The 107,846-nt window shown below is 63.2% G+C and carries 117 protein-coding genes, 1 tRNA gene, 2 pseudogenes and 1 riboswitch (1 of these 121 cut by a window edge); of the genes and pseudogenes, 69 read left to right on the top strand and 51 right to left on the bottom strand.

Annotated features, from left to right (window positions below; all coding sequences use genetic code 11):
• The 4 genes in view from NKJ89_RS10390 to NKJ89_RS10375 are tightly spaced (at most 9 nt apart) and all read right to left on the bottom strand, a layout consistent with a single transcriptional unit that may run on beyond the window.
• On the bottom strand, window positions 1-155 hold the 5' end (the start) of the coding sequence (locus NKJ89_RS10390) for an ABC transporter ATP-binding protein (protein WP_352602132.1). It extends 1,630 nt beyond the left edge of the window; only the first 155 of its 1,785 coding nucleotides appear in the window; the start codon lies at window positions 153-155; the stop codon falls past the left edge of the window.
• A gap of 9 nt (window positions 156-164) precedes the next feature.
• Complete coding sequence (locus NKJ89_RS10385; RefSeq protein WP_352602130.1) at window positions 165-1,199, bottom strand: glycosyltransferase family 2 protein; 1,035 nt, start codon at window positions 1,197-1,199, stop codon at window positions 165-167.
• A gap of 4 nt (window positions 1,200-1,203) precedes the next feature.
• The gene (locus NKJ89_RS10380; protein ID WP_352602127.1) at window positions 1,204-2,310 is read right to left on the bottom strand and encodes a glycosyltransferase family 2 protein; all 1,107 of its coding nucleotides are present in this window, start codon (window positions 2,308-2,310) and stop codon (window positions 1,204-1,206) included.
• Entirely contained in the window at window positions 2,307-3,473 is a 1,167-nt protein-coding gene (locus tag NKJ89_RS10375) for an acyltransferase family protein (RefSeq protein ID WP_352602125.1), read from the bottom strand. Before NKJ89_RS10375 ends, NKJ89_RS10380 begins: the two co-directional genes overlap by 4 nt.
• Window positions 3,474-4,088: 615 nt before the next feature.
• On the opposite strand from NKJ89_RS10375, the gene NKJ89_RS10370 reads away from it, so the two are divergent.
• Window positions 4,089-4,970 (top strand): EamA family transporter, encoded by an 882-nt coding sequence (locus NKJ89_RS10370; RefSeq protein WP_352602122.1) that lies wholly within the window; start codon window positions 4,089-4,091, stop codon window positions 4,968-4,970.
• Between the two features lie 87 nt (window positions 4,971-5,057).
• Here the strand turns inward: NKJ89_RS10370 and NKJ89_RS10365 are convergent, their stop codons facing one another.
• Both NKJ89_RS10365 and NKJ89_RS10360 read right to left on the bottom strand, forming a co-directional pair.
• The gene (locus NKJ89_RS10365; protein ID WP_352602119.1) at window positions 5,058-9,605 is read right to left on the bottom strand and encodes an autotransporter outer membrane beta-barrel domain-containing protein; all 4,548 of its coding nucleotides are present in this window, start codon (window positions 9,603-9,605) and stop codon (window positions 5,058-5,060) included.
• Between the two features lie 215 nt (window positions 9,606-9,820).
• Window positions 9,821-10,666, bottom strand: a complete 846-nt coding sequence (locus tag NKJ89_RS10360) for an AraC family transcriptional regulator (protein WP_352602117.1) — start codon at window positions 10,664-10,666, stop codon at window positions 9,821-9,823.
• 315 nt (window positions 10,667-10,981) lie between these two features.
• Here NKJ89_RS10360 and NKJ89_RS10355 point away from each other — a divergent pair, with 315 nt between their 5' ends.
• The gene (locus NKJ89_RS10355) at window positions 10,982-12,121 is read left to right on the top strand and encodes a helix-turn-helix transcriptional regulator (RefSeq protein WP_352602115.1); all 1,140 of its coding nucleotides are present in this window, start codon (window positions 10,982-10,984) and stop codon (window positions 12,119-12,121) included.
• Between the two features lie 184 nt (window positions 12,122-12,305).
• Here the strand turns inward: NKJ89_RS10355 and NKJ89_RS10350 are convergent, their stop codons facing one another.
• Window positions 12,306-13,235, bottom strand: a complete 930-nt coding sequence (locus NKJ89_RS10350) for a LysR family transcriptional regulator (RefSeq protein ID WP_352602113.1) — start codon at window positions 13,233-13,235, stop codon at window positions 12,306-12,308.
• 97 nt (window positions 13,236-13,332) lie between these two features.
• Here NKJ89_RS10350 and NKJ89_RS10345 point away from each other — a divergent pair, with 97 nt between their 5' ends.
• Complete coding sequence (locus NKJ89_RS10345; RefSeq protein WP_352602111.1) at window positions 13,333-14,346, top strand: zinc-dependent alcohol dehydrogenase family protein; 1,014 nt, start codon at window positions 13,333-13,335, stop codon at window positions 14,344-14,346.
• A 170-nt stretch (window positions 14,347-14,516) separates the two neighbouring features.
• On the opposite strand, the gene NKJ89_RS10340 is transcribed toward NKJ89_RS10345, so the two are convergent.
• From NKJ89_RS10340 to NKJ89_RS10330, 3 genes are read right to left on the bottom strand one after another with little or no spacing between them, the layout of a single operon-like run.
• Entirely contained in the window at window positions 14,517-16,814 is a 2,298-nt protein-coding gene (locus NKJ89_RS10340; RefSeq protein WP_352602109.1) for a xanthine dehydrogenase family protein molybdopterin-binding subunit, read from the bottom strand.
• Window positions 16,811-17,794, bottom strand: a complete 984-nt coding sequence (locus NKJ89_RS10335) for an FAD binding domain-containing protein (RefSeq protein WP_352602107.1) — start codon at window positions 17,792-17,794, stop codon at window positions 16,811-16,813. The genes NKJ89_RS10340 and NKJ89_RS10335 overlap by 4 nt, the downstream gene beginning before the upstream one ends.
• Window positions 17,791-18,270, bottom strand: a complete 480-nt coding sequence (locus NKJ89_RS10330; RefSeq protein WP_352602106.1) for a (2Fe-2S)-binding protein — start codon at window positions 18,268-18,270, stop codon at window positions 17,791-17,793. The genes NKJ89_RS10335 and NKJ89_RS10330 overlap by 4 nt, the downstream gene beginning before the upstream one ends.
• A 377-nt stretch (window positions 18,271-18,647) precedes the next feature.
• Between NKJ89_RS10330 and NKJ89_RS10325 the strand changes: the two genes are divergently transcribed.
• Window positions 18,648-19,268, top strand: a complete 621-nt coding sequence (locus NKJ89_RS10325; protein WP_352602104.1) for a TetR/AcrR family transcriptional regulator — start codon at window positions 18,648-18,650, stop codon at window positions 19,266-19,268.
• Window positions 19,269-19,327: 59 nt separating this feature from the next.
• Complete coding sequence (locus NKJ89_RS10320; protein ID WP_352602102.1) at window positions 19,328-20,326, top strand: bestrophin family protein; 999 nt, start codon at window positions 19,328-19,330, stop codon at window positions 20,324-20,326.
• 305 nt (window positions 20,327-20,631) lie between these two features.
• Here NKJ89_RS10320 and NKJ89_RS10315 read toward each other — a convergent pair whose 3' ends face one another.
• The 3 genes from NKJ89_RS10315 to NKJ89_RS10305 form a co-directional block, all read right to left on the bottom strand.
• On the bottom strand, window positions 20,632-20,904 hold the full coding sequence (locus NKJ89_RS10315; protein WP_023763192.1) for a hypothetical protein: 273 nt from the start codon (window positions 20,902-20,904) through the stop codon (window positions 20,632-20,634).
• Between the two features lie 398 nt (window positions 20,905-21,302).
• Window positions 21,303-21,563: a hypothetical protein gene (locus tag NKJ89_RS10310; RefSeq protein ID WP_352602101.1), complete on the bottom strand. Its 261-nt coding sequence runs from the start codon at window positions 21,561-21,563 to the stop codon at window positions 21,303-21,305.
• 212 nt (window positions 21,564-21,775) lie between these two features.
• Complete coding sequence (locus NKJ89_RS10305) at window positions 21,776-22,528, bottom strand: DUF899 domain-containing protein (protein ID WP_352602098.1); 753 nt, start codon at window positions 22,526-22,528, stop codon at window positions 21,776-21,778.
• Between the two features lie 293 nt (window positions 22,529-22,821).
• Here NKJ89_RS10305 and NKJ89_RS10300 point away from each other — a divergent pair, with 293 nt between their 5' ends.
• From NKJ89_RS10300 to NKJ89_RS10290, 3 genes are all read left to right on the top strand, one after another.
• Complete coding sequence (locus NKJ89_RS10300) at window positions 22,822-24,042, top strand: helix-turn-helix domain-containing protein (RefSeq protein ID WP_352602096.1); 1,221 nt, start codon at window positions 22,822-22,824, stop codon at window positions 24,040-24,042.
• A 108-nt stretch (window positions 24,043-24,150) separates the two neighbouring features.
• Window positions 24,151-24,783 (top strand): Vgb family protein, encoded by a 633-nt coding sequence (locus tag NKJ89_RS10295; protein ID WP_352602094.1) that lies wholly within the window; start codon window positions 24,151-24,153, stop codon window positions 24,781-24,783.
• Window positions 24,784-24,929: 146 nt separating this feature from the next.
• The gene (locus NKJ89_RS10290) at window positions 24,930-25,778 is read left to right on the top strand and encodes an aldo/keto reductase (protein ID WP_352602092.1); all 849 of its coding nucleotides are present in this window, start codon (window positions 24,930-24,932) and stop codon (window positions 25,776-25,778) included.
• Between the two features lie 95 nt (window positions 25,779-25,873).
• Here NKJ89_RS10290 and NKJ89_RS10285 read toward each other — a convergent pair whose 3' ends face one another.
• Together NKJ89_RS10285 and NKJ89_RS10280 are read right to left on the bottom strand one after the other, a co-directional pair.
• The gene (locus NKJ89_RS10285) at window positions 25,874-26,191 is read right to left on the bottom strand and encodes an endonuclease domain-containing protein (protein ID WP_352602090.1); all 318 of its coding nucleotides are present in this window, start codon (window positions 26,189-26,191) and stop codon (window positions 25,874-25,876) included.
• A gap of 63 nt (window positions 26,192-26,254) precedes the next feature.
• Window positions 26,255-26,560 carry a hypothetical protein gene (locus tag NKJ89_RS10280; RefSeq protein ID WP_023761099.1) on the bottom strand — a complete coding sequence of 102 codons (306 nt, stop codon included), beginning with the start codon at window positions 26,558-26,560 and terminating at the stop codon, window positions 26,255-26,257.
• Window positions 26,561-26,969: 409 nt separating this feature from the next.
• Here NKJ89_RS10280 and NKJ89_RS10275 point away from each other — a divergent pair, with 409 nt between their 5' ends.
• Window positions 26,970-28,475: a helicase HerA domain-containing protein gene (locus NKJ89_RS10275; protein WP_352602088.1), complete on the top strand. Its 1,506-nt coding sequence runs from the start codon at window positions 26,970-26,972 to the stop codon at window positions 28,473-28,475.
• 116 nt (window positions 28,476-28,591) lie between these two features.
• On the opposite strand, the gene NKJ89_RS10270 is transcribed toward NKJ89_RS10275, so the two are convergent.
• Window positions 28,592-29,026 carry a hypothetical protein gene (locus tag NKJ89_RS10270; RefSeq protein WP_352602086.1) on the bottom strand — a complete coding sequence of 145 codons (435 nt, stop codon included), beginning with the start codon at window positions 29,024-29,026 and terminating at the stop codon, window positions 28,592-28,594.
• Between the two features lie 30 nt (window positions 29,027-29,056).
• Window positions 29,057-29,449: a hypothetical protein gene (locus tag NKJ89_RS10265; RefSeq protein ID WP_502904120.1), complete on the bottom strand. Its 393-nt coding sequence runs from the start codon at window positions 29,447-29,449 to the stop codon at window positions 29,057-29,059.
• 752 nt (window positions 29,450-30,201) lie between these two features.
• Here NKJ89_RS10265 and NKJ89_RS10260 point away from each other — a divergent pair.
• Window positions 30,202-31,290 (top strand): transporter substrate-binding domain-containing protein, encoded by a 1,089-nt coding sequence (locus NKJ89_RS10260; protein ID WP_352602084.1) that lies wholly within the window; start codon window positions 30,202-30,204, stop codon window positions 31,288-31,290.
• Window positions 31,291-31,411: 121 nt separating this feature from the next.
• Here the strand turns inward: NKJ89_RS10260 and NKJ89_RS10255 are convergent, their stop codons facing one another.
• The 3 genes from NKJ89_RS10255 to NKJ89_RS10245 form a co-directional block, all read right to left on the bottom strand.
• The gene (locus NKJ89_RS10255) at window positions 31,412-32,302 is read right to left on the bottom strand and encodes a hypothetical protein (RefSeq protein WP_352602081.1); all 891 of its coding nucleotides are present in this window, start codon (window positions 32,300-32,302) and stop codon (window positions 31,412-31,414) included.
• Between the two features lie 336 nt (window positions 32,303-32,638).
• Window positions 32,639-32,917 carry an usg protein gene (locus NKJ89_RS10250; protein WP_023761093.1) on the bottom strand — a complete coding sequence of 93 codons (279 nt, stop codon included), beginning with the start codon at window positions 32,915-32,917 and terminating at the stop codon, window positions 32,639-32,641.
• Between the two features lie 23 nt (window positions 32,918-32,940).
• A complete protein-coding gene (locus NKJ89_RS10245) occupies window positions 32,941-33,285 on the bottom strand; it encodes a hypothetical protein (protein WP_352602079.1) in 345 nt (114 codons plus the stop codon).
• Between the two features lie 350 nt (window positions 33,286-33,635).
• Between NKJ89_RS10245 and NKJ89_RS10240 the strand changes: the two genes are divergently transcribed.
• From NKJ89_RS10240 to NKJ89_RS10190, 11 genes are all read left to right on the top strand, one after another.
• Complete coding sequence (locus NKJ89_RS10240; RefSeq protein WP_023761091.1) at window positions 33,636-33,950, top strand: co-chaperone GroES; 315 nt, start codon at window positions 33,636-33,638, stop codon at window positions 33,948-33,950.
• 57 nt (window positions 33,951-34,007) lie between these two features.
• Complete coding sequence (gene groL, locus NKJ89_RS10235; protein WP_352602077.1) at window positions 34,008-35,639, top strand: chaperonin GroEL; 1,632 nt, start codon at window positions 34,008-34,010, stop codon at window positions 35,637-35,639.
• Window positions 35,640-35,705: 66 nt separating this feature from the next.
• Window positions 35,706-35,930, top strand: coding sequence for a hypothetical protein (locus NKJ89_RS10230; RefSeq protein WP_023761089.1), 225 nt, complete (start codon window positions 35,706-35,708; stop codon window positions 35,928-35,930).
• Window positions 35,931-36,005: 75 nt separating this feature from the next.
• On the top strand, window positions 36,006-36,725 hold the full coding sequence (locus NKJ89_RS10225) for a DUF982 domain-containing protein (protein ID WP_352602075.1): 720 nt from the start codon (window positions 36,006-36,008) through the stop codon (window positions 36,723-36,725).
• 281 nt (window positions 36,726-37,006) lie between these two features.
• Window positions 37,007-37,891 carry an AraC family transcriptional regulator gene (locus tag NKJ89_RS10220; RefSeq protein WP_352602073.1) on the top strand — a complete coding sequence of 295 codons (885 nt, stop codon included), beginning with the start codon at window positions 37,007-37,009 and terminating at the stop codon, window positions 37,889-37,891.
• Between the two features lie 277 nt (window positions 37,892-38,168).
• The gene (locus NKJ89_RS10215; protein ID WP_023761086.1) at window positions 38,169-39,233 is read left to right on the top strand and encodes an ABC transporter substrate-binding protein; all 1,065 of its coding nucleotides are present in this window, start codon (window positions 38,169-38,171) and stop codon (window positions 39,231-39,233) included.
• Between the two features lie 90 nt (window positions 39,234-39,323).
• A complete protein-coding gene (locus NKJ89_RS10210; protein WP_352602071.1) occupies window positions 39,324-40,157 on the top strand; it encodes an ATP-binding cassette domain-containing protein in 834 nt (277 codons plus the stop codon).
• On the top strand, window positions 40,154-41,413 hold the full coding sequence (locus NKJ89_RS10205; protein ID WP_023761084.1) for a sugar ABC transporter permease: 1,260 nt from the start codon (window positions 40,154-40,156) through the stop codon (window positions 41,411-41,413). The genes NKJ89_RS10210 and NKJ89_RS10205 overlap by 4 nt, the downstream gene beginning before the upstream one ends.
• A 22-nt stretch (window positions 41,414-41,435) precedes the next feature.
• Window positions 41,436-42,164, top strand: coding sequence for an SDR family oxidoreductase (locus NKJ89_RS10200; protein WP_352602069.1), 729 nt, complete (start codon window positions 41,436-41,438; stop codon window positions 42,162-42,164).
• A gap of 97 nt (window positions 42,165-42,261) precedes the next feature.
• Window positions 42,262-43,863 carry an FGGY-family carbohydrate kinase gene (locus NKJ89_RS10195; protein WP_352602067.1) on the top strand — a complete coding sequence of 534 codons (1,602 nt, stop codon included), beginning with the start codon at window positions 42,262-42,264 and terminating at the stop codon, window positions 43,861-43,863.
• Window positions 43,864-43,982: 119 nt separating this feature from the next.
• The gene (locus tag NKJ89_RS10190; protein WP_352602065.1) at window positions 43,983-45,014 is read left to right on the top strand and encodes a cupin domain-containing protein; all 1,032 of its coding nucleotides are present in this window, start codon (window positions 43,983-43,985) and stop codon (window positions 45,012-45,014) included.
• Window positions 45,015-45,032: 18 nt separating this feature from the next.
• On the opposite strand, the gene dinB is transcribed toward NKJ89_RS10190, so the two are convergent.
• Entirely contained in the window at window positions 45,033-46,280 is a 1,248-nt protein-coding gene (gene dinB, locus NKJ89_RS10185; protein ID WP_352602063.1) for a DNA polymerase IV, read from the bottom strand.
• Window positions 46,281-46,415: 135 nt separating this feature from the next.
• On the bottom strand, window positions 46,416-46,832 hold the full coding sequence (locus NKJ89_RS10180; protein WP_352602061.1) for a winged helix-turn-helix transcriptional regulator: 417 nt from the start codon (window positions 46,830-46,832) through the stop codon (window positions 46,416-46,418).
• Window positions 46,833-46,975: 143 nt separating this feature from the next.
• Here NKJ89_RS10180 and NKJ89_RS10175 point away from each other — a divergent pair, with 143 nt between their 5' ends.
• The 3 genes from NKJ89_RS10175 (at window position 46,976) to NKJ89_RS10165 (ending at window position 49,627) form a co-directional block, all read left to right on the top strand.
• The gene (locus NKJ89_RS10175; RefSeq protein WP_352602059.1) at window positions 46,976-47,575 is read left to right on the top strand and encodes a dihydrofolate reductase family protein; all 600 of its coding nucleotides are present in this window, start codon (window positions 46,976-46,978) and stop codon (window positions 47,573-47,575) included.
• 102 nt (window positions 47,576-47,677) lie between these two features.
• Window positions 47,678-48,616 (top strand): alpha/beta hydrolase, encoded by a 939-nt coding sequence (locus NKJ89_RS10170; protein ID WP_352486093.1) that lies wholly within the window; start codon window positions 47,678-47,680, stop codon window positions 48,614-48,616.
• Window positions 48,617-48,691: 75 nt separating this feature from the next.
• Window positions 48,692-49,627: a sigma-70 family RNA polymerase sigma factor gene (locus NKJ89_RS10165; protein WP_352602057.1), complete on the top strand. Its 936-nt coding sequence runs from the start codon at window positions 48,692-48,694 to the stop codon at window positions 49,625-49,627.
• 21 nt (window positions 49,628-49,648) lie between these two features.
• On the opposite strand, the gene NKJ89_RS10160 is transcribed toward NKJ89_RS10165, so the two are convergent.
• From NKJ89_RS10160 to ada, 4 genes are all read right to left on the bottom strand, one after another.
• Complete coding sequence (locus tag NKJ89_RS10160; RefSeq protein ID WP_352602055.1) at window positions 49,649-50,392, bottom strand: 2OG-Fe(II) oxygenase; 744 nt, start codon at window positions 50,390-50,392, stop codon at window positions 49,649-49,651.
• Entirely contained in the window at window positions 50,389-50,943 is a 555-nt protein-coding gene (locus tag NKJ89_RS10155) for a methylated-DNA--[protein]-cysteine S-methyltransferase (RefSeq protein WP_352602053.1), read from the bottom strand. The genes NKJ89_RS10160 and NKJ89_RS10155 overlap by 4 nt, the downstream gene beginning before the upstream one ends.
• 276 nt (window positions 50,944-51,219) lie before the next feature.
• Window positions 51,220-51,441, bottom strand: a complete 222-nt coding sequence (locus NKJ89_RS10150; protein ID WP_352602051.1) for a hypothetical protein — start codon at window positions 51,439-51,441, stop codon at window positions 51,220-51,222.
• Window positions 51,442-51,453: 12 nt separating this feature from the next.
• Window positions 51,454-52,584 (bottom strand): bifunctional DNA-binding transcriptional regulator/O6-methylguanine-DNA methyltransferase Ada, encoded by a 1,131-nt coding sequence (gene ada / locus NKJ89_RS10145; protein WP_352602206.1) that lies wholly within the window; start codon window positions 52,582-52,584, stop codon window positions 51,454-51,456.
• A gap of 122 nt (window positions 52,585-52,706) precedes the next feature.
• On the opposite strand from ada, the gene NKJ89_RS10140 reads away from it, so the two are divergent.
• On the top strand, window positions 52,707-52,922 hold the full coding sequence (locus tag NKJ89_RS10140) for a helix-turn-helix domain-containing protein (protein WP_352602049.1): 216 nt from the start codon (window positions 52,707-52,709) through the stop codon (window positions 52,920-52,922).
• On the opposite strand, the gene NKJ89_RS10135 is transcribed toward NKJ89_RS10140, so the two are convergent.
• Complete coding sequence (locus tag NKJ89_RS10135) at window positions 52,885-53,577, bottom strand: winged helix-turn-helix transcriptional regulator (protein WP_352602047.1); 693 nt, start codon at window positions 53,575-53,577, stop codon at window positions 52,885-52,887. The genes NKJ89_RS10140 and NKJ89_RS10135 overlap by 38 nt on opposite strands.
• Before the next feature lie 178 nt (window positions 53,578-53,755).
• Between NKJ89_RS10135 and NKJ89_RS10130 the strand changes: the two genes are divergently transcribed.
• Window positions 53,756-54,082, top strand: a complete 327-nt coding sequence (locus NKJ89_RS10130) for a DUF1330 domain-containing protein (protein WP_352602045.1) — start codon at window positions 53,756-53,758, stop codon at window positions 54,080-54,082.
• Between the two features lie 115 nt (window positions 54,083-54,197).
• Window positions 54,198-54,734: a hypothetical protein gene (locus NKJ89_RS10125; RefSeq protein WP_352602043.1), complete on the top strand. Its 537-nt coding sequence runs from the start codon at window positions 54,198-54,200 to the stop codon at window positions 54,732-54,734.
• An 80-nt stretch (window positions 54,735-54,814) separates the two neighbouring features.
• On the opposite strand, the gene NKJ89_RS10120 is transcribed toward NKJ89_RS10125, so the two are convergent.
• Together NKJ89_RS10120 and NKJ89_RS10115 are read right to left on the bottom strand one after the other, a co-directional pair.
• On the bottom strand, window positions 54,815-55,885 hold the full coding sequence (locus NKJ89_RS10120) for a phosphatase PAP2 family protein (protein ID WP_352602042.1): 1,071 nt from the start codon (window positions 55,883-55,885) through the stop codon (window positions 54,815-54,817).
• Between the two features lie 318 nt (window positions 55,886-56,203).
• Window positions 56,204-56,653, bottom strand: a complete 450-nt coding sequence (locus NKJ89_RS10115; protein ID WP_352602040.1) for an ester cyclase — start codon at window positions 56,651-56,653, stop codon at window positions 56,204-56,206.
• Between the two features lie 224 nt (window positions 56,654-56,877).
• On the opposite strand from NKJ89_RS10115, the gene NKJ89_RS10110 reads away from it, so the two are divergent.
• Window positions 56,878-58,974, top strand: a complete 2,097-nt coding sequence (locus tag NKJ89_RS10110; protein ID WP_352602204.1) for an EAL domain-containing protein — start codon at window positions 56,878-56,880, stop codon at window positions 58,972-58,974.
• A 54-nt stretch (window positions 58,975-59,028) separates the two neighbouring features.
• Here the strand turns inward: NKJ89_RS10110 and NKJ89_RS10105 are convergent, their stop codons facing one another.
• A complete protein-coding gene (locus tag NKJ89_RS10105; RefSeq protein ID WP_023761065.1) occupies window positions 59,029-59,223 on the bottom strand; it encodes a hypothetical protein in 195 nt (64 codons plus the stop codon).
• A 286-nt stretch (window positions 59,224-59,509) separates the two neighbouring features.
• Between NKJ89_RS10105 and NKJ89_RS10100 the strand changes: the two genes are divergently transcribed.
• From NKJ89_RS10100 to add, 4 genes are all read left to right on the top strand, one after another.
• Window positions 59,510-60,085: a cytochrome b gene (locus tag NKJ89_RS10100; protein ID WP_352602038.1), complete on the top strand. Its 576-nt coding sequence runs from the start codon at window positions 59,510-59,512 to the stop codon at window positions 60,083-60,085.
• Between the two features lie 373 nt (window positions 60,086-60,458).
• A complete protein-coding gene (locus NKJ89_RS10095; RefSeq protein WP_352602036.1) occupies window positions 60,459-61,163 on the top strand; it encodes an SDR family oxidoreductase in 705 nt (234 codons plus the stop codon).
• 44 nt (window positions 61,164-61,207) lie between these two features.
• Complete coding sequence (locus NKJ89_RS10090) at window positions 61,208-62,266, top strand: Gfo/Idh/MocA family protein (RefSeq protein ID WP_352602034.1); 1,059 nt, start codon at window positions 61,208-61,210, stop codon at window positions 62,264-62,266.
• Between the two features lie 117 nt (window positions 62,267-62,383).
• Entirely contained in the window at window positions 62,384-63,376 is a 993-nt protein-coding gene (add, locus tag NKJ89_RS10085; RefSeq protein ID WP_352602032.1) for an adenosine deaminase, read from the top strand.
• Window positions 63,377-63,451: 75 nt separating this feature from the next.
• Here add and NKJ89_RS10080 read toward each other — a convergent pair whose 3' ends face one another.
• Window positions 63,452-64,048, bottom strand: a complete 597-nt coding sequence (locus NKJ89_RS10080; RefSeq protein WP_352602030.1) for a DUF922 domain-containing Zn-dependent protease — start codon at window positions 64,046-64,048, stop codon at window positions 63,452-63,454.
• A gap of 81 nt (window positions 64,049-64,129) precedes the next feature.
• Here NKJ89_RS10080 and NKJ89_RS10075 point away from each other — a divergent pair, with 81 nt between their 5' ends.
• Together NKJ89_RS10075 and NKJ89_RS10070 are read left to right on the top strand one after the other, a co-directional pair.
• Window positions 64,130-64,648 (top strand): hypothetical protein, encoded by a 519-nt coding sequence (locus tag NKJ89_RS10075; protein WP_352602028.1) that lies wholly within the window; start codon window positions 64,130-64,132, stop codon window positions 64,646-64,648.
• Between the two features lie 231 nt (window positions 64,649-64,879).
• Window positions 64,880-66,079: an aminotransferase-like domain-containing protein gene (locus NKJ89_RS10070; protein WP_352602202.1), complete on the top strand. Its 1,200-nt coding sequence runs from the start codon at window positions 64,880-64,882 to the stop codon at window positions 66,077-66,079.
• Between the two features lie 27 nt (window positions 66,080-66,106).
• Here the strand turns inward: NKJ89_RS10070 and NKJ89_RS10065 are convergent, their stop codons facing one another.
• Entirely contained in the window at window positions 66,107-66,361 is a 255-nt protein-coding gene (locus tag NKJ89_RS10065; protein ID WP_352602026.1) for a hypothetical protein, read from the bottom strand.
• Between the two features lie 339 nt (window positions 66,362-66,700).
• Between NKJ89_RS10065 and NKJ89_RS10060 the strand changes: the two genes are divergently transcribed.
• The 6 genes from NKJ89_RS10060 to NKJ89_RS10035 all read left to right on the top strand — a co-directional run bounded on the left by NKJ89_RS10060 (window position 66,701) and on the right by NKJ89_RS10035 (window position 71,935).
• Window positions 66,701-67,129: a VOC family protein gene (locus tag NKJ89_RS10060; RefSeq protein WP_352602024.1), complete on the top strand. Its 429-nt coding sequence runs from the start codon at window positions 66,701-66,703 to the stop codon at window positions 67,127-67,129.
• A 352-nt stretch (window positions 67,130-67,481) separates the two neighbouring features.
• Window positions 67,482-68,045 carry a cysteine peptidase family C39 domain-containing protein gene (locus tag NKJ89_RS10055; RefSeq protein ID WP_352602022.1) on the top strand — a complete coding sequence of 188 codons (564 nt, stop codon included), beginning with the start codon at window positions 67,482-67,484 and terminating at the stop codon, window positions 68,043-68,045.
• A gap of 24 nt (window positions 68,046-68,069) precedes the next feature.
• A complete protein-coding gene (locus tag NKJ89_RS10050) occupies window positions 68,070-69,143 on the top strand; it encodes a D-alanine--D-alanine ligase family protein (protein ID WP_352602020.1) in 1,074 nt (357 codons plus the stop codon).
• Window positions 69,144-69,267: 124 nt separating this feature from the next.
• Complete coding sequence (locus NKJ89_RS10045; RefSeq protein ID WP_023761050.1) at window positions 69,268-69,627, top strand: SPW repeat protein; 360 nt, start codon at window positions 69,268-69,270, stop codon at window positions 69,625-69,627.
• A gap of 173 nt (window positions 69,628-69,800) precedes the next feature.
• Entirely contained in the window at window positions 69,801-71,174 is a 1,374-nt protein-coding gene (locus NKJ89_RS10040; RefSeq protein ID WP_352602018.1) for an NfeD family protein, read from the top strand.
• The gene (locus NKJ89_RS10035) at window positions 71,171-71,935 is read left to right on the top strand and encodes a slipin family protein (protein WP_023761048.1); all 765 of its coding nucleotides are present in this window, start codon (window positions 71,171-71,173) and stop codon (window positions 71,933-71,935) included. Before NKJ89_RS10040 ends, NKJ89_RS10035 begins: the two co-directional genes overlap by 4 nt.
• Before the next feature lie 78 nt (window positions 71,936-72,013).
• Here NKJ89_RS10035 and NKJ89_RS10030 read toward each other — a convergent pair whose 3' ends face one another.
• Window positions 72,014-72,205 (bottom strand): hypothetical protein, encoded by a 192-nt coding sequence (locus tag NKJ89_RS10030; protein ID WP_352602218.1) that lies wholly within the window; start codon window positions 72,203-72,205, stop codon window positions 72,014-72,016.
• A gap of 349 nt (window positions 72,206-72,554) precedes the next feature.
• On the opposite strand from NKJ89_RS10030, the gene NKJ89_RS10025 reads away from it, so the two are divergent.
• A complete protein-coding gene (locus NKJ89_RS10025) occupies window positions 72,555-72,989 on the top strand; it encodes a hypothetical protein (RefSeq protein WP_023761047.1) in 435 nt (144 codons plus the stop codon).
• Window positions 72,990-73,187: 198 nt separating this feature from the next.
• Here the strand turns inward: NKJ89_RS10025 and NKJ89_RS10020 are convergent, their stop codons facing one another.
• From NKJ89_RS10020 to NKJ89_RS10010, 3 genes are all read right to left on the bottom strand, one after another.
• The gene (locus tag NKJ89_RS10020) at window positions 73,188-74,189 is read right to left on the bottom strand and encodes an aldo/keto reductase (protein WP_352602016.1); all 1,002 of its coding nucleotides are present in this window, start codon (window positions 74,187-74,189) and stop codon (window positions 73,188-73,190) included.
• A gap of 73 nt (window positions 74,190-74,262) precedes the next feature.
• Window positions 74,263-74,577 carry a DUF982 domain-containing protein gene (locus NKJ89_RS10015; protein ID WP_352602014.1) on the bottom strand — a complete coding sequence of 105 codons (315 nt, stop codon included), beginning with the start codon at window positions 74,575-74,577 and terminating at the stop codon, window positions 74,263-74,265.
• A 59-nt stretch (window positions 74,578-74,636) separates the two neighbouring features.
• Window positions 74,637-74,936: a hypothetical protein gene (locus NKJ89_RS10010; RefSeq protein WP_352602013.1), complete on the bottom strand. Its 300-nt coding sequence runs from the start codon at window positions 74,934-74,936 to the stop codon at window positions 74,637-74,639.
• Between the two features lie 262 nt (window positions 74,937-75,198).
• Here NKJ89_RS10010 and NKJ89_RS10005 point away from each other — a divergent pair, with 262 nt between their 5' ends.
• The 3 genes from NKJ89_RS10005 to NKJ89_RS09995 all read left to right on the top strand — a co-directional run bounded on the left by NKJ89_RS10005 (window position 75,199) and on the right by NKJ89_RS09995 (window position 76,595).
• Window positions 75,199-75,438, top strand: coding sequence for a hypothetical protein (locus NKJ89_RS10005; RefSeq protein WP_352602011.1), 240 nt, complete (start codon window positions 75,199-75,201; stop codon window positions 75,436-75,438).
• Between the two features lie 546 nt (window positions 75,439-75,984).
• Entirely contained in the window at window positions 75,985-76,281 is a 297-nt protein-coding gene (locus tag NKJ89_RS10000; RefSeq protein ID WP_352602009.1) for a type II toxin-antitoxin system RelE/ParE family toxin, read from the top strand.
• The gene (locus NKJ89_RS09995) at window positions 76,278-76,595 is read left to right on the top strand and encodes a helix-turn-helix domain-containing protein (RefSeq protein ID WP_023761040.1); all 318 of its coding nucleotides are present in this window, start codon (window positions 76,278-76,280) and stop codon (window positions 76,593-76,595) included. Before NKJ89_RS10000 ends, NKJ89_RS09995 begins: the two co-directional genes overlap by 4 nt.
• Window positions 76,596-76,616: 21 nt before the next feature.
• Here the strand turns inward: NKJ89_RS09995 and NKJ89_RS09990 are convergent.
• Both NKJ89_RS09990 and NKJ89_RS09985 read right to left on the bottom strand, forming a co-directional pair.
• Window positions 76,617-76,690, bottom strand: a tRNA-Gln gene (locus tag NKJ89_RS09990).
• Between the two features lie 80 nt (window positions 76,691-76,770).
• Window positions 76,771-77,064 (bottom strand): hypothetical protein, encoded by a 294-nt coding sequence (locus NKJ89_RS09985; RefSeq protein ID WP_352602006.1) that lies wholly within the window; start codon window positions 77,062-77,064, stop codon window positions 76,771-76,773.
• Window positions 77,065-77,099: 35 nt separating this feature from the next.
• On the opposite strand from NKJ89_RS09985, the gene NKJ89_RS09980 reads away from it, so the two are divergent.
• Together NKJ89_RS09980 and NKJ89_RS09975 are read left to right on the top strand one after the other, a co-directional pair.
• On the top strand, window positions 77,100-77,405 hold the full coding sequence (locus tag NKJ89_RS09980) for a hypothetical protein (RefSeq protein WP_352602004.1): 306 nt from the start codon (window positions 77,100-77,102) through the stop codon (window positions 77,403-77,405).
• Window positions 77,386-78,450, top strand: coding sequence for a PAS domain S-box protein (locus NKJ89_RS09975; RefSeq protein WP_352602002.1), 1,065 nt, complete (start codon window positions 77,386-77,388; stop codon window positions 78,448-78,450). The genes NKJ89_RS09980 and NKJ89_RS09975 overlap by 20 nt, the downstream gene beginning before the upstream one ends.
• 17 nt (window positions 78,451-78,467) lie before the next feature.
• Here NKJ89_RS09975 and NKJ89_RS09970 read toward each other — a convergent pair whose 3' ends face one another.
• Window positions 78,468-79,382, bottom strand: coding sequence for an alpha/beta fold hydrolase (locus tag NKJ89_RS09970; protein ID WP_352602000.1), 915 nt, complete (start codon window positions 79,380-79,382; stop codon window positions 78,468-78,470).
• A gap of 147 nt (window positions 79,383-79,529) precedes the next feature.
• On the opposite strand from NKJ89_RS09970, the gene NKJ89_RS09965 reads away from it, so the two are divergent.
• Window positions 79,530-79,832, top strand: a complete 303-nt coding sequence (locus NKJ89_RS09965) for a hypothetical protein (RefSeq protein ID WP_352601998.1) — start codon at window positions 79,530-79,532, stop codon at window positions 79,830-79,832.
• A 106-nt stretch (window positions 79,833-79,938) separates the two neighbouring features.
• On the opposite strand, the gene NKJ89_RS09960 is transcribed toward NKJ89_RS09965, so the two are convergent.
• The 4 genes from NKJ89_RS09960 to NKJ89_RS09945 all read right to left on the bottom strand — a co-directional run bounded on the left by NKJ89_RS09960 (window position 79,939) and on the right by NKJ89_RS09945 (window position 81,304).
• Window positions 79,939-80,184, bottom strand: coding sequence for a DUF982 domain-containing protein (locus NKJ89_RS09960; protein ID WP_352601996.1), 246 nt, complete (start codon window positions 80,182-80,184; stop codon window positions 79,939-79,941).
• Between the two features lie 13 nt (window positions 80,185-80,197).
• Entirely contained in the window at window positions 80,198-80,434 is a 237-nt protein-coding gene (locus NKJ89_RS09955) for a DUF982 domain-containing protein (RefSeq protein ID WP_352601994.1), read from the bottom strand.
• A gap of 147 nt (window positions 80,435-80,581) precedes the next feature.
• Entirely contained in the window at window positions 80,582-81,025 is a 444-nt protein-coding gene (locus tag NKJ89_RS09950; protein WP_352601992.1) for a GFA family protein, read from the bottom strand.
• Between the two features lie 99 nt (window positions 81,026-81,124).
• A complete protein-coding gene (locus NKJ89_RS09945; RefSeq protein WP_023761031.1) occupies window positions 81,125-81,304 on the bottom strand; it encodes a DUF3606 domain-containing protein in 180 nt (59 codons plus the stop codon).
• A gap of 255 nt (window positions 81,305-81,559) precedes the next feature.
• Between NKJ89_RS09945 and NKJ89_RS09940 the strand changes: the two genes are divergently transcribed.
• A complete protein-coding gene (locus tag NKJ89_RS09940; RefSeq protein WP_352601990.1) occupies window positions 81,560-82,003 on the top strand; it encodes a DoxX family protein in 444 nt (147 codons plus the stop codon).
• Window positions 82,004-82,012: 9 nt separating this feature from the next.
• Here NKJ89_RS09940 and NKJ89_RS09935 read toward each other — a convergent pair whose 3' ends face one another.
• Complete coding sequence (locus tag NKJ89_RS09935) at window positions 82,013-82,318, bottom strand: hypothetical protein (protein WP_127255556.1); 306 nt, start codon at window positions 82,316-82,318, stop codon at window positions 82,013-82,015.
• Between the two features lie 74 nt (window positions 82,319-82,392).
• A complete protein-coding gene (locus NKJ89_RS09930; RefSeq protein WP_352601988.1) occupies window positions 82,393-82,662 on the bottom strand; it encodes a hypothetical protein in 270 nt (89 codons plus the stop codon).
• Window positions 82,663-82,832: 170 nt separating this feature from the next.
• On the opposite strand from NKJ89_RS09930, the gene NKJ89_RS09925 reads away from it, so the two are divergent.
• Both NKJ89_RS09925 and NKJ89_RS09920 read left to right on the top strand, forming a co-directional pair.
• Complete coding sequence (locus NKJ89_RS09925) at window positions 82,833-85,370, top strand: hypothetical protein (RefSeq protein WP_352601986.1); 2,538 nt, start codon at window positions 82,833-82,835, stop codon at window positions 85,368-85,370.
• 158 nt (window positions 85,371-85,528) lie between these two features.
• On the top strand, window positions 85,529-86,542 hold the full coding sequence (locus NKJ89_RS09920) for an EpsG family protein (protein ID WP_023761026.1): 1,014 nt from the start codon (window positions 85,529-85,531) through the stop codon (window positions 86,540-86,542).
• Between the two features lie 200 nt (window positions 86,543-86,742).
• Here NKJ89_RS09920 and NKJ89_RS09915 read toward each other — a convergent pair whose 3' ends face one another.
• The gene (locus NKJ89_RS09915; RefSeq protein WP_352601984.1) at window positions 86,743-87,126 is read right to left on the bottom strand and encodes a hypothetical protein; all 384 of its coding nucleotides are present in this window, start codon (window positions 87,124-87,126) and stop codon (window positions 86,743-86,745) included.
• 175 nt (window positions 87,127-87,301) lie between these two features.
• Between NKJ89_RS09915 and NKJ89_RS09910 the strand changes: the two genes are divergently transcribed.
• The 4 genes from NKJ89_RS09910 to NKJ89_RS09895 all read left to right on the top strand — a co-directional run bounded on the left by NKJ89_RS09910 (window position 87,302) and on the right by NKJ89_RS09895 (window position 88,961).
• Window positions 87,302-88,021, top strand: a complete 720-nt coding sequence (locus NKJ89_RS09910) for a glycoside hydrolase family 108 protein (protein ID WP_352601982.1) — start codon at window positions 87,302-87,304, stop codon at window positions 88,019-88,021.
• Entirely contained in the window at window positions 88,021-88,239 is a 219-nt protein-coding gene (locus NKJ89_RS09905; RefSeq protein ID WP_023761024.1) for a hypothetical protein, read from the top strand. Before NKJ89_RS09910 ends, NKJ89_RS09905 begins: the two co-directional genes overlap by 1 nt.
• A gap of 1 nt (window position 88,240) precedes the next feature.
• Complete coding sequence (locus tag NKJ89_RS09900; protein WP_352601980.1) at window positions 88,241-88,468, top strand: hypothetical protein; 228 nt, start codon at window positions 88,241-88,243, stop codon at window positions 88,466-88,468.
• A 169-nt stretch (window positions 88,469-88,637) separates the two neighbouring features.
• Window positions 88,638-88,961 carry a hypothetical protein gene (locus tag NKJ89_RS09895; RefSeq protein WP_023761022.1) on the top strand — a complete coding sequence of 108 codons (324 nt, stop codon included), beginning with the start codon at window positions 88,638-88,640 and terminating at the stop codon, window positions 88,959-88,961.
• Window positions 88,962-89,164: 203 nt separating this feature from the next.
• Here NKJ89_RS09895 and NKJ89_RS09890 read toward each other — a convergent pair whose 3' ends face one another.
• A complete protein-coding gene (locus NKJ89_RS09890; RefSeq protein WP_352601978.1) occupies window positions 89,165-89,872 on the bottom strand; it encodes a hypothetical protein in 708 nt (235 codons plus the stop codon).
• 193 nt (window positions 89,873-90,065) lie between these two features.
• Between NKJ89_RS09890 and NKJ89_RS09885 the strand changes: the two genes are divergently transcribed.
• Together NKJ89_RS09885 and msrA are read left to right on the top strand one after the other, a co-directional pair.
• Window positions 90,066-91,610: a glycosyltransferase family 39 protein gene (locus NKJ89_RS09885; protein ID WP_352601976.1), complete on the top strand. Its 1,545-nt coding sequence runs from the start codon at window positions 90,066-90,068 to the stop codon at window positions 91,608-91,610.
• Window positions 91,611-91,741: 131 nt separating this feature from the next.
• Window positions 91,742-92,260 carry a peptide-methionine (S)-S-oxide reductase MsrA gene (msrA, locus tag NKJ89_RS09880; protein ID WP_352601975.1) on the top strand — a complete coding sequence of 173 codons (519 nt, stop codon included), beginning with the start codon at window positions 91,742-91,744 and terminating at the stop codon, window positions 92,258-92,260.
• A gap of 356 nt (window positions 92,261-92,616) precedes the next feature.
• Here msrA and NKJ89_RS09875 read toward each other — a convergent pair whose 3' ends face one another.
• The gene (locus NKJ89_RS09875) at window positions 92,617-92,952 is read right to left on the bottom strand and encodes a hypothetical protein (protein ID WP_023761017.1); all 336 of its coding nucleotides are present in this window, start codon (window positions 92,950-92,952) and stop codon (window positions 92,617-92,619) included.
• Window positions 92,953-93,170: 218 nt separating this feature from the next.
• A riboswitch (TPP riboswitch) is annotated at window positions 93,171-93,284 on the top strand.
• On the opposite strand from NKJ89_RS09875, the gene NKJ89_RS09870 reads away from it, so the two are divergent.
• The 4 genes and pseudogenes from NKJ89_RS09870 (at window position 93,275) to NKJ89_RS09855 (ending at window position 96,507) form a co-directional block, all read left to right on the top strand.
• The gene (locus tag NKJ89_RS09870; RefSeq protein ID WP_352601973.1) at window positions 93,275-93,883 is read left to right on the top strand and encodes a YkoF family thiamine/hydroxymethylpyrimidine-binding protein; all 609 of its coding nucleotides are present in this window, start codon (window positions 93,275-93,277) and stop codon (window positions 93,881-93,883) included. (Overlaps the previous riboswitch by 10 nt.)
• Before the next feature lie 14 nt (window positions 93,884-93,897).
• A complete protein-coding gene (locus NKJ89_RS09865) occupies window positions 93,898-94,728 on the top strand; it encodes an ABC transporter permease (RefSeq protein WP_352601971.1) in 831 nt (276 codons plus the stop codon).
• Window positions 94,725-95,491 (top strand): annotated as a pseudogene (locus tag NKJ89_RS09860) (ABC transporter ATP-binding protein). The gene NKJ89_RS09865 and the pseudogene NKJ89_RS09860 overlap by 4 nt, the downstream one beginning before the upstream one ends.
• Window positions 95,484-96,507: pseudogene (locus tag NKJ89_RS09855) on the top strand (ABC transporter substrate-binding protein). The pseudogenes NKJ89_RS09860 and NKJ89_RS09855 overlap by 8 nt, the downstream one beginning before the upstream one ends.
• Before the next feature lie 105 nt (window positions 96,508-96,612).
• Here NKJ89_RS09855 and NKJ89_RS09850 read toward each other — a convergent pair.
• Together NKJ89_RS09850 and NKJ89_RS09845 are read right to left on the bottom strand one after the other, a co-directional pair.
• Window positions 96,613-97,368: a hypothetical protein gene (locus NKJ89_RS09850; RefSeq protein WP_352601969.1), complete on the bottom strand. Its 756-nt coding sequence runs from the start codon at window positions 97,366-97,368 to the stop codon at window positions 96,613-96,615.
• A gap of 46 nt (window positions 97,369-97,414) precedes the next feature.
• Window positions 97,415-98,956, bottom strand: a complete 1,542-nt coding sequence (locus NKJ89_RS09845) for a tetratricopeptide repeat protein (protein WP_352601967.1) — start codon at window positions 98,954-98,956, stop codon at window positions 97,415-97,417.
• Between the two features lie 269 nt (window positions 98,957-99,225).
• Here NKJ89_RS09845 and NKJ89_RS09840 point away from each other — a divergent pair, with 269 nt between their 5' ends.
• Entirely contained in the window at window positions 99,226-99,861 is a 636-nt protein-coding gene (locus NKJ89_RS09840) for a methyltransferase family protein (RefSeq protein ID WP_352601965.1), read from the top strand.
• Window positions 99,862-100,300: 439 nt separating this feature from the next.
• On the opposite strand, the gene NKJ89_RS09835 is transcribed toward NKJ89_RS09840, so the two are convergent.
• On the bottom strand, window positions 100,301-100,558 hold the full coding sequence (locus NKJ89_RS09835; protein ID WP_352601963.1) for a hypothetical protein: 258 nt from the start codon (window positions 100,556-100,558) through the stop codon (window positions 100,301-100,303).
• 74 nt (window positions 100,559-100,632) lie between these two features.
• Here NKJ89_RS09835 and NKJ89_RS09830 point away from each other — a divergent pair, with 74 nt between their 5' ends.
• From NKJ89_RS09830 to NKJ89_RS09795, 8 genes are all read left to right on the top strand, one after another.
• Entirely contained in the window at window positions 100,633-100,902 is a 270-nt protein-coding gene (locus NKJ89_RS09830) for a DUF982 domain-containing protein (protein ID WP_023761008.1), read from the top strand.
• A 208-nt stretch (window positions 100,903-101,110) separates the two neighbouring features.
• Entirely contained in the window at window positions 101,111-101,836 is a 726-nt protein-coding gene (locus NKJ89_RS09825; protein WP_023761007.1) for a GntR family transcriptional regulator, read from the top strand.
• 3 nt (window positions 101,837-101,839) lie between these two features.
• Complete coding sequence (locus tag NKJ89_RS09820) at window positions 101,840-102,880, top strand: ADP-ribosylglycohydrolase family protein (protein ID WP_352601961.1); 1,041 nt, start codon at window positions 101,840-101,842, stop codon at window positions 102,878-102,880.
• Window positions 102,877-103,848, top strand: coding sequence for a PfkB family carbohydrate kinase (locus NKJ89_RS09815; RefSeq protein ID WP_352601959.1), 972 nt, complete (start codon window positions 102,877-102,879; stop codon window positions 103,846-103,848). The genes NKJ89_RS09820 and NKJ89_RS09815 overlap by 4 nt, the downstream gene beginning before the upstream one ends.
• 55 nt (window positions 103,849-103,903) lie before the next feature.
• Complete coding sequence (locus NKJ89_RS09810) at window positions 103,904-104,965, top strand: ABC transporter substrate-binding protein (protein ID WP_352601957.1); 1,062 nt, start codon at window positions 103,904-103,906, stop codon at window positions 104,963-104,965.
• Between the two features lie 68 nt (window positions 104,966-105,033).
• Window positions 105,034-105,897 carry an ABC transporter permease gene (locus NKJ89_RS09805; protein WP_352601955.1) on the top strand — a complete coding sequence of 288 codons (864 nt, stop codon included), beginning with the start codon at window positions 105,034-105,036 and terminating at the stop codon, window positions 105,895-105,897.
• Window positions 105,897-106,685, top strand: a complete 789-nt coding sequence (locus NKJ89_RS09800) for an ABC transporter permease (protein WP_352601953.1) — start codon at window positions 105,897-105,899, stop codon at window positions 106,683-106,685. Before NKJ89_RS09805 ends, NKJ89_RS09800 begins: the two co-directional genes overlap by 1 nt.
• On the top strand, window positions 106,685-107,752 hold the full coding sequence (locus NKJ89_RS09795; RefSeq protein WP_352601951.1) for an ABC transporter ATP-binding protein: 1,068 nt from the start codon (window positions 106,685-106,687) through the stop codon (window positions 107,750-107,752). Before NKJ89_RS09800 ends, NKJ89_RS09795 begins: the two co-directional genes overlap by 1 nt.
• Window positions 107,753-107,846 lie beyond the last annotated feature (94 nt).

Below are 107,846 nucleotides of genomic sequence, written 5' to 3'. Positions count from 1 at the left end.
ATGATGATGCCCAGCAACGGGATGATCAGACCGATGCCGAAGCCTTCGAGGACGGCGCTGACCAGGCCGAGAGCCACCACGGCCGGAAGCAGGCGCAGTTGCCGCTTTCCGAACGCCCGGAACAGCATCGGCAGGCTTGGCGGTAGCAACGGCATTATAGCGTTTCACCTCGCCTGGGCATTGGCTTGCTGGTCTTGCCGCAGGGGCTCGGCCTGCGGTCGTCTCGCCAGCAGAAGAACCGCGAATTTGGCCGCTCCGAGCAAATTCATGGCGACGATCGGCCAGTGCGGCAGATTGAGTTCACGATCGAAGACAGGCCCGCCCGCCAGTTCCCGCAATGCGCCTCTCGCCGCCCAGTAGAAATGACGAAGCAGCCAGGGCGCATGGAGAACATGTTTCAGGCAGAGCCCGCCATTGCCGAGACTGTAGTCGCGGTGGAGCTTTTCGATGGATCCGCGATCCCGCCGGCCGTGATGATGGAATATCGTCATGTCAGGGACATACTCGACCGCGAAACCGAGCAACAGCGCTCGCACAAGGTAATCGGTATCCTCCGCCGCCCGCAATGGCGCGCCAGCGCCGAAGCGTTCGTCGAAATCGCCGATACGGGCCGCGACATCGCGGTGCATCGTCATGTTGCAGCCCAGTACAAAACCGCCGGGATGAACATCCGGCGTCAGTCGTTCGCGCACACGCGACCGCTTGATCGTGAACGGCAGATCCCTGGGATCGCCAAGCTCGACTCGGCCTCCCCGGATGAGCCATTTTTCCCCGGACGCATAATGTCGCTCCAGATCGCGCAAATAGTCGCAATCGACCGCGCAATCATCGTCGACGAAGACCAGCACGCGGCCGCGCGCGCGCCTCAGCCCGGCGTTGCGGGCAGCCGCCAATCCGGGGCGCGGCTCGCAAATGGCCGTGAAGGGAACATCCGACAGTTCGGCGATGCTGGCCAGGTGTTCGGCCGTGCGGTCGCTCGAACCGTTGTCGACGACCACGAGTTCAGCCGCGAAGCTGGCATAGGCGCGGCACGCGGCCTGCACCGACTTGATGCAGGCCTCGAGCACTGCGACACGGTTGCGCGTACAGATGATGAAGCTGACTTCCGGCGGCGAGCGTTCCGGGCGGGGAACGGCCGGAGCGACGCCAAGCGCCGTCGAACGATCGCGCTGCAGGGGCTGGTTGGCTTTGACGGTCATTCCTTTAACTCAACCGATAAGGTGCCAAAACCGCAGCAGCAGGAGCGGATTTGAAGAAGTATGCCAAGGCGTCTGCCTGCCTGCTGGCCGACAGCGAGGCAAGGCTGAGCCAGGGCGCCCAGGTGCCGGGCCGCAGCGCATATTGCTCGCGGCGCCGGATGACATTCCACTTCGCGGTCCGCGTCAGCAATTCGTGCGTCAGCGGGGGCTGCTTTTCGTCGGCGACGAGCTGGTAGAGAAAATAGAACAGGTTGAGCGCGCCGGCCTCGAAGCTTGGCCGCGTCGCGGCGGGCAGGGAGCAAATCTCCTCCTCCAGCTGGAGGATGAAGTTGGCCGCACGGGTAACCGTATCGTGGCTGACGGCATTGCCGATGTCGCGCAAGTCCTGCGTTGCTTCCGCGAGGCCCTCGCGCTCCAGGTTCTCGGCGACGATCCGCAAATGCGTCCTGCGCATCTCGTTGATGTGCCGGCTGGTCACGCTTTCCTGATGGACGCGGTAGATGAGCAGGTTCTCGGGCATCATGGCCGCCGGGTAACGGCCGGCCAGCCGCCTGAAAAGATCGAAATCCTCGGCGTGCCTGTAGGTCTGGTCGTAGTGGAGATCATCGTCGTCGATGACCTCCCTGTTGTAGACGACCGTCGGGTGCATGAAGATCGTGAAGAACTTTGCCAGTATAGGGATGCGGCCGAGCTGGAACACCGGATCGGGCTTGCCCCTGGCGATGCGGCCGCGGATCAACATGTCGACGCCGGCGCCGCAGAAGCCGAGTTCGGGCCGCCGCTCAAACAGAGCCACCTGGCGCGACAAGCGCCAGGGATAGGCGACATCGTCGGCATCCATCCGCGCGACCAATTCGCCCCGGGCGAGCGCCAGCCCTTCGTTGAGCGTCGCGACGAGGCCACGGTTTTCGCGCGAGATGATCGAGATGCGGCTGTCGGCCTCCTGGTATCGCTCGAGGATCTCGAGGGAATTGTCGGTCGACCCGTCATCGATCGCGACGATCTCCAGGCGGCCATAATCCTGCCGCAGGATGCTTCCCAGCGCGGCGGCGAGATAGGGCCCGGCATTGTAGACCGGCAGCAGCACGGAGACGAGCGGCGCGGCGGTCATCGCGTCACATCCGTTCGCTGGATGTCGAGCGATTGGCGGCCATCGGGCGATCCGCCGGGCGCGATCGCGAGCCAACCGGTATGGCCGGCCTGCACGGCACGAGCGCGCGCGACGTAGGGGAAGTGGTGCTTCAGGCTGTTGAGCGGCCTTTCGAAAACCACCCAGGAAATCCAGGCCACGACGATCGTGGCGGCACTCGCTACCACGAAGCGCCCTGGCCCTTGCTCCGAGACATTGAGCGGAATCCAGGGCTGCGACTTGACGGCGAGCGACAGCAATATCGGGTGATAGAGATAGACGCCGTAGCTGATACGGCCGAGGCCGAGCAGCGGCGGCAATTCGGCAAGCTTGCCGAGGCGGCCGCCAAGGCCGCGCGAACAGGCGGCGACAATGGCCATCATCGGCACCAGGGGCAGGACTTGCCGCACCAGCCAATGGGCCCATTCCAGCATCGGATCGGCAGGCGCCGGGACAAACCACTCGATCATCAGGAAAGCGGCCGCGAAGGCAGGCCAGCCCAGTCGCATCCATTGCGGCAGGCCGGCGCCCCTGGACCGCCAGCAGGCAAGCAATGCGCCCGACGCCAGCGCATCCATGGACGCCGGCGGCAGCAGGTCGCGCGCCAGCGCCGGGGTGGCGGTGACCGGCCAGTAGAATCGATAGGCCAGCGACAGCGCGATGACGCCGATACAGATCGTCTCGAAGCGCCTGCGTGGGGCGAGCAGGACGACCAGTGGCCAGGCAAGGTAGAACTGCTCCTCGATGCTCAGGCTCCAAAAATGGCACAGCACCCAGGGTGTCCAGTCATTGCGCAGCGCATACCAGAAATTCGACAGATAAAGCGCGTGCCAGACCAATGATCCCCTGGACTGGTCCAGGTCAACCAGCCAGACGAACCCCAGGACGGCAAAATAGGGCGGGAATATCCGCAGCGCCCGCCTGATGTAGAAGGAGCGCAGCGCGGGGCCGGTTTCGAATTCGGCGGCCGAACGCGCTTCCAGGAGCAGGCGCGTGATCAGGAAGCCGCTCAGTACGAAGAACAGCCGCACGCCGATATGGCCCCAGAATGAAGCTCCTCCCGCCGCGAAGAAATGGGAATACATCACCATCGTCACGGCGACGGCCCTGAGTGCATCGAGTTGGATGTCGCGGGCGTTTCTCATCGGCGGCTTCCGCCGGCGCGATGTCCGCGATGAAGCCGCCTGCTGGTCGGCTCGAGCGGCAGGGTGCCGGCATCGCCGATCCCAGGCTTTGCAACTCCGGCCCGGCCGGGCTCGAAATCGACGTAGGGACAACTCAAGTTGGCCAAGCTGGCGGTTCCTCCACGGCCTGTGTCCAGTCGCGAAAAGTCCCCCAGGAGATGGATCGGCTATGCCATTGTGCAGCGCAACACAAAAAATTTACCCTGCTGAAACACTTCGGTGAGCAAGCGCCAGATTATCGACAAAACGGCCAGATACCCACGTTTCGGCGACTTTTCCAGAAATTCAGCTGCTTGCGCGCTGCAGCATAGTTGCCTTTTTCAACGGTTGGCTGCACGGCCCGACCGCCGTATTTCAGCGACGATGGCTCGCCTGCCTGTGTGAAGCGGGCCGCGCCTTGGCTATTGCGTCCCTATCCATCACACCCCCTCAAGCACCACCGTCTGCTCCAGCCCGATCGATCCGCTGTCCTGCCCCATCAAGCCGCCGGCGCTGCCTCACGACAGGCGGGCCGGTTCCCCGTATTTCCTGTTCCGCCAGGCGAGTTTGCGCCGGGCGGCAGGGAGAACAACCCAAGTGACATCGACGTCAATTGCCCGTCGCGAGGCGGCGTCGCTGCCCATCGCGGCGCTGATGGGCGCCATGGTGTCGATCCAGATTGGCGCCACCTTCGCCAAGGGCTTGTTCCCGCTGATCGGCGCGCAGGGCACGACGACGCTGCGGCTCGTCGTGGGCGCGCTGATGCTGATCGCGGTGCTGCGGCCCTGGCAAATGCGGCCCTCGCGCGCCACCATGCCGTGGTTGGTCGCCTATGGCGTGACGCTGTGTGCGCTCAACCTTCTGTTCTATGCCGCGCTCGCCACCATCCCGCTCGGCATCGCGGTAGCGCTCGAATTTTCCGGGCCGCTGCTGGTGGCTACGCTGGCGTCGCGGCGCGCCAGCGACTTTGCCTGGATCGCGCTTGCGGTGGCCGGCATCGTGCTGTTGTCGCCGTTCGTTCATTCACTCGCACCGCTCGACCCGACCGGGGTGATGCTGGCGCTGGCCGCGGGCGGATTCTGGGCCCTCTATATCGTGCTCGCCCAGAAGGCGGGTGCGGAGCTCGGCACCCGCACCACGGCCTACGGAATGGCGATCGCCGCCGTGCTTGTGCTGCCCTTCGGCGCGGCGCAAGCGGGAACCGCGCTGCTCGCGCCATCGATCCTGGTCAGCGCCTTGCTCGTCGGCCTGTTTTCCAGCGCATTGCCGTTCTTTCTGGAAATGGTGGCGCTGACTCGAATGCCGGCCCGCATCTATGGCACGCTGACCTGCCTGGAGCCGGGGCTGGGCGCGCTGGCCGGCTTCCTGTTCTTGCACGAAAGCCTGACAACGACGCAACTGGCCGGCATCGCCGCCGTCATCGCCGCGGCTTTCGGTACTGCGCTGACATCGCAGCCGCCGGTGCCGTCGCCGGAGTAGGGGCGACGGACGTAGAGGCTCTGCCGCGACTGCTTCTCCGGCGCCTCCCGGCCGCCGTTCGAACGTTGCCCCCATCCTTCGCGTTGGTCAGAATCTCAAGCCGAGATTGACCTTCGCACCCTGATCGACCGTGCCGCCGCCGAACTGTCCGGTGTAGGAGAGCCCCAGCGTGGCATTGGCCGACATGTTCAGGTCGAGGCCTGCCTCGACCACCGCTGCGTCCCTGGCGACAGGCACGCCGGCGATGGTGAAGAGATCGCCGCCAGCGAAGGCGAAGCTTGAGGCCGGGGTGTCATCACCGAAGGCATGGCGCCAGCCGAGCATGCCGCGCACCGTGGCCTTGATCTCGCCGAGGCCCAAATCGGTGGAAGCACGCAGGCCGAGCGTGGTGAAGGTCGCATCGGTGGTTGAGCCGGCACTGGTCAGCGCTGCCGCACCGCCCGTTTCGCTGAACCCATCGGTGTGCACGCTGACATAGGCGAGGTTGGCGAAGGGTTCGAACTTGAAGTGCCCGGCATCGGCCTTGTAGGCGAGTTCGCCGAACGCTTGCGCCGTGCCGGCATCGTAGTCGGCAGACAGCCCGTCAGTGAAACCATTGAAAGCGACGGCGCGTTTTGTCGAGAGGCTGTTCCAGCTGTAGGCCGCACCGGTGCGGAAGGCGATGGCGCCCCAATTGGTGCCGCCATAGAGACCGAGATGGTAGCTGTCGCTCTTGCCCGATGAATTGCGGTCATCGGCGTCGAAGGACGAATGGCTGTAGCCGCCGAGCAGACCGACGCGCCAGGTGCCGAGTTGGGTGTCGGCGCCGGCCAGCAGGCCGCCGGTCGAGCGGTCGAAGGCGGCGGCGTTGCCGTCGCTGTCGGTATTTCCCCAGGAGCCGAAAGCCTGGCCCCAGACGGCGAAACGGTCGGTGTCGGCGGCGACCATTTCCGGGCCGCCCTCGCCATAGGCCATGACGGGCAGGGCAGCAGTGCTGCCGGCATCGCCGAAGGCGGCGCTGATGCGGCTGGTGGCCGCGTCGCGGATGAAGCGGCTGTCTTCCAGCAACATGCCCCTGGCCGAGGCATGGATCTCGCCCGAGAGCTGGTCGAAGGCATCCTGCGCGGCGGCTTCGCTCGGCAAGGCAAAGATAGCATCAAACAGCGGATTGCCGCTGCCAAGGCTTTCCGCGCCGGCGCCGGCGGCGATCTGGTTGGGCGTCAGGCCGACCGAGGCGAAGGACTTCTGGACAACATCGAGATAGAGGTGATTGGCGTCGTAGCTGTCGACCAGGCCGAGGAAAGCCGTCCCGGTGTTGCCGCCAAACGTATATGTCCCGGTGACGCCGCCATCGGCTTGCAACACCGTGTAATGCGTGCCCGCCACATAGGGTGCGCCGTCGAGTTTGACCACGTCGATTAGCGCGCCGCTGTCGATCGTTGCGGTGCCCGCCGCATGGAGGAAGTCGGAGGTGCCGGTCGAGGTCAGCTCGACCAGGTAGATCGAGCCCGCCGCCTGGTCGACATTGCCCGCGACATTGAGCGTGCCGATCGAATTGCCCGGTGCGATAATGCCGCCCGACTGTGCCGCGATGCCGCCCACCGTGCCGTTGCCGCCCAGCATGCCGCCGGTGATGGTCACAAGCGAACTCGCCAGCGATCCGTTCACGGCCAGCCGTCCGCCGCTCACATTGGTGGCGCCCGTGAAACCGCTCGAATCCGCGGTCAGGTTGGTGTTGCCTGCGATCTGGTTGATCGTGCCCAGTCCGCTGATAGCGGCGTCGAACGTATAATTTGTATTGGTATGGTTGAAATTGAGCGCGCCGGTGCCGAAGCCGAACTGCAACGTGGCAGAGTCGAGGATGCCGGCGCCCGTCGCCGCGGCGCCTGCCGCGCCGCCGATGTTGAGCGTGCCGGTCGAGCCGGCCTGGCTGGCGATCACGGTAGCGAAGTCCACCAGAGCGGTGCCGTCGTTGGAGAGCGTCACCGAAGCGGTGCCTTTCAATCCGATCACCAGGTCACCATGCATTTCCCATAGCGAACCAGTGCCGTCGACTGTTGCCTGGGCCGTGGCAGCGGCACCAATAGCCATGGCGGTGAGGCCGCCGGAGGCGATGCCACCATTGGTGACGGCAAGGGTGCCGCTTCCCAAAACGCCAAGGAGCAGCCCGTTCTTGTTGGTTAAGTTCGAGCCCCCGTCGACGGCAACTGAGCCGGAGGCTGTTGCTGACTGGCCGACAAAGACGGAATCAGCATCAGCTGAGCCGCCGTTGGAGATGGAAAGTGTGGCGTGACCGTTGCCCCCGACGGCAAGAAGGTCGTCGGTGCTCCAGGAAGATCCCGCTCCGTCCACCGTCACGGTCGCCGTAGCGGTATCGAATTCGCCAAGGCTCGCGGCCTGGTTGAGGACATGGCCGCCATTGGTGACCTGGAGCGCACCGGCGCCCTTGAAGCCGACGAGCAGGTCGCCCGAATTCATCCAGGCCGAGCCCGGCCCATCGACCGAAACCCCGCCCGCCGAACCGATTTCGAGCGCGAGGAAGCCTTTGGTGTCGCTGACAATACTAGCATTTGAAATGGCCAAGGTGCCGTTGCCGACGTCGCCGATAATGAGGTGTCCGCTGTTGGTCCAGGTCGAGCCACCGTCGACGACTACCGTGCTTGTGAAACCAGCAGTGTTGGCCATATAACCCTCGACATTGCTGACCGCGCCGCCATTCGAGATCGTCAGCGTGCCCGTGCTGAGACCGCCGATGTAGAGATTCCCGCTGTTCGTCCACTTCGATCCCGCGCCGTCGACAGCCACCGTGCCGGTCGAGCCCGCCGAGTTGCCAACATAGCCCCAGGCGTTGCTGACAGCGCCGCCGTTGGTGATCGACAGAGTACCGGTGCCGAAATCGCCGATAGCCAGGTTGGAACTGTTGGTCCAGGTCGAGCCGGCACCGTCAACGAAGACCATGCCGGTCGAGCCCGCCTTCGCGCCAATAGCCGCCCAGCTATTGCCGACAGTGCCGCCTTGGGTGATCGCCAGGGTGCCGGTGCCGACATCGCCGACAATCAGCGATCCGCTGTTTATCCAGGCCGAGCCGGCACCGTCGACCGCTACCGTGCCGGTGGAAGCTGCACTGTAGCCAACGAAACCCGAGCCATTGCTGGCCGCGCCGCCGTTCGAGATCGTCAGCGTGCCTGTGCCAAACGCCCCGACATAGAGATCCCCGCTGTTCGTCCACTTCGATCCCGCGCCGTCGACCGCCGCCGTGCCAGCCGAGTCGGCAGCGTAGCCAAGATAGCCCCCGCCATTGCCGACCGTGCCGCCGTTCGAGATCGTCAGGCTACCTGTATCGAAACCGCCAATGAACAGATCCGAACTGTTCGTCCACTTCGATCCGGCACCATCGACCGTCACCGTGCCGGTCGAGTCGTAGCCCACATAGCCATTGGCGTTGCTGACCGCACCGCCATTCGAAATCGTCAGCTTGCCCGTGCCACCACCGCCTACGAACAGATCCGAACTGTTCGTCCACTTCGAACCCGCGCCATCGACCGCCACCGTGCCGACGGAATCCACACCATAGCCAACGAAGCCCAGGTCACTGTTGACCGCGCCGCTATTGGTGATCGCCAGAGCGCCGGTGCCCTGCTCGCCGACGAACAGGGCGGAACTGTTGGTCCAGGTCGAGCCGGCACCGTCGACGAACACAATGCCGGTCGAGCCCACCGCGTTGCCAACATGGGCCAAGTCATCGCTGACCGCGCCGCCTTGGTCGATCACAAGAAAGCCTTTGCCGGAATCGCCGACGGTCAAGGACCCGCTATTGGCCCAGGTCGAGCCGGCGCCAGCGACTATCACCTGGCTGTTTGAATCGGTGCTGTAGCCCATTATGCCATCAGCATTGCTAACCACACCGCCGTTCTTGATTACCAGCTCGCCGTCGCCATCATGGCCGACATAGAGCGCTCCATTGTTTGTCCAGGTCGCATCATCGATCGTTACCGAGCCGGTCGAACCTGAATATCGGCCAATATAGGCGCTGTCGCTGCTGACCTTGCCGCCGTTGGAAACCGTCACGGTGCCAACGCCGGAACTGCCGACCGTGAGGCTATCAGTGTTAAGCCACGCCGAGCCGATGCCATCGATCTTTACGACGCCTTGAGCGTTGCTGCCGCCGGCAACAATACCCACAACATCCGTCACGACACCGCCATTGAGGATATCGAGCGTAGCCAGCCCGAAACTACCAACCACCAGACTGCTGCTGCTGGTCCACGAGGAACCCGCATTTACGGTGACGTCAGAAGTCGAGTTATCCCCCCAGGATAAGAATGCTCGGCCGCTCGTCAACGTACCGTTCGAAATGACAAGGCTGCCGTCCGAAGAACCTGTAAAGCCAAGGTAAATATCGTCCGCAAAAGCGCTGCCAGCGTTGATAGCAGTCGGATTCGGTGTCGTTGTGCTGATATATACAATATCGGCCGCCGTCGGCACCGACCCAGCGCTCCAGTTTCCGGCGGTAAACCAATCCGTGGAGGTGGTGCCGAACCAGATATCGGCGGCGGTGGCGGTGAGCGGCTGGCCAAGACCGACCAGCGCGGTCGAAACCAGCAACAGATACTTCATCCCCGTCGCCTTGCGGCCTGCAAATGTGTTCTGCGGCATCCAAACCCCTGACATGATAGTCGTTTCACCCTGAGGCTGACATGTCATTGGAGCCTAGCTGTTGTCTTGGGCAGGACCGCACTGGAATTGGACTGGAACGAGGTGCCGTGCTTTTTCCGCGCACTGTGGCAGTTTGGCGCCATCGATCGCCGCGGGATCTCGGCTTTTGACGGAGAGGGATTCGGAAATCGCGTCGTGTTTCCGGTATCCGGATTCTACCTGGCGCTCGTTGGCGTGTAGCCGAAGCGGCGGCGAAAGCAGCGGTTGAAATACGACACATCGCTGAAGCCACTGATCATGGCGATTTCGCTGACGCGCATCTCGCTATTCTGTCTCTGCGAAAGCAGCTTATGAGCGCGCTGCAGGCGAAGTTCGAGAATGCGCTCGGAAAAGCTGATGCCGGTCTCCTGCAGGAGATCTTGAACATAGCGCGCCGACAGGCCGAGTTCTTGCGCGACGCCCTGCGCCGAGATGCCGGGGTTGGAAAAATTCTCGGCAATCTTTGCCAGCACCGCCTGCAGCCTGGCTGCTGGCAGCCCGCGCAAGCCGGCCAGTTCGGCGGGCTCACCCTTGGCGCCTGTCACCAGGCCGATTAGATCGACGATTGTTTCCGTCGCGTGCGCTATCAAATCGGGCGAGACGAGAGGGCGGCCGGTTTCAAGAAGTTGGCAATAACGCTTGAGAAAATCGAGAGCTTCGTTCTCGGCGCCGATCTTCAACGCCAGCCTGTCGTCGATCTGCGGGAAGGCCTGGGTGAGGACTGCACGGGGGACCACCACGTTTGTCCATACATTGCTGTCGGAACCGTGCATTTTCAGCGCTTCCGATGCCGTGACCAGGACCGCTTCGCCCTGTCCGACACCATAGTCGCGGCCGACCTGTGCGCCGGTCAACAGCGTGTCGGATTTGTTGATCAGCAGGAGATAACCATCGTTGCCGTCATCGGCGATATTGCTTGCCTTCCTCGTTGCATGCTTGATCGTTCCGGACATCTGACCAAGAACCAGTGATCCGACAGCCGTGGCTTCGATCGCGGCTTCGAAAGGCAGGTTGTCCGACATGCCGTATTCGACCGACCATATCTCCGCGAGGTGGATGTCTTGCCAGAGGGAAAATCGGTCGCGATCACTGAGATGCGAGGGCAATTGAGCCGATGAAAACACCGTCTTTTGTGGCAATTGTGTACCCGATATATTTGCGCTCGCTAATATAGCGAGCGCGATGCTTTCCATTTCAAGAATAACCAGCGACAATAGCCGCCTGATATCAACCGATCGAATTTATATCCTTAATCGAGTTCAACCACGCGTGGCGTCACCCGAAAGTGTGACTTCGCGAAATCCTCCGAAGCGAGATCGGGGCGTGCAGGAGGCATGATGGAGAGGCTGAGCAGCGACGTCCTTTCCTCGATAATCGGCGATATCTACGATTGCGTCTTGAACCCCGACGGCTGGGCCGGGGTAATGACGCGGATCACAGAGGCGGTCGACGCGGCCTACACCACCATCGCGCTTGCCAGCACTGCCGGCAATCGTGGCCGCTTCGCGGCTCAATCGGCCTGGGATCCCGTGCAAATGCGCGTGCTCCAGGAGGATTATGATTTTGACGCAATTCCCGGACTGAAGGCCGCGATCGTCGGCGACATCGACACGCCTGTTGCGACGTTGTCGTATATGAGCGAAGCCGAACTCCAAGAGACGCCATTTTTCCAGAATTGGGCCAAACCGCAGGGATTGCGCGAGGCCTGCATCACCAAATTCGTTCATACTCCGGACCGGATCGGGCTCATGGGTTGCACCACGCAGGCCAGCAGGGAGATCATCTCAATCGAAGAACAGCGTTTCCTGGCATTGCTCTCGCCGCATCTGCGCCGCGCTTCCATGATTGGAGACCTGCTCGATCAGGCCCGCGTCACCGCCAACCTTTATCGCCAAGCGCTCGACCATCTCGCCGTGCCTGTCGTTCTTACCGGCGCCAACGGAGCGATCCTTCATGCCAACGGGGCGGCCGATCGAATGTTTTCGGCGCAAGGCTCCATTCTTTCCAGGAACGGCCTGCTCCAGGCACAGAATCCGGTGACAGGCCGCGCCCTGCTGGAGGCAATCGCCAGTGCCGCGAGCGAGGACGCTTCGCTCGGCTCCCGCGGCATAGGCCTGCCCATTTCGGCCCCCGGTCAGCCGCCGGCCGTCGCCTACGTGTTGCCACTGACCGAGGGAACCGCGCGCGCGGCCTTCCGGCCGGCATGTGCCGCTGTCTTCGTTTCGACCACGACGTCTTCTTCCCCACTTCCGGAAGCCGTTCTCACCGCGCTGTTCGACCTCACGCCCGCGGAGGCGCGGGTTCTGCTGCGCATCGGCAGCGGATTGTCCGCGTCGAAGAGCGCGCTGGCGCTCGGCATCGGCGAAAACACCTTGAAGACCCACCTCAACCGCATCTTCGCCAAGACCAGCACGAGACGCCAAGCCGATCTCGTCAAGCTCGTTTCGGACATAGGCACGCCGCTTGCACCTCAGTGATGGCGCCCATATCGGCGCCGGTTAGCCAAATGGTGCGATCCGGACAGGAGACCGGATAGAACTGGTCGCGCTCGAACGCCACCCGTACCCGCCGATCTGCTCGACGTTGCGCAATGCGGCAAGGGTACTGCGCCTGCACCGGACGGCGCCCCTTCTGCCTGCCGGCCAATCACTTTGCCAACTCTCACCGCCGCCAGGGCGGTTCCGGGGCGAAGCGCTTGCCGATCCAGTCGGCAAAGGCGCGGGTCTTGGCGGCTTGTCCCTTGGCTGAGGGCGTGACGACATAGATCGCGCCTTCGTCGGCCAGCGTCCAATCCTCCAGGATTGGCACCAGCCGTCCGTCGGCGAGTTCGCGGCCGACCAGCCAGTCCGTGCTCATCATCAGGCCGACGCCTTGCACGGCGGCATCGACCAACACCTCGGCATCATCGGTGACCAACGGGCCGGATACCTCGACGCGCACGCTTCGGCCCTCGCGGTTGGTCATCTCCCAGGCTGGAAAGGTCTGAAAACCGCTGAAGCCCAGGCAGGAATGTTCGAGCAACCCCTGCGGGGTCTCCGGCTTGCCCCTTCGGGCGAGATAGGAGGGGGCGGCGCAGAGCAGTCGCCGCCGTGTCGCCACCTTGCGGGCCACCAGGCGGGAATCCTCCAGAGCGCCGAGCCGCACGGCGACATCAAAATTCTCGGCGACCAGATCGGCGAAGCGGTTGGAGAATTCGGCCTCGATGCGGACATCGGGAAACTCGGCAAGGAATTGCGGCAGCAGCGGCCCGATCCACATGCGCCCGAACGTGCCGGGCAGCGCCAGCCTCAGCAGGCCGCGTGGGCCGCCGCGGACATACGCCGACGCGGCAGCCTCGGCCTCGTCCACGGAGGCGAGGATGGCGCGCACCCGCACCATGAATTCGGCACCCGCTTCGGTCAGCGACACGCTGCGCGTCGTGCGATGGAGCAGCCTGACGCCCAGCCGCTCCTCCAGCGATTGCAGGCGCCGCGACAGGATGGTCGCGTCGCGCCCGACACGCGCCGCCGCCCTGGTGAAGGAACGCGCCTCGGCGATGGCCGCGAAAGCCGCCATTTCGGCAAGGGTCAGTGGTTCGCGAGATTGCTGCATGGTTTACAGTACTCAAATGTAAAAAGCAGGGATTATCCAGAAATACCGCAGCAGCTAGATGCACTCAAGCCATCAATCGTCCCACAGGAGTGAAACCATGAAAGCCATCGAGCTGAGCCAACCCAGGCTGGAGGCCTTCCGCGCCGCCACCATTGCCACCCCCGAACCGCAGCGCGGCGAGGTGCTGATCCGCCAGCGTGCGGCGAGCCTCAATTTCGTCGATGTCGCGGTGGCGAGCGGCAATTATCCCGGACCGAGCTTTCCGCTCATCCCGGTCGCCGACGGCGCCGGCGAGATCGTAGCGCTGGGCGAGGGGGTTACGGGATTCGCCGCCGGCGATCGCGTCGTCGCCCATGCCAAGCCCCGCTGGATCGGTGGCCGGCCACGGCCTTACGAGATGAGGCAGATGCGTGGCATCTCGCTGCCGGGTTCGCTGGCCGAATATGTCGCGCTGCCGGTCAATTCGGTCGTGCCGGTGCCGGCGCATCTCTCCTTCGAGGCGGCGTCGACGCTGCCGATCGCCGGCACCACCGCCTGGAACGCCATCCGCGCCGCCGATGTCGGACCGGGCTCGGTCGTCGTGCTGCTCGGCACCGGCGGCGTCTCGATCTTCACCCTGCAACTGGCGAAAGCTGCCGGCGCCACCGTCATCATCACCTCGTCGTCGGACGAGAAGCTGGAGCGGGCGAAGGCACTGGGTGCCGATCATCTCATCAACTACCGCGCGACGCCCGACTGGGACGGCAAGGTGTTGGAACTGACGGACGGCCTCGGCGCCGACCTCGTCGTCGAGACCGGCGGCACGGCCACCTTTGCCCGCGCCATCAACGCCACCGCGCCCGGCGGCACGCTGTTCACCATCGGCTTCGTCACCGGCGCCGAGGCCACGATCAATCTGCTGCCGATCATCATCAAGGCGCTGAAAGTGGTCGGCAACAACACCGGATCGGTGTCCGACCTCCGCGACGCCGTCCGCGCCATCGGTGCAGCCAGGATCGAGCCGGTCGTCGACAAGGTGTTTTCACAGAATGAAGCGGCCGAAGCCTACGCCCACATGGCCGCCGGCGGCTTGCACTTCGGCAAGCTGGTGTTCGGGTTGGAGTGGTGGTGAAGCGGATAATCTCCCCCCTCGAGGGGGAGATGTCGCCGAAGGCGACAGAGGGGGTCGTCTCGCGTGAAGCGCCAACCTGATCTGCTGCATTGGGCCGAGCCCAGTCGAACCGACCCTCTCTGGCCTGCCGGCCATCTCCCCCTCAAAGGGGGGAGATCACGCTCTCATCCTCAGATCAGCTTCTCCAGCGTGATCGGCAAATCCCGAACCCGCTTGCCCGTCGCATGGAACACCGCGTTGGCGATCGCGGGGGCGACGCCGACGATGGCCAGTTCACCGACGCCCTTGCCGCCGAGCAGCGAGGAATGCAGGTCGGGGATGCCGACCGAGATCACCTCGATGTCGGGAATGTCGGCATTGGTCGGCACCAGATAATCGGCGAGGTTGTTGTTGACGATGCGGCCATGGCGGCGGTCGACGACGCCTTCTTCGAGCAGCGCCTGGCCGATGCCCATGATGATGCCGCCCTTCCACTGGCTTTCGGCGAGCTTCGGGTTGTAGAGCCGGCCGGAATCCAGCGCCGACACCACGCGCGACACCCGCACCGTGCCGAAATCCTCATCGACGCGCACCTCGATGAAATGCGCGCACCAGGAGTGGCGGGAATAGTCGCCTTCGGTGTGCGGCAGCGCCATGGCGATGGTGGTGTAGTTCTTGTAGCGATCCTCTGGCGTCGAATTGGCCGGCATGGTGTCGCCGGTGGCCTCGATGTGGTCGCGGCCGACGCTCTTGAGCAGCTCGGAGATCGAGACGTCAGGCCCGTCGCCGCGTGGCGACGCAATACGGCCATTGGCGACAACCAAAGTGTTGGCCTGCAGCGTGTGGAAGGGTGAGCGTGGATCGCTGATCGCCAGTCCGATCAGCTGGTCGAGCGCCGAGGTCGCCGCCTTATGGACCGCACCGGTCATCACGCCGGCCAGCCGCGAGCCGCCGGCGACGCCGGCGCGGGGCAAGCGCGAATCGCCGAGCTTCACCACGACATGGTCGGCCGGCACGCCGACGGTCTCGGCGGCGGTCTGCGCCAAGATGGTGTAGGTGCCCTGGCCCATGTCGATCGAGGAGCTTTCGACCTCGACCGAGCCGTCGGCCAGGATGCGGACGATCGCCTCGCCATAGGCGCGCCGCACGGGATAGGTGCCCGCCGCAACGCCCCAGCCGATCAGCTGATTGCCGTCGCGCATGGAGCGCGGTTCGGGCGTACGCCTGGACCAGCCGAAGCGTTCCGCGCCAGTGGCAAAAGCCTCGCGCAACTGCCTGGTCGACCAGGCTTTTTTCGCTTCCGGATCCTGTTCGGCATAGTTCCTCAGCCGGATCTCCAGCGGATCGATGCCGACCTCGTAAGCGAGCTCGTCGATGGCGCTTTCGATGCCGAAGGCAGAGGGGTTTTCGCCCGGCGCACGCATGGGGCCAGGCACTACAGAATTCACCCGCACGACATTCTGCCTGGACGAGAAATTCGGCGTCGCGTACATGATCGAGGTGACCGATCCGAGCGGCTCGACCCACATGCCGTCGATGGATGTTTCATTGACGCCGCGATGCACGATCGACTGGATTTTTCCTTGCCGGTCGGCACCGATCGTCACCGTCTGCCGCGTCGCGGCGCGGCCGCCATAGCCGGTGAAGGTCTGCGGCCGCGTCATCACCAGCCGCACCGGCCGGCCGAGCATCTTTGCTGCAGACGCCGCCACCGCGCCATGGCTGAGCGCCAGTGCCTTGGAGCCGAAGCCGCCGCCAATATAGGGCGAGACCAGGCGCACATTTTCGAACGGCACGCCGAACCATTCGGCATAGGTGCGCGCCATGCCGTCCAGCCACTGGCTCGGCTCCCACACGGTGAGGCGGTCGCCCTCCCAGCGGGCGATAAGGCCATGCGGCTCCATCGGCGCCTGGTACTCGCGCGGCGTGTTATAGGCGGCGCAGATGCGCACCGGGGCCGAGGCGAAAGCGGCTTGCGCGTCGCCCCATTCCTTGGTCATGGCGTCGATCGGGATGCCGTCGCCGGCCTTGGCGTCGCTAAGGTCGACGATGGCGGGCGTCTCGTCATAGCTGACCTTGATGAGGGCTGCCGCGGCGACCGCCTGCTCGAAGGTTTCGGCGACGACAGCGGCGACATGCTGGCCGGAGAAAGTGATGTCGTGCACCAGCGGGCAATAGGGCTTGTCGGGCGGCGGCGTGCCGAACCAGTCCGAGGCGGTCCTCAGGCTGATGATGGTGTCCGGCGTCAGCACTTGCAGCACGCCGGGTGCTGCCTGCGCCTCCGCTGTATCGATCGAGCGCACCTTGCCCGAGGCAATCGTGCTTTCGACCAGCACGGCGTAGGCGAGGCCCTCGAGCTGCTGCTCGACGGCGTATTTGGCTGCGCCGGTGATCTTGGCCGGGCCGTCGACGCGCGACAGCCGGCCGCCGACGACTTGCGCCAGCGCGCCGTCGGATGCATCACCATGTCTGATGTTGTGAACGGTCATGCCGTCTCTCCCATTTTGAGGATGGCGCGCGCGACGACGCGCGGCGCCAGTTCAAGCTTGTAATGGTTGGCGCCATGGTCGACGGCGCCTTCGATCGCGAGCAGGCTGGCAGCGCGAACCGCATCTGGTTCCAGCATCTTGCCCTTCAGCGCATCCTCCACGGCTCGCGCCCGCCAAGGTTTGGTCGCGACGCCGCCTAGCGCGACGCGCAGGTCACGGATGGTGCGCCCATCGGCTTCGAACTCGATGCCGATGGCGGCACTCGCCGCGGCGAACTCATAGGATTGCCGATCGCGGATCTTGAGATAGATCGAACGCCGCGCAGAGGCCGAGCCGGGGATCTCGATGGCGGTGATCATCTCGCCCGGTTCGATCGCGTGTTCCTTGTTCGGCGTCGTTCCGGGCAAGAGGAAAAAATCGTCCGCCGGGACCTGGCGATCGCCGAGATGCACGATCGCGTCGAAGGCGACCAGCGTCACGGCGAGGTCACCCGGATACATGGCGATGCAGGCTTCGCTGGTGCCGAGCACCGCATGGCCCCGTGTGACACCGCCGATGGCCGAACAGCCGCTCCCGGGTTCCCGCTTGTTGCAGGCGGGGAAATTCGCCGGATCGCGGAAGTAAGGACAGCGCGTGCGCTGCATCAGATTGCCGCCGATAGTCGCCATGTTGCGGATCTGTGCGGAAGCCGCCTGCCACAGCGCTTCCGAGACGGCTGGGAAGCGGCTCTTGATGCCGTCGTGGTCGGCGACGTGGCTCATCTTGGCGAGCGCGCCGATGGTGGCTCCGCTCTCGTTCAGCTCGATGCCGTTCAGCCCCTTGAGATGGGTGATGTCGACCAGTGTCTCGGGCTCGGCGACGCCGCATTTGGCGAGGTCGATGAGCGTGGTGCCGCCCGCGAACAGCATGGCGCCGGGTAGGGCGGCTGCCTGTCTTGCCGCATCGACCGAGCCGGCGCGCAGATAGGAAAAATCCCTCATGATGCGACCTCCAATGCAGCCTGGCGAACGGCGGCGACAATGTGCGGATAAGCACCGCAGCGGCAGAGATTGCCGGCCATGTATTCGCGGATCTCGTCATCCGAGCCGGCATGGCCCTCGCGGATGCAAGCCACCGCCGACATGATCTGGCCTGGCGTGCAATAGCCGCACTGGAAGGCATCCTGTTCGAGGAAGGCAGCCTGCACGGGATGCGGTTCGCCCTCACGTGCAAGCCCCTCTATGGTGGTGACGGTGCGGCCCTCGACTTGCGCGGCCAGCATCAGACAGGCCAGCACGCGCTCGCCGTCGACATGCACGGTGCAGGCGCCGCACTGGCCGTGGTCGCAGCCTTTCTTGGTGCCGGTCAGGCCTAGCCGGTCGCGCAAGGCGTCGAGCAACGTGACTCGCGGCTCGAGTTGCAACTCGTGATGGAGGCCGTTGATATCGAGATGGACGGGAATTGTTGTCTTGGTCATGGGCGTCTGGCTCCAGTTGCTTGACGCGGATGGGGATGAATTGGTGTTGGGTCGGGCGAGGGCAAGGGCGCGAAGGGCGTGATCTCCCCCCTTGAGGGGGAGATGGCCGGCAGGCCAGAGGGGGTCGCCGGACGTAAAGCGCTAACTTCCATCTGCCGCAGGAGGTCGCGCCCAGTCGAGCCGACCCCCTCTGTCGCCTTCGGCGACATCTCCCCCTCGAGGGGGGAGATTACACGCTCGGCATTTTGCAGACGTGACATATCGGTTCCCCTGATTATATGATAAAGGTGCTCCACTAAAACGGAGGTGCCTCCGTTTATTACGTGGGGGCTGACCCGGATGGGTTCAAGCCCCATATTTCGGCAGTGGAGAAAAAAGTGGCCGTGGAGCCGTCCGTCATCGTTGAAGAGAAGGCCGAAGGCACCGAGGCAAAGCCGTTGCGCGCCGATGCACAGCGCAACCGCGACCGGCTGGTCGAGGTGGCGGCAGCCGTCTTTGCGGAGCACGGTATCGATGCCTCGCTGGAAGAGATAGCGCGCCAGGCCGGCGTCGGCATCGGCACGCTCTACCGACATTTTCCGACGCGCGAGCACCTTGTCGAAGTGGTCTACCGGCGCGAGGTGGAGGCGCTGTGCGCGGCCGCCGGCGAGCTCGCCGAAAAACACCCGTCCGATGTCGCGCTGGAACAGTGGATGCAGCGCTTCGTCGATTACATCGCCACCAAGCGCGGCCTGGCGACCAGCCTGCGCATCCTGCTCAACACCAATTCGACGCTGTTTTCCGACACGTCCGGCCGGGTCTCGCAGGCGCTTCGGCAACTGGTCGAAGCCGCGGTGGCCGACGGCACCATCCGCGGCGACGTCGACGCATCCGATGTGCTGCATGCGCTGTCCGGCATCTACTCGGCGCCCGACACGCCGGAATGGCGTGACCGTTCGCGCCGGCTGGTCAAGCTCTTGATGGACGGGTTGCGGTTCGGAGCTGTAAAGGGACGGTGAGAGCGGCCGGATTCCGGCCGCGCGGCAACCAGACCTGTCCATGATTTGAGGGGCATGAGATGTATGTGGGCCGTTCCTACAAGTTGATAGATTTCGGGCTCTGGTCGCGGCGCAGCGTCATCTACATGGTGGTTGTGAGCGGACTGGCTGTCGCTGCTTACCGTCTACCGGGGATTGCCGGCTTCTCGGTGCCATGGCCGGTGGTGCTCGTGCTCGGCACCACCGTGTCGCTTGTTGCCGGGTTCAAGAATTCGCAGGTGTTCACCCGCAGCAGTGATGCGCTGCAGGCCTTTACGCAAATTACGGCGAGCAGCCGGTTGTGGTCTAATTTCTGCAGGGACTTCATCGATGCGCCGACGGCAAAGCAGCTCATCTACCGCCATATCGCCTGGATGACGGCGTTGCGCTTCGCCCTGCGGCGGCCGATGCCGTGGGAATCCATGGCGCGGGCCGCCAATGTCGAATACCGGCGTCGCTACCGCATCCATGAGGATGCGAGTTCGGTCGCCGAGGAACTGCGTCCGTTGTTGGCCGAACAGGCCGAGGACGTCCTGAAGTCGCCTCAGCCGGCGATAGCGCTTTTGGAAATGCAGTCGGTCCAGGTCAATGCGTTGCTCAAGGACGCAAAAATTCCTCCGCAGGTCTATGTCGAACTTATCAAGCTGATCCGCGATTTCCATGATCAGCAGGCGCGCTGCGATCGTATCAAGAACAATCCCTATCCAAGGCAATACGCCATCGTCAGTTCCATGTTCGTCATGATCTTTTGCACTCTGTTGCCGTTCGGGGTGGTTCCGGTCTTTGCCGACATGGGCAAACTGGGCGGCATGCTCGGCCCGATCGCGATCTGGCTGACGATCCCGTTCAGCACGCTCCTGGGCTGGGCCTACATGTCGCTCGACCAGGTCGGCGAAAGCAGCGCCAATCCCTTCGAGGCCAATGCCAACGATGTTCCGATCTCGCAGATCTGCCGCGACATCGAGATCGAGTTGCGCAGCGGGCTTGGGGAGGTTGATCTTCCCAAGCCCTGGCTGCCGGTCAATGACATCGCGACCTGAAGCGCTTCGTTGCGGCAATCTGTATGATGCCCGACACCTGCATTAGGCTGTTACCGGGCAAGGAAACAGGAGCCGTCAGGACGCGTCCGCTCCTTTGACGGAAAAAAATTGAAGCACGCCCGGCAGCCCGCTCGCTTCCATCTCGCCATGCTCTTCGAATATCAGGTCGGAGCCGACCACCGCCACGTCCTTCCAGGTGGACAGCGCGGCGCGTGATCGGCGCTCGCCCGGGCAATTCCGTGAGCACAACAGCTCGCAGCGGCCGGCACCGTTGCAAATCGCGCACCCTGGAGCGAACGAAGCGACTAGCCTTTCGCTTCGACCAGGATCACCAGCGACTCCGGCGCTACGCCATCATAGGCCATCGCATCGGCTGCTGCCTTACTCTGCATCAAAGCGGCCATCTTATCCATGTCCGGAACGTCCATCATCACGGCCACGTGTTTCGGGTTCTGCGGATCGACGAAAGTGCGGATGTTGGTGATCCCAAGCGAGCCGAAAAGCTCCTTACGCTTGGGTGAACTGAGCCAGTGCTTGCTGTCTTTCGTGATGTTGTGATGGCCGATAACGGTTGGCATGGCGTCCTCCCTGGTTTTGCGCAATTCTCAAGGGAAAGCGCTATGCGCTTTTTCCCGGGATTTGCTTCAGGTGATGCCTGCGGTCGATGTCGCCCGCCTGATGCTGCGATCCACCTGTGCCAGCCAGTGAGCGCCGTTTCTCTTGGACTGTCAATTAGCTTCTGCTGATGGATAGTGGGTGTCCTGTCGTCCCGCCGTCGGAGTTGCTGGCGCCTCAAACTTCGAGGCACACCTTGCCGAAATGCTTCCGGGATTCGTAGTGCGTGAACACGGCGGCGATGCTGGTCCGCCCGGCTGCCGATGGAGATCCCGCCGCCCGGCGCTCTCAGCCTGACCAGTCTTATTGTCTTTCTCCGATGTGTGAGGTGTCTAAAATTCGGGGCGGCGCGATAGACCTATCAGGCTTGCCGGCCGGAGATCACCCGCAGCCAAGGCGCCAGATGGAAGGCGCTCATGAGGAGATACATCGCCGCCATTCCGGTGAGCGGCGAAGAGCCCATGCACAGCATGGCCGCATCGCCGCTGAAGATGCAGGTAAGCAGCGCCATGACGGCGAAGGTCGGGGCTGCGGCAAGGCATAGCCAATCGGCGATGCTGAGGGTGGACGCATTGATGTTTTCGGGGATCGCTCCACTGGTGGCTATATGGATATCGAGCATGGTCTTTTTCCCTGATGGTTGTGCCGTACCGAGGGCAGAACTTGGGTTCCTCGCCCCACGAGAGTGGGGAGAGGTGGCCCGGCGGAGCCGACACGGAGAGGGGGGACAGCGCCCTACGAAAGCCCCTCTCCGGCCGCTACGCGGCCACCTCTCCCCGCCTTGGCGGGGCGAGGAACCCAAGCTGGGGCATGCGCCGAGCTCTCGCCAGATCCTTACTGGCCGTCCTTGTCCCGGAACGCGGCTTCGCCGGCGGCCGACACTTGTTCCCATGTCTTGTCGGGCCCGGCGTCGTAATTGTCGTGCCAGTTCCACCAGGAGTAGAGCGGGGTCTGCGGATAGCCTTCGGGCGAGTCCTCCCAGATCTCCTGGCGGCCAAGCGGCGTCGCGTCGAGATAGCTCCAGACGGTGCCCATCGCCTCGTCTCCGCGGCTGTTGATGAAGTAGGTGCGGAACACCTTGTCGCCATCGCGGATGAAGACGTTGTGGCCGTGCCATTCGTCGACACCGAAGTCTTTGTCGAAACTGTCGGTGATGGTGTACCAGGGCATCTCCCAGCCCATCCGCTGCTTCAGCCGGGCAATGTCGGCCTGCGGGGCGCGCGAGGCGTAGGCAAGCGTGGTGTTGCGGGCGTTGAGATGGGCGAGGTGGCCGACCTGGTCGGCGCCGAGCGAACAACCGCGGCAGGCATGCTCCGGCCAGCCGAACACGCCGGGCTCGAAGAAGGCGCGGTAGACGATCAACTGCCGGCGGCCTTCGAACAGATCGAGCAGGCTCGCCTTGCCATTAGGGCCTTCGAACACATAGGCCTTGTCGACTTCCATCCACGGCATGCGCCGGCGCTCGGCGGCCAAAGCATCCTTGGCGCGCAGCGTGGCCTTCTCCTTCACCAGCATCAGTTCGCGGGCGGCTTCCCAATCCTGTCTAGAAACGATCGGCGGGGTCTTCATTGTGGTCTGCTTGGTCATTGGTCGTCTCCTTTGCCAGTCTGTTGTCGCGCCGTTGCGACGTGTGGTTGCTTGCTGTGAGATAGAATAAGGCGGTCAAGCGCGGGGGTGGGAGTTACAAGTGTGACGGGATTTGAAAGAGCCGGCCCGCCGCAGCAGGGGTGGCGCATCCGCTCAGTGCCCTCGACAGTGTCGTTCATCGCGTGGTTCTCCCTTGTTGTGCCGCTGCCGATACGGCTTGCTGGTTGGCGGCCATGACTTAAGTTAGGGCGCTGGGCGCTGGGGGTGGGAGTTACAAGTGTGACGGGATTTGAATGGACTCGCTGATCACCGCGGCGGCACTGGCGCTGGCCGGGGGCGACCCGCTCGGCGCGCTGGATCGTGTCGCCTTGCGCGAAGATCCGCCGGCGCTGGCGCTGCGCGGCATTGCCATGGCGCAGCTCGGCGATCTCGATCGCGCCAAGGCGCTGCTGCGGCGGGCCGCGCGTGGCTTCGGCCCGAAAGAGGCGGTGGCGCGGGCCAGATGCGTCGTCGCCGAGGCCGAGATCGCACTGGTGTCGCGTGATCTGGGATGGCCGGACAAGGCGCTCGACGCGGCGCGCGCAACGCTGGAAAAGCACGGCGACCGGCTGAACGCCGCGCATGCCGGCCACCTCAAGGTACGGCGCCTGCTTTTGATCGGCCGTCTCGACGAGGCCGAAGACGTGCTGGCCGGGCTCGACCCGGCGCCGCTGCCGCCTGCCGCGCGAGCCGCGCACGAGCTTGCCGTCGCCGGCATCGCGATGCGGCGCCTGAAAACGAAGCGGGCGCGCAGGGCATTGGAGTGGGCCCGCCATGCCGCCCACCGGGCCGGCATTACGGGCCTGATCGCAGAGGTCGACAGTGCTTTCCTGGCGCTGGACACGCCGGCGGCGCGGCTGATCGCTGGTGGTGCGCAGCGCCCCTTGCTGCTCGAGGACGTCGAGGCGTTGCAGGCGTCGCCGGCGCTGGTGGTCGATAGCTTCCGCTATGTCGTGCGCCAGCAGGAAGCAACCGTCTCGCTGGCCACGCGCCCGGTGCTGTTTGCGCTGGCACGCACACTCGCCGAAGCCTGGCCTGGCGATGTGTCGCGGGCGAGACTGATCGCCGAAGCCTTCGGCGGCAGGCACGCCGATGAATCGCATCGGGCGCGGCTGCGGGTCGAGATCGGCCGGCTGCGCGTCGAACTGCGGGGGCTGGCCGATATCGGCGCGACCAGCCAAGGCTTCGCACTGGCGCCGCGCCACGAGCACGAGGTGCTGGTGCTGGCGCGGCCCATCGAGGAGCGGCACGCTGCGGTACTGGCCTTCCTTGCCGATGGCGAAGCCTGGGCGACCTCTGCGCTGGCACTGGCGCTTGGTATCGGCCAGCGCAGCGTGCAGCGGGCGCTGGAGCAGCTTGGCGAGGCGGGCAAGGTGCAGTTTTTCGGACATGGGCGGGCGCGCCGCTGGATGACGCCGCCGGTGGCTGGATTCACGACGACCTTGTTACTCCCGTCCCCGCTGTCGAACGGCTAAGGTGTGTTGATATTCAGGTGAGGCCGGCCTTCGGCGCGGACTGACCTGAATCTCGACACACCTTGGAACATGACGGGCGGGATGACGACCAACATCGAGGATCAAGACATGAGACATTCAGCGGCCGAAGTCCTGCACGAGTACGGACCTTTTCCCGGTGTGGAAAGGGTGCATGGAGTGAGCTTTGACGGCAACAATGTCTGGTTTGCCTCGGGTGAGAAGCTGAACGCCTTCGATCCGGCAAACGGGCAGGCGCTGCGCTCGATCGATGTCGCGGCACATGCCGGCACCGCCTATGACGGCCGGCATTTCTTCCAGCTTGCCAACGACCTGATACAGAAGATCGACCCTGATACCGGCCAGGTGCTGGCGACCATTCCGGCGCCCGGCGGCGGCGGCGATTCCGGGCTGACCTGGGCCGAAGGGACGCTTTGGGTAGGGCAATACCGCGAGCGCAAGATCCACCAGATCGACCCTGAGACCGGGGCAATCCTGCGCACCATCGAATCCAACCGTTTCGTCACCGGTGTGACCTGGGTCGATGGCGAGCTGTGGCACGCCACCTGGGAAGGCGACCAGAGTGATTTGCGCCGCGTCGACCCGCAATCAGGCAAGGTTTTGGAGAAGCTCGACATGCCGGCCGGCATGGGCGTCTCGGGGCTGGAATCCGATGGCGGCGACCGGCTCTTCTGCGGCAGCACCTCTGCCGGGGTGGTGCGGGCGGTGCGCCGGCCGCGGTGAGGCCGTATCCTTCGACGCAAAGATCGGGACGCAGATCGCATGTGGCAAATTTGTCCCCTGCCGACTGGCCGCCGCCCCCCATCGAACCTAGATAGGGCGGGCACCGGGCGAACCGCCTGGACCATCTTTGCAAAGGATCCCCCACCATGCCTGAACAGCCCACCATGCCTGAAAAAATTGCGTTGAACGACGGCTCCGCCATTCCCCAACTCGGCCTTGGAGTGTGGCAGGTCGATCAGGACATCACGGCGCAAGTGGTGGGTTGGGGGATCGAGGCCGGCTATCGTCTAATCGACACCGCCGAGGGCTACCGGAACGAGGAGGGGGTCGGAGAGGCGATCCGCAGCGCCGGCGTGCCGAGGGGCGAACTGTTCATCACCTCCAAGCTGCGCAACGGCGCGCACCAGCGCGATGCGGCGCTGCGCGCCTTCGACGAGACGATGGACCAGCTCGGTATCGAGCAGATCGACCTGTTCCTGATCCACTGGCCGGTGCCCAGCCAGGACAAATATGTCGAGGCCTGGAAGACGCTGGTAGAGCTCAGGCAGTCCAGCCGCATCAAGTCGATTGGCGTTTCGAATTTCAACCAGGACCATCTGGAGCGGATCATCGGCGAGACCGGCGTGACGCCCGTCGTAAACCAGATCGAACTGCATCCCCAGTTCCAGCAGCGCAGTATCAGGGACTTCCATGCCAGGCATGACATCCGCATCGAAAGCTGGAGCCCGCTGGGCAGCGGTCGGCTGCTGAACGATCCGACCATTGCCGGCATTGCCAGGAAGCATGGCAAGTCCGCGGCGCAGACGATCATTCGCTGGCATCTCCAGGAGGGGCTGATCGTTATTCCAAAGTCGATCCGCAGGGATCGCATCGCCGCTAATTTCGATGTCTTCGATTTCGAGTTGGATGCACAGGATTTGCAGACGATCCGGGGCATGGATTCAGCCACCGGCCGCACCGGTCCGAACCCCGCCACGGCCGCGTTTTTGTTCTGAGGTGACCTCTAGGAGCCGACGGTGATGCAGCCAATCTCCCCCCAAGTGGGGGAGATGTCCGGCAGGACAGAGGGGGGCGCTGGCCCGCCAACATATCAGGGCATGTCAGCCAAGCCTGCCGCGATGACAATATGTTGGCAGACATTGTCGATGTCGCGGATGACATCGTCATTCCAGAAGCGAAGGACGGTCCAGCCATCCTGTTCCAAGCGCTTCGTCCTCAGGGCGTCGGCCATCGCAGGATCGGCGTCGCCGTGCTGAACCCCGTCGACCTCCACGACGAGCTTTTTGCCCGGGCAAGCAAAGTCGGCGATATAGCTTGCGATTGGAAATTGCCTGCGGAACCCAAGAGGCATAGCTGTTTGTGGCGAACGCTGGCGCTCTACGGCGCCCCCCTCTGTCCTGCCGGACATCTCCCCCACAAGGGGGGAGATTGGCCGTTTGGCCGCTTTCGCCAATCTTCAGCCGTCAAAGCGTCAAATCCCCGAGCCATCCAACTGCTGGGCGTCTTCGCCTTCCCACGGCGCCGGCATGGATGCACGGCTGAGGTTGGCTGTCGGCAGCGGCATCCAGCATTTCAGTTCAGGTTCGGCGTATTCGATGACGCGCCCGGGCGATGAGTCCGATGCGCGCCAGCCTTCCGAGGCGAACTGGTCGGCGCGCGACCAATAGGCGAGATCGACTTCAGCCGGCCCCTGTTCGGATGGGCGCACCGTGACCAGGATCCGGCTCCCATCCCTCGGCGCCGTCGACATGTGGCGCCACCGTTCGGGTTCGTCCATCACAATTCCTCCTCGCACCTGCAGCGTTGGGTGGAGTGTCGCCTCGCGGTCCGAAGGGGTCAACCCAAAGTTTGCGCCATAAAGCGGTCCGGCATGATGTCAGGACAGGATTGGACCAGGCGAAATTGGCGACCGACATATACTGTGAAAGAAACTTGAAGACGTCGGTCGCCAGGGGCGGGGTTGGGACGCACCACGTTGGGGACGCGATGCGAGGTCAGGCTAGGCGGATGCCTGATATCTGCAATCGGAACACCCGCCTATGGTGAACGACTGGTTACTATCCACAGGGTCTGCCCGACGGATCGCGTCTGGGCGGCTGTGCGCAACGCGGAACTGGCGGCCATGCGCGCTCGACGGGCTGTGACCCAGTTGATAAGCCCGTCTGCGAAAGGAGCCTTGAGTCGAAATGACCGTTGCGATCGAGATGGGACACACGACAGCGGGCGCCCCGGCGAACCTGGATCTCGAGGAATTGCTGGCCACCCGGCTTTTGGTGCAGGGCAATTCGGGCTCCGGCAAATCGCATCTCTTGCGGCGGCTCCTGGAGCAGAGCGCGCCCTGGGTGCAGCAGACCATCATCGACCCCGAAGGCGACTTCGTCTCGCTGGGCGACCGTTACGGCCATCTGGTCATCGATGCCGAGCAGCACACCGAGCGTGGCCTGCAGGCGGCTGGCGAGCGGGCGCGCATCCATCGCGTTTCCACCGTGCTCAATCTCGAAGGGCTCGATGCCGAGAACCAGATGCGGCGCGCCGCCGCCTTCCTCGGCGGGCTGTTCGAGGTCGCCCGCGACCACTGGTACCCGATGCTGGTCGTCGTGGACGAGGCGCAGCTGTTCGCACCGGCGGTAGCCGGCGAGGTGTCGGACGAAGCGCGCAAACTTTCGCTTGGCGCGATGACCAATTTGATGTGCCGCGGCCGCAAGCGCGGGCTTGCCGGCATCATCGCCACCCAGCGGCTGGCCAAGCTCGCCAAGAACGTCGCCGCCGAGGCGTCCAATTTCCTCATGGGCCGCACCTTCCTCGATATCGACATGGCGCGCGCCGCCGATCTCCTGGGCATGGAGCGGCGCCAGGCGGAGGCGTTTCGCGACCTGGAGCGCGGGCAGTTCATGGCGCTGGGGCCAGCGCTGTCGCGCCGTCCGCTGGGGCTTCGCATCGGCCCGACCGACACCAGCCCTCGCAACGGAACGCCGCGGCTGATGGCGATGCCGGAGGCGGCGCTGGAGGATGCTCGCGCGATCATCCTGGCCGCCCCGCCCCCAGAGGCCGTGCGCGCGCCGCGCCGGACGGCGTCGCCGGACCTGCTCGATCAGCTGATGGCGGCCAAATCGGCAGCGCTGGAAATCCGCCCCGAGCCGGTGGAGCCGCAAATCAGCGCCGAAGACCTGGCGGAGCGCCGTGAGCGCGTGGATCGTGTGCTGCGCGCCATCCTGGCGCAGCCCGACGCGGGTTTTCGCGTCATCGGGGTGCTCTATCAGGAATTCGTCGTGCGCTGCCGCATCGAAGGCCTCGCCTCGGTCGTGCCCGACCTGCCGGAGTTCCGACGCATGCTGACGCGCGCCCGAGCCGGCCTCGGCTCCGACATGGCGGCAGGCGACGACGCCTGGCAGGACGTTTCCGTCCGCGCGTCGCTGCTGCCCGACGACATGCAGGGCGTATTCATGATGATCGCGCGTGCGGCGAAGGAAGGCTGGCCGTGCCCGAGCGACGCGGCGATCGCCCGCGCCTACGGTTCCCACTCGCTGCGCCGCGCCCGACGCCTCTTGGCCTATATCGAGGAGCAAGGCCTCATCGTCTGCCAGCTCGACGGCGTCGGCCGGCGGACCGTGACGCTGGTCGAACTCGCCTGGGCGACCGCCCCAGGCGACCCCAATGCCGAGGAGGTGGAACAGGGGAGCCTGGCGCTGTGAGGGGACGGCCCATCAATACAAGAAGATGGAGCTGTGTTTCCGTGAACCGATGCGCCTTGATCGGCTTCCGCATGATCGATGGCCTGAAAATCATTCGCGGCAATACCCGGCGACCATCACCTTCGTTCTGTAACTGTCTCGGCAAAACATTTTGCTAGATCTTGCGGCACTCCGAGCTTCTTTGCCCAGGATACCAATTCAGGTTTTTCCGATGGAGCCGCATATCCGCCCCATACTTCACGAAACTGCCTTTCTCCATTGACTGTCTGGAAGAACATCATGCCGTCTTCGGCCACGGGTGTAGAAATATAAGCGGCGCTCCATTTCCCGCTTTCCAGAATCGTTTGGAATTTCACCTGCGCGGGTTTGACCTTGTTGGTCATCGCCGATGCAACGAGAGCGCCAAACTCTTGTTCGCGCGCCTTCGTCACATCGACCTTTACGCCGTGGCAGTCGCTATTCGCTGCGAAAGCGGACGTAAGCGTCATTCCAAGCCCCGCGAGGCCGATCACAACGATCTTGGCACGTCGATAGTTGTCGAATTCGGACATAATCAGCCTCCTTGTTGGCCGCGAGGCCTATCAATTGGAATCGTCATCGTCCGACGGGCTGTCATCGGCTGGCGTGTCGACCTCGCAGCCGATGCCGTGGCATCCCTGGTAATTGCCCTGCGTATCGAAGTTCGGATTGCCTTGCTTATCGTACTGCGGCCTGTCGTCGATGCTTTGATCGCCATCATCAGGGTCGTCGACCTTGCATCCCAGCCCATGGCAGCCGATGTAGCGGCCACGCGTATCGAAGTTCGGATTGCCGTTCCTGTCGTATTGCGGCCGGTCATCGATCTTCCGATTTTTTTGCTGAGGCCGATCGACCAGGCAGCCGTTTCCGCGACAACCATCATAGTCATCGGTGGTGCATCCGGCGACCGCCACCAAGGCAGTGGCGATGATCGCGTAGACTGTGAATTTCATCATTCATTCCTCGACTGGCTGGCGGCTGCGGGTTTCCGTCAAATGTGTGGCTCGACGACCGAGAGCAGCCTGGGATGGAGATGGTCCACAGTCTCAAAAGAAGAGCGGGCAGGATCGAGCTCACGGGAGTCCGCATCAGCGGATGTCGATTTACCTTTCCATGCTTAGCGCCCGTCCGCCCAAGCATGCAGCAATCCGCGGACGCGGATGCTGTTGCCAAAAAAAGCTGCATCCGAAGTCGGCCTGTGGCAAGAAAAAAGCGCCATAGCGCGGGTTGAATTTTGCAAATGCTTAATAATATGGAAAATAGTCTGGAATTCGTGATGATGTCTTAGCAGATACTGAAATGACGTTATCAGAAAATCATGGTAACATATGAATATAACTTATTTCTGTAATCCATATCGCTTCGCAAATATATCGCCTTGTTGTTTCAAATCCATACCAAAATGAAAATGGCGTATCACTGAATGACTTCTTTTTGGATAGGGCATGGCCTGATGTGTTGTAAAGCCTGTTTTCGTTACTGGCCAGGCCGTTGCATGCATCCGAAAGAAAAGCTGCCGGCACGACAGGTTGTTTTCCGAACTGCCGCATGCCGCAAAACAGCCGATCGGACTGTTCTGCACTTGGCCGGCAACAACGCGCGAGGGCCGGTCGCCGCTCTTCCATGGACGCGCCAGGCTTTCCGGTTTCTGGCGAAATTCCCTTGCCTTCCTCGACCGGGTTGAGATGCCAACAAGGAAAGGATTGCCATGCGGACCTGGTGCAGGCTAGCCGGCTCCTTCATTCTGTTCCTGATGTTGTTGTGGCCGCAAGTTGCAGCCGAGGCGCAACAGCCTTCCGAGCCCTTGAACGTCGGCCTCTTTGTCAACCCTCCCTTCGTCATGAAAGATAAGGGGCAGTTCACCGGCATGGCGATCAATCTTTGGGAGGGCCTCGCGGCTAAACTCGGCCGCCAGTATCGCTACGTCCAGTTCGACACCATTCGCGATCTGGTTGTGGCGACCGCTTCCGGCAAAGTCGACGTAGCGGTCACAAATTTGACGATCAATCAATCCCGCGCCGAACTGCTCGACTTCACCCAGCCCTGGTTCGACGGCGGCATGCGGATCATGATCAGCACGGATCAGGGAAAGGGCTTCGGCAACCTGATCGCGGGTCTTAGCGATGCCGGCTTCCTGAAAGCCTATGCCTGGATCGCCTTGATCATCCTGGCTGTCACGGTCCTGCTCACCTTCTTCGATCGCCAGTTCGACGAGGCTTTTCCCAAGCGGTGGCGCGACGGCTTTGCCGAGAGCTTCTATACGGTGATGTCTGTCGCGACATCCGGCAAGTCGCCTTCGCGAAAGAACCTGTTCGGCTGGGTCGGCCGTATCTGGCAGGGGCTATGGCTGGCCTGTGGTATCGCTGTCCTTGCCTATGTCACCTCGTCGGTGACGAGCGTGATGACCACCCTTTCTCTCACAAACAAGATCAATGGCCTCGCCGATCTGACCGACAGGCCGGTCGGTGTGCTGACGGGCACCGTCGAGGAGGATTTTGCTCGGCAACAGGGGCTGCAAACCCTCACCTACGCTGGGCTCGATCGCGCCGTCGAGGGTCTTGTGAATGGCGACGTCGCTGCAATCATCGCCGATGCCCCCGTTCTCGAATACCACGCCTATACCCACCCCGGTCTACCGGTGAAGGTGGTAGGGCCACTGTTCGAACCTGACAAGTACGGCTTCGCGCTTCCGCGACAGAGCCTCCTGACCCGCCCCCTGACGATAGAAGTGCTTGGCGCTCATGATGCGGGCGAGATCGATGATCTGCGGACCAAGTATTTTGGGTCTGCTCAATGATGTTTGGGTGTCAATCGGCGGTGAGATTTGGCTCCCGCCCCATCGCTCAACCGAAACCGACTATTTCGGCTTGCGGCCAAGGCCCATGGAGATTTCACGCCGAGGCGACGGGCGCCGCGACTCAGCCCGTGAACGCTTTGAATGTGTCCTTGGAGGTCAGCATCGTCTCGCCCTTGAACGAGATCGAGAAATCACCAAGATGGTACTGGCCTTGGTCATTCTTCACCAGGATATCGCCATCAATCTTGTTGAAGCCACTCTCGATACCTTTGATGATCCTGTCGACGTAGCGTAGGTCGATCTTGGCGGAGAGAATATCGTTCTTGGCAATCTGTTGTGCGAGACGTTGGCGCTTCGGGTCGTCGCCGATACTTTGCAGACGCGCCTCAACGACCTCGGGACTGATGCGCGCCAACGCCGCGTTCAGAGCCGGCAATGCCTTCTGCAGGCTGAACAATGAATCGGAAGTCATCCTGCTTGCGTCGGCGTAGCTAAGGCTTTGGTTGCTGATCGCCTTGTACGCCTGCGCCTGCGGGCTGCGGTCGGCGGCGGCCCCCATCTCGTCCTCGACAGCCCAAATATAGTCATGCTCGTCCATTGCCATCACCGTTTCCCGCGTCTCGCCGGCAGGGATGAAATAGCGGGCAACGGTGGAGTCTTCGTGCCGGCGGTCCGCCTCGACCATCGAGATAATGAAGCGCGTATACTCGGCATAGAGTTCGCCATAATTGGCCTTGCCGGCCAGCATATAGGGGTCGTCCGCCATAGTCGTAGAAGCCGCTCCGATGGACGAAGTCGCCGGCACATCGGTCTTGGAGGTCTGGCCGAAGCCGCTGAACGGATCGTATTCGATGCCGTCCTCGTTGCCGGTCGCGCCCGGACGAATGACCGGGTCCTCGGTCCGCAGCGCTGTGCCCGCTTTGACCAAGGTCGGCTGGCCGGCGCCGGCAAAACCGCTTCTGGCCGACATCAGCTTCTGTATGGTGAAGGTGAGGTCCGAGGTGATCTGCATCGAGCGATCCTTGAATTTCACATGCCTTGGGTGCAATACACAGAATGAAGCACGGCAGTTAAGCAATGGTTGAAGTGGAGTGCCGGGAAAAAATAGTTATCCCGCCACCAAAATCGCTTGTCCAATATAATTCATCAGTAACTTGTAGTTGCTTAAGTCATGAAGGCGACGAATCTTTGAAGCCGATTCCTTGGCCACGCCATGCTCAGTCATTGGCTGTCGATAATCCAAGTGATCTGAGCATAGAGCGAAGCCTCGGGCCGGGACGCTCGCGCGGCGATGCTGAGGTCGTTTATCGGCTCCCGGTGAGCGCGGCGCTCGAGCCGTGCGAATCGCTTACTGGATGGCGATGATGCCGTCGATGGCTCGCCATTCCGAAGGCCGGATCAGCCGGTGGTGGGCCACCCGAACCGAATGCAGCGGACCCTCGAGTTCGCGCTCCCAGTAGGATAAAAACCCGTGGAGTTCGGGAAAGTCGGGGGCAAGGTCGTAGTCCTGCCAGACATAGAGCTGAAGCAAGCTCGGATGGTCGGGCAGGCGATAGTGAATCTCTGCCGTGGTCAGGCCATAGCCTTCCATCTGGAGGCGGAATTCCTTGCTGACGCTTGCGACCATTCGTTTCTCCTTTCTGTCGGATATCAGGCGCCCAGCCTGTCGAAGAGATGAGGGAACTCGCCGGGCTCATGAGGTGGCGCCGAGGCGTCGCCGTCGAGCTTGAACAGCGCGTCCATGATCTGGTCGAACGACACTGGTTGGCTGGCGCCCGGCGGTTGGCGCAGTGCCGGCATGGAATAGACGGCGCAGGCATCCGACGCCCAGGAAGACAGGATGGCACGCTTTTCCCACAGGTCGAGCGTGTCGTCGCTCAGCACCTCTTCGGGATGGTTGAAGTGGCTGGCCGGCTGGAGCAGGCGGTCAAACGCGTGGTCGGATGTTTCGGCGGCCGGGGTGGAAGTGATCGGTGAATAAGTCTGTCGTTCCATCGATATGCTCCGTCTGCGAACAACTCCTTAGGAGGGTAAGCGGTTCCGGCGCCCGCGATGGCGCCGGCGGGGAGATAATTTGTTGGGTGGTGGCGGAAGATTCAAGCGGCGGCCCGTCCTCGCGGAATAAGGGCGTCCTCGCGGAATAAGCCTGCGTTAACAGGCTTTTGGCACTCGCAGTGCCCGAGTGCCAAATTTTTTTGGCCGGGCTCTTGAAACCGCAAACCGGCAAACTAGCTCGATATGCGCGCGCGATGCTGCAAAGGGTCGCAGCGTCCCCGTGCCGGTCCGATATGGTCGGTCCGGCGCGGAGGAGCCGTAGAAATTTGTTTGTCCAAAAGGAGAACGAAATGGCGTTCCGTCCATTGCATGACCGTATTCTGGTCCGCCGCGTCGAAGCCGAGGAAAAGACGGCGGGCGGCATCATCATTCCTGACACCGCCAAGGAAAAGCCGCAGGAAGGCGAGGTGCTCGCCACGGGTCCCGGCGCGCGCGACGACAGCGGCAAGCTGACCGAACTCGACGTCAAGGTCGGCGACCGCATCCTGTTCGGCAAATGGTCGGGCACCGAGATCCGGCTCGACGGCCAGGATTTGCTCATCATGAAGGAAAGCGACGTGATGGGCGTGATCGAGCAGGCCGAGCAAGTGAAGAAGGCTGCATGACGGCTTCTTCCAGATCCAACCGGTCAACGAATGCTGCCTAGATGAAGGAGTGATCCAATGGCTGCCAAAGAGGTGAAATTCCATACCGAAGCGCGCGAGAAGATGCTGCGCGGCGTCGACATCCTCGCCAACGCGGTGAAGGTGACACTCGGCCCCAAGGGGCGCAACGTCGTCATCGACAAGTCATTCGGCGCGCCGCGCATCACCAAGGACGGCGTCACTGTCGCCAAGGAGATCGAGCTTGAGGACAAGTTCGAGAACATGGGCGCGCAGATGGTGCGTGAGGTGGCCTCCAAGACCAGCGACATTGCCGGCGACGGCACCACGACGGCGACCGTTCTGGCGCAGGCCATCGTCCAGGAAGGCGCGAAGGCCGTTGCCGCCGGCATGAACCCGATGGATTTGAAGCGCGGCATCGACAAGGCGGTCGACGCGATCGTCGCCGAGCTGAAGGCCAATGCCCGCAACGTGACCAGGAACGACGAAATCGCGCAGGTCGGCACCATCTCGGCCAATGGCGATGCCGAGATCGGCCGCTTCCTCGCCCAGGCGATGGAAAAGGTCGGCAATGAAGGGGTGATCACGGTCGAGGAAGCCAAGACCGCCGAGACTGAACTCGAAGTTGTCGAAGGCATGCAGTTCGACCGCGGCTATCTCTCGCCCTATTTCATCACCAACCAGGACAAGATGCGCGTGGAGCTCGAGGAGCCCTATGTGCTGATCCACGAGAAGAAGCTCTCCAACCTGCAGGCGATGCTGCCCGTGCTCGAAGCCGCGGTGCAGTCTTCCAAGCCGCTGCTGATCATCGCCGAGGACGTCGAGGGCGAGGCGCTGGCGACGCTGGTCGTCAACAAGCTGCGCGGCGGCCTGAAGGTCGCGGCCGTCAAGGCGCCAGGCTTCGGCGACCGCCGCAAGGCCATGCTGGAAGACATCGCCATTCTCACCGGCGGCACCGCGATCAGCGAGGATCTCGGCATCAAGCTGGAGAATGTCACGCTGCAGATGCTTGGTCGCGCCAAGAAGGTGGTGATCGAGAAGGAGAACACCACCATTGTCGATGGTGTCGGGCGCAAGGAAGAGATCCAGGGCCGCATTGCCCAGATCAAGGCTCAGATCGAGGAGACCACTTCCGACTACGACCGCGAGAAGCTGCAGGAGCGGCTGGCCAAGCTCGCCGGCGGCGTCGCGGTGATCCGGGTCGGCGGCTCGACCGAGGTCGAGGTCAAGGAGCGCAAGGATCGCGTCGACGACGCACTGCACGCGACCCGCGCTGCGGTGGAGGAGGGCGTGCTGCCCGGCGGCGGCGTCGCGTTGCTGAGGGCCGCCAAGGCGCTAGATGCTGTGCAGACCGACAATGCGGACCAGCGAACCGGGGTCGAGATCGTTCGCCGCGCCATAGAAACGCCGGTCCGCCAGATCGCCGAGAATGCAGGCGCGGAGGGGTCGATCATCGTCGGCAAGCTGCGCGAGAGGAACGAGTTCGGCTGGGGTTGGAACGCCCAGACCAACGAATTCGGCGATCTCTACAGCCAGGGCGTGATCGACCCGGCGAAAGTGGTACGCGCAGCTCTTCAGGACGCGGCATCAGTCGCCGGCCTGCTCGTGACGACCGAAGCGATGGTAGCCGAGAAGCCGAAGAAGGAAGCCGCCACCCCGGCCATGCCGGCCGGCGCCGGTATGGACTTCTGAGGTCGCGGCCAATCCGCCCGCTCCCCACGGGGAGCGGGCATCAGTCGGAAAAAAGTGGAGGTATACATGGATGCAATGGCTGGCCTCGGAGCCGTACCGGCGCCGACGCATCAGGCAAAGGAATTCCTGGCCTACGAGACTGAATGCAGGAGCGCACTGCAGCCGCTGCTGGCGGGGCTGCTCGACATGGCCGAAGCCGCCGGCTGGAACCGGCGTACCGCGGCGTCGACGCTGATGTTCCTTGCCGCGCAGCAGGTGTCGGCCGCTGCCAAGGCGTCCGCCGGCGGCTGAACTGGCGAGCGCTGTTTAGCGATCTTCGTCCTGTTGCATGCGACGGAAAACATTTGCTGTTGTGGAGGTGGAGATGTGATTGCGGGCCGGTTGCGTGAATGCCTGAAAATACTGAGATGGGAGGCGGGCGACCTGGCGGCCGAACTTGGCCGTCCGCAAAGCGAGGTCGCATCCTGGCTTGATGGCCGCAATCCGTCTCCGCCTGCCGTCGTCGCTTGGCTGGAGGCGCTGGTGAAGGCGCACAGGGCGCTGCCGGCGCCGGGCCGATGCGTTCCGTCGCTCGGCGCGGCCAGTGTCGGGCCGGCCAAGCTCGAACTGACCGGATCGAGCTTGCCAGGACCGAACTGGGCGGCGATCCGGGCGCGATCGGCGGCACCGAAACGGCTATTCAATCCTCGATACAAGACGTCCAGCCCCACCCACCCTAGCCCCGGCGGGCAGCGCTCTTCGGTCTTCGGTCCGCCGCAGGTCCTGCACAATCGAGAGGAGGCACGAGCCATGAATCATGGGCAGTTCAAGGAACCGGTCACCCTTCTGGTCGGAGTGGGTTTTCCGAGGAAGATCGACAGCGTGATGGAAGCCTATGCCCTGCTGCAGGATTGGCCGGCCGCCAGCCGCAATGGCGCCCATGCCGTCGCGCTCAACGCTTGCAGGGCCGGCATCGCCGGTGAGATCGATGCGGAGACGGTGCGGGCCACCCTGGTCACCTTCGCGCGCCGCAACGACATACTTGTGCCGGATATGGCGTCGCCGCCGGCAGCGGTAGCGAATGGTGCGCTGCACGAGGTGAGCTGACGACGACGCATGGCCGCTCGGGCGTTGCCAATGGTTCGAAGAAACCGCCCAACCATGGGCTCCGGGTTCCTTGGCGCTTTGCAGCCGGAGCCATCTTTCCCGACAGCCGTTCTCTTTGACCACAAAAACGTCAAAAAAGTATCGGTCAGATGGACAGACCGTGGTGGCGGCGGCAGGGATTGCCGCCTAAGCTTTGATCACTGCAGAGAGCGGCATACGCGGCCTGCGGAGAGGGCGCTGTAACTGGTCGCATGACTGGACCGGTGCCGGGAGGAACGGGCATGAATCCGGACTTGGAAGTCGTCCAGATCAGACGCGGTGAGTCGTTCAAGGCGTGGGCTCACGGCTATCCCTTCCGCACCGTGCGTTGGCACTTCCATCCTGAATACGAGATCCACCTGGTTGTCGCCACCACCGGCCGCTACTTCGTCGGCGACTTTATCGGCGAGTTCGAGCCGGGCAATCTAGTGCTCACCGGCCCCAATCTGCCGCACAACTGGGTTAGCGACGTACCGCCGGGCGAAACTGTGCCGCTGCGCGGACGTGTCGTCCAGTTCTCGGAAGCATTCATCGCCGAATCGACGGCGGCCCTTCCCGAACTTGCCGCCTGCGCCGGTATCCTGGAAATCAGCCGTCGCGGCGCGCTGTTCTCGCCGGCGACGGCCGAGCTTGCCGCGCCGCTGCTTGCCGAACTGGTCGAGGCGCAGGGCGTGCGCCGCCTCTCGCTGTTCATGGGCGTGCTCGATATCCTGAGCCGTGCCAGCGATGTGCGCACCCTGACCAGCGCCGGTTATCTTCCCGATCCGTCAGGTTTCATGTCGGCAGGCATCAACAAGGCGCTGGCCTACATCAATGGTCATTTGACCGAGCCGTTCAGCGAAGGCGACCTTGCCGAAATCGCCGGGCGTAGCCCCAGCGCATTTTCGCGCAGCTTCCGTCGCCACACCGGCATGGCGCTGGTGGAATATGTCAACCGGCTGCGCATCAACCTCGCCTGCCAGCTGTTGATGAGCGAGGGCCAGATGTCGATCACCGAGATCTGCTACGCCGCTGGCTACAACAATATCTCGAACTTCAACCGCCGGTTCCTGGCGCAGAAGGGCATGTCGCCTTCGCGTTTCCGGATATTGCTGGCGGAAAACATCAATGCGGAGATTGCCGCCTAACAGGGAGGAACCGGGAGGAGCCGAGACTTAGGGAAGGAATGACGCGGGATGCGCTCGAGGCGTCCCGTGCTGGAGATCGCTTGTCCTGAAATCCAGCAACTGTGGCTGATCGTCTTCGATCATGCCCAGGAGGATGCGTTAACGGCTGGCTGGGGATCGAGCAGATCCGCCAGAGGGGCGCGGGTCGCACTCCTCGCAACAGTCGGACTTGAAGTCAAGCTTGGCGCCATGTGGCGATCAGGTTTCGTGAAACCATTTTTGAAACGGAGACATTCGAATGACCAGATTTGCTTGGAAATCGACCGGTGCGGCAGCGCTCGCACTCTCTCTCCTCGGTGGCACGGCTGCCTTTGCCGAGCCGGTCACCGACGCCACCGTGGCCTTCCTGATGCCCGACCAGGCCTCGACCCGCTACGAGCAGCATGATTATCCCGGCTTCGCCGCCGAGATGAAGAAGCTGTGCCCTGGCTGCAAGGTGCTCTACCAGAACGCCGATGCCGACGCCTCGCGCCAGCAGCAGCAGTTCAACTCGGTGATCTCGCAAGGCGCCAAGGCGATCGTGCTCGACCCGGTCGACTCAACCGCCGCCGCCTCGCTGGTCAAGCTGGCGCAGAGCCAGGGCATCAAGGTCATCGCCTATGACCGGCCGATCCCGACAGCACCGGCCGACTTCTATGTCTCGTTCAACAATGAAGGCATCGGCAAGGCCATCGCCGACTCGCTGGTCGAGCACCTGAAGGCGCTCAAGGTCGATCCGGCGACCGGCGGCGTGCTGCAGATCAACGGCTCGCCGACCGACGCGGCGGCCGGCCTGATCAAGAAGGGCATCCACGAAGGTCTCGACAACAGCGGCTACCAAATCCTGGCCGAATACGATACGCCGGAATGGGCTCCGCCGAAGGCGCAGCAATGGGCCGGCGGCCAGATCACCCGCTTCGGTCCGAAGATCCTCGGCGTCGTCGCGGCCAATGACGGCACCGGTGGCGGCGCCATCGCGGCCTTCAAGGCCGCCGGCGTCGATCCGGTGCCGCCGGTGACCGGCAATGACGCGACGATCGCGGCACTGCAGCTGATCATCGCCGGCGACCAGTACAACACCATCTCCAAGCCAAGCGAGATCGTGGCGGCGGCTGCCGCCAACGTCGCCATCAAGCTGCTTTCGGGCGAGAAGCCGAAGGCCGAGATGACGCTGTACGATACGCCCTCGCAGCTGTTCACGCCGGCGGTGGTGACGCAGGAAAACCTGAAGGCCGAGATCATCGACAAGAAGATCAACACCGCGGCCGAACTCTGCGTCGATCGTTACGCGGAAGGCTGCAAGAAGCTGGGCATCGGGGACTGACCGCGACCCTTGCCCGCTCCGCTGTCTGGCCGCCCGCGCGGTGGCCAGACAGCGCTCAATCCTTGAAGCGGTTTTTGAAAGGTCTCTGGCATGATTGACACCCCGGACGGACCGGTTCCGACAGGCGAGCTGGTGCTCAGCCTGCGCGGCATTTCGAAGCATTTCGGCGCCGTCTCGGCGCTCACCGACATCGATCTCGATGTCCATGCTGGCGAGGTGGTGGCCCTGGTCGGCGACAATGGCGCCGGCAAGTCGACCTTGGTCAAGATTCTTGCCGGCGTGCATCAGCCGAGCTCGGGCACGATCAGCTATCGCGGCAAGCAGGTGACGCTGGCCGACCCGAGTGCGGCGCTGACGCTCGGCATCGCCACCGTGTTCCAGGATCTGGCGCTGTGCGAGAACCTCGACATCGTCGCCAACATCTTCCTCGGCCGCGAACTCAGCCCGCTGCGGCTGGACGAGGTGGCGATGGAAGTCCGCGCCTGGACGCTGCTCAACGAGCTGTCGGCGCGCATCCCCAGTGTCCGCGAAGTCGTTGCCTCACTGTCGGGCGGCCAGCGCCAGACGGTGGCGATCGCCCGCTCGCTGCTGCTCGAACCCAAGCTTATCCTGCTTGACGAGCCGACGGCGGCGCTCGGTGTGGCGCAGACGGCGGAAGTGCTCAATCTGATCGAGCGGGTGCGCGACCGCGGCCTCGGCGTCGTCATCATCAGCCACAATATGGAAGACGTGCGCGCTGTCGCCGACCGCATCGTCGTGCTGCGGCTCGGACGCAACAACGGCATCTTCTCGCCCGATGCCTCGAACCAGGAACTGGTCAGCGCCATCACCGGCGCGTCGAACAATTCGGTGTCGCGACGCGCCGAGCGCAGACAGTCCCAGCAAACTCCCCGGCAGGATCAGACCCAGGAGCCACGCCCATGAACCGTGACGTGCAACAAGCTGCCCCAGTCGCACCGCAGCTCGACCGCGCCGACGTGCGCGTCAAGCACGAGGCCGGCTTAAGCGGCGCCATCCGCAGGTTCTTCGACCGGGTCCGCTCCGGCGATCTCGGCTCGTTGCCGGTCATCGTCGGGCTGGTCATCATCTGGACGGTGTTCGCCAGCATCAACCCTATCTTCCTGTCGAGCAGCAATTTGGTCAACCTGCTGTTCGATTGCTCGACAGTCGGCGTCATCTCGCTCGGCATCGTCTGCGTTTTGATGGTTGGCGAGATCGACCTGTCGGTCGGTTCGATCAGCGGCTTTGCCTCGGCGATGGTCGGCACGCTGTGGGTCAACCAGGGCTGGCCGGTGGCGCTCGCCATTCTCGCCGCTATCGCCGTCGGCGGCTTCATCGGCGCGCTCTATGCGCTGCTGTTCAACCGGCTCGGCATGCCGAGCTTCGTCTCGACATTGGCCGGCCTGCTAGCGGTGCTTGGACTGCAGCTCTACATCCTCGGCTCGACCGGTTCGATCAACCTGCCTTACGGCTCGAACCTGGTGAATTTCGGCCAGCTGCTGGTGATGCCTAAATTCTTGTCGTTCGGGCTGGCGGCCGTTCCCGGCATCGTCATGCTGATCACCGGCCTGCGCACCGTTGCGCGCCGCCGCGCCGCCAATCTGTCCGCGCGTTCGACGAGCGGTCTCATCACGCGCGCGGTCGTCATCACGGTCATTCTCGAACTCATCGTCTTCTATCTCAACCAGGCGCGCGGCATTCCGTGGATGTTCGGTCTGTTCGTCGGCCTTGTCATATCAATGCATTACGCGCTGACGCGGACGAAATGGGGCCGTTCGATGTCGGCGGTCGGCGGCAACCGCGAGGCGGCACGGCGCGCCGGCATCAATGTGCGGCTGATCTATTCGAGCGCCTTCGTGCTGTGCTCGATGCTTGCGGCTTTCGGCGGCGTGCTGTCGGCGGCCCGCCTTGCCTCGGCCAGCCAGCAGGCAGGCACCGGCGACGTCAACCTCAACGCCATCGCGGCGGCCGTCATCGGCGGCACCAGCCTGTTCGGCGGCCGCGGCAGCGCCTATTCGGCACTGCTCGGCATCATCGTCATCCAGTCGATCGCCAGCGGCCTGACGCTGCTCGATCTGTCCTCGTCGCTTCGGTACATGATCACCGGCGCCGTGCTTGCCATTGCAGTCATCGTCGACTCGCTGGCACGCCGCTCGCGTGTCTCGCATGGCCGGGCCTGAACCCATCAACAGGAAGCAAGACATGAGCGAAGAACTGTCCGGAAAAGTTGCCGCCGTCACCGGCGCGGCATCAGGCATCGGTCTCGAATGCGCCAGGCATATGCTGGCGGCCGGCGCCACCGTGGTGCTGGTCGACCGCGCCGAGGCGACGCTGAACAAACTGTGCGCCGAGCTTGGCCCCAAGGCGATCCCGCTGGTGATCGACCTGGTGCAGCCCGCAAGCGTCGTCACCATGATGCCGCGGATCATGGAGAAGGCCGGCCAGCTCGACATCTTCCATGCCAATGCCGGCGCCTATGTCGGCGGCGAGGTGGCGACCGGCGATCCCGACGTCTGGGATCGCATGCTCAACCTCAACATCAATGCCTGCTTCCGTTCGATACAGGCGGTGCTGCCGCACATGATCGAACGAAAGACCGGCGACATCATCGTCACCAGTTCGATCGCCGGGCTGGTCCCTGTGGTCTGGGAGCCGATCTACACGGCCTCCAAACACGCCGTGCAGGCCTTCGTCCATACCGTGCGTCGGCAGGTCGCCAAGCACGGGCTGCGCGTCGGTGCGGTGGCGCCGGGCCCAGTGGTGACGGCACTGGTCGACGACTGGCCGAAGGCCAAGCTAGAGGAAGAGCTCGCCGCAGGCGGCCTGATGCAGCCGCGCGAAGTGGCCGAGGCCGTCATGTTCATGCTGACCCGGCCAAGAAACGTGACGATCCGGGATCTGGTGATTTTGCCGCAGAGCAATGATCTCTAAGTGAGTAGCGAATAGGGGTGGCGTCCGCTTGAGAATCGACGACTTACCTATTCGCTATTCGCTATTCGCTATTCGCTAAACCAAAGGTTTCTCCCCCATGCCCCACTATCTCGGCATCGATGTCGGCACCGGCAGCGCGCGGGCCGGGGTGTTCGACCGATCCGGAAACCTGCTTGCCTCGGCCAAGCAGGATATCGAGGTCTGGCGCGAGGCCGGCGACATTGTCGAGCAGTCGAGCAATGACATCTGGCGGGCGGTGTGCATCGTCGTCCGCGCGGCCGTCGCGCAATCGGGCGTAGCGCCCGAGGCGATCGACGGCATCGGCTTCGATGCCACCTGTTCGCTGGTGGTGCTGGGCGAGGGCGGCGTGCCGTTGCCGGTTGGCCCGTCCGGCAATGCCGAACGCAACATCATCGTCTGGATGGATCATCGCGCGGTCGAGCAGACGCGCCGCATCAACCGCAGCGGCGAGGCGGTGCTGAACTATGTCGGCGGAGTCATCTCGCCGGAGATGGAAACGCCGAAACTCCTGTGGCTGGCCGAAAACCTGCCCGCCACCTTCAATGCCGCATGGCAGTTCCTGGACCTGGCCGACTTCCTCACCTGGCGGGCGACCGGCAGCCTTGCGCGCTCAGTCTGCACGGTGACCTGCAAATGGACGTATCTGGCGCATGAGAGCCGCTGGGACGACGCCTATTTCCGCAAGATCGGCCTCGGCGCGCTTGCCGATGAGGGGTTCGCCCGCATCGGCACCGAGATCGTACCGGCAGGTGCCGCACTCGGCGGTGGACTGACCGCGCAGGCAGCAGCAGACCTTGGGCTCATCGGCGGTACCGCGGTGGCGGCAGGCCTGATCGACGCGCATGCCGGCGGCGTCGGCACGGTCGGCGCGCGCGGCGCGTTCGGCAGCGTTCTGTCGCGCATGGCCTATGTCTTCGGCACCTCGGCCTGCACCATGTCGTCGACCGCCGAACCGGCCTTCGTCGACGGCGTCTGGGGTCCGTATTTCTCGGCCATGGTGCCGGGCCTGTGGCTGAACGAGGGCGGCCAATCGGCGGCGGGTGCGGCCATCGACCATCTGGTGCGCATGCACCCGGCAAGCGGCGAAGCTGCGGCGAGGGCGCAGGCCGACGGCCTCAGCCTCAGCGCCTGGCTGTCTCTGCAGGCGCAAAGCCGCAACGGCGCCGCGGCGACGCCGGCCCTGGTCGGCGGCATCCACGTCGTGCCGGAATTCCTCGGCAACCGCGCGCCCTTCGCCAATCCGGACGCGCGTGCGCTGCTTGCCGGGCTCGATCTCGACACCAGTCTCGACAGCCTGGTCGGGCTCTATGTCGCCGGCGTTTGCGGGCTCGGCTACGGCGCGCGCCAGATCGTGCGGGCCGAGCATGAGAAAGGCATCCCGGTGGACACCATCGTCGTCAGCGGCGGCGCTGGCCAAAGCCCGCTGGTGCGCCAGCTGCTGGCCGACACGACTGGCATGGTGGTGGTCGCGTCGACCTCGCCGGAGCCGGTGCTGCTCGGCTCGGCGATGCTGGGCGCTGTCGCAGCGGGAACCTACAAGGATGTCGCGGCGGCCATGGCCGGCATGTCGGAACTCGGCGAGGTCTATCATCCCGACGCTACGCTGGCCGGCTGGCATGCCAAGCGCTTCGCCGCGTTCGAGCTGCTGCAGCAAGCCGGCAAGGCGATCAGGGGTTAAACGGGCAGCTTCTGTCCGGCTTTGTCAGGAGTGTGGCGAACACCGCTTGGCGATGATGCCGGAAGCTGGCAGCTTTGTTCTGTCGCGACGAGGGCAGGGCGACAGGATCAGGAGGCCTGATGGCAGACGAAGCGAAACCGCCCGTGCCATTCGCATCGGATGAGGTGTCATGGACGGATTGGTCCGTCGTGCCACGCTTCAGCGTGCGCTACCGGCATTTGTCGCTGGCCGCGCTGGGCGAAAACCACCATGTCGGCGTGGCGATCGAGGAGTTGCCGGCGGGCAAGCAGAGCTCGCCGAAGCATTACCACATTCTCGAGGAAGAGCATGTCTTCATCCTCGAAGGAACGCTTACCACTTATGTCGGCGACGCCGCCTATGCCATGAAGGCCGGCGATTATATCTGCTTTCCGGCGGGTGCGGCGGCGGGGCATTGCCTCATCAACACCAGCGACGCGCCGTGCCGCTATGTCATCGTCGGCGAGCGCAACCCGAACGAGGTCGTCGTCTACACCGCCTCCAACAAGGTTCTGGTGCGCGCGCTGGGCAGCCGCGCGATCTTTGATCTCGCGGCGACCCGAAGCTACTGGGATGGCGAGGACACCGGCCTTGCCGCCGGCGATCCGTTGCCGTCGGATGTGACGGCCGGTGTCACCAGACCCCCGGCCGCGCCGATCCCGCCGATCGCCAGCGATTCTCTTGAATGGAAACAGGAAGGCGAGGGGGTGCGGTTCGGTGGTCAGTCCAAACACCTCACCTATGCCGCCTTGGGGCGGTCCGACTATCATGTCGGCATGCTGATCGAGGCGCCGGCGCCCGGCATGCGCCAGGCGCCCCGGCCCATCCACATGGGGGAAGAGGAGCATGCGCTGATCCTGGAAGGGCAGGTGACGCTGCTGCTTGGCGAGGAGCGCCACGAGATGAAAGCCGGCGACTATGTCTGCTTTCCGGCCGGCCTGGCAGTCGGACATTCCTTCCTCAACAGCGGTAGCGGACCATGCCGCTATTTGATGATCGGCGAGAAAAATCCCAATGAGGTCTGCGTCTATCCTGATTCCAACAAGATGGCTGTCGACGCCCTGCGCCGGCGCGACGGCATTTTCGATATGGCAGCGGTGAGGCGTTACTGGGACGGCGAAGAGACGGAATGATGCCTCGCCGTTCCCTACTCACAAATCTTTCTCCGCCAGTTCCCTGAACTCATCGGGCACCGAACGCGCCGCTTCCAGCGCCACCGTGCCGTAGCCGACCGCCTGTTTGCCGAAGCGTTCTCGGATCTTGTCGATGGCGCGGTCGGCATCGAAGCGCGCCAGGCCTTTCCTCGAGCCCGGGCGGCGCTTGTCGTCGACGAGGCCGAGCGGCAGTTCGAGCTGCAGCTCGAAGCTTTCCTCGAGATGCGAGACCGAGATCGCCAGCAGAGAAATCAGCTTCTCGCGCGGGTGGTCGGCGAGCACGCCGCGCACCAGATCGCCGGCGATCTCGGCCAGCATGGTTGTCGCCGAGATCGGCTGGTCAAGCGTGATCGAGCGCGTGACGGCGCTCAGATCGGCAAAGCGCACGCGCACGGTCACCGTGCGCCCGGGCCTAGCCTTGGCGCGCAACCGGCTGGCGACACGGTCGGCCAGATGCAGCAGCGTGGGCACGATGACCCGCTCCACGGCAGGTTTTTGGCCAAGCGCCGATTGCGCGCCGGCGGAATGCGCGCGCCGCTTCGTCTCCAGTTTGCGCGGGTCGCGGTCCCACGACAGGGCAGCGAGCTTTTCGCCGGCGGCGGGACCGAGCAGCCGCGTCAGCGCGCCGCGATGTGTCCTGGCCAGTTCACCGATTGTCTCGACGCCGATTTCGGCCAGCCGCGCCCTGGTCGCCGGGCCGACGCCCCACATCAGCCCGACCGGCAGATCATGCAGGAAGGCGATCTCGGTGCCGGGCTCGACGATCACCAGCCCGTCGGGCTTGGCGACCTGCGAGGCGATCTTGGCCAGGTGCTTGGTGCGGGCGACGCCGATCGAGATCGGCAGGCCAAGTTCGGCGCGTACCCGGCGACGGACGATCGTTGCGATCTCTTGTGGGGAGCCGAACAGATGCGTGCAGCCGGCGACATCGGCAAAGGCCTCGTCGATGGAGATGCGCTCGACCAGCGGCGTGAAATCGTCGAGCACCTTGATCGCCGCGTCGCCCAGCCGCTGGTAGTGGCTGAAATTGCCGCCGACGAAGATCAGCTGCGGGCAGAGCTCGCGCGCCTTGCGCCCCGGCATGCCGCCGCGCACGCCGAAGGCGCGCGCCTCATAGGAGGCGGCGAGCACGACACCGCCACCGACCGCGATCGGCTTGCCGCGCAGCGACGGGTCGAGCAACTGCTCGACCGAGGCATAGAAGGCGTCGAGATCGGCATGCAGGATGGTGGCTGTGGTTTCCATCCCGAAGGCACATCCGCAGTTGCTGATAGACACGAACAAATAGAGAACAAAGGGGGATTGTTGTCAAGCAAGAGGTGGTTTCTTGGAGCTCATCCGCAGCAGTGCTACTTTTCTCAGGTCCGGAACTGCGACCGCCTAGACGATATGCTCAGCCCGCAACGCCGCCTTCATGGCCTCCAGAGCGGGCTCGCCGCCCGCCGCCAGCTCGTCGGCGACCCGCGCCAGATGATCGTCGGCCTTGCGGTGCTTGCTTCCCCAGGCGCCAAGCGTGGCCAGCACGGGCAGCAGGTCGATGCCGGCCTCGGTCAGCCGATAGACTGTCTTCAGGCCATGTGTCGGGTCCTCGCTGCGGGTGAGGATGCCTTCGTCCTGAAGGGTCTGCAGCCGCTCGGCCAGCGTGCGCGACGAGATGCCCTCGTCGGACTGCAGGAATTCACGAAAGTGCCTTTTCCCGGCGAAGACCAGGTCGCGGATGATGAGCAGAGTCCAGCGGTCGCCGAGCAATTCGAGCGACAGGTTGATCGGGCAGCCGGATCTTTCGCGCGTCGACATCTATGGTTCCATTTTTAAAGCAATTTACTATTGATGCCGTTTTCGTCCTGTGTCAATGGTTCCAAATGTAAACCATATAACGCTGGTCGCGACGGCTCACTGGGCGCCCGCTTTAAGCCGGCACAAACCGAAGGAGAGTAACGATGAAAAAGCTGATCCTTCAAATGCAGATGTCGGTCGATGGCTTTGTCGGCGCCAATGAGGATCATGCCTGGCAGCTCTGGGAATGGGGTGACGAGAGCGCCTGGGACGACGAGCTGAAGCAGGACTTCAACGCCGTGTTCGCCGGCATCGACACGATCCTGCTCAGCCGCAAGATGGCGCAGGAAGGCTATCTCGCCCATTGGGGCAATGCGGCGAAGAAATTTCCGCGCGATCCGTTCTACGCTTTCGCGCAACGCGTCGTCGATGCCCGCAAGGTGGTGCTGAGCGACAAGCTCAAGCATTCGGCTTGGGAGCCGGCCTGGGAGCGCACGAGGGTGGCCAGCGGCGACCTGCCGCGCGAAATCGGTGCGCTGAAGGTGGGCGAGGGCGGTGACATGGCCGTCTTCGGCGGCGCCGGCTTTGCGTCGGCGCTGATCGCGGCCAGGCTGGTCGACGAGTTCCAGCTGTTCATCAATCCAGCGGTGCTGGGGGCCGGACGCCGGATTTTCGACCAGGGCGGTTTCCAAAACCTGCGGCTGCTCGGCTCGAAGGACTATGCTTGCGGCATGGTGGTCAACCGTTACGCATCGGTGGGGTGAGGGAGAGAGAAGATCCGGGACCTGACGTATCCTTTTTGTCCGCCCGTTCGTCTCTGTCCTTGAAGGTCGCGCAGCCCGCGATCCGTAACCCGGGAGACCAGCATGGCGAGCATACAGAGCGAGGCGAACAGGAACCACTACGCGACGATCGCCGCCAATGCGGGCAAGCTGACCAGCCCGCAAGCGATCATCGACCACAACGACACGCATTGGACAGCACTGACCGGCGAACCCGGCGGCGTCGACTATATCGAGGTCGATGCCGGCGGCGTGCCGGCGATGTGGACGGTGCCGAAGGGCGCCGACGAGGGGCGTGTGCTGCTCTATGCGCATGGCGGCGGCTTCATCGGCGGCTCGATCTATACGCACCGCAAGCTGGTCGGGCATCTGGCCAAGGCCGTCGGCTGCCGGGCGCTGCTCTACGACTATCCGCTGGCGCACCGGGCCAAGTATCCGGCCCAGCTCGATGCGGCGATGAAGGTCTGGAACTGGCTCGCCGATCGGGGCTTCGATGCCGGCCACATCGTGCTTGCCGGCGATTCCTGCGGCGCGATCCTGACCTATGGCGTCCTGCAGCGGCTGCGTGCGCAAGGGCGGCCGCTGCCCGTCGCCGCGCTGATCATCTCCGGCTGGTTCGACATGGCGCTGACCGCCGCCAGCTACGAGACCAACCGCGACAAGGACCCGGCCTTCGCCAAGGCCGCCGTCGACTGGCTGGTGACCAACTTCATCGGTGACCGCGACCGGCTCGATCCGGAGGTCAGCGCTCTCTATGCCGACCTCACCGGTTTTCCGCCTGTGTTCCTGCAGGCCGGTGCGGACGAGACGCTGGTCGACGAAAGCCGCATGTTCGCCGAGCGTGCCAGGCTGGCCGGGGTCGAGACGCGGCTCGATGTCTTTGACGGCATGCTGCACTCCTTCCAGATGATGGCCGGCCGGGCGCCGGAAGCAGATGACGCGATCGGCCGCCTGGCCGCCTGGGTGCGGCCGAGACTGGGCTTGCCCGATGCCAGCAAGGCTGCTGGCGACAGGGCGGCCTGACCATGCGCCAGCTGATCGTGTCGAACTCTCACTTGTGGAAGCGTGGCGCTTGCGCAAAGGTGTGGTGATGCCGCGATGAACCAGCAGATCCGCAAATCCCGTCAGACGTCGCAAGGGATGCAACCGAGTCTCGACCCCGAAGGCCTGTACGACCTGCGCTACGCGGCGTTCCTGGCGACCGTCTCGCATCTGCGCGTCAGGTTGCACCGCTACTGCGCGCGCATGACCGGTTCGGCCCTCGATGGCGAGGACATCATGCAAGAGGCGCTGTTCGAGGCCTATCGCAAGATCGAACGGCTCGACGATGCGCAGGCGCTGCGGCCCTGGCTGTTCCGCATCGCCCACAACCGCTGCATTGACTTCATCAGAAGCCGCCGCGCGCGGCAGCGAGCCGAGGCTGGCTATGCCGGCGACGACATCGTGCTGCCTGTCGAGCCCGCCGGTCCCGGTGCCGGCCGTGCCATCGAGCGGCTGGTCATGCACCTGCCGCCGAAGGAGCGCGCCTGCGTGCTGCTCAAGGATGTCTTCGACCATTCGCTGGAGGAGATCGCCGATCTGGTCGGCTCGACGTCAGGTGGCGTCAAGTCGGCGCTCAATCGTGGCCGTGCCAAGCTCGCCGCCTTGCCGGCGCAACCGGTCGCAGCACCCGCACACGACCCCGAACTGGCGCGGCTGCTCGGCCGCTATGTCGAATTGTTCAACAAGCGAGACTGGGACGGGGTGCGGGCGCTGACCAGTGCCGATGCGCGGCTGCGGGTCTCGGATTGCTACAACGGCCTGCTGTCGGGCTCGCCCTACTTCATCGAATATGAGCGCAGCGAACTGCCTTGGCGCATGCGGCCTGGCGTGATCGAAGGGGAGATCGTGCTGGTCGTCGACAGGCTGCATGGCGAGGTCTGGCGGCCGGCGTATCTGGTGCAGATCCATGCCGCCGGCGGTCTGATCGACCGCATCGCCGACTATTATGCATGTCCGTGGATCCTGGATATGGTCTCCGAGGACGCGGAATGAAGCGCCCCTCCTCCATGACGCTCACTTCGCATCATGAAAAATAATGCCGACCGTGTGGCGCATGCCTGAGCGCAGGCGGCTGACGCCGTGGCGCAGATTGACGCGGTAATTGCCCTTGGTTCCCTGCACCGGCCGGTTGTGGACGGCGAAGACAACGGCGTCGCCCTGGCGCAGCGGCACAACCTCGACCCGGCTCTGCATGCGCGGCCGCTGCTCGGTCAGCGCGAACTCGCCGCCGGTGAAATCCTGGCCCGGTTCGGACAGCAGGATAGCCACCTGCAGCGGGAAGGCGAGGTCGCCGTAGAGGTCCTGGTGCAGGCAGTTGAAGTCGCCAGGCACATATTGCAGCAGAAGCGGCGTCGGCCGCGTCTGGCCTGCGGCATGGCATTGTTCGAGAAACGCGGCATGGGTCGCGGGGTAGCGCATGGCCTGCCCCATGCGCTCGTTCCAGCGGTTGGCGATCTCGGCCAGCCTGGGATAGAGCGCGCTGCGAAGACCGCCCAACAGGTCGGGCAGGGGATAGCGGAAGTAGCGGTACTCGCCCTTGCCGAAGCCGTGCCTGGCCATATGGATGTGGCTGCGGAAATGCTGCTCATCCGAATAGAGACCGGCGATCTGCCGGCACTCCTGCGGCGAGAGCAATTTCTCGATCACCGCACAGCCGAAGCCGTCGAGTTCGGCCGCAAGCGCCGGCCAGTCGTAACCGGCGATGCGAGTCTCGGCGGCTTCGACCACGGACGGGGCAACCTTGGCGTGAGCGTTCATATCGCAGCCTCCTTGTCGAGCAGAGCGCGTTTGCGTTCGACGCCCCAGCGGTAGCCAGACAGCGTGCCGTCGGTGCGGACGACGCGGTGGCAGGGAATGCCGAGCGCGATGGCGTTGGCCGCACAGGCCGTTGCCACGGCACGGGCGCCGCCGGGCTGGCCGAGCCGCCGGGCCAGCGCTGTGTAGGTGATGGTGGCGCCGCACGGGATAGCGCGCAACGCGGCCCAGACCCGTTGCTGGAATGGCGTGCCGTGGCGCATGTCGAGCGGCATGTCGAGGCCGGCGGCCGGCGTTTCGACGAAGCGCGCGATTGCCGCGAGATCGTCGCGCAGGGCGGGCTCGTCTTCGACCAGCATCTTGCCGGGGAAGCGATGGCCAAGGTCCTGCCCCAGTGCGTCGGAATCCGAGCCGATCAGGATGGCGCAGATACCGATATCGCTGCGCGCCGCCAGGATGTTGCCGATCGCGGATTGCCCGATGGCGTAGACGATGGTGTCGAGGGTGGCATGGATGGTTGCCGGTGCGGCGATTTGAGTTTGCATGAGGTTCATTGCCTTTACTCCTTTGCCTGAACCCTACAGAGACGGCTTCTCGCACTCACTCCGGTGCTTGCTTTCAAATTCGAATCTCCAAGGTAGGTGCTCTACGGCGCCCCCCTCTGTCCTGCCGGACATCTCCCCCTCAAGTGGGGAGATTGGCAGCTTCAGCGCCTCGCTCATTCTTGCAACATTGGAGATTGGCGAAGGCCGCGATGACAGCCAATCTCCCCACTTGAGGGGGAGATGTCCGGCAGGACAGAGGGGGGCGCCGTAGAGCGCTGATGGTGCTCATTCGACGCGCGTGACGAATATCTCGCCAAGCACGAACACCTCTCCGGTCCACAGCCGCAGCTCGATCTCGCCGGTCGCGGTGCGGCTCCACTCGGCTCTGCCGTCATCGACAAGCGTGCCGATGACGGCCATCACCCGTGACTTCGCTTCTTGGATGCGGCGGCTGGCGGCAGCTTGGGTCCGGCTGTTCGTATCGGGAGAGCTTGCCATCGCGCGCATCGCGGGTCCTCGTCAGGCCCTCGAAGACCGATATGTGGGTGTCTTCACCACGCTCGATCCGACGGCCGCTTCACGGTCGAGGAGCGCGCGCTTGCGCTCTGCGCCCCAGGCGTAGCCGGACAGGGCGCCATCCTTGCGGATAACACGATGGCAGGGGATGGCGATGGCAAGATTGTTGGCGGCGCAGGCGACGGCGATGGCGCGGGTGGCCTTTGGCGTGCCGATGCGCTCTGCAATCTCGGCGTAGGAGACAGTCTGGCCGACCGGAATGTCCTGCAAGGCCTGCCAGACGCGCTGCTGGAAGGCGGTGCCGCGCACGTCGAGCGGTAGGTCGAGGCCGAGCGATGGTGCTTCCACGAAACCGACGACGCGGGCTACCAGCGCCTCATAGTCACGGTCGCCGCCGATCAGGCGCGCCCTGGGGAAACGGTCCTGCAGGTCGCGCACCAGTGCGTCGGGATCGTCGCCGAGCAGGATTGAGGCGACGCCCTTCTGGCTCGAGGCGACCAGGATGGTGCCGAGCGAGGATTCGCCGACGGCGAAGCGGATCTTCTCATGGGCGCCGCCGGCGCGATAGCGCGTCGGCGTCATGCCGAGCATGCCGGTCGATTTCTCGTAGAAACGTCCGCTCGAATTGAAGCCGGCATCGTAAATCGCCGTCGTCACGCTGGCGCCGTCTTCCAGGCCACGGCGGACCCTGGCGGCGCGGTGTGCAGCGGCATAGTCTTTCGGCGTCAGCCCGGTGACGGCCTTGAAGATGCGGTGGAAATAACCGGCGCTGCGGCCGGCGGCATCAGCCAATTCAGCGAGTGACGGTTCTTCCTCGCTCTGCTCGATCCTGCGGCAGGCGACGGCGACCATCGCGGCGTTGCCGGCCTCGAGCGATGGGCCGTCCGGATTGCAGCGTCGGCACGGGCGAAAGCCCGTCGCCCTGGCCTGTTCCAGCGTGCCGTGCAACTGCACATTCCTGGGGTTGGCGCGCCGCGAGGGGCAGGAGGGACGGCAATAGACGCCTGTCGTCGCCACCGAATACCAGAACTCGCCGTCGGCAGACTTGTCGCGGGCGACAATGCGCGCCCAGCGCGGATCGTCGGCGACCGGCAGCGGCGCGGATTTCAGATTTTTGGCCAAGGTGATGAACATGGCCGCATTGAAGCCGAGGGAAAACGGCCCGGCCACCCGTTTCCTGCCAACTGTCAGGAGGATGCAGCCCTATTCGTCGGGATGCACAAAGAGTATGACGAGATTGATCCGGAGAAGGTGTGATGGAAAACATTCGACCCATTAAGACCGAAGCCGATTACGACTGGGCAATCGTTGAGATTAACGGCTATTTCGAGAGCGAGCCGAAAGTCGGCACTCCCGATGGTTACCGCTTCGACGTTCTCGCAACTCTGATCGAGGCTTATGAGGATGACCATTATCCGATCGAAGACCGCTCTCCTAAGCCGCGCGTTTGGGCTCCACCGCGAACGGGCTGAGGCCGAGCCAGGTCTGCATCTTCTTGCCGATGGCCTGGTCGCCGGTCAGGGCGACCTTGCCGCCGGCCTTCTCCACGGTCAGCAATCCCATCCAGATCGCCGTCATCGTGTGCAGGTCGGTCGAGACGTAGAGATCGACGTCGAAGCCCGGATCGTACCAGCACAGATCGACCTCGCCGTGCTTCTCGACGATCAGCCACCACGAGCGTTTGGACGCCGGTAGATCCTGATACAGAAATTGTATCACCGTGCGCCCCTCGGGCAGCGGCGACGGGTTCAAATTGCGCCGCATGTCCCACATCAGCAACGACGGATCGAGGTTCTTGAGCGACAGCCGGGACTCGACCCATTTCTGCCCCCAGAAACCCATTGCCTCGACGACCGGGCGCAAGTCCCGGCCGGCCTCGGTCAGCCGATAGTCGAAGATCCCCTTCTCCCCCTTGACCTCCTTGCGCTCGACGATGCCGGCGATCTCAAGCTCCTTCAGCCGTTGCGACAGAAGGCTTGGTGACATTTTGGGGACGCCGCGGCGCAGGTCGTTGAAGCGGGTCGAGCCCGCCACCAGCTCGCGCATCAGCACCATCGTCCAGCGGGTGCACAGCACCTCGGCGGCCATCGATAGCGGGCAGAACTGCTTGTATCCGTGCTGGGTCATGATCGGTGTCTCTCCCTCGAACCTTGGGCCGAACATTAGGCCCTCATGAATGAAGCGACCAGTACGGAAACTGTACTGCCCGGTACAGATCGCGGACTGGTTGGCGAGCGCTCGACTATGCGAGCCCTTTGGCCGGTTGCACGGGATACCCCTGTGCGCCGCAACCAGGAGACTACAAATGACCGCTTACGTTATCGCAGACATCAAGGTGAAGGACCCGCAATGGGTGCCGGCCTATGCCGCCTCGGTGCACGACCTCGTCCACAAGCATGGCGGCAGATATCTGTCGCGCAGCGGCAATGTGAAGACGCTTGAAGGCAAGCCGCTCGACACCACGCTGATCGCCCTGATGGCGTTTCCGTCGGAAGCGGCGGCCCGCGCCTTCACCAATGATCCGGCCTATGCGCCCTTCGTTTCGGCCCGTCAGGGCGGCAGCGAAAGCCGTTTCCAGATGATCGACAACACCGATCTGGCCGGAACGATCCCGTATCTGCCGAAGGGATGACCGGCATCCCTGGCATCGTTTTCGGGATCTCCAAGCAACAACAGCCACAGCGCTTGCCTGCCGGGCCTCCGTATTTTCGGCGGCCGGCCAGCTGGGCTTTTTCAAGAAGAATGGAATGAAGATGATATCGAACTTTCGCGACAGACTTCTCATGGCAGGGGCCATGCTGGCCGTCTGCACCAGCATCGCACAGGCGCATCAGGAAGCGGCCGCGCCTGCGTTCGTCCCCAGTCCGCTGGCAGACAAGGTGCGGGCCGCCAACAGCCGGTTTCTCGACGTCAAGGCCGCTACATCGGAGGGCTATGCGCCCATTCCCTGCGCCAGCGGCATCACCGGCGGCGCCATGGGCATCCACTATGTCAACGGCCAGTATCTGAAGGACGACAAGATCGACATCGCCCGTCCCGAAGCCGTGATGTACGAGCCGATGGCCGACGGCACGCTGCAACTGGTGGCGGTCGAGTACATCACCTCGAAGGGGCCGGCATCGTTGGACGGCCAGTTGTTCAACTTCAACAGCGCGCCCAACCGCTACGGCCTGGGTGAATTCTATGAACTGCATGTCTGGGCCTGGAAGGGCAACCCGACCGGCACTTTCGCCGACATGAACCCGAAAGTGTCATGCGAGCACGCGATGGCGCCTAGCCAGTAAGCGTCGGCCAGCAAGCAACGAAGCCAGGCGGCGCCAATGCTGCCTGGATTCGCTCCTGGTGGCGTCGGATAGATAGATCGCTATGACGCTTGATCCGGAAGCGCCAGTCCCACCTCGATGGCATCCCGGCTCGCTTGCGGCAGGACGAAGCGTCCCGTCGCGTACCAGAACAGGGACACCACAAGGATCGAGACATAGCCATCCACGGCATAGTGCCAGCCGGTGTAAACCGAGCCAAACAGGATGAACGCGGCAAAAGCCCAGCCTGCGATGGCCCACCGACGACCGAAGCCTGCCAGGAAAAACGCGTTCAGGGTGGCGATGGCGACGTGCATGCTTGGCATGGCGGAGATGCCGCCGCCAAGTTCCGGGCGGCCACTTTGGTAGGCGGCAAGCAGATAGTTGGCATAGACATGGACCGATGCGCCGTAGCCATTCTGCGCCAGGGCCATTTGCAACCCGGCAAACCGGTCACCGCCGTAGAACTGGTCGTGGAATATCGGGCCGGTTGACGACAGCAGGGTCGCCAGAACGGTGCCGCACAGGATCGTTGTCAGCGCGAACGCCCATAGATAGCGCAACCGCCTGGCCGGTTCGTTCCAGAAGGCGACGAAGAGTACGGTACCGAACCATTGCACGAGCCAGCCATACCCATAGCCAGCGAAAATGACGACCGAGACCGGTTCGGAAACGACGCTGTGCGCCCATGCCCAGGGATCGGTGCCATGCAACTGAAAGTCCAGCTCCGCCAAGATGCGGTCGGCGTAGAACGGCACGATGTCGGGAATGGCGACCTTCAAGGTGGTGAAGGCGGTGATGCCGAGAAAGAACAAAAGGATCACAAATGCGGCTGTCGGCCAGCGCTGTCCGAGCGTGTCGAGGATGAACCTTGTCGGAGCATGTCGGGCAAATGCCAGCGCCGCCACGCCAAGGCCGGCAGCCAGGAGTGCTGGCAGGAAAAAGGCGAACGGCTCGGCATAGGATAGCGCCAGATGCAGGTAGCGATCCGGCTGCAGACAAAAAGCGGTCACGGCATAGATGAGACACAGCGCGGTCAGCAGCCAGCCTCTCCTCCTGGTTGTCGCGATGTCCAGGTCAACGATGGCAGCCAAGCGGCGATTATCGCCGTGCTGCCCGGTGTGCGCATTCATCGAAGGACATCCCGCCAGCTGCCCGAAAGACTGTTATGGAGTATTTCGCAGATCAAGTATTACCATCTGGTTACACGCGCATTCAAGTAGACAGTTCTACATTAGATGATTATAATTCACAATTTGTTGGCAACGATTCATTGACAAAGATGTTGCGCCGGCAACGCTCGCATCGTCGATGTTGCGCCGGCAACGCCCGCATCGTCGCTGCCGCGCTGCTTTCAATGGTTGCAGGCTGCTTCTCGTCAAGCTTCGATCACGATCGAGAGAGGACCATCGCTTGGGCGGCGATGGCCACTTTCCAATCGGGCGGTTCGATCAGGCGGCCTTGATAAGACCGAGCTGGGTGAGGGCGGCGACGCCGTCATCGAGGCCGATCTCCTCGACGATCCTGCCGTCGACCACATTCAGCACGGTGATGCCGGTGAAGCGCATGGTGCGGCCGGTGGCGGCGGGCAGCGAACCGACGAGGAAATCGCTGAAGGCCGGGCCGGTGTGCGTGCCGCCGCCTTCCCACTGGCCGACGACATAGTCGCCCTCGGCAATCAGGTCGGCCGTGGCCCAAAAGTTGAGGTCCGGGAAGGCGGCGCGGAAGTCGGTCATGAAGGCCTTGATGTCGTCGCGGCCGCGGCGCGGCTCGTGCAGCGAATATTTCAACAGCATGTCGGGCGCGGCGATGTCGTCGACGACGGACAGGTCACAGGTTTCACCCCAGAAATCGGTGAACCATCTGACGACGACGGCCTTGTTGTCTTCTTGGCTGGTCATTGGGAGGTCCTCTTTGTCTCTGCAACGCGATCGTCGGATTGGCCGACGACCTGGGGCGATCACTAGGACGATCCGCCCGACGCGAAACTCCGGTTCTTGCCGGCCAATCGAAAGGGCAAGAGATGGCAGGTGAGGAGGCGCAACCGCCTGCCTCAGCCAAGGTAACGCTTTCTTCTCTGGTTTTGCCGCAGATTGGTCCGTGGCGGGGATGAGCGAAACAGATGATGGTTGGTCAGGACAAGAAGAGTCGCAACGGAACGTTCTGGGCCAGGGCCCTGGAGCGCGCCCAACTTGGCGTCTGGGACTGGGATCTTCGCACCGGCGACTGCTTCTATTCCGCGACCTGGGCGCGGATGCTTGGCTATGACGAGAGCGAGCTTGCCAGCAGCAGCGACCTGTGGCTGCAACTGACCCACCCCGACGATCGCGAGCGGGCGCTGGCCAGCGGCGACCGCCACATTGCGGGACAGACCAACGCCATCGAGACCGAGCTGCGGCTGAAGCACAAGCAGGGCCACTGGGTGTGGGTGCTCGATCGCGGCGGCATCGTCGAGCGCGACGCGTCCGGAAAACCACTCAGGCTGATGGGCGTGCAGACCGACATCACCAAGCAGAAGGCGGCCGAAGCCGAGCTCGAACAGGTAAATGTGCGCTTCCGCCTGGCGCTCGCCGCCAGCGGCACCGGCATCTGGCATTACGACATCGCCACCAACAGGAGCTATTGGGACGCCCGCACCAGGGATATATTCGGCCTCATTGCCGACACCGACGAGGTGACGGCCGACCTCTGGCACAGCTATCTGCATCCCGACGACAAGGAGGCCACCGAACGGGCTCACTTGCCGTCGCGCGGCTCGGACGGTGTCACCGCCTCGCAATACCGCATCATCCGGCGGGACGGCGAAGTCCGGCATGTTGAATCGCTGGTGCGCTTCATCGCCGGCGCTGGTGCTGCCGGCCAAATCCTCGGCACGGTGCGCGACATCACCGAGGACAAGCTGCGCGAGCAGGAACTCGCCTATGCCGCCCGCCACGACGCGCTGACCGGCCTGTGGAACCGCTCCGCCTTCGACCGGCAGCTCGCCGACCATATCGCGGCGGGTGCGCCGCTGGCGGTGTTCTATGTCGATCTCGACTACTTCAAGGCGCTCAACGACTTTGCCGGCCACGCCGCCGGCGACCTGGCGCTGAAGAGCGTTGCCGCCGGCATTCGGGGCTGCCTGCCGCCGGCAGCACACGCGGCGCGGCTGGGCGGCGACGAATTCGCGCTGCTGGTGCCGCATTGCGATGCCGCACAGGCCGAGCGGATCGCCACTGGCCTGCTCGGCGCTGTGCGCGAGGCCGATCTCGGCCTGGCCGCCTCGACGCGCAAGCTGGCGGCCTCGATCGGAATCGCCTTTATCGATAATGCCAACACCACGGTCGCCGACGCGCTCGCATGCGCCGACGATGCCTGCTACGCGGCCAAAGCCGCCGGACGCAACCGTTTCGCGGTGTTCTCGGCGACAGTGGAAGCTGGCTCGGGCGGGCTGAATGCGGCGCGTATCGCCGCCGACACCGTCGATGCCATGGAAGACGGACGACTGAAACTGTTCGGCCAGGAAATCCATCGGCTGGGCCGGCCCTGGCAGGAAAGCCGCCATGTCGAAGTGTTGGCAAGGCTCGTCGCACGCAGCGGCCGGCTGGTGCCGCCCTGCGAGTTCATTCCGGTGGCCGAACGCTTCGGCATCGCCTCGCGGCTCGACCGCTGGATCATCCGCACCGCGCTGTCGCGGCATGGTGCCGCCTTGCGCTCGGGCGCGCTGACGCTCGGCTTCAACCTGTCGGCGCAGACGTTGAGCGATCCGCAGCTGTGGGCGTTCGTCGACAGCGTCATCGAAGAGACCGGGGCGCCGCATTCGGGCATCGGCTTCGAGATCACGGAAACCGCCGCCGTCACCAATTTCGACGCCGCCGAACAATTCGTGCGCAAGGCGCGCGAGCGGCACTGCCGGGTCAGCCTGGACGATTTCGGTGCCGGCATGAGTTCGTTCGAATATCTCAGGCGTTTCCCCGTCGACACGATCAAGATCGACGGCTCCTTCATCGAGCACATCACGCAAAGCCACTTCGACCGCGAAATCGTGCTGGCCATCACCAGCATCGCCCGCAGCATCGGCTGCGACGTGGTCGCCGAGAAGATCGAAAAGCAGGATACGCTGACCATGCTCAGCGATATGGGCGTTGCGTTCGGCCAAGGGTTCCTGCTGCACCGGCCGGAGCCGCTGGAGGCGATTGTTTCGCGCGCGACCGAGCGGTCGATGGCCCGAAAGGCATCCTGATCCTGGCGTGTCGCATTTCAGGTGAGCCCGGCCTCACCTGAAACGCGACACATCTCAGCCGGTGTGCCGCGCCGTCGATCGCGGAAACTCCAGCACGCCAGCCTCGGGTCGCCTGTGCTGTGCTTCCGCCACCGCTTCGATCAACAGATCCAGGGCGTCACAGGCAGCGCGGCTCGTCTCGTCATTGCCTTGCAGATAGTGATAGGCACGTTCGAGGTGGATGCGGGCGGCTGAAAAATCGCTGGTCAATGGTTCCCTCCATGATCCCGCCCTAATGTCCATCTTGCCGGGCCTGGCGGAACGGAGGGTAAATATCCACAGGCGGCTTTTATTCAAATGCCGGCGAAAGTTGCAGAGGAGGGTGTGCTACCGGAGACGCTGCCAATCTCCTCCCTTGTAGGCGAGATGCCCGGCAGGGCAGACGGGCGGCACGGAAAACCTTGGCAAACCCGTCAAAACGCACTTGAGGAACAAGCGAAACGAAGGCACGTTCAGGGACGGGTGCGGGAGGACGTGTCCATTTCGGAGCTCTCGCATGTCGCTGTTCGGTACGACAGTCCGCTACGGAGGCCTCGCCCAGGCATTGCACTGGCTGACGGCTCTGCTCGTGCTCATCGCCTTCCTGGTCTCGGCAGGTGGCCCGCCGGAGCGGGTCTATTCAGCGGCGAGGGCCTCCACGCTCCTGCTGCACGAGTCTCTTGGCTTCGCCGTTTTCTGGTTGCTGGTCATTCGCCTGGTCTGGCGACCGTTCGATCGCATTCCCGATCCACCGCCCATGCCCGGCTGGATGGAGGTCGCTTCGAGGGCAACGCATTGGGCGCTCTACGCGCTGCTGTTGGCGGTTCCGGCGACCGCGATGCTCGGCGCCTGGTTCGGCGGTCACCCGGTGACGGTCTACGGCTTGGGAGCGATCGGCCCGTTTCCCGGAAGTTGGGGCGCTTCGCTGGCGGAAATCCATGGTACGCTTGGCGACATCATCCTTTGGCTCGCCGGCCTGCACGCCGCCGCGGCGATCTTCCATCATTTCTTCCTTCGCGACCGCGTGCTGAGCCAGATGGTGCCCGGCTTGCCGGATCCGTCCTCCGGTTTCGGCCGCCAGGCGCGGCCCTGATGCTTAACTCAAGGATCGTCGCCGCCGGGGCAAGAAACCGGTCGGGCGGCTCGAGGGCGACGGTACTGTGCTCCGGCGACGAGCCCGACATGGAAGCGCTGATGAGTGTGCCGGGACGGGTTAGGGCCAGTTCACCGATCGCCGTGATTCCAAATCTCGCCAACCAAGCCGGCGCTCATGACGCGCCGAGGCCTCGAAGGCGCGCAGAGCAATCAATGGCGGCAGGCTGAGGAAGGCTTCGCGCATGCAGGCGTTTTTCTACAGGTCTATGTCACGCATTCTGGCTCGAACCGGTGCTAAAATCAGTTATATCAAACGCTCAACTCCCGAAAACACCGCTTGCGGTGCCCGCCAATCCCGAGAGGAAAATCCAATGAGTTTAGAAAAAGTGGCTGTTGTCGTGGCCGGCGGCAGCGGCATGGGTGCAGCGGCGGCCAAGCGGCTGGCGGCGGATGGCTTCAAGGTCGCCATCCTGTCGTCCTCGGGCAAGGGCGAGGCGCTGGCCAAGGAGCTTGGCGGCCTCGGCGTCACCGGCTCCAACCAGTCGAACGACGATTTGCAGCGCCTGGTCGACCTGACGCTGGAGCGCTATGGCCGCATCGACGTGCTGGTCAACAGCGGCGGCCACGGACCGCGTGCGCCGATCCTCGAGATCACCGACGAGCAGTGGCACACCGGCATGGACGTCTATCTGCTGAACGTCATCCGGCCAGTGCGCATCGTGGCGCCGCAGATGGTCAGGCAGAAGGGCGGCGCGATCATCAACATCTCGACGGCCTGGGTGGTCGAGCCGAGCCCGATGTTCCCGACTTCCGCCGTGTTCCGCGCCGGTCTTGCCGCCTACACCAAGATCTTCTCCAACACTTATGCATCAGACAATGTGCGCATGAACAACGTGCTGCCCGGCTGGATCGACAGCCTGCCGGCCACCGACGAGCGTCGTGACAGCATACCGATGCAGCGCTATGGAACTTCCGAAGAGATCGCCGCGACCATCGCCTTCCTGGCGTCCGAAGGCGCCGGCTACATCACCGGCCAGAACATCCGGGTCGACGGCGGTATCATCCGCGCTATTTGAGGGCGTCGATCGGACGGGATTCCGATATCTCCAAGGAGCAATAAATGCGGCTTTTGATACTCGGCACCGGCTGGATGGCGCAGGAACATGCGCGTCGCTTCAGCGCCATCGAGGGCGTCGACATCGTCGGCGCCGCCGATGTCGATCCGGCGCGCGTCGGCGAATTCGCCGACAGTTTCAACATTCCAAACCGCTTCATCTCGCTGGAGGAGGCGCTGGCATGGGGTGAGTTCGACGCGGTGGCCAACGTCACGCCGGACCGCATCCATCATCCGACCACCATGGCGCTGATCGCCGCCGGAAAGCCGGTGCTGTGCGAAAAGCCGCTGGCTGAAAACTTCGGCAGGGCCACCGAGATGGCCGAGGCCGCCAAGGCCGCCGGCATCGTCAACATGGTGAACCTCACCTATCGCAATGTCGCGGCACTCCAGAAGGCCCGCCAGATGGTGCAGGCGGGCGAAATCGGCACGGTCAGGCATGTCGAGGCGTCCTATCTGCAAAGCTGGCTGGTGTCGAAATTCTGGGGCGACTGGCGCACCGATCCGAAATGGCTCTGGCGCCTGTCGCGCGGCCACGGCTCGAATGGCGTGCTCGGCGATGTCGGCATCCACATCCTGGATTTCGCCTGCTATGGTGCGGCGCTCGACATCGACCATGTCTTCTGCCGGCTGCGTAGCTTCGACAAGGCACCTGGCAACCGCATCGGCGACTACGGGCTCGACGCCAATGACAGCTTCGCCATGACGCTGGATTTTTCCAATGGTGCCTTCGGCGTGGTGCATGCCAGCCGCTGGGCGACCGGCCATCTCAACGAGCTCCGCCTGCGCATCTATGGCGAAAGAGGCGGCATCGAGGTGGTGCACAATCTCGACGGCTCGGCGCTCAAGGCCTGCGTCGGCGAGAATGTCGAGAACGCCAAATGGGTAGAGCTCGACGCCGGCACGGTGCCGACCAATTACCAGCGTTTCACTGACGCGGTGCGAACCGGCGTGCAGGCTGAACCATCATTCCACCATGCGGCCGAATTGCAGAAGGTGCTGGATCTGGCTGTCGTGTCCGACGAGAAGCGTGCGGAGCTGAGGGCGAGCGCCGAGACGCGGTAGGCCTGCTCCGAGAAGCGCCGTCAATCCGGCGCGCCGCGCGCAATTCTTTCAATCATTTCTTGAAATGGGGACCGGCCGTTTCATGATCTGATGACGCTTGAAATAGGGGAGGCGTCATTGACCGACTATATCGGGCTGCCGAAAGCCGAAGTGCACATCCACGTCGAGGGCTGCTTCGAGGCCGATGATGTAATCAGGAATTGCGAGGAAGCCGGCATTCCGCTGCGCGCGCCGCGCGACAGGCTCTTCGAAGCCCATGATCTCAGGAGCTTCCTCGAAATGCTCGACTGGTTGTGCGGGACGTTCCGGACGCGCGAGCAACTCGCCACCACGGCCTACAAGTTTGCACAGCGCATGGGTCGAAGCGGCGTGCGTTATGCAGACGTCATCGTCAACCCTACGCACTGGCCGCATTGGCATAGGAATATCCCCGGCATGATCGATGCATTCGACGCGGGTTTCTCGGCCGCAGGACAGGACGGGCACCCGCCGGTCGGACTGTGCGTAAGCCTGCTTCGTACCCAGTCGGCGGCGGAAGCGATCGAACTCGTCGAATTGTTGAGCGAAATCAGGCACAAGCGCGTCGTTGCCTTGTCGATCGACGGGAACGAGGCGGCTGCCGGGCGCACCGGGCCGCGCTTCGCCGAAGCGTTTCGCCGTGCTGGCGCGGCGGGCCTGCGGCGCACCGTTCATGCGGGCGAGTCGAGCGGCCCGGAAGGTGTTCGCGACGCGATCGAACTGCTGGGCGCCGACCGCATCGACCACGGCGTGCGGGCGATCGAGGACCCCGGGCTTGTCGACTTGCTGGCACGGAGGCAGATTCCCTTAGGCGTCTGTCCGATCTCCAACGTGGCGCTCGGCGTGTATCCCTCACTTGCCGAACATCCGCTCGACGCTCTGCGCAAGGCCGGCGTCCTTGTGTCGATCAACACCGATGATCCGACACTGCTCGATACCACCCTCGAAGCATCCTATGCCGCCTGCGCCGAGGCCTTCGCCTGGGACGATGAAACCATCCGCCAGCTCGCCAAAACGTCGGTGCACGCGAGCTACGCCGACGCTTCGCTGAAGGCGCAGATCCTGGCCGATCTGGCGGCTTGGCGGAGCTAGCCGGGGATTCAATCCGCAGGCACCACCTGCTGGTCGGCATCGTCAGTTAGGATGCCGAGCAAGGCGACGGTATGGTCAGCCGCCATTCACCAGGGCAAGAATAAGTTTTTGCAGATTGCCGCCCTGGCCGAGTTCGACGCGGTCGAAATCGCGGCTCGCCTGCCGCTGCGCCTGTGACAGGTCGGACAGGCGCCTGGTCATTTCGGTGCGGATCTTGCTGCATTTGGGATCGTCGGCAATACTGAGTCCCGCGGTCGCCACCTCGATCTTGCGCACCATGTCGACGATCTCGGCGCCATGCACCTTCTCATGCGCGCTGACGCCGGCGATGAACACCTCCCAGTTCTTCTGGATCGCCGGCGGCAGCGGCGCCGAGGGGCTTGGCAAGGTGTAGGTGATGATGAGTTTCGGCCGCGCTGTGGCCAGCACGCAGGCGCCGGCCCGTGCTTGATAATCCCGGGTCCAGGTCAGCTTGAAATTGGTGTGGGCGATGGCGCGGGTGATGCCGAGCTTGGGGCCGTTTTCGCCGATCGAGCGATAGAGCTCCGGCCCGGACTGGCCCGATATGGCGTATGTCTCGACTTTCTCGACCGGCTTCCAATCGGCATGGGCGGCGAGCGGCAAGGCTACAAGCGCGGTGATCGACAGACCCAGACGGACAAAAACTCTCAACACCGCTCTCCGCGAGAACCAAAACCGGTCGCCGCGACAGGCAATGCCACCGGACGAGCTTTTCCTATAGGATGCCGACAGGTGCGGCTGCAAATGCCGGAGGGGAAAGTCATGAGATATCTTATCATTGCCGTTGCCATTGCGGTCTTGCAGGCCGCGCAGCCGGGGTTTGCCGCGTCGTGCAGTGGCTGGGCCGCCAGGATGGAGGAGGACGAGGGCGGCAGCGTGCTGACCGCCTCGGTCTGTGGCGGGCCGAAAGGCGATGCGCATCTGATGCTAACCTGTTTCGAAACGCCGGTGCTGAGCTATGATCTGGGCGACACCGGTCAGCAGTTGGAGCCAGGCATCACCGGTTCGTTCGAGTTCAAGGCCGACGGCAAGGCGGTGACGAAGACGCTGCAGCTGGAGGCCATGTACAACTACTTCGTGATCGATCTGGCCAAAGCCGATCCGTTGCTGGACCTGATGCGCGGGAAAGGCGATGTGTCGGTCAGTGCCGCCAAATATGGCGAGAGCAGTTTTGCGCTGAAGGGCTCGAGCGCCGCCATTGCCAAGGTGCTGGCGCAGTGCGGCAAGGCCAAGCCCGCGGACGGGGATTGAGGAGCTCCACAGTTCGATGTCGGCGGGACAGAGGGGGTGCGCAGGAATGAGGCGGTTCTCGTTGGCTCACCGGGCTTGCTGTAGCATCACCTCACCCAGTCCGTTCCGCCCGGCGGCGACTGGCGTATAGCGGAAGGCTTTCAGGCTCTATTCAAATTGCCCGATAAAGCAGATATAGGTCAGCTAGGTTGACCTAAATAGAATTGTCGCGGGAGGCATGACTTGACCCTTATGAACCTGTTGGCCTCGCGCTCGTCGCGCATGAAAGCGTCCGAAATCCGCGAACTCTTGAAGCTGCTCGACCAGCCCGACATCATCTCGTTTGCCGGCGGCATTCCCGATCCGGCTCTGTTTCCGGCCGAAGCCATCCGCGACGCCTATGCCGATGTGCTGGGCGGCCCGGAGGTGGGTGCGGCGCTGCAGTACCAGGTCTCGGAAGGCTATCTGCCGTTGCGGCGCTGGCTGGCCGGGCAGATGGGCAAGCTCGGCGTCGCCTGCGACGAAGCCAACATCTTCATCACCTCCGGCTCGCAGCAGGCGCTGGACTATCTCGGCAAACTGTTCCTGTCGCCGGGCGATACCGCGCTGGTCACCTGGCCGACCTATCTCGGCGCGCTGCAGGCATTCAACGCCTATGAGCCGCGCTACGACCGGCTGACCCCGGCCGGCGGCAACATGACGCCCGATGCCTATCGAGCGGCGGCTGCCCCGAATGGGGGCAAAGTCAAGTTCGCCTACCTGGTGCCGGATTTCGCCAACCCGACCGGCAACACGCTGGACCGAAAGCAGCGCGAAGCGGTGCTCGACCTTGCCGGCGAACTCGACATCGCCGTCATCGAGGATGCCGCCTATCGCGCGCTGCGCTATGACGGCGAAGGCGTGCCGCCGATCCTGGCGCTCGACTGCGCCCGATCCGGCGGCATCGACAAGGCGCGCACGCTCTATTGCGGCTCGTTCTCGAAGATCCTGTCGCCGGGCATGCGCGTCGGCTGGGTGTGCGCGCCGCGCCATATCGTCGAGAAGCTGGTGCTGATGAAACAGGCCTCCGATCTGCACAGCCCGTCGATCAACCAGGTGGTGATGCACCGCGTCGCCGAGGCGGTGTTCGACGCTCAGGTCGAAAAACTCATCGGCGCCTATCGCGAGCGCCGCGATGGCCTCCTCGCGGCGCTGGAAGCCCACATGCCCGACGGCGTGAGCTGGAACCGCCCGGAAGGCGGCATGTTCGTCTGGGTGACGCTGCCGGAAGGGTCCGACGCCACCGCCCTGCTGGCGCGGGCGGTGAAAGAGGCGCGCGTCGCCTTCGTGCCTGGCAGTGCCTTTCATGCCGACGGCACCGGGCGCAACACGCTGCGGCTGTCCTTCACGCTCGCCGACCGGCGTGCGGTGAGCGAGGGCGTCCCGCGGCTGGCGGCCATCCTGAAGGAATAGGCTTCCGCGCCGGATCCCGCGTGGTCCCTATGCCGGCACGTTGACCAGGTGCTTGAGCTTCGAAAGGCTGGTGCCGGCCAGCTTGCGGGTCGGCTTTTCAAAGCTTTCCTCGCCGGTTTCGACGACGAAGACCAGCGTCATGAAATCCAGTATGAATTCGTCGATCGCGGTATCGATCTTGTCCGTCCTGCCCTTGAATCGACGCAGCAAAGCGTTTGCTTCTCCGACATCGTCGGCACCAGCCCTGTCGACGAGCGCTTCGAGCCGTTGAAAACCATCCAATTCCAGTTCCTCCAGCCGCGCCACAAAACCTGGCGCCGGACAAAAAGTTCCAGGCTGAACGGATTTTGACCGCCTGACGCATCGTCCGGCTCGTAACGACAACTCGCTGGCGACCTTTTTTCGTACCGGTGGAACTTCTGTTGCAAAATGGAGTTCTCACCATTGTCTGACCCCCGCAGACACCTGAAAGCTTCTATATCGGCTTTCCAAAGGCCCGTCGGATTCCCCTCCCGGCGGGCTCTTTGTTTGAAGGATGGGCCGGGGCATCGGCCGGATTTGCATCCGCGTTGACGCGGCGCCGTCCGAAACTAGATTCGTGCCCTACGAGGAGGAATTTGCATGGAAACCCACGAATTGCATCGCGGCCGGCTCATCGACCACATCCAACTGGTGGTCAGGGATCTCCAAGCCAGCCGGCGTTTCTACGAAGCTGTCCTGCAGGTGCTCGACATCCCGATCGGTGGTGTTGGCGACGGCTATTTCTGGGCCGACGAGTTGTTCATCTCGAGCGCCGACAGCCCGGCAGCGTTGGGCAAACTCACCGGCCGCCATCATCTTGCCTTCCAGGCAAAGGACCACGCCATGGTCGAGGCCTTTTACAAGGCCGGGCTCGCCGGCGGCGGCATGGACAATGGCGCGCCGGGCGAACGGCCCTATCATCCCGGCTATTACGCCGCCTTCCTGCTCGATCCGGACGGCAACAACATCGAGGCAGTCCACCACGGCCCGCACACGCGCAGTGCCGCTTCGGTGAAGATCACCTTCTAAAGGTGTGCTGATATTCAGCCGGTCCTACAGCGCTTCGGTTCTCACCCGAGTGGTGCTGGGCCGGCGGCCAAGGACAGCGACATGCAGATGACTTACACCGCCGAACCGGACGAAAAGTCGAAATGCGCCTGGCTGGTTTTCGGCTGGACGAAAGCCGAGTAAGCGCCGCCGCTCACTACCTCTGCACATTTTGACGGGTCGCGTGCGTTCGCTTCGCCCGGGGATGACGACGTTGGAGCTATTCATCCATCTCGTATCCTCGTAGACGAGATGGGGCGAACCGCCCGAGGAGTCCGTATGAACCCACCGTCTGGAACCGTGCCCATTTTTCAGCCAGTGGGAAACGCCTGGCATGACCCAGGACGTACTCGCTGAGGGTGCCGAAATCGCGCTTAGGCGCGATCCCCTGTGGCAGGGGTCGGGCGCGGAAACCGTTGACGAATACGCGGTCTGGGCCGCCAATATCTGCGGCATGGCCTGCCTGAAGATGATCCTGGCAAGCCGCGGCGAGATCGTGCCGACGATCGAGCTTGCCAGACGATGCACTGACTATGGCGGCTATGTCGTCAAGGAGGGATCGATCAAGGGCCTGATCTACGCACCCTTCGTCAGCTTCGTGAAAGAAAGCTTCGGCCTGCGGGCCAAGGTGATGACCAGTGTCGCGACAGCGGACATACCGGCAATTCTCGAGCGGTCTCGCTTCTTCATCGCGTCGGTCAGCAGCTCTATCCGCTGGCCGGAGAGCGAGCCGCCGTCGAAGGGCGGCCATCTGGTGCTGGTCACGGCGGCTTCCGCCAAAGGTTTCCGCTTCCACAATCCGTCCGGCCATACCAGCGCCACACAGGCAAACGCAGTGTTGGCGCCAGCCGATTTCGACCGCTTTTTCGCCAATCGCGGCATTTCAGTCGAAATTTGATCGTTAGAGAGTTGAGGAATTTCCATGACCGCTAAGACAAGGGTTGCCATCCTCTATGGCGGGCGTTCGGCCGAGCATGACGTCTCGCGCCTGTCGGCGGCCAATGTGCTGAAGGCGATCGACCGGACGCGCTACGACGTCGTGCCGATCGCCATTTCCAAAAGCGGCAGATGGCTGCTGCAACGGTTGGCCGCCGGTGACGGGGCAGGGGCGCCGGCATCCGAGGACGGCATCGAGGTCGCCCTGCTGCCCGGCGGCAAGGGCAGGCTGGTCGCGGTGTCGCGGGACGGAACGCAGCCCGACCTGCCCCCGGTCGACGTTGTGTTCCCCGTGCTGCACGGGCCGTTCGGCGAGGACGGCTCGGTGCAGGGCTATGCCGAGGTCGCCGATGTCGCCTATGTCGGCTGCGGGATCCTGTCCTCGGCCGCGGCCATGGACAAGGATGTCGCCAAGCGGCTGATGCGCGAGGCGGGACTGGCGGTTGCCCATTCGTTGACCTTGTGGCGAGGTGAGCACGTGACCTTCGAGGATGTCTCGGCGAAGCTCGGCCTGCCGGTGTTCGTCAAGCCGGCGCGCCAGGGCTCGTCCTTCGGGGTCAGCAAAGCGATCGACAGCTCCGGCTTCACCACGGCCGTCGAGGCGGCTTTCCGGCATGACAGCAAGGTTTTGGTAGAGGAGTTCGTCGAAGGCCGCGAAATCGAGTTCTCGGTGCTGGAACGGGCCGACGGCACGCTGACCGTTTCGCTGCCTGGCGAGATCATTCCGGCCGGCAAGCATGGCTTCTACACTTATGAGGCCAAATATCTCGATGCCGACGGAGCGGTGGTCAAGGTGCCCGCCGATGTCCTGGCCGAGGTCGCCGAAAGAGCGAGGGAGATGGCGCGACAGGCCTTTCAGGCGCTCGGTTGCGAGGCGATGGCACGCGTCGACTTCTTCCTGCGCGCGGACGGCAGCCTGCTGGTCAACGAGGTCAACACGATTCCAGGCTTCACCGACATCTCCATGTATGCCAAGGCGCTGGCGGCATCAGGCATCGGCTACAGCCAGACCATCGACGTGCTGATCGAGCACGCACTGGCAAGGCATGCGGCGCGTTGATCCGTTCGGGAGTGGATTGGCGCAGGGCCTTGAAGGCCATGTGAAGCGTAGTTACATCAATAACTAAGCGTGCATTTGCACGCGAATTTTACGCTTTGGTCAAGCTTCATCTGTGGAGGTTGTCATGGCTATTACGCTCATGGAAGGAAAGAAGGGCCAGGACTGGCTCAATCTGGTCCTTGCCATCTGCCTGTTCATCTCACCTTGGATAATCGGCTTCGCTGCTGCGACCGCTCCCGCATGGAACGCCTGGATTGTTGGCGTCGTGCTGGGCGTCATGGCGTTGGCGGCGCTTGCCGCGTTCGCCGAGTGGGAGGAATGGGTTAGTGTCGTTCTCGGGGTCTGGCTGATCGTTTCGCCCTGGCTGCTCGGCTTCATGGCGAACAGCCACGCGATGGCCACCCACGTCGTTCTCGGCGTGCTGGTGGTTGCCGTATCAGGTTGGGCCGTCTGGGACTTCCGTCATCCGCACGCGCATGCGTGACCGGTAAAGGGTGGGGGTCCGGCGCGCGAGCGGCGGGCTCCTCCGGATTTGAAAATGCGCCCCATGCTTTTGCCGTCCGGCCCGCGGAGCCGGGTTGTCGGCTTGCAATCCTGCGACCGCGCCAGGGAGTTCGGTGGGATCGGGTCCGGTATCCTGCCCAGGGAGTTTAGAGCGTGAACCTCGCGCGGATGGCGGTTCTTGCCGCGGCCCTCATGGCCGCCGCGGTCGCCAGTCCCTCTCCCGCAACCGGAGAGGCGACGCAGAAGCTGGCGTTGCGCGTCGAGATGGACGGCGCCATCGGTCCGGCGAGCGCGAGGCAGCTCAAGGAGGCATTGGCCGAGGCCGCCGAGCGGCACGCCGAGGTTCTCATCCTCGAGATCGACACACCAGGCGGGCTGGTCACCTCGATGCGCGAGATGATTGCCGATATCCTTGCCTCGCCCGTTCCCGTCATCGGCTATGTCGCCCCGGCCGGCGCGCATGCGGCAAGTGCCGGAACCTATATTCTTTATGCGACCCATGTCGCGGCTATGTCGCCCGGCACTAACCTGGGCGCCGCCACACCGGTCGAGCTTGGCGGTCTGCCGTCTCTGCCCGGTGGCGGCGACCAGGATAAGGGCGACCAGAAGAACGCCACCGGGTCGCCGGCGGGCGACGCGATGATGAGCAAGGTGACGAACGACGCGGTCGCCTTGATCCGTTCGCTGGCCGAACTGCGCGGGCGCAATGCCGACTGGGGGGAAAAGGCCGTGCGCGAGGCGGCCAGCCTCTCCGCCGACGCGGCACTTCAGGCACATGTCGTCGACCTCGTCGCCTACGACACGGCCGAACTGCTGCAGCTTGCCGACGGCCGCATGGTCGAGGCAGCCGGCAAGAAACGGGTGTTGGCGACCAAGGACCTCCCGGTCGAGACGCTGGAGCCCGGCTGGCTGATCCGGCTTCTCGCCGTCATCACCGATCCCAACATCGCCGTCATCCTGATGCTGGCCGGCTTCTACGGCCTCGTCTTCGAGTTCACCAGCCCCGGCGCGGTGGCACCCGGCGTGATCGGCACCATCTGCCTTCTGCTCGGGCTCTATGCGCTCAACCTGTTGCCGATCAGCTATGCCGGCCTTGCCCTGATGCTGCTTGGCATCGCCTTCCTCGTCATCGAGGCCTTCAATCCGACGGTGGTGCTTGGGCTTGGCGGCGTGGCCGCCTTCCTGCTCGGCGCGGTCATGCTGCTCAAAGTCGAGGGTCCCGGCTTCGAGATGTCATGGGCGGTCATTGGCACCGCCGCCGCGCTGACGCTTGGCCTGGCGCTGCTGGCCGGCAGCTATCTGTGGGCGGCACGCAAGCGCCTGCCGCGTGTCGGCGCGCAGGCCATGCACGGACTGCCGGCCAAGATCCTCGACTGGTCGGGAAGCGAGGGCCATGTGTTGGCCCAGGGCGAGCGCTGGCGGGCGAAAGGCGACGAACCGCTCGCCCCTGGCGACAGCGTCGAGGTGGCCGATGTCAGCGGTCTCATGCTGACGGTCCGGCGCAGGAACAATGGAGCAAGGCAATGATCATCGGTTACGTGGCCTATCTGATACTCGCCCTTCTCGTGCTGATGTTCCTCTCCGCGGCCATTCGCATCCTGCGGGAATATGAGCGCGGCGTGGTCTTCACGCTCGGCCGCTTCACCGGGGTGAAGGGGCCTGGCCTGATCCTCCTCGTTCCCTTCGTCCAGCAGATGGTGCGGGTCGACCTGCGCGTGGTGGTGCAGGACGTGCCGCCACAGGACGTGATCTCGCGCGACAACGTCTCGGTGAAGGTCAATGCCGTGCTCTATTTCCGCATCGTCGATGCCGAGCGGGCAATCATCCAGGTCGAGGACTTCATGACCGCTACCAACCAGCTTGCGCAAACCACATTGCGCTCGGTGCTCGGCAAGCACGAACTCGATGAGATGCTGGCCGAGCGCGACAAGCTGAACAGCGACATCCAGGAGATCCTGGACCAGCGGACCGACGCCTGGGGCATCAAGGTCTCCAACGTCGAGATCAAGCATGTCGACCTCAACGAGAGCATGATCCGCGCCATCGCCAAGCAGGCCGAGGCCGAAAGGCTGCGGCGCGCCAAGGTGATTAATGCCGATGGCGAGCAGCAGGCGGCGGCAAAGCTGGTCGAGGCCGGCAAGATGTTGGCGGCCGAGCCACAGGCCATGCAGTTGCGCTATTTCGAGGCGTTGCACGACATCGCCGGCGAGCGCTCGTCGACGGTGGTGTTCCCGCTGCCGGTGGACCTGCTCACGATCTTCAACAAAAAGTCGGACAGCGCCAAGTGAACCGGCCTCGCTCCCGACGGCGCGCTGCCGCCGGATGGTGAACCGCGTGCGGCAAGATGCCGGTCTCCCGTATGATGATCATGACCATTGCCGGCGGTCCGGACCGGGACCCGTGTGCTTGGGCGGCCGGTCGTTTTCATCCGGATTGGGGACCGGCTCTTCATCGGGAAGACCGTCCGGATCCGGCTCGCGCATGGGCTTCGGTTCGGGAAGCGGCGGCGGCGTGGGTGTTGGAACAGGCATTGGGTCGGGGTTAGGCAGAATGGCCATGAAGTAACTCCTGCGTGGGCGCTTGGTGGTTGGTCGACATCCGGCGGGAAGTCGACGAACCGACATCCAGGTGTCCTCAGTCAGAAAGTCATCGAGCGATCTTAGTCTCGCGCGTCCTTGACATCGTCTCGACCAGGGCCGATGCGGGCAGAACGGTCGGGCTTGCGGATTGGTTCCGCCGCGGTTTCGATTGCGACCAGGACGCGGGGTTGCGAGCAGCGTAGCGGAAAGGAGCGACGCCGCCCAAATGAATCGCCGTACCGGGCATCTCCGGGTCTTGCCGACCTCACCGGGCGCCATAATTCCATTCAAGGCTGAACCGAATTCAGCCGCTGAATAGGAGGCGTCCGTGAAGCATCAAACCGTTGACCAACTGAATGCCGTTGCCGACGTCCACGCCGAGGCAACCCATCTTCTCGCGACCCGAGGCGAACGCCTCGAACGCTGGGCGCAGCTTCTGGAGCAAAATCCCAACAGGGTCCTAGGGGCGCTGACGGGGACCGAGCACCAATCCGTGGAGACGCGCGAAAGAATGCGTTCCGCAGGATCACCGATCACGATTGCTTTCGAAGATCCGGTGTTTCGCGCGCTGGGCTTGAAGGAAGATACCTACGGTGAGGCCAAGCGCTTCTTCGAGCTGACCGATTGGCAGCTCCACGGGATCGTCTGCCATTGCCATGTAGGCGCCACGATGACGGCACGATGGGCCGCATCCCGTGTCCGCGCGGCAATGTCTGGAAGATCCGGTTTCTTCGCGTGGCTGCGAGGAGCGTTTATGCACTGAAGGCCGATGCCCGGCTGGCGAACATCGCGCACGATGTGGAGCCGGGCTGAACGACTGCTTGAAGAACGATGAGGCGGAAGCGGGCCTCTCCGCCTCCCGTCGATTGTGCTGGATGGCGCCGCTTGACGCAGTCGCCCGCCGAACATGATGCCGGCCAATGCTTTGCGTCGAATATCGGAAGGCTACGGCGCCGCCGCTCTACCGATCGACCATCGCCATGCCGCGCTCGGTGTAGCGTGGGCCAGCGATTTTTCCGGGCGCCAGGGCGTCGTCGAGCGCGGCCATTTCGGAGGCGTTGAGTTTCAGCGATGCGGCGGCGACGTTCTCCTCCAGATATCTGATCCGCTTGGTGCCGGGGATGGGCACGATGTCGATGCCAAAACCGCTGCCCTTCTGCAGCAGCCAGGCCAACGCGATCTGGCCGGGCTTGACGCCCCGGGCAGTCGCGACGTCGCGCACTTTGGCCGCCGCCTCGACATTGGCGTCGTAGTTTTGCCCCTGATAGCGCGGGTCGTTGCGGCGGTAGTCGCCCTCGGCATAATCCTCCGCGCGCTTGACCTCGCCGGTGAGAAAACCGCGGCCGAGCGGCGAAAAGGGCACAAGGCCGATTCCGAGTTGCCCGAGCAGCGGGATGATCTCCGGCTCGAGATTGCGCTCCCACAGCGAGTATTCGCTCTGCACAGCCGACACCGGATGCACGGCATGCGCCCGGCGGATGTTGGCCGCACCCGCCTCCGACAGGCCGAAGAAGCGCACCTTTCCCTCGGCGACAAGTTCGCCGACGGCGCCCGCGACATCCTCCATCGGTACTGCCGGGTCGACGCGGTGCTGGTAGATGAGGTCGATATGGTCAGTGGCGAGCCGGCCGAGCGAGGCTTCCACGGCCTCGCGGATGTGCCCGGGCCGGCTATCGGTTCCGACCTGCTTGCCGTTTTCGATGCGGAAACCGAATTTGGTGGCGATCGTCACCTGGTCGCGCTTTCCCTTCAAAGCCCGGCCGAGAAGCGCCTCGTTGGTGTAAGGGCCATAGACCTCGGCGGTGTCGAGGAAAGTGCAGCCGAGTTCGATGGCGCGGTGCAGCGTGGCGATGGATTCGGACTCATCGGCCGGACCGTAGGACTGGCTCATGCCCATGCAGCCGAGGCCGATGGCCGAGACTTGCAGCCCCTGGCTGCCGAGCTTGCGTGTCTTCAGGGTCATGGTGGGGTCTCCAAGAGGGGGATGCCGCGACTATAGCAGCCGCACCAACTTTGGCCGATCTAATCGACGCGGCCTACTCGACAAGGATGTGGGCTTCACGTGCGGCCTCGACAAGCGCCGTCCTGGCGATATCGGGGGCAACATCGCCGCTCGTCGCCCGGCGGCAGGCGCGCAACGCCGTTTGATGTTTTGGGCTGCCGGGGTCACGCCAATGTGTCGTGAGCAATTCAATGGCTTGCTGCGTATTGGACAGATAGTAGATGGAACCGGCGACTCCGACCGACACCGCCACCGGTTTGGAAAACCATGCAGTTTGCATTGGGAAACCTCGACTGGGCTGAAGCCATAAACGCATTTGGCAGCCCAAGGTTTCGTCGGTGCCAATCACTCTGGCGTGAGTTTTCCGAAACATGCGCCTCCGGGCGGAAGACCGTTCCGGAAATTATCCTATTGGATCGAAGTTGGGCGGGGCAGATCGAGCGGAGAACTCGCGGGCTCGCTATCCTCGCCAGCGACTCTATCCACGAACAGGCCGGCCACGCAGTCGAATTCGACTGCCACGCCAACGAGTTGCGCCGCCTGCAGGACCAGATGTTCAATGTCCTCAAGGGCGACGTTCTCGGCCAGATTCCGGACCCTCACCCGTTCCGCCACCGCCGTGATGTTGATGATGCCGTTCTTCTCAAACGCCACCAGAACCGCTGACGTCACGTCATCGCGCAGGCGCGTCGAATAATCATACCGCATTCGAAACCTCCCGAAGGGGATCGGTTTTCTGTTCCTGGGAGTATGCGCCGGGCGCGGACTTGCGGCAAGGAAAATCTACGAAATTCTCTTGTAAAATCAAATAGTTAGTATAATTACAGAAATGCCCGTTCGGCGTCTTTATCTCACTATGTACACAATGCGCCGTTCACCCACCAGTGACTCTTGACGGACTATGAGTGCGTTCCTAGTTATGAGGTAAATACTAATTCAACTCATTCTAGGTCCTGAGCGAGGAAACGCCATGGCTGAACTGGAACGTCCCGAACGGTTGCAAATCATGCTGACGGCCGATGAGTTGGCGGCGCTCGAGAACTGGCGCTACGACAAGCGCATGCCGAGCCGCTCGGCCGCGGTTAGGGAACTGCTGCGGCGCGGCTTGAGCTCGGATGGATTCCTGACCGCGGAGCACGGGTTGAAGTCGCGGGATTTTGGAATCCTGCCCACCGCCGGCGACGGGATTGCCGAAGGCGGCAAGGATTAACTGCAGCCGCGCCGATCGCGACCAGCAAAGCGCGCTGGCTGACATGCCGGCACGCGGCTGGCTGTCGCCTCTATAGAATGTTGGTCGTCACTTCGACGACGATCGTTGCACCTTCCAGCGAGCCATTGGTCAACATGCACGACGCGTGACACCCGCAGATCCTGTGTATTTCCATCGATCGACAGCGAAACGCTTTCCCCGATCCGTGGAACCGCCTGGAAAATTGCATCGGTGGCCTCAGGTCGGTTGTCGATCGATATGCGGCAGCTGACGGGCATGGGATATCTCCTGTGTCTGACGGTGCGGTCGTCAACGCAGGGTCTGCAAAATGGTTTCAGGGACAGGTTCCTTGGCGGTTCCCTGCCGCCACGGCATGTTGGCAACGACCACACTGACCACTGTGCCTCTCGCGCAAGCACGAAATCCGAAGGGAAAACTACGGGACGTCCGTAGTGTGACTTGCCTTTTTACGGAAATTCCGTAGTATTGGCCATGCACACAGTCGTCGAAACGCCAGCATACCTTTCCGCGGGCCACGCCGCCGGCATGTCCGAGGAGGAGCGGACAGAGGTTGTCGAACTTCTCGGAGACGAGCCTCGGTTCGGCAAGGTGATGAAGGGCACAGGCGGCTGTCGGAAATTCCGTGTTGCCGGTCGTGGGCATGGCAAGAGCGGCGGCTATCGAATCGTGACCGTGTTCGGTGGTGAGGATATTCCAGTGTTCCTCCTGACCGTGTTCGGCAAGGGCGAGAAGGACAATTTGTCGAAGGCCGAGTGCAATGACCTCGCAAAACTGACGAAGATCTTGATCGACACCTACGGAAAGAAGGGAAAAGCGAAATGAGCAAGAGTGCGTTCAACAAGATCAGGGCCGGTCTCGACGACGCCATCGCGTTCGCTGAGGGTGATACCGACGGGGCCGTGATCCATGTGCCGGAGCGGGTCGATGTCCGCGCAATCCGCAAAGTCCTCCACCTCAATCAAGAGGCCTTCGCCGCCCGGTTCGGCTTCGGCCTTGCTCGTTTGCGCGATTGGGAGCAGGGCAGGTCAGCGCCCGACAGCGCGGTGCGCGCCTATCTCACTGTGATCAAGAAGAACCCCGAGGCCGTGGAGCAGGCACTTGGCGCCGAGGAGACCGAGGCGCGGCTTGCCGGCTAGCCATCTGTTGAAATCAATTGCTGGTTCCCGCTCATGGGCTCGAACCACGATTCACGCCTTCAAAGGGCGCTGTCCTACCATTAGACGAAGCGGGAAGATGCAATTGCCCTAACACCCGTAGCCGGTTCGCGCGCCGGGATCAACGCAGTGCTGCGGCAAAGGCGCGTGGTTGGCATCAGTTCGGGAAGTTGTTGACAGGCTCCTCACAGCGGTAGACCGGGCAGCCGCCGTCACGGGTCGGGACATAGGCTGACATCGGCACCTCGGGCCAGTCGCATTCGTTGCCGAACTGCCTGACATAGCGGTCATAGGTGTCGGGGCCGGTGGTCAGCACCACGGCGCGGTGGCTCTGGATCAGTTGCTGGAGCTGATCGCAACTCATCGTGCGGGTATCCGGCCGGGCCTCGGCGAGGCCGGTCGCGGCGAGCAGGATCGCTGCCGTCATCAAGGCAATTTGGCGCATCGGCATGGCGGTTCCCTCAAGCTGACGTGTCACGTGAACTGATGTATCAGGCGAAACTCGCATTTCGGCCCGAAGTTCCGCAACAGCCAACTGGCGCTTCCTTGCGGCGCAACCAAACGGGACGTCGTGGACGGGGATGGACGGCCGCGGCCGGCGTCGAGCACAGCTCCTTCGTCTTGGCGCGGTCGTTGGAGACCGCCGCCAATCCGCTGACGGAAACAGAATCTTGCGCGGCGATTGCAACCAAATCGGACCGCCGCGCATTGCTGGCGCTGGTGGAACCTGTCCAATGGGCGAGAAAGCTGCGCAAGGAGGGATGGGATATTGATGGAATTGGCGAGCCCTGAGGCGTCGACCAATGTCAGCGCCGACGCACGGCTGGCTGCCATCGTCGATTCCTCCTTCGATGCCATCATCAGCAAGGATCTGAACAGTATCATCACCAGTTGGAACGGGGCGGCGCAACGCATGTTCGGCTACGCTGCCGAGGAGGCTGTCGGCCGGTCGATGCTGATGCTCGTTCCCGATCATCTCAGGGATGAGGAGGCCGACATCATCGGCCGGGTTCGCAACGGCGAACGGGTGGCCAGCTATGAGACGATCCGGCAACGCAAGGACGGTAGCTTCATTGCCGTGTCGCTGACCATCTCGCCAATCAGGAATATTACAGGCGAGATCATCGGTGCTTCGAAGATCGCCCGCGACATCACCGCGACCAGGGAGAGCGAGCGCAGAATCCGGCATTTGCTGCGAGAGGTGAACCATCGCGTCAAGAACCAGTTCGCGGTGATCCTCTCGATGATCAGGGAGACGAGCAAACGCTCGACCGATCCGCGCGAATTCGAAGAGCTGATCCGCTCCCGCATCATGGCGCTGTCGCGGTCGCACGACCTGCTGGTGAACTCGGATTGGGCGGGTGCCAGCCTTTTCGACCTCGTCCAGGAGCAGCTCAAGCCATTCGGCCGCGAGGAACAGGTATCGCTCTCCGGACCGCTTTTGACCCTGCAGCCGAACGCCGTGCAAAATCTCGGCATGGCCTTTCATGAGCTCGGCACCAACTCTTCCAAATATGGCGCGCTGGCGTGCGATGCCGGACGGCTGGAGATCACCTGGCAGATCGCCAATGGTGTTTCGGGAAACCGGGAAATCCATCTCGCCTGGGACGAGACGATGCCGAAGCAAGGGGAGCGGCGGGACGAAAGCACGCGCAAGGGCTTCGGCACCGTCGTGCTGCAACGGGTCGCTCCGCAGTCGCTGAACGGCTCGGCGGTCCTGAAGCGGAGCCCGGGCCATCTCAGCTGGTCGCTGACGGCGCCGCTGGAATCGATCATCGTTCCGCCGCTCGGCGCCGAAATCGCTGCTGCCGACACCGAGCCGTCTTTCCGCCCTTGAGGTCTATTTCAGCCATTTCACCCGTTACGATCTGTCCGGACTGGCTCACCGAAGAAGCCGGCCAACGCCTCGGCGGTCTGTGCCGGGTTCGCCTCGGGAAAGAAATGTCCACCCGGCATCGCCTGGCCGCGCACGTCATCGGCCCAGCCGCGCCACAGCGCCAGCGGCCCGCCTTCACCGGCATACCACTCCGCGAGGGCGCCCTGGCCGCTCCACAGCGCCAGCAGCGGACAGCGGATGCGCCGGCCGGTGGCCTTGTCCGACCGGTCATGCTCGCGGTCGAGCGTGGCCGCTGCCCGATATTCCTCGCAGATGGCATGGATGTGGGATGGCGCGTGCAAGGCATCGATATAGGCCTGCCGCACCTCGGGTGGAAACACCGAAGGCGACGAGCCCCAGCCACTGAGTGCATTGTCGACGATCGCCTCGGCGGCACCTGCCAGGATCTTTTCCGGCAACGGCTCGGGCTGCGCCAGCAACGACCATGGCCAGTAGCCCAGCGCCAGCCTGTCGTCGGCCCGATCCCAGGCATCGGCCGTGGCCACGATGTCGAGCACGGCAAGCCGGTCGATGCGGTCCGGATAATCGAGCGCCATCCGGTAGGCGACACGGCCGCCGCGATCATGGCCGGCGACCATGAAGCTTGAGAAACCGAGCCTTGCCATCAGCGCCACCATGTCGGCGGCCATGGCGCGCTTGGCATAGGGCGCGTGATCCGCAGCCGACGCCGGACAGGAACTGCCGCCATAGCCGCGCAGATCGGCGCAGACGACGCTGAACCGGCTGGCCAGCGTTGGCGCAATGTCGCGCCACATCAGATGCGTTTGCGGGAAGCCGTGCAGCAACAGCAGCGGCGGCCCGCTGCCGGCACGCAGCGAGAATATGACGGCGTCGCCAGTGTTGATTTCGGTGCTTTGAAAGTCATCGAACATGGTCGCCTCCGGCACGCGCAACGGCCGGCGAACGGGTTTGGTTGCAACGCAACCCGGGCGGAAGCGGCCAACCTTTTTCCTCCACGGGCGTTGTTCCTGTGAAGGGAAGGCCGCCGCGGGCGGCCGTCACAGGAAAGGAGGCCCGGGATGAGAATTCTCGCCATCATACCATGCGGCCTGATGCTGGCGCTGGCGGCGCCGGCGGCTGCCCAGACCGACCAGCAGAACGACAGCACAGTGCCGCAGGCCGACAAATGCCGCGCGCAGCCGGAGCAAGGTGCAAAACAGCAGCCCGACAGCGGCAATCTGACGGAGAAGCTCAGCGATTGCGGCGGTGTGCTGAAACCGCCCCCCACAGGTGATCAAGGAATGGCCGCGCCGGCGCCCGACGAAGGCAAGACGCCGGTGATCAAGCCCGGCGAAGTGCCGCCCCAGCCGCCGAAGCAATAGACGCAGGGCCTGTTATCGTCGGGCGGCAACCTCGTCTGGGGTTCGAGACCTCTCGTCCGGTCGTACAAGGCGACCCTTTCGTCGGTCCGTCGGCCCCAACACATTCTTACCGCACAATCACGCCGGCGTGGCTGCAGAGCGCAGCGAACGCTTCCTGCGCCTGGGCAGCACTTGCCTTGTCTTCCATCGCAGCCTCGACCTGTTCGCGCGCCGCCTGATAAAACGGACCGCGCTTGGCCTGCGGCCAGTCGATCAGGATTTCGCTGGCATCCCTGACCGTCGTGACGTCGCGGATCGTGTCCGACCCATGTGCCTTGATCCGCATCGGCGTGGGCAGCATCAAGTCGGCCATGTCTTGTTCCCCGTCACTGGAGGAGTTTTGCTTCGCGCGCGGCGTCGATCATCGCCCGCATCGCCTTTTCCGGCGGCGTCCAGCCGTCCAGCGCGTCGCGACAGCTGCGCAGGGCCGCCCTGTAGCGCTGGCCCTGGCCAGCCGGCCAGTCGCCGAGGCATTCCAGACCTTCCCAGGCGCTGCGGACGACGCGCTCATCCTCGGGGGCGAATTTCAGCCGGATGGGTCGGGGAAACATCTTGTCGTTCAACGGGTCGTCTCCATGACTGATGCCAAACGCATGTCCGCGGGCTTGACCCGAGGCTGCGCAGCGGTTTGGGACAACGACATGCACAAAAAAACGAGGCGCCGGATAACGTCGGGGACAGGGGAGGGTTCCCTCGCGAAGGATTAAATTTCACTCGCCCGCATCGACGTCCGACAGCGATCTTGGCGCCGGCGCCTCGGCGGCGTGCGCCGTCGGCCGGTCATGCTCGAACTGTTCGGTGCCGGGCAAGGCATGCAGCCAGGCTTCGCGCCTCGAGGTCCACAATTCATATTCGGGCGCGAGATCGGTCGGCGCGACGTCGAGGCTGCCGAGCGCCACCTCGGCCTCGGTGTCGTCGACCCAGGCAACGCGGCCGCCGCAGGTCGGGCAAAAGCTGCGCGTGCCGTAGGAGCTGATGAGGCCGGTGGTCTCGAAGGCTTCGCGCGGCCAGACGGCAAAGGCGGAATAGGCCGAGCCGCCGGCCTTGCGGCAATCCTTGCAATGGCAAAGGCCAACGCGAAGCGGCGGTCCGCTGACCGAGAACTGCACGCCACCGCACAGGCAACTGCCGGTCCTGCGTATGGTGTCGGACATGGTCGTGGCCTCCATCCTTGTCAGCCTGCGAGCTGCCGGGGCGGGCGGGATGGGCTCATCCGTCAGAGACGATCCCCACCCCGATCGTCGCGCCAGGCTCTAGCCGCGTGCCGCCATATGGGCGTCGAGCTTCTTGCGCGATGGCCCGTAGCGCTTGATGATGGTCTGCGCCTCGCTTGGCGGAATGCCGTATTTGCGGGCAAAGGCAGCGACCTCGTAGGTCTCGTCGCTCGAGACCAGCTTGCGGTCCTGTTTGGTCTTCGACTTGTCGTCAGCCATGTCGGTCTCGCTTTTGTTGTCGGGAACATGCAGCCATCGGCGCACGATCCCGCGATTAACAGGACATAACACAGATCGGCGCCGCGGGTTCCGCAAGCACGACAATAAGGCCGGGTGATTCCGGCACGGTCATGGATTCAAGGAGGCACTCCGGATAAAGCGGGTTTCCAGACAAAAATCTGCTCCGGGGGTGTCGGACCGGGCGTCGGTCGCGCGTCCTTGGGTCGGAACCCATTGCAAACCTGGAGAACGACCATGCCGTCGCAAATCACACAGTCGCAAATCACACAGTCGCCGTGGCAGACCGCGGCGCTTCTCATCGCCCGGCTGATCTTCGCTGGCGTCTTCCTGATGGCCGTGAGCTTCAAGTTCATGGGGATGGAGGCGACGGCCGGCTACATCGCCGCGGCCGGCTTTCCGGTTCCGCTGTTCCTGGCCTGGTGCGCGGCGATCCTGGAAGTCGCCCTGGTGCTGTGTTTCCTGACCGGCGCCTTCTTCTCGCACGCGGCCCTGATCGCTGCCGCCTATGTGCTGTTCCTCGGCCTTGCCTTCCACGGACCCAGCCACTGGGCCGGAAACCAGGCCGAGTTCGGCTTCTTCGTCGACCATTTTTCCTTCCTGGCCGGACTGCTGTTTGCCGCCGTGCACGGGCCGGGCAAGGTGCTTTCGCTCAATTTGGGATGGCCGGGCAGGGCTTGAGGCGAGGGATCAGAGCTGGTCGTTGTAGGGCTCCTTCACCTTGCCGACCATACGGGCAAGTTTTGAGAAGGAGGGCATGTCGGCCTCCGGTTGGCACTGGTTGGCGAGTTCCAGCAGCCGGATCGGAAAGTTGACGGCATCGCGGCTGGACGCGGACATGCCTTCGGATCGCTCCTGGCTGGTTTCGCTGGCTTCGGCCTTGCGCAAGGCGATGTCGATCTCCTCGGCCGTCAGTATGCCTTTTCGAACCAGGACGTGGTTGATCGATGCGACGGCCATGAGCAGGCCTTCGAGTTGCAGGTTGGCGACGTTCATGGCGATTTTCCCTCCATTGATCGCAGTTGAAACGCGCCAGCGGCATTTCCGATCCGAAGGCGGCGCGGAAGCGGCTATTCCTGCGTCAGGCGCTCGCCATATTCGCGCCACAGCGCCTTCACCTCCAGGCCGCCGAGGCGCGCGATGGAAGGATCGCCGCAGCTGATGGCGACGGCGCTGATGTCGTATTGGGAATAGGCGTGGGCGACGAAGCGGATCGCCTCGCCAAGCGAACGCACGCGGATGATCGGATCGGCCTGGCCCTGGCCAGTGCTGCGCACGCCGGAAACCGTGGCCGGTGCATGCCGCATCCTGAACACGGATGCCATGGCTGGTCTGTCCATCGTCCTCTCCCATTAGGCCGTGCGACGGGAATCATTCCATGAGCTTCGTCTAATGATTCCACACCCGCCGGCTCATGGCCAGCCGGTCGGCAAAAACGAATTCCGCGGGCTTGCCGGCGCCGGTCGGGTAGCGGTTTCGATCGATATAGGAATTTTTTCTCAGAATTCTGTTGACGGGTGAGGGCAGCTTTGCCTTCCAGACGCTGAACCCGGTCGTTGGAACCAGCAGCATCGTCCTCAGCTTCTATCAGTCCGATGACATCGTCGGCGATATTCGGGACGCCACTCAGGGCATCATCGACCAGGCCCAGGCAGCGGCCAATGTCGCGGCCGAAGCGATGACCACGGTAATTGATCCCCAATTCGCCACGCTCGCCGCCGCCCAGGCGTTTTCCCCGCCGATCGCCCCGACCTACATCCGCACCGCTTTCTACGACAGCCACCAAGTGGCGGGCAGCGGCGCCGTCTACCGCAAGAACGGAACCACGGCCGGGGATCTGGTGATCACCTTGAGCGACGGCGTGACGAAGGCGGGGTATGGGCTGGCAGACACGCCGATTGCATCACAGAAAGGCGCTCGCAAGAATAACTCCAATGACGATGCGCCGTCGGTGCAAGCGTCACACGACCTGGCGCTGGGCGGGGTCAGATTGCCAGCCGGTTCCTACAAGATGGTGCCAAGTTCAGTCTCGCCTTTCACCTTCGGCAATTTCTCCACCGTGAACGTCTATCGTGCGGTCGCTCTAACTGCGGACAATGTCACCTTCAATGGCCATGAGGCGGTATTGCACGGTGTGAGCCGAGCCAGCGCTATCGCGGCGGATGTCCAGCCGGTCTTCTCGACCGACAAGAACATGATTGTCGGCACCCGGAAGAACATCACGTTTGACAGTATTACCTTCGACCCTGAAAATAATTCTGATCCAACGAACAGCAACCAACGCTTTGTATATGCGGTCGGCGTCGACGGACTGAGGTTTCTGGATACTAAGGGCAGTTCCAGCGGCAACCGGCGTGGCTACTACGCCCATATCCAGAACAGCAAGAATGTGCAGGTTGACGGACATCGTCACCAGAAGATTACGGGCGGCTTCAATGTTCGCTATGTCGATGGCTTCGTGATGACGAATTTCCTTTTCGAAGACTTCTCGGAAGCGATCGATCTCGACGGCGCCAGCCAACGTGTTGTCATCCGCAATGGAGCGTTCAAGTCGACCGCGCGCGTGAACCAGTGTATCGACGTCAACGACCAACTCGACGCTTCGATCGGTGATTTTTCAGTCAACAACACCGGAAATATCGTCACAATAAACTATAAGACGACGACGCCCGATACGTTTGCGGAATATGTCGCAGGCACGATTGTCAGGAATTTCCAGGTCGGAAAGCGCATCCTTCTGTCAAACATCTCGGGTTCCGCAGTCGGCTCAGCGGCCACTCCGGCTTTTTACATCGGTTGGGATTGGTCGGCAGGAAATCACGCCGGTGCGGCCCCGGTGCAGGACATTACCCTGCAAAACATTATGCTCGACGATCACGGCTACTTCGACATTCGCGAGGCGGTCAACCTGAAGCTCAAGGACATCACCTCCCGCCGGGCACAGTGTGGCTTCAACCATGCCGTGAACTGCATTTCAGCCGCGTCGAATGCCGATCAGATCGCATGGTCTGATCTCGACGTGGATATCGACGGACTGCGCATCGAGGCATCTGATAAAGGCGGCCTGAATATTTCGACACCTTCACAGGCAAAAGTTAGGCGACTGATCACGCGGGGAAACAACACGCTTGGTGGTGCATTTACGGATCTAACAATCACGGGGCTTGCCACTCGTGCCGGACGCGCTTCCGTCGACGAGTGCGATATCGGCGGCAATGTTGTGTTGAACGGCGACAGCACCGCCATAGCGGCTTGGACTGGTGACACGATCTACAAGCGCAACGCTATTGTGACCAACGGCGGGAATTTCTATCGCGCAACAGCCGAGGGGAAATCGGCCAGCAGTGGCGGGCCAACCGGAACGGCACTTTCTGTCACAGATGACGGCTCGGCATCGATTGCGATGTGGGCGCCGTCGACCGTTTACAGTGCGGATTCAGTACGATCGAACGGTGGCGCGTATTTCATCTGTGTGACGGCAGGCATTTCGGCTGTTGCAGGTGGTCCGGCTGGGACGGATCATCGGATCGCCGATGGTACTGTAGTTTGGCGGCCATTTGGTGGCGCGGTGACGTGGGAATATCTGCTTTTTCCGTATTCTCTTACGTGGGGGAAAAACAATCACGTCAAGGGGATGGTCACCCTCCAAGGTGACGTGCAGAGGTACATATTCGGCGAAAGCATCGCCGCTCAATTCGGTGACTATGCTGCAACGGGGTTGATAAACAAGAGCGTGTTCGTAGCGCGTCGCCGTGGCCGGATTGTTCGGGCCAGCTACCAAGCGACTGCCGATGCCATGGCCGATGCGGCCAATTACCGGAATCTGATCTTGCGACGCCTTCGGGCAGGTGCTTCGGCAAACGTGTCGACCATTGATACCAGCGCAATAGGGTTGACGGCGCTCGTCATGCGCGACGGCGTTGTTGCTGCCAACTCAGCCGGCGCTGACCTGGAGCCGGGCGATGTCATATTCGTCAACTCAAATTCAGTCGGCGCAGGCAGGGCTCTGATAGGGCTTGGCGTAACGGTTGAGTTCATCGAGTTTTGAAGCCTGCGGTCGGGAACGACTGAAGGTGTGCTTTAACGTTGATCAGCGGGCGGTGTGATTCGCGATCACCCCCTAGGACAATGTCTGGCAAGCTCACGTAGCGCTAGCCGGCAGCGTTATTTGGATGGCGTAAGCATCTTGCATTTCACTTGACAATAATGAAGGTGTTTATTGCACGTGTCGCCAAGAATCAAAAAGGCATTCGAATGCGACCCCTTCGCCACTTCGGGCTCCCAAAGTTGCTCTTTCTAGCCCCGGTACTCTTCTTCGCAGTTTCTCGAACCGACTATGCGAATTATGCCTCGTATGCCTTGGAAGGTGATATCGTCGCCTACTCAAGAGATTTCGCCTATGCGACCAGGGCAACATTCCTGGTTTATATGACGGCAGTGGCGCATGAGCCTGTGTTCATCGCCATGCATTGGCTTTACGCCAACCTGGGGTTTTCGATCTCTGACAGCATGCTAGCCAACAGCATGGTTATGGTCTCAGTCTACTATCTCTACTCGGTCAGACAAAGCGATAGCGTAATCCTTGGAGCGATATCGGCTGTCGGGCTGATCATGCTGCCATGGTTTGAGCAATTGGGTCAAAACACGTTGCGTCAAGGATTTTCGCTTATCTTCATTCTCGCGTTCTTTCTCGCGATTAACGACGGGAAGAAATACCGAGCCATCCTCTTTGCCGCTTTGGCGATCGGTAGCCACTATAGCGCTGCTCTATTCGTTGCGATCTATGTCTTGGCGGACATTGTTCCACGTTCAGGAAAATTTGTATTTTCAGCAATCGCCCTGATTTTCGCTGCTTATGTTACAAATTCTACTACTATCATTTCTAATATAATAGTTACCCCGATTCTGGCGCAGGCTGGCCTATACACTCAGTACTCCTCCGACATGTTTATGAGTTACGGAATAGGATTCAAGGCCTTGTTTTTTTCCTATTCGTTGGTCCAATGCATCGCCAGTATCTTATTGATTAATATGGCGGCAAAGAAGTCGGACGAGCGCCTTGGAAAGTATTGTGTCCTCATGACGGTTATATACATGTTGGCGAGCGGACTACCTTATTACAACCGAGTCGCCATGATGCCGATGCTTTTGCTCCCGGTGGTGCTCGTGACGCTATATGCTCGTATAACCGCGCCACGCCGTTCTTCGGCATATCAGTGAAAATCATTCGACTAGGCGTTGGCTAGGCGCTTAACTCATATTCTGCGCATCGACTGAGGTGCCGTGGGCTGCTTTCTGGATCGCATCCCCTCGACCGTGAAATCTTATTGTCCGCCCGGGAAATATCGCTCAATCTTCAAGCAACCGTCACCGTAGATAGCAACTCGCGGGCACCTGCGCCCGTTCTCAGAGGCAGCCCCCTAAACTGTCGTGCTCGATGCGTGCGGATCGTCATTGCCGACCAGAAGTACCAAGCGAGCGGCCACGTTGTTGAGGCACAAAGTGCCACTGAAATCGGGAGCACGAGGAACCCGACTCAAAAGAACCATCCAGCGAAGTTCGCATTTGAGACCGCGTAAACTGCCGCCCGCCCGATCGAAACGGCAGCAGAAATCGTTCCCAAAGCGATGAACCAGGCTGCGAAAAGCCGGTCCGTCGGCCTTGAGTAGATAGCTGTGGCCGAGGCGCGTAGCGCGAGAACAACAAGCGCGAATGATATTGTTGCCGCACTGAGCCAGGAACCCAGTGGATTGCGTTCGGCCGATCGCAGGTGTCGGTGATCGCACCTCGACGTTGTCCGTCATCTTGCCCTCTCTCCACAAGATCTGTGTGCTGAGCAAGAACACCACGGCGGCATCGCTGCGCCTATCAAATCCGTGATGCTCCAGCCCATCGCTCGCCGGGACATGTCGCGAGCAGATTGAACCATCGTGTCCATCCTCCCTGCCTAGCAAAACCGATCCGAAAGGAACCATAACCATGAACCGCAACTTCGCGCGGGCGCTTGCGCTCGTTCTGAAATCTGAAGGGCTCTGGTCGGACAATCCAGCCGATCCAGGTGGCGCCACCATGAAGGGGGTGACGCTCGCCAATTTCCGCCGCTACGTGAAGGCCGACGCGACGAAAGCGGACCTCCGCAGCATCGGCGACGCGCAGGTTGCCACAATCTACCGCCGTTTCTACTGGGACGCCGTGCTCGGCGCCGAACTGCCCGATGGCGTCGACTTTGCGGTGTTCGATTTCGCGGTGAACAGCGGGCCTGGCCGGGCGGCGAAATACCTGCAGGCGGCGGTGGGCGTTGCCCAGGACGGCCGGATCGGACCGGCGACCATCGCGGCAGTCGAGGCAAAACCGGCCGGCGTCATCATCGATGCGATCTGCGATGCGCGGCTGGCGTCTCTCAAACGGCTGCCGACATGGGCAACGTTCGGGCGCGGCTGGTCCGATCGGGTGAGGTCGGTGCGGGTTCAGGCCTTGCTGATGTCGCCGCAACATGCCGCGGTGGCCGCGCCGGCGTCTGTCCCGCAACCGCCCAAAGCCGAAACCACCGCTACCGAGGCGCAGACGAACCAGCCGGTGCCTCGGGCACCGCCATCCGGCGGCAAGACGGCTGCGGCGGCCGGCATTCTCGTGCTCATGGCCGCAGCGCTGGCGGCGTTCCGGCATCACCTCACCGGTTTTTTCGGGAGCCTCTTTTGATGACATGGTTCAACACCAACGCCTTACACAATCTCCTCAACACGCTGATCGCCATCATCTGCGGCGGCGCCCTTGCCGGCTTCGACTGGACGATGTTCGGGGTGAGCGACCGCGCCGCGCTTCAGATCAGCGGCACTATCGCCCTTGCCAAGATCATCATCAACGCGGTGCGCGACGGTCCGCGCGGCATGATCGTGCCGCCGGCCAAGGAGACATGAGATGGGAACGCTCGCACTGCTTGGCCAGGTCTGGCCATATCTCCTTGCAACGTGTGCAGCGCTCGCGGGCCTGTGGACTGCCTACGCCAAGGGCAAGGCCAACCAGAAGGCCAGGCAAGATGCCGCCGACGCCGCGGCTCGCTCCGAAGCCCAGAAGATCGATGATGCCGTTGCCGGCCGGACGCCGGACGACAACCGGAGGAGGCTGGGCAAATGGTCAAAATCCTAGCGCTTTCCCTCACGCTGGCCGGCTGCACCACATCGGGCGGGTCATTCTGCGCGGCCGAGCATCCCATCCGGCCGACACAGGCAGAGGTGGCGACCCTATCCGACGCGTCGGCAGCGGCGATCCTGGCTCATAACGAAAAGGGTCAGAAGCTCTGTGGATGGAGGCCGTGATGCACGAAATTTTCGACCTGCTTGGCATCAAGGGACCGGTCGTGGCGGCTGGCCTTGCCGGCGGCGTTCTGCGCGCGCTCTCGCGGCATCGCTACAAATTGCGCGAAATGATAGCCTCGCCAATCTGTGGCGCCTTGGCGGCGGCATATCTGACGCTGCCGGCGGTGTCCTACGCCAGGATCACCGGCCTGCCGATGCCGGATCCCGTCGACGACACCACCACACTGGCAGCGGCCTTCCTGATCGGCGTCTGCGCCATGTGGATCTCGGACGTCCTGTTCGAGTTTGTCGCGAGGCGATTCAAGCCGCCGTCAGATGAGTAGCTGCTGGCTCCGGTCGGCGTTGTCTGTTGGCATCTGCTTGACAGCATGCCCGAGACACTTTCGGCATGAAGCCGCGCCGAAAGAGCCGCCAGACGCGGTATAGTCCTCATTCCACGATTGCCATTTTTGCCCGCCTCGGCTCGCGCCGGGGCGGGCCTTTTTGCGTTTCGGCCCGATGCAGCGGCGACTCGGATTGGCAAGCCTCAAGCCAGGATGTTGACCGCGCGTGCCGCGACCAGCGCGATGGTCAGCAGCGAGATCATGGATTCCGCCATCATCAACAGCTTGGCGCGCTGGGAGAGTGGCAACGTATCGGTGGGCGAAAACGCTGTCGCATTGGTGAAGGCAAGGAAGAAATAGTCGACGAAGCCGGGCAGCCAATCGCGAAGGTCACGGTCGTTCAGCGTCATCTGTGCGAACAGGAAGTCGGCCTGCGCGAGCTTGACGAGCCCGCAGGTCGGCGGTCCACCGCGATCGGTGCTCCAGAACCACAAGGCAAAGACGATGACGTTGGTGACCCATATGTTGAGCGCATCGATCAGCAGCGTCGTGCCGCTGTTGCCGGCATGGCCCTCCAGCAAGGCACGCACCAGCAAGAACAGCGAACCACAATTCATGAGGCTGATGATGGCGGTCATGGTTAGCGCGGTTCTGCGGATCATGATGCGAAACTGGCCGATCGCATGCCACTCGTGATCATCGACCGCCTTTCGGGTGGCGGCCTGTGTCCAGGCCGTGGCCACCGACAAGGGCAGCAGCAGGGCGGCCTCCAGCACCGGCGCCAGCCAGCGCGGCCCAAATGAGAGGTTGTTGATGACCAGAAGCTGCAGGCAGATGATAACCAGAACGGCCGCGCGCGCCATCCAGAAGTCGAGCGCACGGTAGTGGATGACGGCGTGGTGGTGGCGCATTGGGATCCGGATTTTTCAGGCTAAGTCAGCCGTGCAGCGCTATCGTGGCTGGAGAGAGGAGCGCCGATACTCCTGCTCGATAATGGTGCTGCAATGGCACATAGCTATACTTTTTTGTAAGCTTCGACGTTTGGGCTGTTCGTCAAACCGGACTATGTGATCTAAGCGCCGCATGGCGGGGATAGATGGATCCATGGACGACTGGGTGCCGGCGGAATTGGTTGCCGCCGGCGTCGATTCCCCATCGGTTTTGTCCAGTCTAATCCGTAATCCCTTGTATTTGCTGGCAATTTTGTGCCTGATGCAGATATTCTGCTGGACGGTGGCGCCCGCACTTGTCAACGTCTCACCGCCCAACGATGTCGTCGAAGGCTTCATGTGGGGCCGCGAATGGGTGCTGTTGAGCTACAAGCATCCACAGCTTCCCGCATGGCTGCTCGAGACCAGCCATCTTCTGACCGGATCGTTCCGCTGGCCGCAATATTTCCTGGCCCAGCTGACGATCTCGGCGACTTTCGTCCTGGTCTATCTGCTGGCCCGTGACCTGATAGGGCAGAAGCGTGCGCTGGCTGCCGTGCTTTTGATGCCGTCTCTCTATTTCTTCGGCTGGCCGACCCCGCAGTTCAATCATGACTACGCGCAGATGCCCTTCTGGGCCGCTATCTGCTGGCTGTTGTGGCGTGCAGGGCGTGGTGGTGGGCCGGGCTGGTGGCTTGCGCTCGGACTCGTATCGGGCGTCGGGCTCTACGCCAAGTTTTCCACCGCCCTGCTGTTGCTATTCGGCGCGATTTGGCTGTTGTCCGACCCGCGGGCACGCAGTCGGCTCGCCACGCCTTGGCCATGGCTTGGCCTTGTGGTTTTCGTCGCTGTCGCTGCGCCGCTGGCCGTCGAACTCAACCGCGTCGATTTCCTGCCGCTGACCTATGCTGCCTGGCGCGATCAGTGGGTGCTGGCCCATCGCTCCCGCTTCTATTATATCGGCGTCCAGATGGCCGGGCTCTGCGGCTTCGTTCTGGTGCTGGCGATATCAGGGCTGCTGCGGCGCTCGGCGCCGCCGCAAGAGCCCGTTGGGCGCGGTATTCTCGTTTACCTCTTGTGGATGGGGCTTGGCCCGGCGCTCCTCGTCATGGTGGCGTCCCTGTTCACCGGGGCAGGCGAGGCCTGGGGCGCGCCGATGTACAATCTTGCTGGCGTTGTGGCGCTTGCCTTGCTGGGCCACCGCCTCGGCACCGTCGAGATGCGAAAGCTGGCGATCTGCGCGTTCGTCTGCATCATCGGCATATCTGGTGCTTATGCGGGGATCCGCTGGACGAAATGCAATTTGCGTGGACGGATGGACGCCGTCTGTTGGCCGGCGCAGAAGATATCGGATGAGGCCGAGGTCGTCTGGCACGCGGCCGCGCCCGGTCGGCTCGACATCGTCGGCGGCCATCCCCTTATCGCGTCGCTGGCGGGCCTCAACGCCTATGACAAGCCGTCGATCTTCACCGACCTGAACATGCAGTATGCCCCCTGGATCACCAAGGATCGGCTGCGCGACCACGGCATACTGCTGGTCTGGCCTGGGCGCGACGTGCCACCTCGACTGCAGGTGTGGGTGGGCAACGTCCCGGTCAAAACCGTTCTTTTCGACTGGTCGCTCAGGGCGCCGCCGGTGGTGGTCAGCTTTGCCGCCATTCCGCCCGGCGCGCCGCAGTTGGCGAATGCGATCGACAGCCTCGCCCAAACGAGCAACTGAAGCAGGTCGGCGGTCCGCTGGACGGAGCAAGAGACAATGCCCATTTATGGGAGATCCAAGTTGATTTTGCGCAATTCCAGACGGAAAATCGCTACACGCTTTTCGTGGAATTGCTTTTGAGGAGACGTGATATGGCGACTTCGACCGAACGTGCAGTTCTTGCCGGCGGCTGTTTCTGGGGCATGCAGGATTTGATACGGCGCTATCCCGGCGTCATCTCCACCCGTGTCGGCTATAGCGGCGGCGACGTGCCCAATGCCACCTATCGCAACCACGGCACCCACGCCGAAGCCATCGAGATCAATTTCGACCCGGCCATCATCAGCTATCGCACGCTGCTGGAGCGCTTTTTCCAGATCCATGATCCGACGACCCGCAACCGGCAGGGCAACGATGTCGGGCTGAGTTACCGCTCGGCGATCTATTACACCAGCGACGAACAGAAGCGCGTCGCCGAGGACACTATCGCCGATGTCGATGCCTCGGGTCTGTGGCCGGGCAAGGTCGTCACCGAAGTGGCGCCGGTCGGTCCCTTCTGGGAAGCCGAGCCTGAGCATCAGGACTATCTGGAGAAATATCCCAACGGCTACACCTGCCACTTCGTCAGGCCGGGCTGGAAGCTGCCGGTTCGCGAAAAGGCTGTTTCGTAGACTTCACAACCGGCGACTGTGCCGGCTCGACGAGACCGTCGAGCGGCTTCGTCGCAGGCCAAGCCCTTTCAGGTCACTGCGCCTTGTCACCTCGGTGCAGCCGTCGAGCGCCTGATATCAAGGACTGCGCCATCTTAGCACGCTACGTGGCAAATCAAGCGCGGCTAGGAACACGCTGCGGGGGGTAACGCCTGCTGCGTTGGGTATGGCGTTGACCCTTGGCGGCTGCGAGACCGCGCCCCGCTTGAAAAGATCGATAATGCCAGCTTGGCCTTGTTTAGGAGTGCCCGGTTCCGCGGGCGCCCAAAAAAGCCGCGGAGCATGCGCTCGCGGCTTCCTCGGTTGCCGGCAATGGCCTACTTACCGCAGTGGTTATCGTTGACCGTCGGCACAGAGGTGCCCGGCGAGGTGTGGGTGGCGTCAGGCTGCGCGCCCTGCGGGCCGGCCGGGCAATTTCGATCTGCGTTCGAATTCATGTCGCCGGGCATGCCGGTCGTGCTGTTGGTTATGCCGAGGTCGACAGTACCGGGCCTAACCGTATTCGGCGAAGCCGGGGTGTTCGGCTCCACAGTCACCGACTTCCCGCTGCCGGCGCCATCGCCACTTGCGTTATTGCTGCCGGCACTTTGCGCCATGGCTGACATGGCCAGACCAATCGTGAGAGCCGAAGCTGCGAGGATTTTCATGAACATGGTTTGTCTCCATTTCTGTGAACTCGTCGCTTGTTTCTACGAAGGTGATCGCATTTGCGACTATGGGGACAACCGGTCGCGGCAGCGAAGGTTCCCGATAAAATTTCGCTCCAGAAACATCGGCGTCTTCGACCCAAGAACCACGCCTGGCGCAATGCTTTTTGGTGCAGCGCGCTGAAAAAATGGCTTTCACTTCGGTTTGATTGGTGCTTTAACCCGCGCATCCACAGGGGTGCTCCGTACGGTCGGGGCTGAGACGGGGGCGGCAAGCCCACAGACCCTAAAAGCTGATCTGGGTAATACCAGCGGAGCGAGGCGGGCCATGTTTTCAGGCGCACAGATTTCCCTATATCCCATGGCCGACGATTTCGTCGGCGTCATCCTTGGCGCGCTGGGCGCGCTCGGTCCCTATCGCGACAAGCTCCGGATCGAGACCGACGACATCTCGACCCTGCTGGTCGGGCCACCCGAGGTGCTGTTTCCAGCCATGCGCGACCTCTTCGTGGCGGCGGCGCGCAGCGGTAAACATTGCGTGCTGTCAGCCACCATCTCACGCGGCTGCCCGGGCGAGCCGGACGATCCGATCTGCCGCTCCGATGCCCTTGGCGGACCGGTCGGGCCACTCGGCCCGCGCAGGGATGCGGCCATCGCGGCGGTGCGCGGCGCGGCTTCGACTGGCCAGCCGGCGGCAGCGCAGTTCTCGCTCTATGTGATGGGCACCGACGACCATATGGATGAGATCTACGGCTGCATCGATTTTCTCAAGCAGTCGGGCGTCTATGAGCGCTCCAAGCATTTCTGCACGAAATTGCGCGGTGATGCGGGCGCGATCTTTTCGGCGCTTGACGCGGCCTTCTGCCGCTTCGGACCGGGTGCCGGCCACGTAACCCTCGACGTCACGGTTTCAGCCAACAGCCCGTCGGCCGTCTGAAACAGCCGCCGCCTATGCGAGGCCGTCAAAGGTTACCTGCCGTGGTCCCATCCCCAGTTTCTTCGCGCCCGATCGCGAGCCTTCTTGTCAAGGCGGTACCGGTGACGATGTCGGTCGGACTGCTCCTGCTGGCCTGGGAGCTTTATGCCATCTATTCCGGCATCAAGCCGACGACACTGCCGGCGCCGTCACGCGTCCTTGAGCAAGCGATGCTCAATCGCGAGGCGTTGATCGACAACGCCGCTCCGACCATCCGCGCCACGCTGCTTGGCTTTGCCTGTTCGCTCAGCGTCGCCTTTGCGCTATCGATACTGGTCGACTTTTTCCAGCCGCTGCGCCGCGCGCTGTTTCCCGTCTTCATCTTCAGCCAGACATTGCCGCTGGTGGCGATCGCGCCGCTGGTGGTGCTGTGGTTTGGCTCCGGACTGGCGCCCAAGATCATGCTGGTGGCGCTGGTCACCTTCTTTCCGATGCTGGTGGCATTGGTCGAGGGTTACGAGTCGACCGAGGCCGAGATCGGCCAGATGCTGCACGCCATGGGGGCAGGGCGCTGGCGCATCTTCGTGCTGGCGCGGCTGCCTTCGGCGCTGCCTTACTTCTTTGCTGGCCTGAGGATCTCCATCACCTATGCCGTGGTCGGCGCTATCTTCGCCGAATATGCGGGTGCGGCGAAGGGCTTGGGCATCTATATGCTCAACGCCAAGAACAATTTCCGCCCCGACCTGGTGCTGGCCGCTGTCGGCGTCAGCGCAGCGCTTACGCTTGCCCTGTTCGGGTTGACCGTACTGTTGCAGCGCATTGCCATGCCTTGGGAGGGCAAGGATACCGCAGGGAAGCGGCGATGAGCCGGCTCGAACTGCGGCATGTGCGCAAGGCGTTCGGTGGGCTCGACGTGCTGGCCGATATTTCGCTGAGTGTCGGCGCTGGTGAGTTCGTCTCGGTGCTTGGGCCCTCGGGCGCCGGCAAGTCGACGCTGTTCCAGCTTCTGACCGGCGCCGAGCACGGCGAGGGCGAGATGTTGTTCGACGGCGCGCCCTCGATGACCACGGCAGGCATTTCGCCTTCATGCCGCAACGCGACGCGCTGATGCCGTGGCGACGCATTCTCGACAACACGACGCTGGGGCTCGAAGTGCAGGGCATCGGGCGCAAGGCGGCGCGGGCACGTGTTGCGCCGCTGTTTGCCGAGTTCGGGCTTGCTGGCTTCGAGCGGCATTTTCCTGCTCAGCTGTCCGGCGGCATGCGCCAGCGTACGGCCCTGCTGCGCACGGTGGTGCAGGAGCGCGACATGCTTTTGCTCGACGAGCCGTTCGGCGCGCTCGACGCGCTCACGCGCACCGCGATGCAGCGCTGGCTTGAGCGGATGTGGCGGGATCACGGCTGGACGGCGCTCCTGATCACCCATGATGTGCGCGAAGCCGTATTCCTGTCCGACCGCATCTATGTGCTGTCGGCGCGCCCGGCCTGCATCGTGCGCGAAATCAAGGTGCCGCTGCCGCGACCGCGCAGCCTCGGCGGCGATGCTGCGCGCCAGGCAAGTGCGCTCGAGGCCGAGATCCTCGACATCATCCTCAACCCCAACCCATCCAAAGGAAATGACCATGATTGACTTGACGCGCCGGCAGGCTCTGCTGCTGACCCTTGCCACCGGCCTTCCGCTGTTTGCCGGATCGGGGCGAGCCCGGGCACAATCGGCGGCGCAAAAAGGTTACCGTCGCACTCGACTGGACGGTCAACACCAATCACATCGGCCTGTTCGTCGCCCGCGACAAGGGGTTCTATTCCGAAGCTGGACTCGAGGTCGGGATCCTGCCTTACAGCGATGCCGGTGCTGGCACGCTGGTCGCCAACCGCGTCGCCGATTTCGGCATCAACGGCACGATCAGCCTGTTCACCCAGAAAGCCGCCGGGGCCGACTTGAAGGGCGTCTATGCCGTAGTGCAATCCGAAACCGGCCGCGTGGTTTTCAACGCCGCGCGCAGCGAGATCAAAAGCCCGCGGAATCTCGACGGCCTGACCTATGGCGGCTTCGGCAGCGCCTGGGAAAACGCACTAATCGGCACGATCATCCGGCACGACGGCGGCAAAGGCAATTTCGAGACGGTGACGCTGGGTACCTCAGCCTATGAGGCGCTGGCCAACGGTTCGGTCGACTTCACGCTCGAAGTGTCGACTTGGGAAGGCGTTGATGCCGAGTTGAAAGGTATCAAGCAGCGCAGCTTCGTCTATGCCGATTACGGCGTGCCCGATGAGCACACGACACTGATCTCTTCGAGCGAAGCCTATCTCGAGGCAAATCCGAAACCTGCTGCCGCCTTCGTCCAGGCAACGCGGCGCGGTTACCAGTTCGCGGTTGATCATCGCGAGGAGGCGGCAGCCCTATTGGTCGCCGCCAACAAGGATACGCTGACCAACCCGGCACTGATCGAAGCTTCACTGAAGATGCTGGTCGACGGCCATTATCTGCGCAGCCAAAGCGGCGCCATCGGGACGATGGATACGGCCAAGATGGAAGCGATCGGCGACTACCTCTTCGCGTCCGGAATCCTGCGCGATGCCAATGGCAAAGTTCTGACGCAACGCCCTGATTTCGCGAAGTATTTCAGCAATTCAGCTCTGGGGTAGGGAGCCAATCGGCTCTCGACCTTCGAGGAAATGGCTGGCCAGCCAAGAAGCTCACGAGGTGCGGCAGCTTTACGTCAGACCCACAGATCAGCAGACCCGACCGATTCAATTCCGGACGATCTCATAGAGCAGAGTGGTTTTGATGTGTCGCCCGGGTTCACCCTGCAGCGACAGGGCGGCTGCGTAGAGTTTTGCTACGGCTGGGCAGAGACCTTCGAATTCCCGGCTCATATTGGCAATGGCAGTCATCTCGGCGGGAGTGCCGCCAGCGTTGATGAAAGCGTCGGCCAGCAGCGACCAGTCTCCGTCGCTGGCAGCGGCGGCCGGCAGACTGCCATTCTTCGCTGCGCCGAAAGCGTGGAACAGGGTGGCGCCGACCTTGTCCATGTCGATCAGGAAATCCTGGTCCGGCGTGCCGAGTGCATCCGGCCCTTCACGAAGGTAGTTGTTGCAAATGGCAGCGGTTTCCCGCGCCATGACATGGTTGAGCATATCCGATTGTGCACGCAGCGCTTCGGTGGCTTTGCCGTCCGGAGCCGAGGACAGCAGGGATGCGTATCTTCGCCTGAGATCGGCGACAGCCATCCTGCTCGCATTTCGCACCTGATCGACATTTCCAAGTCTGGCCACGGCCGTGATTTTTTCCACGACGACGTCGTAGTCGTCTGGAAACTCCTGCTTGATTGCCTTGAAAATCTGGCTTCCTTGGCTTTCAATCTGTTCGCTTACCTGTGCTGTGGTCAGCATTTGTGGATCGGGCGAACCCGCCACTGTCTGGTAAAGATATTTGCCGCCGGCAAAGCCGAGCGCCCAGGGCAATACCTTTATCGCAACAAACGACAAAGCGGCGACCGCCGCCACGCTAAAGCCTTTCCAACGTCCCATCCACCGGCCCTCCCTGAACTGTCTAGTTCGCGCCGAGGGTCCGCGCCTTCTTGCGGTCGGCTTCGGCGCGCTTGTGATTGTCCTTGGCCTCCCACGCAACGGGTTCGACTGGCCGGACCCTGTCGTCTGCGGCCTGTTCGTTGCAGGTACCTGTCCGTTTCGGATCGAGCTTGATTGCCTGTCTGCAGTCGGCAGCGGCAATCACGTAGTCTCCTACAGACGCCCTGGCCAGGGCGCGATCGTAATAGGCTTCGGCATTGTTGGGATCGAGCCCGATTACAAAGCTGAACGAGTCTATCGCGCCTCCGACATAGCCTTGAATCTGCTGGTTCAACCCCCGTTGCAGATTCCAGGCGATAGCCGCTGAATTGTCCTGCTGGGGAGCGGCCATAGATGCATCCGCAGACGGAGCTTCACCGCCTGTCACCTGCTCGTTGCAGGCGCCGGACCGTTGTGGTTCGAGTTCCATGGCTTTTCGGCAGTCGGCCGTCGCGCGGTCACGATCGCCTTTGCGGGTCAATGCGAGCGCGCGGCCGAAATAGGCGGCAGCATCCTTCGCGTTGAGGTCGATCACCTTATCGAAATCAGCTATGGCGCGATCATTGTCGCCTGTATTCGTCCAGGCGACGGCCCTGTTGTAGTAGCCGTCCGCGCTGTCGGGGGCGAGCCCAATCGCCCGATTGGCATCGGCAACTGCGCGCGGCCAGTCGCTCTTGCCAATCCAGGCAGCGCTTCGATTGGCGTAGGCGTCGACGCTTTCCGGATCGAGGCTGATGGCATGGTCGAAATCAGCTATCGCAAGGTCGTAGTCGCCTTTGGAAGCGTGGGCGATGCCTCTGTTGACATACACTGCGGCGCCTTGTGGATCGAGGCGGATCGCCTCGTCATATTCGGTGATAGCCCTGTCGTGGTCGCCCTTGCGTTGCCAGGTGGCGCCGAGACTGTTGCGCGCATTGTGGTTTTGCGGATCGACAGTGAGCGCCTGCTCGAAATCGATAATAGCCGCGTCGGTCTTGCCTTTGCGAAAGAAGGCCAGGCCACGGCTGTAGTAGGCGTCGCCGGAGCCAGGCTCGAGGCTGATTGTGACATTGAAGTCAGCGATGGCGCGGTCGTTTTCCCCCTTGTTGTACCAGGCAGCCCCGCGATTGAAGTAGGCCGAGACATCTCTGGCATCGAGCATGATCGCTTCGCTGTAGTCGGCGATCGACCGGTCGTAATCATGCTTGTCGTCCCAGGCGAGGCCGCGACGGAAATAGGCGATGACACGGTTCCGCGACGGTGCCGTCTTGTCATCGGCAATCGGCGTGCCGGCGGCGATGAGCTGATCGGCACCGACCTTGCGGTCGCTGAAGCAGACAGCGTAATCCTTGCCGGTGGCGAGGGCGGATGTGTTCAGGATAAGGAGGACGACAAGGCTTTCCAGCGACAAGCGCACCCATGGAAGGGCTGTCGTCAGCGCAAATAATCCGCTTACGGCGGCAGCCAGCCCCGCACCTTTCCAACGCGCCATTTCGCTGGCCCCCCGAACACCCGCTTCAGCGGTGATCTGCCTGTTGTTCGTCATTTGTTCCAAAAATGCAAGCAGAAATTGCAGAGCGGAATGGATCAGACCTGCCTGCCGCCATGGTGCCGGGCCGACTTCTTGCGAGCGGCAAGGGCGCGCTTCGCGCTGCATCCCCGGTCCCGTCATATCCCATTTAGTGCTGATCTGATCTTGTTGATTAACCGCCCGGCAATGGTTGCGTGCAAAGGTTGCCCCGAGGGATCATTGGGGTGCTTGCCTTGCTCATATCAAAAAGCGAAACCCTTTCGCTCATCAATGACGACAGGATCTTGTCCGCGGCCCGGAAGCGCGAAATCCTGGTCGATTTGCGGGAAGGTTTCTTTCGGATCTGCGCGCTGGCTTTCGCGGGGATGTTCGTCTACCGTGGCGTGTATCACCTCATGCTCGACCCGACCCGCCTCAACGTGGCGCTGGTGGCGATTTCCGAGGTTCTGACTTTTACCTGGCTGCTTCTGTCGCGGCGACCGCAGGTTCGCGACTGGAACCCGCTCACGGCAGTTGTCTCCGTGATCGCCAGCTTCGGTGTCGGCTTCATCGACCTGGAGCCCGGGGCAGCCATCATCCCGGTCTATGCCGCCGCGCCGCTGCAAGCCCTGGCGTTGGGGTTCGTGATCTGGGGAAAGATATCTCTGGGGCGTTCGTTTGCCATTCTGCCGGGCAATCGCGGTGTGATGACCGGCGGTGCCTACCGTCTGGTGCGGCACCCGATTTATGCCGGCTACCTTGCCGGCCATGTCCTGTTCTTGTTGTCCGCCTTTTCCTTCTACAATCTCGCTGTCTACGCCGTGATCACCTTCTTCCAGGTGCATCGCATCCTGCGCGAAGAGGCGTTGCTGGCCGCCACGCCGGAGTACCGGGACTATATGAAGCGCGTCCACTACAGGCTGTTCTACGGGATCGCCTGATAAGCAGGCCTATCGGCTGCGATCACAGCCATCTCGGCGGCGATGCGATCCCTGGCCAGGGGCTTATGCGTTGCCCTGGGCGTCATCCATGGGCGCAGCCGCAATCGTCGGAGTAGAGCGTCAGTCATCAAGAGCGATCGCGATCTCGTGACCGCCTTGATAGCGGCACGCACCCGATTGTGATGTGCCACGATCCGTTTGTGATCCGGCTCGTTTCGAAATTTTCGTAAAGTTATCGCGGTCCACACCCCCGTGGAAACAAGAGGAGAGGGTCCCACCCCTTGTCCTCCTCCAAGGCCCGCCCCGGTTCACCCGTGGCGGGCTTTTGCTTGGCGGTCGAGGAGCCGCGTGGGTCAAGCGTCGAGGAGGGCAACGGTTTTCCGGGGCTCAATCCTAGCCGCCGGACGTTTGGTTCGGGTCAGATACTGGCGCCGATCGATTACTCCATGTCAGGCACATCGCCGCTGACGAAGAGCGTGTTCGGCGGGCCATATTCGCCCAGCGTCGGATCGGCCTCGCGGCTCCAGGCGATGACGCCGGCATGCTTTGCCGCCAGAGCCCTGGCGGTGCGTATGGCGCGATCCTTGCTCTGCTGGTCGGCGGGTCCAAAGGCTGGAAACAAGTCGTCGTCCTCGCCGCGATCGAATGCGACCACGACGATCAGCCTGGGATTTTTCTGGCCACTGGAATCGGACATCTTGCACCTTTGGCGCGAAACCTATCACAATACAGGGGATTGGGTCGGCACGTTCGATTCCGGGAGGTGGGGTGGTGCAAGACCAGCGTTTCGATGAGCCGGTCCGGATTGCGCTCGGCCGATCGCGAAATTCGATCTTCAACGTGGAGCGGGTCGCCCAGGCTGCCGACATATTGATGAACCGCTGGCCGGTTGCAACCGGGCAACGGCACATGGTTGCTCGCAAGGTCTGCCTGGCCGTGCTTGAGGGGAAGAAAGAAGCCTCGGCGGCACGGGCGGCATTCATCAACGCCGCGATCGAGGCGGATATCCTCGTTGAGCCCCGTGAAGTGTCGATACCGTAACGGGTCCGGCCAGGATTGAATCAAGAACCAGCGCTATCCTCTTGATGGTGGTCGGCCTTCGCAATCCGTATGCCCGCCTGTCGTCGACGCTTTTTTGTAGGCGTTCCCCAAAATCCGCGCCCGTTTGCTCGTCCTCAGGTCATGTTGACACGGCGTCCGTGGATCTGTATTGAACAGGATTATACAGGTTCACTGAACAGGTACCTATATGAAACGGCGCGCGGTTCAACTGTCTCCCGGCACCGGCAAGCCCGAACAGATCGCCACGGTTCTCGAACATGAGATCCGCTCCGGCGTTCTCGGTTTCGGCGACCGCCTGCAAAGCGAGAACGAACTCGTCCAGCGCTTCTCCGTCAGCCGCAATACGGTCCGCAAGGGCCTCGAGGAACTGTCCAGCCGCGGGCTGATCACCACCAAGGTCGGAATCGGCTCCTTCGTCACTTTCGATGGCAAGCCGGTCGACGACGCCATCGGCTGGTCGCGGGCGTTGGCCGATGCGGGCGCCAATGCCGAGACGCGGACGCTGCGGCTGGAGGTCATCGAGGATACCGATCTGGCTTCGCTGCTTGGTATCAAAAGCCCGTTCTTCATCGCCGTCGACCGGGTGCGTACCAACGCCAGCGACGGCCATGCGATCTCCATCGAGCGCAGCCGGCTGCCATTGTCACCCGAGCTTGAAGACGTGCCGTTGCGCGGATTGCGCGAGGGCTCGCTGCACCAGACGCTGCGCGCCGCCGGCCTCATTCCCGACCACGGCGAGGAATGGGTGGAGATCGAGATGCTCAACGCCGAGGACGCCACTATCCTCGGCTGCCCGCAAGGCACGCCGTTCCTGCGCGGCCGCCGGTTGACGCGCGCCGTCGACGACCGGCCGATCGAATATGTCACCAGCCTGCTCAACCCCGCGCATTTCGCGCTGCATATGAGGTTCTGAGCGATGCCGGACACAGCCAAGGACCCGCTCGATCGCGCCATGGGCGCGCTTGTCGGCGGAGCGCTGGGAGATGCGCTCGGCATGCCGACGCAGCTTTTGTCGCCGGCCCGGATTGCCGAACTCTACGGCCATGTCGAGGATTTCATCGCGCCTTTCGCCAATCATCCAGTGTCGAAGGGATTGGCTGCCGGTACCATCACCGACGATACCGAACAAGCGCTGCTGCTCGGCCGCATTCTCGTCGAATCCGGCGACCGCTTCGACCATAAGCGCTGGGTCAATGCGCTGCTCGACTGGGAACGCGCGGTCAAGGCGCGCGGCAGCTATGATCTTTTGGGACCGTCGACCAAGCGTGCCATCGACGCTATCAACAGTGGCGTGCCTGCAGAGGAATCGGGACGCAGTGGCGACACCAACGGTGCGGCCATGCGCATTGCCCCGGTCGGCATCATGATGCCGCTTGAACCATTGGGGGCATTCGTCGACAAGGTGGCGGAGACCTGCCGGGCCACGCACAACACCTCGATCGCCATCGCCTCCGCCGCTGCTGTTGCCGCCGCTGTCAGCCGCGGCGTCGCCGGCGGTGGTTGGCGCGATGCTTCCGCCAGCGCTGTCGCGGCGGCGAGGCGAGGGGCGACGCTCGGCCATTGGGTCACCGGTGGCGACATCGCCGCGCGTATCGTCTGGGCACAGGACATCGTGCGCGGCAAGGCGATCAGGGATGCGATCCGGCTGATCACCGATCTGGTCGGCACCGGCGTCGCCAGCCAGGAATCCGTTCCTGCTGCCTTCGCGGTGCTGGAAGTCGCCCGCGGCGATGCATGGAAAGCAGCGGTCATCAGCGCCAATCTCGGCGGTGATACCGACACGATCGGCGCCATCGCGGCCGGCATGGCCGGCGCCTGCACCGGCTTTTCCCGGTTGCCGCAACAGCACATCGCCCGGCTAAAGGGCATCGACATGTCAGAGGTTCGCGCGCTTGCGGCCGACCTCGTGACGGCACGGGTGGCGAAAAGTGCCTCCGGCAAGGACGCGGCGGCATGAATGGCCGTCTCGTCCATGTCGGTAGTGCCGTGGTCGACTATGTCTACCGCATCGACGCCTTGCCGGCGCCCGGCATGGAGAAGACGGCATTGAGCTTCGCCCGGGTGGCCGGCGGCGGATTCAACATGATGGTCGCGGCCAGCCGCACCGGGATGAAAGTCGTTTTCGGGGGCCAGCTCGGCAGCGGGCCGAATGGCGACTTCCTGCGCGCCGCTTTCGCCGCCGAGGGCATCGCGACACTGACACCGCCATCGCCCTTGATGGACAGCGGCAATTGCGTCGCCATGATCTCGAGCGATGCCGAGCGCACCTTCGTGTCGTGGCCGGGAGCCGAAAGTGTGCTCAGCCTCGAATTGATGGCGCCGGTCGCGGTGGCGCCTGATGATTGGGTGTTCACGTCCGGCTACACGCTGAGCTACCCCGCAAGCCGTGACGCACTGGCGGACTGGATCGAGTCGCTCCCGGACGAAATCCCTTTCGTCTTCGACCCGACGCCGGTCATCACGGACATTGCGCGCCCGATCCTGTCGCGGGTGCTTGCGCGCACCACATGGCTGAGCTGCAACACGACGGAAGCGGCCGAGATCGCCGGCCCGGGCGATGTCGAAATTGTCGCGGCACGACTTCTGGGCGAGCATTGTCCGCAGGCTGCCGGCGTGGTCATCCGCTCCGGCGCAAAGGGCTGCCACCTGCGGTTGGCCGGCGGTCTAGCGCAGACCATTGCCGGCTACGCGGTCACCGCAATCGACACCAACGGCGCCGGCGACACCCATATCGGGGCTTTCGTCAGCGCGCTGGCGCGCGGCGCCCCGCCCTTCGAGGCAGCGCGTTACGCCAATGCCGCGGCCGCCATTTCGGTTACCCGCCATGGCGGCTCGTCGGCGCCGACCGACCGCGAAATCCAGACATTCCTGAGCCATGCCGCCGACCCGTCGGGGGCAGGCCGGACACAGAAGGCCAATGCATAACTGCCGGAAAGCCTGACAAGCCCGGAAAGCGGGCAAACACAGAGAGGAACCAACCATGCGCATGCCTGACTTGACTGCTCTTGTGACGGCGACCGCCGTCTTTACCTCCGCACTCGCGTTCGCCGCCAAGGCCGACGAGGTGCATGTGCTCAACTGGAAGGGCTACGGCACCGACGAGCCGTGGGCCGTAGAGGCTTTCGAAAAGGCGACCGGCAACAAGGTCGTCAACGATTTCTTCAATTCCGAACAGGAAATGCTGACCAAGATCCGGACCAATCCTGGCCTCTACGACGTGGTCATGATCAATGCCGCCTTCAACGACCAGGCTATGGCCGGGAAACTGATCCAGCCAATCGACATCTCCAAGTTGCCGAACTATGCCGATATCAACAAGGACAAGGCGGGATCGCCGATGCTCGTCCATGATGGCAAGGTCTATGGCGTGCCGTGGGTGTGGGGCCTGACGGCGCTCGCCATCAACGACAAATCCTTCGACAAGCCGCCGACGAGCATCGCCGAAATGTGGGATGCCGCGCACAAGGGCCGCGTCGTCATTCGCGACGACGCCGTCGAGGCGGTGCAGTTCGGCGCCATCGCCACCGGCCAGAACATCAACGACATCAAGGATATGGGCGCCGTCAAGGCGAAGCTCACCTCGCTGATGCCGCAGATCAAGACCTTCTGGAGCTCGGAGAACGACTGGAACCAGATGGTCGCCTCCAACCAGATCGACATCGGCACCTATTGGAGTGGCTCGGCCGATCGCGCCAAGACGCATTTCAAGCTGCCGGTCTCGCTGGTCGTGCCGCAGGAAGGAGCCGTCGCCTGGCTCGACGCCTTTTCCATTCCGGTCGGCGCCAAGAACGTCGCCGGGGCCGAGGCCTTCATCAATTACATGATCGACCCGAAATTCTACGTCGAATGGGTCACCAAGGTCGGCGCGCCGGTCTCGGCCAACACCAAGGCGGTGGAAGCGCTGCCCGCGGATGCCTTCAACCGCAAGGTCATGGGTGACCCCGAAGTGGCCAAGCGCATCCAGTTCCAGGCGCCGATCACCGACGCGCAGCGCGAGGCCTATCTGGCGCTGTGGCAGCAGCTCAAGGTCGACGTGAAATAAAGCCGGCATCGGAATCAGCCGGCGGTTCGCGCCGGCTGGTTCTTCCAATCTGGGGAGAGAAGGCTGTCATGGCAGCTGCAACAGCATCGCGCAGCGGGCTGAGATCGGCATTGCCGCTGCTGGCGCCTGCCTATCTCTGGCTGACTGTGGCGATCTTCCTGCCGCTCTCGGCCATGGTCTTCTTCTCGTTCATGACCGAGCTGCCCCTGTCGGGAAAACCGTGGGCCTTCACCCTTGGCAACTATGCCGCCTTCTTCTCGCAAAGCCTCTATCTGACGCTTTTGCTGGCCTCGCTGCGCCTCGGTCTCGAGGTGACGCTGTGGTGCGTCATCATCGGCTATCCCGCGGCTTACGTGCTCGCCAAAGTGCTGAAGGGGCGCAGCCGCGAGGCCATCTTCCTGCTCGTCATCCTGCCATTCTGGTCGAACGGGCTGGTGCGCATCTTCTCCTGGGCGATGGTGCTACGCGAGGGCGGCATTCTCGACACCGCGCTCAACACCATGCTGCCGTTCAAGGTCAACATCGACCTGATGTATTCCTATCCGGCCGTCATCATCGGGCTGGTGCATTCCTATGTGCCCTACATGGTGCTGACCTGTTATCTCACGCTGCAGGCCATCGACGACTCGTTGATCGAGGCCGGACGCTCGCTTGGCGCCTCACGGCTGCAGGTCCTGAAGCGGGTGATCATACCGCTGTCGATGCCGGGGCTGGTGGCGGGTGCCGCCCTGATCTTCGTGCCGGTCGTCGGCTCGTTCATGGAACCGCGCATCCTCGGCGGCCGCACCGGCACCTTTTACGGCACGGTCATCGAAGACCAGTTCGTCGCCGTGTTCAACTGGCCGCTGGGTGCCGCGCTGTCCTTCATTTTGCTGGCGGTGGTGCTGGTCATCCTGGCGGTGGCGTCGCCGGCGTTGCGGAGAGCCGCGTGATGGCGACCACCCGCGTCCTCGAATGGCTCGGCCGGTTCTACATCGGACTGCTGCTCGCCTTTCTCTATCTGCCGATCATCATCATGGCGCTGATGTCGTTCAACGTCTCGCCCTTCTACCAATTGCCATTCGAATGGACGACCGAATGGTACGCGTCGCTCTGGCAAAACGATCAGCTGATCGCCGCCACCTGGAACAGTGTCGAGATCGCGGTCATCACCACCGTCATCTGCACAGTGCTCGGCTCGGCGGCATCATTGGCGCTCTATCGCCATGAATTTCGCGGCAAGAAATTCCTGCAGGCGCTGCTGTTTCCGCCGATCGCCATACCGTGGCTCATCACCGGCACGGCGATGCTGATCTTCTTCTTCGGCGTCGGCATCGGCCGCGGCCTGCACGCAATCCTTCTCGGCCACGTCGCGCTGGCGCTGCCTTATGTCATCGTCGTCGTCTCGGCCCGGCTGCAGACCTTCGCGCCGGAGCTGGAGGAGGCGGCGCGGTCCCTCGGCGCCAACCAGTGGCAGGTGACAAGACGCGTCACGCTGCCCTGGATCATGCCTGGCGTCATTGCCGGCGGACTTTTCGCGTTCGCCGTCTCGTTCGACCAGTTCGTGGTGTCCTATTTCCTGGCGACGCCTGGCCAGACGACACTGCCGGTCGAAATCTACGCCGCGATCCGCAAGGGCTTCACGCCCGAGATCAACGCGGTCTCGACGATCATCATCGTCGTGTCGATGGCGCTGATGCTGCTGACGGCGCGGTTCTTCAAATTCGGCGGAGAGAAATAATGGCCGGCGTGCAGGTATCGAACGTGTCGCGCAGTTTTGGGGCGCACAAGGCGCTGGACGATGTCTCGATCGACTTCGCCGACGGCGGTTTTTATGCGCTGCTCGGGCCATCAGGAAGCGGCAAGACCACGCTGCTGCGGCAGATTGCCGGCTTCGATTTCCCCGATTCAGGCCGCATCGCCATCGGCGGCGAGAGCGTCGAGCGGGTGCCGGTCGAAAAGCGTCGCATCGGCATGGTGTTCCAGAACTATGCGCTGTTTCCCAATATGAGCGTCGCCGACAATGTCGCCTTTGGCCTGTCGGTGCGCGGCGAGGCCAAGGCGGTGATTGCTCTAGAGGTGCAGCGCGCTCTCGATCTCGTGCAACTCGGCAAACTCGGCGGTCGCCGTCCGCACCAACTCTCCGGGGGGCAGCGCCAGCGCGTCGCGCTCGCCCGCGCCATCGTCACCAAGCCGCGCGTGCTGCTGCTCGATGAGCCGTTGGGCGCGCTGGACAAGGCGTTGCGCGTCGACATGCAGATCGAGCTCAAGCGCATCCAGCGCGAGATCGGCATCACCACCATCTTCGTCACCCACGACCAGGAAGAGGCGCTGACGATGAGCGACCGCATCGGTATCCTGCGCGACGGCAGGCTGGTGCAGGAGGGACCACCGGAAGAGATCTACGACCAGCCGAAGAGCGAATTCGCCGCAACGTTCCTCGGCGACGCCAACATCTTTCGTGGCGACAGCACTGGCAACGGCATCCGGCTGCCGGACGGCACGGCGATTGCCTCGGGCGTGGGTGCAAAGCTTGCCGCCGGCGCCAAGGCGAGTTGTGCCGTGCGGCCCGAACGCATCCGCATCGCGACGGATGGCGGGGCTTCGGATGCGGCCAATTCGAACGTGCTCAAGGGGCAGGTTTCCAAGCGCATCTTCGCCGGCAACAACAGCACGTATTTCGTCGAGCGCGAGGGCCAGATGCTGAAAGTGATCGTGCAGAACACCGGCGCCGACAGACTGGCGGAGGGCCAGGAGGTGGTGCTGCGGTGGTCGCCTGACAGTACGGTGCTGATTGCGGCGGGCTAGTCGACGCGGTTCGATAGATGGGACTGTTGGCGTTCCTTCGCACCCCCCTCTGTCCTGCCGGACATCTCCCCCGCAAGGGGGGAGATTGGCCGTC

Source organism: Mesorhizobium sp. M0047, assembly GCF_040323315.1.
GTDB lineage: Bacteria > Pseudomonadota > Alphaproteobacteria > Rhizobiales > Rhizobiaceae > Mesorhizobium.
The sequence above is the reverse complement of the archived record's forward strand: the minus strand, read 5'-3'. Positions and strand labels throughout refer to the sequence as shown.

Excerpts from the sequence above, each read along its gene's own strand:
- NKJ89_RS10385 (WP_352602130.1), bottom strand. The coding sequence starts at position 1,199 with ATGACCGTCAAAGCCAACCAGCCCCTGCAGCGCGATCGTTCGACGGCG.
- NKJ89_RS10380 (WP_352602127.1), bottom strand. The coding sequence starts at position 2,310 with ATGACCGCCGCGCCGCTCGTCTCCGTGCTGCTGCCGGTCTACAATGCC.
- NKJ89_RS10375 (WP_352602125.1), bottom strand. The coding sequence starts at position 3,473 with ATGAGAAACGCCCGCGACATCCAACTCGATGCACTCAGGGCCGTCGCC.
- NKJ89_RS10365 (WP_352602119.1), bottom strand. The coding sequence starts at position 9,605 with ATGCCGCAGAACACATTTGCAGGCCGCAAGGCGACGGGGATGAAGTAT.
- NKJ89_RS10360 (WP_352602117.1), bottom strand. The coding sequence starts at position 10,666 with ATGTCGGACAACCTGCCTTTCGAAGCCGCGATCGAAGCCACGGCTGTC.
- NKJ89_RS10355 (WP_352602115.1), top strand. The coding sequence starts at position 10,982 with ATGGAGAGGCTGAGCAGCGACGTCCTTTCCTCGATAATCGGCGATATC.
- NKJ89_RS10350 (WP_352602113.1), bottom strand. The coding sequence starts at position 13,235 with ATGCAGCAATCTCGCGAACCACTGACCCTTGCCGAAATGGCGGCTTTC.
- NKJ89_RS10345 (WP_352602111.1), top strand. The coding sequence starts at position 13,333 with ATGAAAGCCATCGAGCTGAGCCAACCCAGGCTGGAGGCCTTCCGCGCC.
- NKJ89_RS10340 (WP_352602109.1), bottom strand. The coding sequence starts at position 16,814 with ATGACCGTTCACAACATCAGACATGGTGATGCATCCGACGGCGCGCTG.
- NKJ89_RS10335 (WP_352602107.1), bottom strand. The coding sequence starts at position 17,794 with ATGAGGGATTTTTCCTATCTGCGCGCCGGCTCGGTCGATGCGGCAAGA.
- NKJ89_RS10330 (WP_352602106.1), bottom strand. The coding sequence starts at position 18,270 with ATGACCAAGACAACAATTCCCGTCCATCTCGATATCAACGGCCTCCAT.
- NKJ89_RS10320 (WP_352602102.1), top strand. The coding sequence starts at position 19,328 with ATGTATGTGGGCCGTTCCTACAAGTTGATAGATTTCGGGCTCTGGTCG.
- NKJ89_RS10315 (WP_023763192.1), bottom strand. The coding sequence starts at position 20,904 with ATGCCAACCGTTATCGGCCATCACAACATCACGAAAGACAGCAAGCAC.
- NKJ89_RS10310 (WP_352602101.1), bottom strand. The coding sequence starts at position 21,563 with ATGCTCGATATCCATATAGCCACCAGTGGAGCGATCCCCGAAAACATC.
- NKJ89_RS10305 (WP_352602098.1), bottom strand. The coding sequence starts at position 22,528 with ATGACCAAGCAGACCACAATGAAGACCCCGCCGATCGTTTCTAGACAG.
- NKJ89_RS10300 (WP_352602096.1), top strand. The coding sequence starts at position 22,822 with ATGGACTCGCTGATCACCGCGGCGGCACTGGCGCTGGCCGGGGGCGAC.
- NKJ89_RS10295 (WP_352602094.1), top strand. The coding sequence starts at position 24,151 with ATGAGACATTCAGCGGCCGAAGTCCTGCACGAGTACGGACCTTTTCCC.
- NKJ89_RS10290 (WP_352602092.1), top strand. The coding sequence starts at position 24,930 with ATGCCTGAACAGCCCACCATGCCTGAAAAAATTGCGTTGAACGACGGC.
- NKJ89_RS10285 (WP_352602090.1), bottom strand. The coding sequence starts at position 26,191 with ATGTCCGGCAGGACAGAGGGGGGCGCCGTAGAGCGCCAGCGTTCGCCA.
- NKJ89_RS10280 (WP_023761099.1), bottom strand. The coding sequence starts at position 26,560 with ATGGACGAACCCGAACGGTGGCGCCACATGTCGACGGCGCCGAGGGAT.
- NKJ89_RS10275 (WP_352602088.1), top strand. The coding sequence starts at position 26,970 with ATGACCGTTGCGATCGAGATGGGACACACGACAGCGGGCGCCCCGGCG.
- NKJ89_RS10270 (WP_352602086.1), bottom strand. The coding sequence starts at position 29,026 with ATGTCCGAATTCGACAACTATCGACGTGCCAAGATCGTTGTGATCGGC.
- NKJ89_RS10265 (WP_502904120.1), bottom strand. The coding sequence starts at position 29,449 with ATGATGAAATTCACAGTCTACGCGATCATCGCCACTGCCTTGGTGGCG.
- NKJ89_RS10260 (WP_352602084.1), top strand. The coding sequence starts at position 30,202 with ATGCGGACCTGGTGCAGGCTAGCCGGCTCCTTCATTCTGTTCCTGATG.
- NKJ89_RS10255 (WP_352602081.1), bottom strand. The coding sequence starts at position 32,302 with ATGCAGATCACCTCGGACCTCACCTTCACCATACAGAAGCTGATGTCG.
- NKJ89_RS10250 (WP_023761093.1), bottom strand. The coding sequence starts at position 32,917 with ATGGTCGCAAGCGTCAGCAAGGAATTCCGCCTCCAGATGGAAGGCTAT.
- NKJ89_RS10245 (WP_352602079.1), bottom strand. The coding sequence starts at position 33,285 with ATGGAACGACAGACTTATTCACCGATCACTTCCACCCCGGCCGCCGAA.
- NKJ89_RS10240 (WP_023761091.1), top strand. The coding sequence starts at position 33,636 with ATGGCGTTCCGTCCATTGCATGACCGTATTCTGGTCCGCCGCGTCGAA.
- groL (WP_352602077.1), top strand. The coding sequence starts at position 34,008 with ATGGCTGCCAAAGAGGTGAAATTCCATACCGAAGCGCGCGAGAAGATG.
- NKJ89_RS10230 (WP_023761089.1), top strand. The coding sequence starts at position 35,706 with ATGGATGCAATGGCTGGCCTCGGAGCCGTACCGGCGCCGACGCATCAG.
- NKJ89_RS10220 (WP_352602073.1), top strand. The coding sequence starts at position 37,007 with ATGAATCCGGACTTGGAAGTCGTCCAGATCAGACGCGGTGAGTCGTTC.
- NKJ89_RS10215 (WP_023761086.1), top strand. The coding sequence starts at position 38,169 with ATGACCAGATTTGCTTGGAAATCGACCGGTGCGGCAGCGCTCGCACTC.
- NKJ89_RS10210 (WP_352602071.1), top strand. The coding sequence starts at position 39,324 with ATGATTGACACCCCGGACGGACCGGTTCCGACAGGCGAGCTGGTGCTC.
- NKJ89_RS10205 (WP_023761084.1), top strand. The coding sequence starts at position 40,154 with ATGAACCGTGACGTGCAACAAGCTGCCCCAGTCGCACCGCAGCTCGAC.
- NKJ89_RS10200 (WP_352602069.1), top strand. The coding sequence starts at position 41,436 with ATGAGCGAAGAACTGTCCGGAAAAGTTGCCGCCGTCACCGGCGCGGCA.
- NKJ89_RS10195 (WP_352602067.1), top strand. The coding sequence starts at position 42,262 with ATGCCCCACTATCTCGGCATCGATGTCGGCACCGGCAGCGCGCGGGCC.
- NKJ89_RS10190 (WP_352602065.1), top strand. The coding sequence starts at position 43,983 with ATGGCAGACGAAGCGAAACCGCCCGTGCCATTCGCATCGGATGAGGTG.
- dinB (WP_352602063.1), bottom strand. The coding sequence starts at position 46,280 with ATGGAAACCACAGCCACCATCCTGCATGCCGATCTCGACGCCTTCTAT.
- NKJ89_RS10180 (WP_352602061.1), bottom strand. The coding sequence starts at position 46,832 with ATGTCGACGCGCGAAAGATCCGGCTGCCCGATCAACCTGTCGCTCGAA.
- NKJ89_RS10175 (WP_352602059.1), top strand. The coding sequence starts at position 46,976 with ATGAAAAAGCTGATCCTTCAAATGCAGATGTCGGTCGATGGCTTTGTC.
- NKJ89_RS10170 (WP_352486093.1), top strand. The coding sequence starts at position 47,678 with ATGGCGAGCATACAGAGCGAGGCGAACAGGAACCACTACGCGACGATC.
- NKJ89_RS10165 (WP_352602057.1), top strand. The coding sequence starts at position 48,692 with ATGAACCAGCAGATCCGCAAATCCCGTCAGACGTCGCAAGGGATGCAA.
- NKJ89_RS10160 (WP_352602055.1), bottom strand. The coding sequence starts at position 50,392 with ATGAACGCTCACGCCAAGGTTGCCCCGTCCGTGGTCGAAGCCGCCGAG.
- NKJ89_RS10155 (WP_352602053.1), bottom strand. The coding sequence starts at position 50,943 with ATGAACCTCATGCAAACTCAAATCGCCGCACCGGCAACCATCCATGCC.
- NKJ89_RS10150 (WP_352602051.1), bottom strand. The coding sequence starts at position 51,441 with ATGCGCGCGATGGCAAGCTCTCCCGATACGAACAGCCGGACCCAAGCT.
- ada (WP_352602206.1), bottom strand. The coding sequence starts at position 52,584 with ATGTTCATCACCTTGGCCAAAAATCTGAAATCCGCGCCGCTGCCGGTC.
- NKJ89_RS10140 (WP_352602049.1), top strand. The coding sequence starts at position 52,707 with ATGGAAAACATTCGACCCATTAAGACCGAAGCCGATTACGACTGGGCA.
- NKJ89_RS10135 (WP_352602047.1), bottom strand. The coding sequence starts at position 53,577 with ATGACCCAGCACGGATACAAGCAGTTCTGCCCGCTATCGATGGCCGCC.
- NKJ89_RS10130 (WP_352602045.1), top strand. The coding sequence starts at position 53,756 with ATGACCGCTTACGTTATCGCAGACATCAAGGTGAAGGACCCGCAATGG.
- NKJ89_RS10125 (WP_352602043.1), top strand. The coding sequence starts at position 54,198 with ATGAAGATGATATCGAACTTTCGCGACAGACTTCTCATGGCAGGGGCC.
- NKJ89_RS10120 (WP_352602042.1), bottom strand. The coding sequence starts at position 55,885 with ATGAATGCGCACACCGGGCAGCACGGCGATAATCGCCGCTTGGCTGCC.
- NKJ89_RS10115 (WP_352602040.1), bottom strand. The coding sequence starts at position 56,653 with ATGACCAGCCAAGAAGACAACAAGGCCGTCGTCGTCAGATGGTTCACC.
- NKJ89_RS10110 (WP_352602204.1), top strand. The coding sequence starts at position 56,878 with ATGGTTGGTCAGGACAAGAAGAGTCGCAACGGAACGTTCTGGGCCAGG.
- NKJ89_RS10100 (WP_352602038.1), top strand. The coding sequence starts at position 59,510 with ATGTCGCTGTTCGGTACGACAGTCCGCTACGGAGGCCTCGCCCAGGCA.
- NKJ89_RS10095 (WP_352602036.1), top strand. The coding sequence starts at position 60,459 with ATGAGTTTAGAAAAAGTGGCTGTTGTCGTGGCCGGCGGCAGCGGCATG.
- NKJ89_RS10090 (WP_352602034.1), top strand. The coding sequence starts at position 61,208 with ATGCGGCTTTTGATACTCGGCACCGGCTGGATGGCGCAGGAACATGCG.
- NKJ89_RS10070 (WP_352602202.1), top strand. The coding sequence starts at position 64,880 with ATGAACCTGTTGGCCTCGCGCTCGTCGCGCATGAAAGCGTCCGAAATC.
- NKJ89_RS10060 (WP_352602024.1), top strand. The coding sequence starts at position 66,701 with ATGGAAACCCACGAATTGCATCGCGGCCGGCTCATCGACCACATCCAA.
- NKJ89_RS10055 (WP_352602022.1), top strand. The coding sequence starts at position 67,482 with ATGACCCAGGACGTACTCGCTGAGGGTGCCGAAATCGCGCTTAGGCGC.
- NKJ89_RS10050 (WP_352602020.1), top strand. The coding sequence starts at position 68,070 with ATGACCGCTAAGACAAGGGTTGCCATCCTCTATGGCGGGCGTTCGGCC.
- NKJ89_RS10045 (WP_023761050.1), top strand. The coding sequence starts at position 69,268 with ATGGCTATTACGCTCATGGAAGGAAAGAAGGGCCAGGACTGGCTCAAT.
- NKJ89_RS10035 (WP_023761048.1), top strand. The coding sequence starts at position 71,171 with ATGATCATCGGTTACGTGGCCTATCTGATACTCGCCCTTCTCGTGCTG.
- NKJ89_RS10030 (WP_352602218.1), bottom strand. The coding sequence starts at position 72,205 with ATGGCCATTCTGCCTAACCCCGACCCAATGCCTGTTCCAACACCCACG.
- NKJ89_RS10020 (WP_352602016.1), bottom strand. The coding sequence starts at position 74,189 with ATGACCCTGAAGACACGCAAGCTCGGCAGCCAGGGGCTGCAAGTCTCG.
- NKJ89_RS10010 (WP_352602013.1), bottom strand. The coding sequence starts at position 74,936 with ATGCGGTATGATTATTCGACGCGCCTGCGCGATGACGTGACGTCAGCG.
- NKJ89_RS10005 (WP_352602011.1), top strand. The coding sequence starts at position 75,199 with ATGGCTGAACTGGAACGTCCCGAACGGTTGCAAATCATGCTGACGGCC.
- NKJ89_RS10000 (WP_352602009.1), top strand. The coding sequence starts at position 75,985 with ATGTCCGAGGAGGAGCGGACAGAGGTTGTCGAACTTCTCGGAGACGAG.
- NKJ89_RS09995 (WP_023761040.1), top strand. The coding sequence starts at position 76,278 with ATGAGCAAGAGTGCGTTCAACAAGATCAGGGCCGGTCTCGACGACGCC.
- NKJ89_RS09985 (WP_352602006.1), bottom strand. The coding sequence starts at position 77,064 with ATGCCGATGCGCCAAATTGCCTTGATGACGGCAGCGATCCTGCTCGCC.
- NKJ89_RS09980 (WP_352602004.1), top strand. The coding sequence starts at position 77,100 with ATGTATCAGGCGAAACTCGCATTTCGGCCCGAAGTTCCGCAACAGCCA.
- NKJ89_RS09975 (WP_352602002.1), top strand. The coding sequence starts at position 77,386 with ATGGAATTGGCGAGCCCTGAGGCGTCGACCAATGTCAGCGCCGACGCA.
- NKJ89_RS09970 (WP_352602000.1), bottom strand. The coding sequence starts at position 79,382 with ATGTTCGATGACTTTCAAAGCACCGAAATCAACACTGGCGACGCCGTC.
- NKJ89_RS09965 (WP_352601998.1), top strand. The coding sequence starts at position 79,530 with ATGAGAATTCTCGCCATCATACCATGCGGCCTGATGCTGGCGCTGGCG.
- NKJ89_RS09960 (WP_352601996.1), bottom strand. The coding sequence starts at position 80,184 with ATGGCCGACTTGATGCTGCCCACGCCGATGCGGATCAAGGCACATGGG.
- NKJ89_RS09950 (WP_352601992.1), bottom strand. The coding sequence starts at position 81,025 with ATGTCCGACACCATACGCAGGACCGGCAGTTGCCTGTGCGGTGGCGTG.
- NKJ89_RS09945 (WP_023761031.1), bottom strand. The coding sequence starts at position 81,304 with ATGGCTGACGACAAGTCGAAGACCAAACAGGACCGCAAGCTGGTCTCG.
- NKJ89_RS09940 (WP_352601990.1), top strand. The coding sequence starts at position 81,560 with ATGCCGTCGCAAATCACACAGTCGCAAATCACACAGTCGCCGTGGCAG.
- NKJ89_RS09935 (WP_127255556.1), bottom strand. The coding sequence starts at position 82,318 with ATGAACGTCGCCAACCTGCAACTCGAAGGCCTGCTCATGGCCGTCGCA.
- NKJ89_RS09930 (WP_352601988.1), bottom strand. The coding sequence starts at position 82,662 with ATGGACAGACCAGCCATGGCATCCGTGTTCAGGATGCGGCATGCACCG.
- NKJ89_RS09920 (WP_023761026.1), top strand. The coding sequence starts at position 85,529 with ATGAAGGTGTTTATTGCACGTGTCGCCAAGAATCAAAAAGGCATTCGA.
- NKJ89_RS09915 (WP_352601984.1), bottom strand. The coding sequence starts at position 87,126 with ATGACGGACAACGTCGAGGTGCGATCACCGACACCTGCGATCGGCCGA.
- NKJ89_RS09910 (WP_352601982.1), top strand. The coding sequence starts at position 87,302 with ATGAACCGCAACTTCGCGCGGGCGCTTGCGCTCGTTCTGAAATCTGAA.
- NKJ89_RS09905 (WP_023761024.1), top strand. The coding sequence starts at position 88,021 with ATGACATGGTTCAACACCAACGCCTTACACAATCTCCTCAACACGCTG.
- NKJ89_RS09900 (WP_352601980.1), top strand. The coding sequence starts at position 88,241 with ATGGGAACGCTCGCACTGCTTGGCCAGGTCTGGCCATATCTCCTTGCA.
- NKJ89_RS09895 (WP_023761022.1), top strand. The coding sequence starts at position 88,638 with ATGCACGAAATTTTCGACCTGCTTGGCATCAAGGGACCGGTCGTGGCG.
- NKJ89_RS09890 (WP_352601978.1), bottom strand. The coding sequence starts at position 89,872 with ATGCGCCACCACCACGCCGTCATCCACTACCGTGCGCTCGACTTCTGG.
- NKJ89_RS09885 (WP_352601976.1), top strand. The coding sequence starts at position 90,066 with ATGGACGACTGGGTGCCGGCGGAATTGGTTGCCGCCGGCGTCGATTCC.
- msrA (WP_352601975.1), top strand. The coding sequence starts at position 91,742 with ATGGCGACTTCGACCGAACGTGCAGTTCTTGCCGGCGGCTGTTTCTGG.
- NKJ89_RS09875 (WP_023761017.1), bottom strand. The coding sequence starts at position 92,952 with ATGTTCATGAAAATCCTCGCAGCTTCGGCTCTCACGATTGGTCTGGCC.
- NKJ89_RS09870 (WP_352601973.1), top strand. The coding sequence starts at position 93,275 with ATGTTTTCAGGCGCACAGATTTCCCTATATCCCATGGCCGACGATTTC.
- NKJ89_RS09865 (WP_352601971.1), top strand. The coding sequence starts at position 93,898 with ATGCGAGGCCGTCAAAGGTTACCTGCCGTGGTCCCATCCCCAGTTTCT.
- NKJ89_RS09845 (WP_352601967.1), bottom strand. The coding sequence starts at position 98,956 with ATGACGAACAACAGGCAGATCACCGCTGAAGCGGGTGTTCGGGGGGCC.
- NKJ89_RS09835 (WP_352601963.1), bottom strand. The coding sequence starts at position 100,558 with ATGTCCGATTCCAGTGGCCAGAAAAATCCCAGGCTGATCGTCGTGGTC.
- NKJ89_RS09825 (WP_023761007.1), top strand. The coding sequence starts at position 101,111 with ATGAAACGGCGCGCGGTTCAACTGTCTCCCGGCACCGGCAAGCCCGAA.
- NKJ89_RS09820 (WP_352601961.1), top strand. The coding sequence starts at position 101,840 with ATGCCGGACACAGCCAAGGACCCGCTCGATCGCGCCATGGGCGCGCTT.
- NKJ89_RS09815 (WP_352601959.1), top strand. The coding sequence starts at position 102,877 with ATGAATGGCCGTCTCGTCCATGTCGGTAGTGCCGTGGTCGACTATGTC.
- NKJ89_RS09810 (WP_352601957.1), top strand. The coding sequence starts at position 103,904 with ATGCGCATGCCTGACTTGACTGCTCTTGTGACGGCGACCGCCGTCTTT.
- NKJ89_RS09805 (WP_352601955.1), top strand. The coding sequence starts at position 105,034 with ATGGCAGCTGCAACAGCATCGCGCAGCGGGCTGAGATCGGCATTGCCG.
- NKJ89_RS09800 (WP_352601953.1), top strand. The coding sequence starts at position 105,897 with ATGGCGACCACCCGCGTCCTCGAATGGCTCGGCCGGTTCTACATCGGA.
- NKJ89_RS09795 (WP_352601951.1), top strand. The coding sequence starts at position 106,685 with ATGGCCGGCGTGCAGGTATCGAACGTGTCGCGCAGTTTTGGGGCGCAC.